The following is a 111,535-nucleotide window of genomic DNA, read 5'->3' as shown; positions in this document are numbered from 1 at the left end:
CCAGCACGCTGGCTATTACAAAAGGCCGGCGCAGCGGCCTGCTTACGCTGTTTTATGGCTGGTTTTTACACCTGGCGATAAGCCTGGCGACGCTGGTTTGCGGGCTGGTTTTTCAGCCGATCTCGCTTCTCTTTGGGCTGAGCTGGGCCACAGGCGTGATGCTGTTATGGCTTGCCTGGCGAATAATAAACAGCCGGGAGATGGTTAACCTGGTCCGCTGGTGTCTGAGGCTCAAAATGCAGCAAGAACATGCGCGTCAGCTTCAGCGCCGCTCCGTTAAAAAGGGGCGTTGAGACGCTTTGTTATGAGTGATCATCCCCGGATTCCCGTCCGGCTAAACGACCGACGTCTATGACAAATTACGCTTGCGGGGCTATGTTTACCCTGTCATAAAAAGAAAATTTTTCTTTCATCCCCTCGTCATAAAATAATTTAACTGATTGAATTTATTATCTATTACTTAACACAAATACCCGGATTCCGCGTTGTCATAAAACTGTCATAATTCGTACATTTAACTGTCACCCAATTGTCCTATTTTGCAGAGCGTAGCCACTTAACAATGAATTACGTTTACCTCATGCAGGAGACATTATGAAAGTTATGCGTACCACCGTCGCAACTGTTGTCGCCGCGACCTTATCGATGAGCGCTTTCGCCGTTAACGCGGCCGCAAGCCTGACTGGCGCCGGTGCAACCTTCCCGGCGCCGGTGTATGCCAAGTGGGCTGACACTTACCAGAAATCCACCGGTAACAAAGTGAACTACCAGGGGATCGGCTCTTCCGGCGGCGTGAAGCAAATCATTGCCAACACCGTGGATTTCGGCGCTTCCGATGCGCCGCTGTCTGATGAAAAACTGCAGCAGGAAGGCCTGTTTCAGTTCCCGACCGTTATCGGCGGCGTGGTGCTGGCGGTTAACCTGCCGGGCTTCAAAGCGGGCGAACTGGTGCTGGATGGCAAAACCCTTGGCGATATCTACCTTGGCAAAATCAAGAAGTGGGACGACGAAGCGATTGCTAAGCTGAACCCGGGCAAAAAACTGCCTTCACAGAATATCGCAGTAGTGCGTCGCGCTGACGGTTCCGGCACCTCCTTCGTTTTCACCAGCTACCTCGCTAAAGTGAACGACGAGTGGAAATCCAAAATCGGCGCCGGCTCTACCGTTAACTGGCCGACCGGTCTCGGCGGTAAAGGCAACGACGGCATCGCCGCGTTCGTACAGCGCCTGCCGGGCTCCATCGGCTATGTGGAATACGCTTACGCCAAGCAGAACAACCTGACTTACACCAAACTGGTTTCCGCCGACGGCAAGCCGGTTGACCCGACCGAAGAGAGCTTCTCCAACGCGGCGAAAGGCGTGGACTGGAGCAAATCCTTCGCGCAGGACCTGACTAACCAGAAAGGCGACAATGCGTGGCCGATTACCTCCACCACCTTCATTCTGGTCCACAAAGAGCAGAAGAAACCTGAGCAGGGCGCTGAAGTGCTGAAGTTCTTCGACTGGGCTTATAAAGAAGGCGCGAAGCAGGCTAACGACCTGGACTATGCTTCTCTGCCGGACAGCGTGGTTGAGCAAGTTCGCGCGGCATGGAAGACCAGCGTGAAAGACAGCAGCGGTAAAGCGTTGTACTAAATACCCGTCATACTTCGAGCCGCAGCTGTGTTGGCTGCGCTTGTTCACCCCAGTGACATAGTGAATCTATGCTGCTGGGGTGAACAAGCTTGCCGCCTTGCTGCAACCCGAATTATTTAGGGTATAGCATTACGTTAGCCAGGAAGAACGATAAAATGCGCGCTTCCTGGCCCAAACTGAAAGAGTGACTTATGGCTGCGACAAAGCCTGCATTTAACCCTCCGGGGAAAAAGGGTGACATGATCTTCAGCGCGCTGGTTCGTCTGGCTGCGCTGATTGTGCTTTTGCTGCTGGGCGGCATTATCGTCTCCCTCATTATTTCCTCCTGGCCCAGCATCCAGAAATTTGGTTTCTCCTTCCTCTGGACCAAAGAATGGGATGCCCCTAACGACATTTATGGCGCGCTGGTGCCGATTTACGGCACGCTGGTCACCTCGTTTATTGCGCTGCTGATTGCGGTTCCCGTGAGTTTCGGCATCGCCCTGTTTCTGACGGAGCTGGCCCCGGGTTGGTTAAAGCGTCCGCTCGGCATCGCGATTGAACTGCTGGCCGCTATCCCGAGTATCGTTTACGGCATGTGGGGGCTGTTTATTTTCGCGCCGCTGTTCGCCACGTATTTTCAGGAGCCGGTGGGCAACGTGCTCTCTACTATTCCGTTTGTCGGCGCGCTCTTCTCCGGCCCGGCGTTCGGCATCGGTATCCTCGCGGCAGGCGTGATCCTCGCCATCATGATTATTCCTTACATTGCGGCGGTGATGCGCGATGTCTTCGAGCAAACCCCGGTGATGATGAAAGAGTCAGCCTACGGCATCGGCTGCACCACCTGGGAAGTTATCTGGCGCATCGTGTTGCCGTTCACCAAAAACGGCGTGATTGGCGGCGTAATGCTTGGCCTTGGCCGCGCGCTGGGCGAAACCATGGCGGTTACCTTTATCATCGGCAACACCTACCAGCTCGACAGTGCGTCACTTTATATGCCGGGCAACAGCATCACCTCGGCGCTGGCGAACGAATTCGCCGAAGCGGAGTCTGGCCTGCACGTGGCGGCGCTGATGGAGCTGGGTCTGATCCTCTTTGTTATCACGTTTATCGTGTTGGCGATTTCTAAAGTCATGATTATGCGTCTGGCGAAAAACGAGGGGGCACGATAATGGCGACCACTCTGGAACTGCAAACTTCCCAGGAGCTGGCGCAGTCGCGCCGTAAGATGCAGGCGAAGCGCCGCACTAAAAACCGCATCGCCCTGACGCTTTCCATGGCGACCATGGCGTTCGGCCTGTTCTGGCTTATCTGGATCCTGTTCTCAACGGTGGCGCGCGGCTTCGACGGTATGTCGCTTGCCCTGTTCACCGAAATGACGCCGCCGCCCAACACGGCGGGCGGGGGGCTTGCGAACGCGCTGGCGGGCAGCGGCTTGCTTATCCTCTGGGCGACTGTGTTTGGTACGCCGCTTGGCATCATGGCGGGGATTTATCTCGCGGAGTACGGACGCAAGTCCTGGCTTGCCGAAGTTATCCGCTTTATTAACGACATTCTGCTCTCCGCGCCTTCCATCGTGGTGGGCCTGTTCGTCTACACCATCGTCGTGGCGCAGATGGAGCACTTCTCCGGCTGGGCGGGCGTGATTGCGCTGGCGCTGCTTCAGGTGCCGATTGTTATCCGCACCACCGAGAACATGCTCAAACTGGTGCCGGACAGCCTGCGCGAAGCGGCCTATGCGCTCGGGACGCCGAAGTGGAAGATGATTTCCGCCATTACGCTGAAGGCGTCGGTTTCCGGCATCCTGACCGGCGTGCTGCTGGCGGTGGCGCGTATCGCAGGCGAAACCGCTCCGCTGCTCTTTACCGCGCTCTCCAACCAGTTCTGGAGCACAGACATGATGCAGCCTATCGCCAACCTGCCGGTGACGATTTTCAAATTCGCCATGAGCCCGTTTGCCGAGTGGCAGCAGCTTGCCTGGGCCGGCGTGCTGATTATTACGCTGTGCGTGCTGTTGCTGAATATCCTGGCGCGCGTGCTGTTCGCTAAACGTAAACACGGTTAATTGATGCGGCGCGGCACAGCGCGGCGCCGGATAAGGAAAAGATTGCAATGAGTATGGTTGACACTGCCCCGGGCAAAATTCAGGTTCGCGATTTGAACTTTTATTACGGGAAATTCCATGCCCTGAAAAACATCAGCCTGGATATCGCTAAAAACCAGGTGACGGCGTTTATCGGTCCGTCTGGCTGCGGCAAATCAACGCTGCTGCGCACCTTCAACAAAATGTTTGAGCTCTACCCGGAGCAGCGCGCGGAAGGCGAAATCCTGCTGGATGGCGAAAACATTCTGACGCACGCGCAGGATATCGCCCTGCTGCGCGCCAAAGTCGGCATGGTGTTCCAGAAGCCGACGCCGTTCCCGATGTCGATTTATGACAACATCGCTTTCGGGGTGCGCCTGTTCGAAAAGCTCTCCCGTGCGGAAATGGACGAACGCGTGCAGTGGGCGTTGACCAAGGCCGCATTATGGAATGAAACCAAGGATAAACTGCACCAGAGCGGGTACTCTCTCTCCGGTGGTCAGCAGCAGCGTCTGTGCATCGCGCGCGGTATCGCTATTCGCCCGGAAGTGTTGTTACTCGACGAGCCTTGCTCCGCGCTGGACCCGATCTCCACCGGGCGCATCGAGGAGCTTATCACCGAGCTTAAGCAGGATTACACCGTGGTGATAGTCACGCACAATATGCAGCAGGCGGCGCGCTGCTCGGATCACACGGCGTTTATGTACCTCGGCGAGCTGATCGAGTTCAGCAACACGGACGATCTCTTTACCAAGCCGAAAAAGAAACAGACTGAAGATTACATCACGGGTCGTTACGGCTGATATGCCCTGATATTTCAGGTAAGCCGCTTTTGAATCTATCGGGCATGCGGAGTGCTAAATGGACAACCTTAATCTTAATAAACATATTTCTGGTCAGTTTAACGCGGAACTGGAGTACATCCGTACTCAGGTGATGACCATGGGTGGGCTGGTTGAACAGCAGCTCTCCGACGCGATTACCGCCATGCACAACCAGGACAGCGATCTGGCCAAACGGGTTATCGAAGGCGATCAGAAGGTCAACATGATGGAAGTGGCGATTGATGAAGCCTGCGTGCGCATCATCGCCAAGCGTCAGCCGACCGCGAGCGACCTGCGTCTGGTGATGGCTATCATCAAAACCATCGCCGAGCTGGAGCGCATCGGCGACGTGGCGGATAAAATCTGCCGCACGGCGCTGGAGAAATTCTCCCAGCAGCACCAGCCGCTGCTGGTCAGCCTGGAGTCGCTGGGCCGCCATACGGTGCAGATGCTGCACGACGTGCTGGACGCCTTCGCGCGCATGGATCTCGACGAAGCGGTGCGAATTTATCGCGAAGACAAAAAAGTGGATCAGGAATACGAAGGCATTGTGCGTCAGCTGATGACCTACATGATGGAAGATTCCCGCACGATTCCGAGCGTGCTCACCGCGCTGTTCTGCGCCCGCTCTATCGAACGTATCGGCGACCGCTGCCAGAACATCTGCGAATACATCTTCTACTTTGTCAAAGGCCAGGATTTCCGCCACGTGGGCGGCGATGAGCTGGACAAGCTGCTGGCGGGCAAAGACCCGAAAGAGTAATCAAGCGCGGCTGCAAAACAGCGGCCTGCGTTAACAACCTGAACGCCTCTTGCCTGTCGGGCCAGAGGCGTTTTTTTATCCGCCGCTCGCCCGGAAAGTTCGCCGTTACAGCAAGCATGCATTTTTCCTTTGACCGCTCGCCCGTTTTCACCATGCGAAGGCTATTTTTCATGCACTAATGTGGCTATTTTAGGAAACCCTGTTAGTGAACGGAGTGTCCAGATCCATGAATAAGGATTTGATCTTTCAATGGCTTGAAAAGGAGTGCGGCCAGCGACAATTAACAGCGGCGGATACCAGCGATTTCAGCGCCATGCAGATTGCCAGCCACTTTCGTCAAAAGCGCAATATCGTCAGCCATCATCTGAATAATCTGCACCGCGAACAGCGGGTCGTTAAAATAAACAGTCGTCCCGTGCTTTTTCTGCCGGTAAACCAGCTTCGGGAGCGGCACGGCCTGGCGGTGCGTCAGATGGAATACGCCTCGCTTGCCGGGCTGCTGGAGGACCGACAGGACAGCCTGGAGACGCTGATTGGCGCGCAGGGCAGCCTGCAGGAGGCCATTCGCCAGTGTAAAGCGGCTATCAGCTACCCTGGCAGCGGCTTGCCGGTTCTGCTGAAAGGGCCGACGGGCACCGGTAAAAGCTTTCTGGCCGGGCGCCTCTGGCGCTACGCTATTGAACAACACATCCTCGCGCCAGACGCTCCCTTCCAGGTTTTTAACTGCGCGGAATACGCCAACAACCCTGAGTTACTCACCTCCAAGCTTTTTGGTCACGTTAAAGGCGCGTTTACCGGCGCCGACAGGAACGTCGAGGGGTTAATTGAGGCCAGCGACGGCGGCGTGTTGTTTATCGATGAAGTGCACAGGCTTACGCCGGAAGGCCAGGAAAAGCTGTTCCACTTTATGGATAACGGCACCTGGCGACGGCTTGGCGAAAGCAGCCAGGAACGGCGGGCCTGCGTGCGGCTTATTTTCGCCACCACGGAAGCGCCGGATAAACATTTCCTCGCCACCTTTATCCGCCGTATTCCCATGATAGTGAAAATCCTGCCGGTGGCGGAGCGCGGCCAGTATGAACGCATGGCGTTTATCTGGCACTTCTTCCAGACCCAGGCGCGCCAACTTAAACACGATCTTGCGGTGGATGGCGAAATCATGCAATTGCTGCTGGAGGAGCCGGTAGAGGGTAACGTAGGCGGGCTGGAGAACCTGATTAAAAACGTCTGCGCTAACGCCTGGGCGTTCGGGCTGCGTCGGGAAGGGATACTTGAGGTAAAGGCCGGGCATATACCGGATAAACTGCTGCCGGGCCGTCCGCTGCTGCCGCTGCTCAACCAGGAAAAAGTCATTATCCTGCGCGACAGCCAGGACGTGCCAGCGCTTCCGGGCAGGCAGCAGGAGTATGAGCGGCTAACCCGCAATGTCTGCGGGCTGTGTCTTGAGTTAACGCGTGAGAACATCAGCTCGCGCGCCTTTGGCAAGCTGGTTTATCAGAACGTCACCCAGTACCTGGACGCGTTGATGAACAAAGAGAGCGAAATGGCGCAGCAGGAAAAACGGCTGCGTTTTATTGAGGACGCCGGCAAGCTTATCGCCGCCAATTATGATCTGTCGCTAAGCGGCGAATTCGCTTTTCTTACCGGGCGCTATCTCACCAGCCTGCCGCTGACGCTGCGTGAGCCGGATGAAGCTTCACAGCAGATAATGACGAACTGGCTTGCGCAGGAGGCGGGGCTCGCGCACCGGGTGGCGCAAAAGCTCATTGAAGTGATTGTGGCGAAATACGATCTGTTAATCACTGTGCTGGATCGCGTGGCCATTACCGCGATTGTCAGCAACGCCATCGACGCCACCGTGAACAGCAAAATCAAAGCGGTGATTGTGGCGCATGGCTACTCTACTGCCAGCAGTATCGCAAGCGTGGCGAACCGGCTTATCGGCGAGAAAATTTATCACGCGATAGATATGCCGGTTGATGTCGCCTTCAGCGACGTCAGCCGCGCCATTCTGGATTATTTACAGCACACCGACACCAGCGCCGGGGTGATGATCCTGATTGATATGGGCTACAGCCGCGAAATAGCGGACACGCTGCTTGACGCTATTTACGGGCCGCTGGTGGTGATTGATAACGTCACGACGCGCCTCGCTTTGAATATCGCCAGCGAAATCGCCCTGTCGAAAAGCATTGAGTCGATAGCCGAAGAGATTGTGCCGCTTAACCGCTCAAGCTGGGACATTCACTATCCGCGCCATAAAAAAGAGAAAGCGCTGCTGGTCACCTGCATTACTGGCATTGGTACGGCATTTAAGTTTAAGAGTTTGATGGAAAAAAGCCTGCTGGCCGATTTCAACATCAATATCATCGCCTGCAAATTTACCCGTCTGAAGCATCAGCCTAACGCGCTTTTCACGCAATATGATGTGATTGCCATTATCGGCACGCTCGACCCGCAGGTAGAAGGCGTGCCCTATATGGGCATTGAAGAGCTGCTCGGCGAGCAGGGGCACGCCAATTTAACGCAGTTGCTGAGCGGCTATTTAACCGAGAAACAGATTAACGCCATTAACCAGAATATGGTGCGCGAGTTTTCACTGCATAATGTGGTGAACTCGCTGACTATTCTCAACGCCAGCAAGACGCTGAGCTATATCGAAGAGATTATTGCGGAGTGGCAGCAGGCGCTGGGGTTTACCTTCTCCAATAACCTGATCATCGGCCTTTACGTGCATCTGAGCTGCATGATTGAGCGGCTGGTAATGCGTAATGAGATAACCCATTACCGCAATCTGGACAGGTTTACCGAACGGCACGGCGATTTTATCGCGATGGTGAACCGCTCCTTCCAGCGTTTTAAATCGCTCTATAACATCGCCTTACCGGTGGCGGAAATAGGGTATATCCACGATATCTTTGAGTTGCGGGTGGCGGAGTTCAGCCAGTAAAAGCGGGGCGGACGAACCGCCCCGTTAGCCTTAATACTCAACTTTCCACATATAGCGGCGGGTCGTCAGCGGATGATGGCGCGCTTGCGAGAGCGCAAGGTTATAAACGTCCAGCAACGCGGTGTGGAACAGGCCGCAGAAATAGTCGCGCACCGTTTCCGGCAGGACGTTAATGCCAAGCTCTCTGGCGTCAATCAGCTGCAGCTTGCCGCCATACTGACGAATGAAGCGGATGGCGCGGTCATCCAGCGCGCGGGTGCGGCCTTCGCTTTGCAGCAGCACAAACGGCGTACCCTCCTCGGTGATTTCAAACGGACCATGAAAATACTCGCCGCTGTGCACGCTGGCGGAGTTGATCCACTGCATTTCCAGCAGGATGCAGATAGACTGCTGATGCGCGGCGCCGAACGACGGGCCGCTGCCCATCATATAAATCACCTTGTCATCTTTGTAAGCCTGGGCGAAGCGCTGCGCGTCTTCCTGCACCTTGCGCTGCCCTTCGCGCACGACCTCTTCAAACTGCTCAAACGCGCTGACCATGGCTTCGTAATGGGCATAGCCTTCTGTCTGTTGCAGCAACTCAAGCGCCAGCCATAAGCCATAAGCCGCCTTTTGCTGCGCCGGGTTGACCGTTTCCGGGTAGCGCGCCCAGCGATATTCGATAACTTCATCGCTGTGCTCGCAAAGCGGCGAGGCCGGCGCGAAGGTCAGGCCTACCGTGGCGGCGCCTTTCGCCCGCGCCACCCGGGCCGCTTCCACCGTTTCCGGCGTATTGCCCTGCTGGGAAGCCAGGATAACCAGGCTATTTTCACCAAGCGCCTGCGGCGTGGCGTGAACAAATTCATTGCTGGTGATATACCCCACCGCCAGCTTTTTCGCTTCGCAATCGAGGAAATATTTCGCCGGATAAAAACCGGTTAACGAACCGCCGCAACCAACAAAATAGACGCGTTCAATAGCAGGCCTGCTTTGCAAAATAGCGCTGATAATTTGACGGGACTGCTGATGAGGATGTGACATTTTCTTCTCCTTCGGGCGTAGGGGGGCCTCCGCGCTGCGCGGATGGCGTTAACGTTCTGATTTAATTAAGCGGCTTGTTTGCTTTTCATTTTCTGATGAAATTGCGGATCTTTCGGAATGGCCGGGTTAATGCCTTTTTCCGGCGCCAGTTTCGCGCACAGCATTTGCAACGGAATAATGTATTCAAAGACGCTGAAGTCTTTATCGTTAATAAAGGGGAAACGCATATTTTTCCCGTTCTCTTCCACCTGGCTGCCAATGCGGTAAATATGGGTTGTCCACTGCGAGAGAATCGCCACCAGATTTTCGCTGCGCTCATCCGGACGATTATCCAACATGATAAGCGCCGAGCCGCTGTTGAAAGCGTTATAGATACCGTGGATAAATTCTTCGAATTCATAGCCGGAAACCGGGCAGCGCAGCGTTTCCAGCAGCTTCAGCGCGCCCTCCTGCACCGTGCCGTAGAGCTCAGGCTGCGCCACCAGCCGCAGATCCTGGCTTTCGGCAAGCGGGCGAGCCGGGCCCTGCGCCCAGGCGGCGGCGTCAATCACCGCAGGCAGATGGCGGAACGTGTTCGCCATGCGCGCTTTCACCGCCTCCTGTTGCGCCAGCGTAATCGCGCTGCGCTGTTCGGCGAGGGTGAGCGCCAGCTGCATCAGGTTCAGCATGGTGCAGAGATAGCCTTTGGTTTTCGCTCCCGCTTTTTCTTCGCCGCAGGGTACGGTCAGCACATGGTCCGCGACGCGGTCAATCGTCGCGTTCTCGACGCCCGCCATCGACGCCGTTATATGCCCCGCCTCCCTGGCGCGGGTCATCGCTTCAAGCGTAGAGAGGCTGCCGCCCCCCTGAGAGATGCCAATCAGCAACGCCTTTCCGCCCTGGGCCAGCGTGGCGCTGTCGAGCAAGAACGGATAGCTGACTTCTACCGGCACGTGACACCACTGCTGCATAAAGCGGCGCGCGGTCAACGCGCCGTGGTAAGAGGTGCCGGAACCGGTAAGAATGATTCGCGTCACATCCTGGTTTAATACGGCGCGTGCGGCCTGCGCCAGGTCGTCGCGGCGTTGTTCCAGCATCGCCAGCAGACGCTGCGGCGCTTCGTTCATGTAATCTTCCATCTGCATTATCAAAACCCTCAGTTAAAGAATGCCCAGGGCGCTGGCCAGCAGACCAAACGCCACGGTGCCTGACAGAACCCAGTTAATGCTGACGCCCTTGCGGATGAGCTTGTACATCCCAAGCGTGAAGAGCAGCGGCAGCAGCGAAGGCAGAATTTTGTCGAGAAAATCCTGCACTTTGATAGTGGTATTGCCGGTGGTGAAGCTCAGCGGCGTGTGAATATCAATCATGCTGGCGGTCATGGCGCCGACCACCATCAGGCCCACAATCGAGGCGATATAGGTCACCCTGTCCATGAGCCCGCTCTGGTAAATGCGCATAAGCCAGGTGGTGCCGGCGCGGTAGCCAAGCTTCAGCCCGTACCAGCGGCAGAAAAGGTGCGGCAGGTTATAGACCAGCAGCGCCACGACAGGCCCCAGGATGCTGCCTTGCTGGGCGAAGTAGATGCCCATCCCGGCGGCGATAACCTTAAGCGAGCCCCAGAAGATAGAGTCGCCGATACCCGCCAGCGGCCCCATCAGGCTGGTTTTCACCGCGTTAATCGACTCTTCGTTAAACTCCGGGTTACGGCGGTTCTCCTCCTCCATCGCAATCGCCAGCCCGAAGATAAAGGTGGAGAGGTGCGGCGTGGTATTGAACAGCACCAGATGGCGCTGGAGCGCCCGACTTAGCGCTTCTCGCGTGTTATAAATGCGGCGCAGCGCCGGGCTCATGATAAACGCGCAGCCCATATGCTGCTGACGCTCGTAGTTCCATGACCCCTGCAGGGTAAATGAACGCCAGAAGACGCTGCGCAACTCCCGCGCCGTGACTTTCCCTTCGGTGTCCGCCGGGGTTTGCGTCTCTGCTGTCGCCTTGTCGTCGAGATGTTCCGTTAACTGACTCATGGTTATGCCTCCGGCTGTTGGTTATTGAGGAACTGGCTGATGATGAAGGCCAGCACCACCGAGAACAGCGCAATCGCGATAATATCCAGCCCGGTATAGGCGGCGATAAGAAGGCCGAGACCGAGGTAGGGCAGTAGTTTGGTGCTGAGCATCATGTTGATAAGCAACGCAAAGCCAAGCGCGGGCAAAATCTTACTGGCGATGACCAGCCCATTGGTGATGACCGGCGGGATAGCGTCCAGAAACCAGGTGACGGCAGACGAACCCAGCAGGATGGCGAAGAAAACCGGCAGAAAGCCGCTCAGGAAATAGAGCGCCGTCGGTCCCCCAAGATGCATAAAGGCCACCATGCGGGTATTGCCTTGCTCTGCGTAGCGGTCTGCCAGATGGCCGAAGCGGGCATTGGCGACGCGCACCAGAATCCCCAGCGTCTGGGCCAGCATGGAAACCGGAATAGCGATAGCCAGCGCCGCTTCCGGCCCGCGGCCGGACATAATCGAAAATGCGGTCGCCAGGATCGCGCCGGTGACGATATCGGGCGGGTGGGCCGCGCCAATCGCCACGTTGCCGAGGAAAATCAGCTCAAGCGTGGCGCCGATGAGAATGCCTTCCGTCAGATTGCCGCAGACCAGGCCCGTCAGGGTGCACATTACCAGCGGGCGATCGATCATCGTCACCCCCAGCAGACGCCCTTCGAGAATGCCCAGCGCGGCGATAAGCCCCAGCAGGGTTGCTGTCAGCAACATGGTCTTCTCCTCACACTTTCTCGTTGAGCAGCTCCGCAGAGTGCGCCGGAACCTGGCGCATCTCCATGCGGATGCCTCTCTCTTTCATTTGCCGGCTGTCCGCTATCTCATCCGACGTCAGGTAAATGGCCTTGCCGAACTGCTGCGCCCCCTCTTTCTGGGCAATGCCGCCGAAATTCACAGCGTCGATGCCCGGCACCTTTTCCACCAGTTCCAGGGTTTCGCGGGTATTTCCCAGTACGATCATCACTTTCTTGTGGTCCAGCTTGCCGCTGTTGAGCTTTGCCGCCGCCTGGTCGACGGTGGCGATATCCAGCGTTACGCCCGCAGGTTTGGCGAGGTTAAGAGACATGGTGACAAAAGGATCGCTGGCGGCTTTTTTATCCGCGACGATGATGTAGTCGATATCCAGCGCGCGCGTCCAGGCGAACACAACCTGACCATGCAGCAGGCGGTAATCAATACGAACGAGTTTGATCATGGGTGGTCTCCGGCAATTTCAGTGGGGGATTGCAATACGGCATTGATAAAAACGATGGATTCCCTGGCGGTCGCCGTGGCGTAGTTAATCGCTTCCTTAACGCTCTGCGCTTCGCAGAGCAAAAACTCCAGCAGCAAAGTGAGGTTAACGCCCGCCACGACATAGACGTTGTCGTGGAGCAGTACCGTTCTGGCTGCGCTGTTATTGACACTGCCGCCCAGCAGATCGGTGAAAATCACCACGTCTTCACCTTTTGCCTGAACCACCAGCTCTTCGAACACCCGTTCGAGTTGCTCCGTGGTCGTTATCTCACCCTGATAGGCGCACACAGGCTTTACGCCATGCTCTTCGCCAATCAGCAGCGCCAGACTCTCCACCACGCCGGTGGCGAAATTACCGTGGCTGGCTACATAAACATGTTTCACCTGTTCATCCTCTTTTTGGGTTAGCGTGTTGGGCTAAGCTAAAAAGAGCAAAAGCTGTGCCATAAATATAAATGCTTATTTATCAAATAGTTAAATGGGTTTGTTGGCACTAAAAACCAGAAACCTGGCACAGTGAAGCGACAGGAAAGCGAAAAGCTGACACTACGAAGCGGGAAGGCGACTGTTATCATGAATACAGTCTGCTTATGCGGAAATGAGGCTGAACTTTTTCCCGAAGCGGCTGATTTTACGCAATACTTTTACTGCCACTCCGCTACCTGTGAAAAGGAACACGCTTGTGAAACGTCTGATTAGCCCGCTTGCTTTGCTTATCGCAGCCGCCTTTATGCCGCTGCACGCGTCGCCGTTGCCCGCCGCGCCTGACCAGGCGGTGCCGCTAAACCAGTTCATTACGCAGGTCAATGACGACAAATCGATCACGTTCCGCCTGTTCGCGCCTGCGGCGAAGCGCGTCGCCGTGGTGACTGGCTCAACGGCGGACAGCCAGGTGTCGCATGAGATGAAAAAAGAGGCGAACGGCGCCTGGACATGGAAAAGCGAGCCGATGAAGCCCAACCTTTATGAATACTTTTTCGACGTTGACGGCTTCCGCTCTATCGATACCGGCAACCCCTACGTTAAGCCCCAGCGCCAGCCCAATACGTCGCTTATCCTGGTGCCAGGCAGCATTATTGATGACCGGGCGGTGCCGCACGGCGATCTCATCACGCTAAGCTATCGCTCTGGCGCGCTGAAATCAGAGCGCAAAGTTTATGTCTGGACGCCGCCGGGCTACAGCCAGGAGAGCGACCCGCTGCCGGTGCTCTACTTCTATCACGGCTTCGGCGATACCGGGCTTTCGGCGATTACCCAGGGGCGTATTCCACAAATCATGGATAACCTGCTGGCTGAGGGCAAAATCAAACCAATGCTGGTCGTGGTGCCGGATACCGAAACGGACATCAGCGAAGCGGTGTCGGAAAACTTCCCGCCCGCCGACCGGCGCAAGGATTTCTACCCGATTAACGCCCAGGCCGCGGACAAAGAGTTAATGAACGATATCATTCCGCTGATCGGGCAGCGTTTTAACGTGCGCAAAGACGCCGAGGGCCGCGCGCTGGCCGGACTGTCCCAGGGCGGTTACCAGGCGCTGGTCTCCGGCATGAGCCATCTGCAAAGTTTCGGCTGGCTGGCCTCTTTCAGCGGCGTCACCACCGCAACGGTGCCCAATGATGAGGTAACGAAACAGCTTTCGCGCGCCGACGAGATCAACCAGCAGTTGCGTAACTTCACGCTGGTGGTGGGCGATAAAGACAGCGTGACCGGGAAAGATATCGCCGGGCTTAAAACCGAGCTTGAGCGCCAGAAAGTGAAGTTTGATTACGTCGAATACCCAGGGCTGGGTCATGAGATGGATGTCTGGCGTCCGGCCTACGCCGCGTGGGTGCAGAAGATCTTTTAAGGTGGCTGTTGCGCTAACTCCCGAGCGGCTCACGCAAGAGGGAGCCGCCTGGCACGTTGATAAGCGCGCCTTTCCCTCTCACCCTGAAAGGGAGAGGGGAAAACATTTAAAGCGTGACTTCCCAGCCGCGTTCCCGCCACAGCGCAGGCAACTCAGCCAGGTCAGTAAACACCGTGACGTTGGGATTATTGAGCGGCGGATTATGCGGGTCGGCGCAAAAATAGAACACCTGCATGCCCGCGGCGATGCCTGCCCTGGCGCCCGCGGCGGAATCATCCACCAGAATGCAGTTTTTCACCTCTACCTGCATCGCGTCAGCGGCAAAGTACATCAGCGCCGGGTCGGGCTTCCAGCGCTGAATGTCGTAGCCGCTGTAAAGCTTATCGGGAAAATGGCGCAACATGCCGGTTTTGCCAAGTGACTGTTGCATCTTGCTCACCGGCCCGTTGGATACGATGCACATCGGCACCGTGACCTTATCAAGCAGCGCCGCCGCCCCTGGGATCTCCACCAGTTCGGCCTCAAAGAGCCGCGCCACTTCGGCGCGATAAACCGGCTCCAGATCCGCCTTTTGCAGGTTTACGCCATATTCGCCGTTGATGGTATCGATGATTTCATAGAGCTTTACGCCCTTGAACCGTTTGAACACCTCGTCCAGCTCAAGCTGAATGCCCCACTGCGCAAACATATGAACATAGGCGCGTGAGCAGATGACTTCGCTGTCCACCAGCGTGCCATCGCAGTCGAAAAAGATCGCTTCAATACGGGACATGCCGTTTCCTGTTATCGCAAGTTGAACGTTTACTCTAAGCGGTTTACGCCACGCAATCGATGCCGTATAAGCAAAATCAATGAAAAAAAGTGTGTGACGAGCGTCAACATCGCCGCTTTTTGGTATAGGATAGCGGCGAATTTTCCCTCCTTTTGCACGGAATTGAGAATGAGCCAACAACACACTGCCCAGGGCTCCGGCCAGGGGCTGCTTGAGCGCGTGTTTAAATTGCGCGCGCACGGCACGACGGCGCGCACCGAGGTGATTGCCGGTTTTACCACCTTCCTGACGATGGTTTACATCGTCTTTGTTAACCCGCAAATCCTGGGCGCGGCGGGGATGGACACCCACGCGGTCTTCGTCACCACCTGTCTGATTGCCGCCTTCGGCAGCATCCTGATGGGCCTGTTCGCGAACCTGCCGGTCGCACTGGCGCCGGCGATGGGGCTGAACGCCTTTTTCGCTTTTGTAGTGGTAGGCGCAATGGGTCTCTCCTGGCAGGTGGGCATGGGCGCGATTTTCTGGGGCGCCGTTGGCCTGCTGCTGCTGACGATTTTCCGCGTGCGCTACTGGATGATCGCCAATATTCCGCTGAGCCTGCGCGTCGGCATCACCAGCGGCATTGGCCTGTTTATCGGCATGATGGGCCTGAAAAACGCAGGCGTGATTGTCGCGAATCCGGAAACGCTGGTCAGCATCGGCAACCTTACGTCCCATAGCACGCTGCTGGGAGCGCTCGGCTTCTTCATTATCGCCATTCTCGCGTCGCGTAACATTCATGCGGCGGTGCTGGTTTCCATCATCGTCACCACCCTGCTGGGCTGGATGCTGGGCGATGTGCATTACACTGGCATTGTTTCTGCGCCGCCGAGCGTGCTCTCTGTCGTAGGCCAGGTGGATCTCGCCGGCTCCCTGAATATTGGTCTCGCGGGCGTTATCTTCTCCTTTATGCTGGTAAACCTGTTCGACTCCTCCGGTACGCTGATTGGCGTGACGGATAAAGCGGGTCTCACCGACGAGCAGGGTAAGTTCCCGCGCATGAAGCAGGCGCTGTATGTGGACAGTATCTCTTCCGTAACCGGGTCGTTTATCGGCACCTCTTCGGTAACCGCCTATATCGAATCCTCTTCCGGTGTCTCCGTTGGCGGGCGCACCGGCCTGACGGCGATTGTGGTGGGCCTGCTGTTCCTGGTGGTGATTTTCCTCTCGCCGCTGGCGGGCATGGTGCCGCCGTACGCCGCCGCTGGCGCGCTGATTTACGTCGGGGTGCTGATGACCTCCAGCCTGTCGCGCGTGAAATGGGATGACCTGACGGAAGCGGTGCCGGCGTTTATCACCGCCGTGATGATGCCGTTTAGCTTCTCGATTACCGAAGGCATCGCGCTGGGCTTTATCTCTTATTGCATCATGAAGATCTTCACCGGTCGCTTTAAAGACCTCAGCCTCTGCGTCGTGGTTGTCGCGCTGCTGTTCGTGTTGAAGATTGTCTTTATCGACGCGCACTAAAGCCTGAGCGTTAAAAGAAAAGAGCCAGCATCGCTGGCCCTTTTTGTTAGTTGCGCACCCGCTGGATATAGTCGGCGAAGGCGGTCAACTGGCCGGTGAGATGGTCCAGCGTGCTTTGATCTATCACTTCGCCCGTCTGCGGGTCGACTTTGTTCTGAATCACCCCGCCCATAAATTCCGGCTTGTTCATTACCATGGCGTCCAAAAAGACCAGGATCTGGCGCAGATGATACTGGCAGCGCGCGCCGCCGATGGCGCCCATGGAACTGGTCTGGATAAGCACCGGTTTGCCCGCCAGCGGCTGTTCCGGCAGACGCGAAAGCCAGTCGATGGCGTTTTTCAGGCCGCCTGGCACCGAGTAGTTATACTCCGGCGTCACAATTACCAGCCCGTCCGCCTGGCGGATCTGCTCCGCTATCGCTTCCACGCTCTGCGGAAAGCCCTCTTCCTGCTGAATATCGGCGTCATAAAGCGGAATATCGCCGATTGAGGGCAGCGCGCTCACTTCCAGCCCCGCCGGGGCGATTTTTGGCAACGTGCGCGCCACCATGGCGTTAAAGGAACCTTTGCGCAGGCTGCCCAGCAGCGTGACAACTTTCAGCGTTTCGGACATGGTCTCTCCTTCGGTAAGCGGTAGCAATAAACGATCAGTTGAGTATAAGCGCTTTCTCGGCGGGCAGGCTGGTGAAGCGCATCAGGCGCGCCTCGGCCCCCTGGGTGCGCTTTTGCGTATCCGGCAGGCCGCGCCAGCCTTGTTGCATATCGAATTCCCAGACTTTGAGCTTATCCGTGGTCGGCGATACCGCTATCGCCCAGACCAGCACGTCTTCCGCATCGCAGACCGCTTCGACGTTGGGCGTATCGGCCACGCGCAGCCTGCCGGCGCCGGGCAGCAGTTGCAGTTCCTGCTTCGGCTGGCCGGTGAGTTTCAGCACGCTGCGGCGCAGCGTCATCAGTTGCGATTTTGCCTCGACGGGATCGTTCTGATTGGCTATCCAGATAGTTTCATTGCTGGTTAATCCGGGTTCGCAGCGCGAGGCGAGCGGGTGCGAAAGGTTACGGGCGATGCGCTGCAGTTCCATACCCAGACCGCAGCGCCCCTCGGTCGTCAGCGCCACGCCGACCAGATTTCCGGCATACGAGAGAGAAAAATCCGCAAGACCTGCATCGCTGAAGTGCGGGCGCCCCTGCTCGTCGCGACTTAAAGAGGGCAACGTTTTTAAGCCGTAAAGCATGAACATGAGCTCCGCCAGCAGCGAGCGAGAAGCCAGAAAGCGGTGACGGCGATGTTCAGGCAGCTCCCGCGCTTCGTTATGGCACTCCTCGGAGAGCCTGGGCGAGATTAGGTGATCGGCGTTAAACGTCCCTCGTGCGAAATGCGTTGCCATTCGTCGCTCCGTGATAATGGTCAGATAATGATAAGGCTTAGAACATAGAATCTGTGAATGGTAGATCAGAATCCAGTCAGCAAACTTATGTTTAGGTTTTAATGCGAAAAAGGGAAGCTGACCAGACCGGTTGAAGCATCTTTACAAATATATCTTTACCCTGAGGCGTGCGACACGCTTCAGATGCTGTTTTGCACCGCCTTTTTCACCACGTCGCTTAGTTGAGTGAGCGGCGGCGAAGCGCGGTTATCCGCCTTCAGCAGAGCAACGCCAAGCGAACCCGGAGAAGGAAGCGTTAGCGCAGGCAACGGCATAAGCGAAGCGGGCATGCCCAACCGCGTGCGCACCGTTACGCCAAGACCAGCGCTGACCGCCGCCCAGATGCCGCTCAGGCTGCGGCTGGTAAAGGCGATACGCCAGGCAATGTTCGCCCGATCGAGTGCCGCGATGGCGCGGCTGCGCATCAGGCAGGGGGCGTCAAAGACCACCAGCGGCAGCGGCGCGCTTCCGTTAAGGTAAGCGCTAAGATCCAGCATCGGGTGGCTTATCCATTGCAGCTCCAGCTGTTTTAACAGACAAGCCCCGGCTGGCAGCGTTTCCGGCTGCCAGGCCAGCGCCAGATCCAGCTCGCCGCGCGCTATGCCTTCCGCCAGCGCTTTGTTGCGCGCCACGTGTGCGGTAAGGCGCAGGCCGGGATGCTGGCGGCTGAACTGCCCTAAAATTTCCGGCATCAGCGTTTCGCCAAAATCTTCCTGCATTCCCAGGCTTATCTCGCCCTGCAACAGTTCGCCTTTCACCGCCAGCAGCGCTTCGTCATTCAGCGCCAGCAGCCTTCTGGCGTAGCTCAACAGCAGCTCGCCGCCTGGCGTAAGCGCAAGCCCGCGCCCCTGTTTTGTCACAAGCGTTGTGCCGCATTGCTGTTCCAGCTTGCGTAGCTGCGCGCTGACGGCGGAAGTAGAGCGGCACAGGCGCCTGGCCGCCAGCGCAAAGCTGCCGAGCTCAATGCCGGTGACGAAACTGCGCAGGGCGTCGGTATCCAGCGCGACGGGAAGCTTCTCCATAACGGTCCTGTTTTTCGGGATGATGGGTTCTGAATATTGCGATTTTTTAAATCGTATCAGCTGCGCACAATGGCGTCATCGTAAGCAGAGGAGAAAAGCTATGCCGCAACGTCTTGATCAACACACGCTGGCGGATCTCGCCCCGAAACTCGCTGAACTTAGCCAGCAGGTGCTGTTTGGCGATATCTGGCAACGTCCGGAACTGACGCCCCGCGAACGCAGCCTGATAACGCTCGCCGCGCTTGCTGCCCTTGGCCGTACGCAGCAGCTTCCCTGGCATCTGGCGTTCGCCGCCCGTAACGGGCTAACGCGTGAGCAAATCGTCGAAGCGTTTACCCATCTGGCCTTTTATGCCGGCTGGCCAGCGGCGGTTTCCGCGCTCGGCTGCCTTGAAGAGGAGCCGCGCTGATGCCGCTGACCCGTATCGTTTTACAGGAAGGGCGCAGCGAGCAGGCGCTGCGCACCCTTTCGACACTGCTGCACGACACGCTGGTGGCGGAGTTCGCCGTACCGCCTGATGACTGCTTTCAGGTCATTGAAACGCTGCCTGCCGGGCGGCTGATTTATGACCGTCATTACCTGACCGGCGCGCGCAGCGACAACTTTATCCTCTTTCTGATTACCGCCGGGAAACCGCGCAGCCGCGAACAGAAGCAAAACCTGTATCGCGCGCTGGCGGCGCGTCTGCACGAGGCGCTGGGCATTCATCCTGATGATGTGATGATCGTGATTCAGTTCAATACCGCAGAAGAGTGGAGCTTTGGCGGCGGCAAGATGTTTGTCCCGGAGGCATTATGATAGTCATGCAATACCGTTTCACGTTGCCCGCCGATTATGACATGGCGAGGATTGCGCAGCGCATCGCCGACAATGGCGCGAAGCTTGACGGCTTTCCCGGTCTTATCTTTAAAACGTACCTCTGGGCACGGCGGGATGACGCGGTGCTGGCGAGCCGTGAGAACCGTTACGCGCCGCTTTACTGCTGGCGCGACGCGGATTCTATGGCGCGCTTTCTGGAAAGCCCGGGCTTTGCCGCGCTGACCCGCCAGTTTGGCTGGCCACATATCGACAGCTGGCTGGCTCGTCGCCTGCCTGATGTCGCAGAGGTGAAGGCCGCAAAGGTCATTGCCTTGCGAAGCGAACCCGTTGCGCCTTTCAGCGAGTTCGCCTTACCACAAGCGATGCTCGCCGCGTGGGACGTCAGCCGCTGGTCATGGTTGCGCGCAGATTTTCTTGCCGCGCCGCCCGCCGTACCACAGCCGGGCTATGACTATTACCGTACAGGCTATGTCGCCTGCGGTTAATCCAGCGTGTCCACCTGCGTCCAGTTGTAGTTCGTCATGACCAGCTGACGCGGCGCGCTCACGGCGCCATAGCGCTGCTGCCGGCGCGTCAGGAAAAACTCACGCCACGGCTCCGGCAGCCGCTGCGCCCGGTAGCGCAGCAGGGTGCTGTGCCAGAAGGGCGGCGGCAGCGGCGTGTTGTGGTAGCGTGCGGTGATTTCATCTCGCCAGCCGGAACGCAACAGGCGCTGCGCCAGCGCTTTGCGCGCCGCCGCGCTGTCGCTGTCCGGAATGCCCGCCAGCAATAACTGCCCCGGCAGCGCCACCAGCTGAAGTTCGCTAATGCAGGTGGGCATGGCGCGGTACGCCTCCCAAATCTCAAGCAGCTCGGCAAGCTTTTCCGGCCGCTGCTGGCGCTGGTAAAGCGGAAGGGTAACGGCCAGAAAGGTAAAGTGCAGGCCATTAAGCGGCATCGCATCCGCCAGCGGGTCGCCTTCGGCAAGGGTGTTAACCTCTTCAAGCAATACCCGCAACGCAGCCGAAAGCAGGGGCTGGATGCCGGTAGCGGGCGCAAATCGAGTCTTGTCGTAATAGTCGCTCTGCATGGTTTCACCGATGCCCGGCGCGTTGCGCCAGAGCGCGAGCGTGCGCGCGCTGGTCTCTTCATAAAGCGTGGTTAAAGCGGCGTGCGGCATAATGCTTTCCCTGAAATTAACGATGGCGGAAAGGATAGCCCTTATCGCGCGCTATTAACGAAACGTATTTTATGTCGTTCGTCCAGGCTACCCCAAAATCAGGCGGGGCAGGGCGAAAGGGATTGATCATCACGGCGGCATTTGGCATTTTTCGCTTCTTTCAGGAGAGAAACATGTCCGTAACCGACGCCCTGCTTGCCTACTGCCTGGCCGCTACCCTTTTGACGCTAACGCCTGGTCTCGACACGGCGCTTATTCTGCGCACCGCCTCCGTCGAAGGGGGCAAAAAAGCGTTTCACGCCGCGCTGGGCATCGACGCCGGGTGTTTTGTCTGGGGGGCGCTGGTGGCGTTTGGCCTGGGCGCGCTGATTGCCGTTTCCGAAGTGGCCTATAACCTCCTGAAATGGTGCGGCGCGGCTTACCTGCTGTGGCTGGGCGTGCAGTTGCTTTTCCGCCCGCGTGAGTCTTTTACTGCTTCTGCGGCTAACGGTTCGAAGAGCACGAACTGGTTTCTGCGCGGCCTGCTCGGCAACGTGCTTAACCCGAAGATGGGCGTCTTTTATGTCTCGTTTCTGCCGCAGTTTATTCCGGCAGGCCACGCGCCGATGGAGTGGACCTTTCTGCTGGTGGCTATCCACGTGCTTATCGGTACACTCTGGTCGTTAACGCTTATCCTCGCCACGCGCTCGGTTTCCGGCGCGCTCAGCAAACCGACCGTGGTGAAGTGGATGGATCGCTCAACCGGACTGCTGTTTATGGCTTTCGCCGCGAAGCTGGCTTTCAGCAAGCGCTAAGCGTTCAATCAGCAGACATAAAAAAACCCGCCGAAGCGGGTTTTTTATTGAGGCCGTTATTTGCCAATACAGAAGCTGGAGAAAATACGGCCCAGCAGGTCGTCAGAGGTAAACTCGCCGGTTATCTCGCTTAAGCTTTGCTGCGCCAGCCTTAACTCTTCCGCCAGCAGCTCGCCCGCCCAGGCGCCCAGCAGCTGCGCTTTGCCCTGTTGCAGATGGGCGGCTGCCTCTTCCAGCGCCTGCAGATGGCGACGACGCGCCAGAAAGCCGCCTTCCATGTTGGTATCGAAGCCCATGCTGCTTTTCAGATGGTCGCGCAGCACCTCCACGCCATCGCCGGAACGGGCCGACAGACGAATAAGTGAGTGACCGTTTACTTCTGTCAGGCCTGGCGCTTCGCCGGTAACGTCCGCTTTATTGCGTACGACGGTAATCGGCAGAGTCTGCGGCAGACGCGCCATAAAATCCGGCCAGATTTGCGCCGGGTCCACGGCGTCGGTGGTAGTGCCGTCCACCATAAACAGCACGCGGTCCGCCTGTTCAATCTCTTTCCAGGCGCGCTCGATGCCGATGCGCTCTACTTCGTCGCTCGCTTCGCGCAGGCCTGCGGTATCGATGATGTGCAGCGGCATGCCGTCGATGTGGATGTGCTCGCGCAGCACGTCGCGGGTGGTGCCGGCGATATCGGTCACGATGGCCGCTTCACGGCCCGCCAGCGCGTTCAGCAGGCTTGATTTGCCGGCGTTAGGGCGCCCGGCGATAACCACTTTCATCCCTTCACGCAGCAGACTGCCCTGGCGCGCTTCGGCGCGCACCGCGTCGAGATCGCCAATCACCGTGTTGAGCTGCGCTTCGATTTTGCCGTCCGAGAGGAAATCTATCTCTTCATCCGGGAAGTCGATGGCCGCTTCCACAAAGATGCGCAGGTGAGTAAGCGCTTCCACCAGATGGTTAACGCGGGCGGAGAAGGCGCCCTGAAGCGAGTTAAGCGCCGAGCGCGCCGCCTGCTCAGAGCTGGCGTCAATCAGGTCGGCAATCGCCTCCGCCTGAGCGAGGTCGAGCTTATCGTTAAGAAACGCGCGCTCGGAGAACTCGCCGGGGCGGGCGATACGCACGCCGGGAAGCGTCAGGATGCGCTTAAGCAGCAAATCCAGAATCACCGGGCCGCCGTGGCCCTGCAGCTCCAGCACATCTTCGCCGGTAAAGGAGTTCGGCCCCGGGAACCACAGCGCGATGCCCTGGTCGAGCGGGGTGTTATCGCTATCTTTAAACGGCAGATAGTCGGCGTAACGCGGCTTAGGCAGCTTGCCCAGCACGGCCTGCGCGACGTCCCGGGCAAGCTTACCGGAAATGCGCAGAATGCCCACGCCGCCGCGTCCGGGTGGGGTGGCCTGGGCGACGATGGTATCGCTATGGCTCATGGTCGTTCTCTGTTGTTGGTTCTTACTGGCGGGCAGGCTTCGCTTACCCGTCCGGTGAAAATAAAAAAGGCGGTCAGATGACCGCCTTCCACATTAGCGCGTGCGCTGTCAGGACTTCTTCTTCTCGCGGCTGTGCAGACCGCGTTTTTCCAGGCCGCGGTAGATCAGCTGCTGCTGAAGGATGGTCACCAGGTTGCTGACGATATAGTACAGCACCAGACCGGACGGGAACCACAGGAAGAAGACCGTGAAGATGACCGGCATAAAGGTCATGATCTTCTGCTGCATCGGGTCGGTCACGGTGGTCGGCGACATCTTCTGAATGAAGAACATCGTCACGCCCATCAGGATCGGCAGGATGTAGTACGGGTCCTGCGCGGACAGGTCATGGATCCAGAGCGCGAACGGCGCGTGGCGCAGCTCTACGGAGCCCATCAGCATGTAGTACAGCGCAAGGAAGATAGGCATCTGAATCAGCAGCGGGAAGCAACCACCCAGCGGGTTTACTTTCTCTGCTTTATAGAGCGCCATCATCTCCTGGCTCATACGCTGTTTGTCGTCACCCAGACGCTCGCGCATCGCCTGAATCTTCGGCTGCAGCATGCGCATTTTCGCCATGGAGGTGTACTGCGCTTTGGTCAGCGGGTACATGATGCCACGAACGATAAAGGTGATAACGATGATGGAGAAGCCCCAGTTGCCGAGGAAGCTGTGGATCCACTTCAGCAGCTTGAACAGCGGCTGAGAGATAAACCACAGCCAGCCGTAATCCACCGTCAGGTCAAGGTGCGGCGCAACGGCGGCCATCTTGTCCTGAATCTCCGGGCCGACCCACAAGGTGCTGGTCAACTGGCCCGTCTGGCCCGGCTGCACCAGTACCGGCTGCGATTTGTAGCCGATAGCCGCAACGCCGTTGCCAAGGTTGGAGGTGTAGAAGTTGTTGTCTACATCGTTACGCGGAACCCACGCGGTAGCGAAGTACTGTTGCAGCATCGCCACCCAGCCGCCTTTGGAGCTGATGCTCAGGTTCTCGTTATCAGCGATGGTGTCGAACTTGTACTTCTCATACTTCTCGTCAGGCGTGGAGTAAGCCGCGCCGCGGAAAGTGTGCAACGCAAAGTTGTTGCTGCCGGTATCGCGGTGAGCGGGCAGGTTGATGGATTGCTTCAGCTGACCGAAAGCGGAGACTTCCAGCGGCTTCTGGCTGGCGTTCTGCACGCTGTAGCCTACATTCACCGCATAGTCGCCGCGCTTGAGGACGAACGTTTTGGTGAAGGTGTTGCCCGCCGCGTCGGTGTACGTCATCGGGATAGCCAGTTCGTTCTGACCGTCCGCCAGGGTGAAAGCATCCTGGGTAACGTTATACAGCGGACGCGCGCCGTTTGCCGGGTTATCCGGGCCGTCACGGCCAGTCAGGCCACTCTGCGCCTGGTAGATAAACTCCGGGGTGGTTTCCAGCAGCTGGAAAGGTTCGTTAGAGCCGAGCTCTTTCGGGTAGGTTAACAGCAGCGCCTGCTCTACATCGCCACCACGGGTGTTGATGGTAAGAGAAAGGACGTCTGTCTTAACGGTAATGAGTTTCCCCTGGCCACTGGCCGGTACGCCCTGGCTTGCGGCGCTACCCGCTGCGGTGGTCGTAGTCTGCGTGGTCTGCTGCGTCTGAGGCTGAGGATTTTTATCCTGCTCCCAGGCTTGCCAGATCATGAAAGACACGAACAACAAAGCGATGACAAGAAGATTGCGTTGCGAATCCATCGTTAGTGTTCTCTGGTATCAAAAGGTCCTGGCGGGACGGGGTCGTCTCCACCCGGGTTCAAAGGGTGGCATTTTAATACGCGTTTCACTGTCAACCAACTGCCTTTTATCACCCCAAACCTGCGTAAGGCCTCAATTCCATACTGCGAACAGGTGGGTTGAAAACGACAATGTGGCCCAAGCAAGGGGCTAATAAATCGTTGATAGACCCGAATGAGGGCTATCAGGAGCCGCGAGCTAGGCGACAATGGCGACGCCATAACTTTTCCAACGCTTCCGAAAGCGCCCGGTTATCGAGATCGGCGACACCCCTTTTCGCCACCACCACAAAATCCATGGGCGGCAGTTCATGCTGACGTAAACGGAAGCTTTCACGCGTCAGACGTTTAATCCGGTTGCGTTCATGGGCGCGCTTGACGTTCTTTTTGGCGACGGTAAGACCGATACGGGGATGCCCCAGCGAATTAAGGCGGCCGAGAATGGTGATTTGCGGCGTGCCAGCCCGTTGTGGTTGCTGGAAGACGAAAGTGAAATGAGTGGGAGTTAACAAACGTAACTCCCTGGGAAATGCGAGCTTAACCACTAGTGGGTTAGCTTTTATTACTTGGAAACGGTCAGACGAGCACGGCCTTTAGCACGACGACGTGCCAGAACCTGACGACCATTTTTAGTAGCCATACGAGCACGGAAGCCGTGAGAACGGTTGCGCTTCAGTACAGACGGTTGAAAAGTGCGTTTCATGGCGATTTCTACCTAAACTTGAATAAATTCACTGACTTTGCATAAGGGCGAACGGACAGCCGAACGTCTGGCGGCGAAGTCAAGGATGATTAAAGAGGCCGGATTGTAATAATTGTACACTCCGGAGTCAATTCACTTTCCTTATTTCCCGCGCCGTCGCGCCCGTTTTTTGAGCAGTAAACGCGCAGAAATTAAGCCCTCAAGCTGCGGGAACCGCAGCGGGTGGCAAATTATACGGCCTCAGGGGCAAAGCGCAAGGATCCGGCGGGATCTTAATGCGATCAGACGAGGCTTTTTCTGGCGATCGTCATTTAATTTTCCGATATGCCGTCTAAATCGCGCCGCAGGGGCAACAGGATCGTTTACACTTAATCGGCCCGTTGCGTCCCTGTGGATAAATCATGAAGAATCTGTGAGAAACAGAAGATCTCTGGCTCGCTTTAGGCTATGATCCGCGGTCCCGATCGCGATCCCCGGATCGACTGCCTCGGGTTAAAAACCGCAAATAGCGGTTCGCATGCCTCCCGTTTCGGGGTTTGACCCGCATGTGTCAACAATCATGAATGTTTCAGTCTTCGTCTTTTATCGACTTTGTTCGAGTGGAGTCCGCCGTGTCACTTTCGCTTTGGCAGCAGTGTCTTGCCCGATTGCAGGATGAGTTACCAGCCACAGAATTCAGTATGTGGATACGCCCACTACAGGCGGAACTGAGCGATAACACGCTGGCTTTGTATGCGCCAAATCGGTTTGTGCTCGATTGGGTAAGGGACAAATACCTCAATAATATCAACGGACTGTTAAATGATTTTTGCGGCACTGACGCGCCGCTCCTGCGTTTTGAAGTCGGCAGCAAGCCCGTCACGGCCCAGGCGGCCGCGCCGGTAAACCATGCGGTGAAGCCTGCGCCTGTCGCGGCGCCAGTCGCCCCGCCCGTACGCCCAAGCTGGGACAATGTGCCCGCGCCGGCGGAGCCCTCCTACCGCTCGAACGTCAACGTAAAACACACGTTTGATAACTTTGTGGAAGGTAAGTCGAACCAGCTGGCGCGCGCGGCGGCCCGCCAGGTGGCGGACAATCCTGGCGGCGCTTATAACCCGCTTTTCCTTTATGGCGGCACGGGCCTCGGTAAAACCCACCTGCTGCACGCGGTAGGTAACGGCATTATGGCGCGCAAGCCCAATGCCAAAGTGGTGTACATGCACTCCGAACGCTTTGTGCAGGATATGGTAAAGGCGCTGCAGAACAACGCCATTGAAGAGTTCAAGCGCTACTACCGCTCGGTAGACGCGCTGCTTATCGATGACATCCAGTTCTTCGCCAATAAAGAGCGTTCGCAGGAAGAGTTCTTTCATACCTTTAACGCCTTGCTGGAAGGCAATCAGCAGATAATCCTGACGTCGGATCGCTACCCGAAAGAGATTAACGGCGTGGAAGACCGCCTGAAGTCTCGCTTTGGCTGGGGCCTGACGGTGGCTATCGAGCCGCCGGAGCTGGAAACCCGCGTGGCGATCCTGATGAAGAAAGCCGATGAGAACGACATTCGCCTGCCGGGCGAAGTGGCGTTTTTTATCGCCAAGCGCCTGCGCTCCAATGTACGAGAGCTTGAAGGGGCGCTGAATCGCGTTATCGCCAACGCCAACTTTACGGGGCGCGCGATCACTATCGATTTTGTGCGCGAAGCCCTGCGCGATCTGCTGGCGTTACAGGAAAAACTGGTCACCATCGACAATATTCAGAAGACGGTGGCGGAGTACTATAAGATCAAGGTCGCAGACCTGCTTTCCAAGCGGCGTTCCCGCTCGGTTGCGCGTCCGCGCCAGATGGCGATGGCGCTCGCCAAAGAGCTAACCAACCACAGCCTGCCTGAGATTGGCGACGCATTCGGTGGCCGCGACCATACCACCGTGCTGCACGCCTGCCGTAAAATCGAGCAGCTGCGTGAGGAAAGCCACGATATCAAAGAAGATTTTTCCAATTTAATCAGAACACTCTCTTCGTGACGCTATGAAATTTACCGTTGAACGTGAACATTTATTAAAGCCGCTCCAGCAGGTCAGCGGCCCGCTCGGCGGCCGACCGACGTTGCCTATTCTCGGCAACCTGCTGTTGCAGGTAGCGGATGGCGCCCTGTCGTTAACCGGCACCGATCTGGAAATGGAAATGGTGGCGCGCGTAGCGTTGGCGCAACCCCACGAGCCCGGCGCCACCACGGTGCCGGCGCGTAAATTCTTTGATATCTGCCGCGGCTTGCCGGAAGGGGCGGAAATTGCTGTGCAGCTGGAGGGCGACCGTATGCTGGTGCGCTCCGGACGCAGCCGCTTCTCGCTTTCCACGCTGCCGGCGGCGGATTTCCCGAACCTGGACGACTGGCAGAGCGAAGTCGAATTTACGCTTCCCCAGGCGACCATGAAACGGCTGATTGAAGCCACGCAGTTCTCCATGGCTCATCAGGACGTGCGCTACTACTTAAACGGCATGCTGTTTGAAACCGAAGGCGAAGAGCTGCGCACGGTAGCGACCGACGGCCACCGTCTGGCGGTCTGCTCTATGCCGATTGGCCAGCCGCTGCCGAACCATTCGGTGATCGTGCCGCGTAAAGGGGTGCTGGAGCTGATGCGCATGCTGGACGGCGGCGACAGCCCGCTGCGTATCCAGATTGGCAGCAACAACATCCGCGCCCACGTGAACGATTTCATCTTCACCTCCAAGCTGGTGGATGGCCGTTTCCCGGATTATCGCCGCGTGCTGCCGAAAAACCCGGACAAAACGCTGGAGGCGGGCTGCGATCTGCTCAAGCAGGCTTTCGCCCGCGCGGCCATTCTCTCCAACGAGAAATTCCGCGGCGTGCGTCTTTACGTGAGTGAAAACCAGATTCGCATTACCGCCAATAACCCTGAACAGGAAGAGGCGGAAGAGATTCTGGACGTCACCTACGGCGGAGCGGAGATGGAAATCGGCTTCAACGTCAGCTACGTGCTCGATGTGCTGAACGCGCTCAAATGCGAGAACGTGCGCATTCTGCTGACCGACTCCGTTTCCAGCGTGCAGATTGAAGACAGCGCCAGCTCGTCGGCGGCCTATGTCGTTATGCCAATGAGACTCTGATGTCGCTTTCTCGCCTGCTGATCCGCGACTTTCGCAACATCGAAAGTGCGGATCTCGCTCTCTCTCCCGGTTTTAACTTTCTGGTTGGCGCCAACGGCAGCGGCAAAACCAGCGTGCTGGAAGCTATCTATACGCTGGGCCACGGCCGGGCGTTTCGCAGCCTGCAAATTGGCCGGGTTATCCGCCATGAGCAGGAGGCGTTTGTGCTGCACGGCCGCCTGCAGGGAGAAGAGCGGGAAATCTCCGTTGGTTTGACCAAAGACAGGCAGGGCGAAAGCAAGGTGCGCATTGACGGTTCCGACGGCCACAAAGTGGCGGAGCTGGCGCTTCTGATGCCGATGCAATTAATTACCCCTGAGGGGTTTACTTTGCTCGGCGGCGGCCCCAAATACAGAAGAGCGTTCCTTGACTGGGGATGCTTTCACAACGAGCCGGGATTTTTTGTCGCCTGGAGCAACTTAAAACGCCTGCTTAAACAGCGCAACGCCGCGCTGCGCCAGGTCACCCGCTACGAGCAGCTTCGTCCGTGGGATCGTGAACTGGTGCCGCTGGCGCAGCAGATAAGCCAGTGGCGGGCCGACTACAGCGAGGCGCTCGCCAATGACATGGCCGATACCTGCGCGCAATTTTTACCTGAATTCACCTTAAGCTTCTCCTTCCAGCGCGGCTGGGAGAAAGAGAGCGATTACGCCGACGTGCTGGAGCGCAGCTTTGAGCGCGATCGGCTGCTGACCTATACCGCGCACGGCCCGCATAAAGCCGACTTTCGCATCCGCGCCGACGGCGCGCCGGTGGAAGATACGCTGTCGCGTGGACAGTTAAAGCTGCTGATGTGCGCGCTGCGTCTGGCGCAAGGGGAGTTTCTTACCCGTGAAAGCGGGCGACGCTGCCTTTATCTGATAGATGATTTTGCCTCTGAACTCGATGATGTCCGTCGCGGTCTATTAGCGAGCCGTTTAAAGGCTACGCAATCCCAGGTGTTTGTCAGCGCGATAAGCGCTGAACACGTAATGGACATGGCGGACAAAAATTCGAAGATGTTCGCTGTCGATCAGGGTAAAATAACGGATTAACCGAAGTTTAAATGAGCGAGAAACGTTGATGTCGAATTCTTATGACTCCTCCAGTATCAAAGTCCTGAAAGGGCTGGATGCGGTGCGTAAGCGCCCGGGCATGTATATCGGCGACACGGATGACGGCACCGGTCTGCACCACATGGTATTCGAGGTTGTGGATAACGCTATCGACGAAGCGCTCGCGGGTCACTGTAAAGATATTGTCGTGACTATCCATGCCGACAACTCCGTGTCGGTATCGGACGATGGTCGCGGCATCCCGACCGGTATTCACCCGGAAGAGGGCGTTTCGGCGGCGGAAGTTATCATGACCGTGCTGCACGCGGGCGGTAAGTTTGACGATAACTCCTATAAAGTCTCCGGCGGTCTGCACGGCGTGGGGGTTTCGGTTGTTAACGCCCTGTCGCAGAAGCTGGAGCTGGTTATCCGCCGCGAAGGCAAAGTGCATCAGCAGACTTACGTGCATGGCGTGCCGCAGGCGCCGCTGGCGGTCACTGGCGAAACCGAACAGACCGGTACGCAGGTGCGTTTCTGGCCGAGCCTTGAAACCTTTACCAACGTGACCGAGTTTGAGTATGAAATTCTGGCCAAGCGTCTGCGCGAGCTGTCGTTCCTGAACTCTGGCGTCTCTATTCGCCTTATCGACAAGCGCGACGGCAAGCAGGATCACTTCCATTACGAAGGCGGCATCAAGGCGTTTGTTGAATATCTCAACAAGAACAAAACGCCTATCCACCCGAATATCTTCTATTTCTCCACCGAGAAAGACGGCATCGGCGTGGAAGTGGCGCTGCAGTGGAACGATGGTTTCCAGGAAAACATTTACTGCTTCACCAACAACATTCCGCAGCGCGACGGCGGTACGCACCTTGCGGGCTTCCGCGCAGCGATGACGCGTACGCTGAACGCCTACATGGATAAAGAGGGCTACAGCAAGAAAGCGAAAGTCAGCGCCACCGGCGATGACGCCCGTGAAGGTCTGATTGCCGTCGTTTCCGTGAAAGTGCCGGACCCGAAATTCTCTTCACAGACCAAAGACAAGCTGGTCTCTTCCGAAGTGAAATCCGCGGTTGAGCAGCAGATGAACGAGTTGCTGGCGGAGTACCTGCTGGAAAACCCGAACGACGCCAAAATCGTCGTCGGTAAAATTATCGATGCGGCGCGCGCGCGTGAAGCGGCCCGTAAAGCGCGTGAAATGACGCGCCGTAAAGGGGCGCTGGATCTCGCAGGCCTGCCGGGCAAACTGGCGGACTGTCAGGAGCGCGACCCGGCCCTTTCCGAACTCTACCTGGTGGAGGGTGACTCCGCAGGCGGTTCCGCCAAACAGGGCCGTAACCGTAAAAACCAGGCCATTCTGCCACTCAAAGGCAAAATCCTGAACGTTGAGAAAGCGCGCTTTGACAAGATGCTCTCTTCTCAGGAAGTGGCGACGCTGATTACCGCGCTTGGTTGCGGCATTGGTCGCGATGAGTACAACCCGGATAAGCTGCGCTATCACAGCATCATCATCATGACCGATGCGGACGTCGACGGCTCGCACATTCGTACGCTGCTGTTGACCTTCTTCTATCGTCAGATGCCGGAAATCATCGAACGCGGTCACGTCTACATCGCCCAGCCGCCGCTTTACAAAGTGAAGAAAGGCAAGCAGGAGCAGTACATTAAGGACGATGAGGCGATGGATCAGTATCAGATTTCCATCGCGCTTGACGGCGCCACGCTGCACACTAACGCCAGCGCCCCGGCGCTTGCCGGCGAGCCGCTGGAAAAACTGGTGGCGGAATATAACAGCGCTCAGAAGATGATTAACCGCATGGAGCGCCGTTACCCGCGCGCGCTGCTTAAAGAGCTGGTTTATCAGCCGACGCTGACCGAAGGCGACCTTGCTGACGAAGCGAAAGTCACCCGCTGGGTTTCCGAGCTTATCACCGAGCTGAATGAAAAAGAGCAGCACGGCAGCGTGTGGAAATATGATGTCCGTGAAAACGGCGAGCAGGCGATTTTCGAGCCGGTGGTGCGCGTGCGTACTCACGGCGTGGATACCGATTACGTTCTCGACCATGAGTTTGTCATCGGCGCGGAATACCGTCGTCTCTGCACGCTTGGCGAGAAGCTGCGCGGTCTGATTGAAGACGACGCGTTTATCGAGCGCGGCGAACGCCGTCAGCCGGTGGCGAGCTTCGAGCAGGCGCTGGACTGGCTGGTGAAAGAGTCCCGTCGCGGCCTGGCGATTCAGCGCTATAAAGGGCTGGGCGAGATGAACCCGGATCAACTGTGGGAAACCACCATGGACCCGGAAAGCCGCCGCATGCTGCGCGTAACGGTGAAAGACGCTATCGCCGCCGACCAGCTTTTCACCACGCTGATGGGCGACGCCGTAGAACCGCGCCGCGCCTTTATCGAAGAGAACGCCCTGAAAGCGGCGAACATCGATATCTAAAGGCAAAAAACCGTAAGCCGCGCACGCCAGCGCGGCTTTTTTTTATCTGGCCGCTGGCCTTAAGGGAAATTGTTAACCACAAAAGGAGAATTTCATGGGACTTTTTGATCAGGTCGCCGGCATGCTGTTAAACGGCGATGCGGGTAAATATCAGGCTATTTTAAGCTGGGTAAATCAGCAGGGCGGCGTCCAGGCGCTGCTGGATAAGTTCCGCCAGGGCGGCTTTGGCGATATCGTCGCCTCATGGCTAAGCACGTCAGAAGCCAACAGGCTGCTGAGCGCCGACCAGGTTATCGCCGCGCTTGGCAGCCCCGCGCTGACGGAACTTGGCGCTAAGTTAGGTATTGATATGCATGCGGCTTCCGCCATGGTTGCTCAGCATTTGCCAAAACTTATCGATGCGCTCTCTCCACAGGGGGAGCTGCACCCTGAGGCCAATAACGACTTGCTGAAAACGGGTATGACGCTACTGAAAGGAAAGCTGTTCGGCTAGCCTCCGCTCTGTACACGGCTCCGTTTCAGCCAGCGCGCTGCGCTGAAACGGGAGCGGTCCGCCTTTCGCTATTCCTCTGCCGCCCTGTGACTGCTGTTTTTTGCGCGAAATCGTGCCAGGATGGAAACGAAACCCATTACTTTAAAGAATGCTATGTCCATAAAACTTATTGCTATCGATATGGACGGCACGCTGCTGCTGCCGGATCACACCATTTCCCCTGCGGTTAAGGAGGCGATTGCCGCCGCCCGCGAGCGCGGCGTTAATGTGGTTCTCACCACCGGGCGTCCTTATGCCGGGGTGGAAAATTACCTGCGCGAACTGCACATGAACCAGCCCGGCGACTACTGCATCACTTATAACGGCGCGCTGGTGCAGAAGGCGGCGGATGGCAGCGCCGTGGCGCAAACGCCGTTGAGTTATGACGATTATCGCTATCTGGAGCAACTCTCCCGCGAAGTCGGTTCGCACTTCCATGCGCTCGATCGCACCACGCTCTATACCGCTAACCGCGACATCAGCCGTTATACGGTGCATGAGTCATTTGTGGCGACCATTCCGCTGGTCTTCTGCGAAGCGGAGAAAATGGACCCCAACATGACTTTCCTGAAAGTGATGATGATAGACGAGCCGGAAATCCTTGATAAAGCCATCACCCGCATCCCGCAGGAAGTGAAAGAGAAATACACGGTGCTGAAAAGCGCGCCGTACTTCCTGGAAATCCTGGATAAACGGGTAACTAAAGGTACGGGCGTGAAATCACTCGCCGAGGCGCTGAATATCAAGCCGGAAGAGGTCATGGCGATTGGCGACCAGGAGAACGACATCGCGATGCTGGAATACGCAGGTGTGGGTGTGGCGATGGAAAACGCTATCGGGTCGGTGAAAGAGGTGGCGAATTTTGTCACGAAAACCAATCTGGAAGATGGCGTGGCGTACGCTATCGAGAAATTCGTCCTGCGTTAAACGCGCCTGAAATAAAAAGGGCCGTCAGCGTAAGCTGACAGCCCTTTTAAGAAGCGCTCGCGGTATGCCTGACCCATCTTTTGAAAAGGCGGGTTGCCCCGCCTTGAAAGTCTACTTACCGGATCCGCAAGCCATGCTCGCCGCAACCTCCCTGAACCCGTCTTTATAGCGAATTTCGCAAAGCGATTTTCGTATTAACGAAGTGAATATTAATAGCGTTAAACAGACGATTAATACGCACCAGATCAAAGCATTTCGCGGCATTTTCATGGCCTTCTTCTCCTTGCCTTGCGGCGGGTAAGAGGCTATCCTGATGTTGTCTGACATAGGAGTGAGCCTCGTTGGTTAATAAAATGACCTTCGGGGCTTTCTTTTTTCTGCCTCACAACACTTACCGACTTTATGAGGCAAAAAGCCTCAAGCGCCAGCGCCATTCTACCGCTACCCTTTCTGTCGCCACTACCGTAAAACCACGGGCGTTTTGCTGAATTTCTCTTAACGAATCCTGTAGTTACCTCGCGATCCTGCTTCCTGAACCACAAATAAATAAGCCCCATCTATCGAATGGGGCTTATTTATCTTTTCAGATACTGGATTGTCTTTTTTGTGATCTGGATTGTAGTACAACCATTAATGATTGTACTACATTCACCATATCAACAATGAAAGCCGCTTCACGTTTGTACTGCAAAAAAGAGGCGAAAAGCGGCAACCACGGTAAAGTAAGGGGCATTACCCTTTGTTTAAGGAATCATCATGACCCTCACTAAAACCGACCGCATTATCGTTACGCTGGGTCGCCAGATTGTCAGCGGGAAGTATGTTCCCGGGTCGGCGTTACCGGCGGAAACGGATCTGTGCGAAGAGTTTGAGACTTCGCGCAACATTATCCGTGAAGTATTCCGTTCGCTGATGGCGAAACGACTGATTGAGATGAAGCGCTATCGCGGCGCGTTTGTCGCGCCCCGCAACCAGTGGAATTTCCTCGATACCGAGGTGCTGCAATGGGCGCTGGAGCATGACGACGACCCGCGGCTTATCGCGGCGATGAGCGAGGTGCGAAATCTGGTGGAGCCCGCTATCGCCCGCTGGGCGGCGGAGCGCGCCACGTCAAGCGACCTGGCGCAAATCGAGCTCGCGCTTAACGACATGATCGCCAATAACCAGAATCGCGACGCTTTTAACGAAGCGGATATTCGCTATCACGAAGCGGTGCTGGCCTCGGTGCATAACCCGCTTTTGCAGCAGCTGAGCGTGGCCATTAGCTCCCTGCAACGCGCGGTGTTTGAACGAACGTGGATGGGGGATGAAGCGAACATGCCGAAAACCCTGCAGGAACATAAGGCGCTATACGATGCGATTCGGCATCAGGACGGCGATGCGGCGGAGCAGGCGGCGCTCACCATGATCGCCAGCTCCACCCGACGACTCAAGGAAATCACATGACATCTCGCTACATCGCTATCGACTGGGGATCAACCAACCTTCGCGCCTGGCTTTATCAGGGCGGGGCGTGTCTGGAGAGCAGAAAATCGGAAGCGGGCGTTACCCGTCTTAATGGCAGAACGCCCGAAGCGGTGCTGGCGGAAATCACCGAAGGGTGGCGTGACGAAAGCACCCCCGTACTGATGGCGGGCATGGTGGGCAGCAACGCGGGCTGGAAAATCGCCCCTTATCTGCCTTGCCCGGCCCGCTTCTCGGAGTTTGGCGCGCAGCTCACCACGGCTGCGGAACACGTTTTTATCATTCCCGGCCTGTGCGTGCAGCGCGAAGATAACCGCAACGTTATGCGCGGTGAAGAGACGCAACTGCTCGGCGCCCGCGCGCTTCAGCCTGCGCCGCTCTACATCATGCCCGGCACCCACTGCAAATGGGTGCAGGCGGATAACGAGCAGGTTCATGATTTTCGCACCGTGATGACCGGTGAGCTGCATCACCTGTTGCTGAAGCAATCGCTTATCGGCGTCGGCCTGCCGGAGCAGCAGCTTAATGCGGACGCTTTTCAGGCGGGGCTGGTGCAGGGGCTGGAAACCGACGCGCCGCTGGCCCGTCTGTTCGAAGTGCGCGCAGGCCATGTGCTGGGCAGCCTTGCGCGCGAGCACGTCAGTGAATTTCTTTCCGGGCTGCTGATTGGCAATGAAGCGGCGAGCATGACTCGTCTCTGGCAGCCAGACCGTCAGCAGCCATTAACTATCGTCGCCAGTCCGGCGCTCGCCGGGCGCTACCAGCAGGCGTTGAACGCCCTGGGCTTCCAGGCGCAGACGCTTGAGGGCGACGCCGCATTTCAGGCAGGCATAAGGAGTATCGCTCATGCAGTGGCAGAATAGGCTTCCGCTCATCGCTATCTTACGCGGCATCAAGCCCGAAGAGGCGCATGAGCACGTCGCGGCGGTTATCGACGCCGGGTTCGAGGCGGTGGAAATCCCGCTTAACTCGCCGGACTGGCGCACCAGCATTCCCGCCATGGTCAACGCCTTTGGCGATAAGGCGTTGATTGGCGCCGGCACCGTACTCAAGCCTGAGCAGGTGGACGAACTGGCGGAAATGGGCTGCCAGCTTCTCGTCACGCCAAACATTCAGCCGGAAGTTATCCGCCGCGCGGTAGGCTACGGCATGACGGTTTGCCCCGGCTGCGCCACGGCGACAGAGGCGTTTAACGCCATCGACGCTGGCGCCCAGTCGCTGAAAATTTTCCCCTCCTCGGCATTCGGCCCGGATTACATCAAGGCGTTAAAAGCGGTGCTGCCGCCGGACATCCCGGTCTTCGCCGTGGGCGGCGTCACGCCGGAAAACCTGGCGGTGTGGCTGAAAGCGGGCTGCGTCGGCGCGGGGCTTGGCAGCGATTTATACCGCGCGGGGCAATCCGTTGAGCGCACCGCGGAGCAGGCAAAAGCATTTGTTAAGGCGTATCGAGAGGCAGTGCAATGAAAATCACCAAACTAACGACATACCGTTTACCGCCCCGCTGGATGTTTCTGAAGATTGAAACTGACGAAGGCGTTGTGGGCTGGGGCGAGCCGGTCATTGAAGGCCGCGCCCGCACCGTGGAAGCGGCGGTGCATGAGCTGGGCGAATACCTGATTGGCCAGGACCCGGCGCGGATTAACGATCTGTGGCAGGTTATGTACCGCGGCGGTTTTTATCGCGGCGGCCCTATTCTGATGAGCGCCATCGCCGGTATCGATCAGGCGCTGTGGGATATTAAAGGCAAAGTGCTTAACGCCCCGGTATGGCAATTAATGGGCGGCCTGGTGCGCGATAAAATTAAAGCCTACAGCTGGGTTGGCGGCGACCGCCCCGCGGAAGCGATCGCGGGTATCGAAACGCTGCGTAAAATCGGTTTCGACACCTTTAAATTAAACGGCTGCGAAGAGTTAGGCGTCATTGATAATGCGCGCAAAGTGGATGCCGCCGTAAATACCGTGGCGCAAATTCGCGAAGCGTTCGGCATGGATATTGAATTTGGCCTTGATTTCCACGGTCGCGTCAGCGCGCCGATGGCGAAAATATTAATTAAAGAGCTGGAACCTTACCGCCCGTTATTTATTGAAGAGCCGGTGCTGGCGGAACAGGCGGAATATTATCCGAAGCTTGCTGAGCAAACGTCCATTCCAATTGCCGCGGGCGAACGTATGTTCTCGCGCTTTGAATTTAAACGCGTGCTGGACGCGGGCGGACTTGCCATTCTGCAACCGGATCTCTCTCACGCGGGCGGTATTACCGAGTGCTTTAAAATCGCTGCGATGGCGGAAGCTTATGACGTGGGCCTTGCGCCGCACTGCCCGCTGGGACCGATTGCGCTCGCTGCCTGTCTGCACGTGGACTTTGTCTCGCGCAACGCCGTATTCCAGGAGCAGAGCATGGGCATCCACTATAACCAGGGTGCCGAGTTGCTCGACTTTGTGAAAAATAAAGACGATTTCAAAATGGACGGTGGTTATTTCTATCCATTAATGAAGCCAGGCCTCGGCGTGGAAATCGACGAAGAACAGGTTATTGAGCGCAGCCGAAACACGGTGGACTGGCGCAACCCGTTATGGCGGCATGATGATGGTTCGGTCGCTGAATGGTAATGCGCGTCATACTTCGCGCTGCAACGGCGTTGGCTGCGTTAATTCGCCCTGGTCACTTACTTTTGTAAGTTCCTGAGGATTTATAAACGTGCCGCTTTCCCCCGGCACAAATGATTTAGCGTTTATTAAATAAAAAATTTATTACATCACCCTCTGTAATCTACAGGGCATGGTGAGGGGTCTCGCCATGCCAAAATCCGGAGACCGAGTATTATGGATATTCCTGTAACCGCCGTAAAAACCGGACGTCGGCGCTACCTTACGCTGGTCATGATCTTTATTACGGTCGTGATTTGTTATGTCGACCGCGCCAACCTGGCGGTGGCTTCAGCACATATTCAGGAAGAGTTCGGCATTACGAAAGCGGAAATGGGTTACGTCTTTTCCGCCTTTGCCTGGCTTTATACGCTCTGCCAGATCCCGGGCGGCTGGTTCCTTGACCGCGTAGGTTCGCGCCTGACCTATTTCATCGCCATTTTCGGCTGGTCGGTCGCCACGCTGTTCCAGGGCTTCGCCACTGGCCTCATGTCACTAATTGGCCTGCGCGCCATTACCGGCGTGTTTGAAGCGCCCGCGTTTCCGACGAACAACCGTATGGTAACAAGCTGGTTCCCGGAGCAGGAGCGCGCGTCGGCGGTGGGCTTTTACACCTCCGGGCAGTTCGTCGGCCTGGCCTTCCTTACGCCAATGCTTATCTGGATCCAGGAAGCGCTGAGCTGGCACTGGGTCTTCATCATTACCGGCGGCGTCGGCATTATCTGGTCGCTCATCTGGTTTAAGGTCTACCAGCCGCCGCGCCTGACTAAAAGCCTCAGCAAGGCGGAGCTGGATTACATTCGCGAAGGCGGCGGTCTGGTGGATGGCGACGCGCCAGCCACCAAAACCGAGCGCCAGCCGCTGAGCCGCGCCGACTGGAAACAGGTCTTTCACCGCAAGCTGATTGGCGTTTACCTCGGCCAGTTCGCGGTGACCTCCACGCTCTGGTTCTTCCTGACCTGGTTCCCGAACTATCTCACCCAGGAGAAAGGCATCACGGCGCTGAAGGCTGGTTTTATGACCACCGTGCCGTTCCTCGCCGCCTTCTTCGGCGTGCTGCTCTCCGGCTGGCTCGCGGACAAGCTGGTGAAAAAAGGCTTCTCGCTGGGCGCGGCGCGTAAAACGCCCATCATCTGCGGCCTTCTCATCTCCACTTGCATCATGGGCGCCAACTACACCAATGACCCGGTGTGGATCATGACGCTGATGGCGGTGGCGTTCTTCGGCAACGGCTTCGCCTCTATCACCTGGTCGCTGGTCTCCTCGCTTGCGCCGATGCGCCTGATTGGCCTGACCGGCGGGGTGTTCAACTTTGTCGGCGGCCTTGGCGGCATCACCGTGCCGCTGGTGATTGGCTATCTGGCGCAGGATTACGGTTTCGGTCCGGCGCTGGTTTACATCTCCGTGGTGGCGCTCATTGGCGCGCTCTCTTACATCCTGCTGGTGGGGGAGGTGAAGCGCGTAGGCTAAGGCCCGTTAAGAGAGAAGGTGAAAACAGGCGAGGGAGTGCATTACAAGCGTTACCGTCCGGTTGTCAGCATCGCGCCGGGCGGTAACCGTTCAACATTATAACTAACCGGCCGCCACGAGCGGCCAACTGAGAGGGTTCTGCTATGAATACCGATCTGTACACTACGACCTTACGGCAGCTTAACGCGAAGATAATTCCTTTCATTATCATCTGCTACTTCGTTGCCAACCTTGATAAAACCAATATCTCCATCGCGGCGCTGCAAATGAACGCCGACCTCGGGCTGAGCGCCAGCATGTATGGCCTCGGCGTGGGAATGTTCTATATCTCCTACATTATTTTCGAAATTCCCAGCAACGTCATCATGACCAAAGTCGGCGCGCGGGTCTGGATTGCGCGCATCATGATAACCTGGGGCATCGTCAGCGCCGGGATGTCGCTGGTGCAAACCCCGACCCAGCTTTACGTGATGCGCTTTTTGCTCGGCATGGCGGAAGCGGGCTTTACGCCGGGCATCATCTATTACATCTCCTGCTGGTTCCCGAAAAGCAACCGCGCGCGGGCCATGTCCTTCTTCTATATGGGCTCGGTGATGGCGTCGATTATCGGCCTGCCGATTTCCGGCACCATACTGAACATGCACGGCATCGCCGATATCGCCGGCTGGCGCTGGCTGTTCGCTATTGAGGGCGTGCCGGCCATCGTGCTCGGCGTTCTGGTGCTGTGGCGCCTGCCGCAAACGCCGGACCATGCGCCATGGCTCTCTACTGAGCAGAAAGGCTGGCTGAAGGCGCAGCTCGCGCGGGATAACGCGAGTGTGGAGGTTGGCAGTAACCATAGCTGGCTTAGCGCGCTAAAAAACAAAACCGTGCTGCTGTTGAGCCTGGTCTGGTTCCTGCAGGCGTTCGGCTCCATCGGCATTACGCTTTTCCTGCCGCTAATCATCAAGAGCATGGCAAGCGAGCAGAGCAACATCGTAATAAGCCTGCTCTCTGCGGTGCCGTTTATCGCCGCCTGCCTGTTTATGTATCTCAACGGCCGCCATTCGGACACCACCAACGAACGCTCCTGGCACCTTGGTTTGCCGTTGATTATCTCCGGCCTTTCGCTCGCCATTGCCATTTACTCCAGCAACCTGCTGGTGGCGTATGGGCTGCTGGTGCTGACGGTGGGCTTCAACTTCGCGCTTACGCCTATTTTCTGGGCGGTCACCACCGAGAAGCTGGCGGGCGTGGCGGCGGCGGCGTCCATCGCTTTTATCAATACTGTGGCGAACTTTGTCGGCCTGGGGCTGCCGCCCCTTCTTGGCAAAATCAAAGACATGACCAACAGCTATCACTACGGGCTGCTGATTGTGGCGGTGGCGCTCATTATCGGCGGCGTTATCGGCATTCTGGTGTCGCGCCCGACGCATTCTCGCGCTGCGGAACAGCCCGCCTCCCGTCTCTCTTAAGGAAGGAACATGAAACAGAAAGTACTTAAGCAAGCTTACCTGCCCGATGCGCTGACTGCGGAACTGAGCGAGCACTACGATCTGCGCGAACTGGCGCAGATGACCGCCGCCGATCTCGCCGCCATTGCGGATGAAATCACGGTGGTTATCACCAATGGCGAAGCGGTGGTGACACGCGAATTCATCGCCTCGCTGCCCGCGCTGAAGCTTATCACGGTGTTTGGCGTCGGCTACGATGGCGTGGACGTGGCGGCGGCGCGGGATCATGGCGTGCAGGTTACCCACACGCCGGGCGTACTGACTGACGATGTGGCGGACCTGGCGATGGGGCTGATGCTGGCGACGTCGCGCAAAATCGTCGCGGCGCAAAAGTTCATCGAGCAGGGTGGCTGGCGGCAGGGCGGTTTTCAATGGACGCGCAAAGTCTCCGGTGCGCGGCTGGGTATTTTCGGCATGGGCCGCATCGGCCAGGCCATCGCGCGCCGCGCCCAGGCGTTTGATATGGAAATCAGCTATACCGACCGCAATCATCACCGCTCACTGCCGTACCGTTATGTCGCCGACCTGCATGAGCTGGCGACGCAGAGTGATTTTCTGATGGTGTGCGCCCCGGGCGGCGCGCAAACGCGTGGGCTTATCAACCAGTCCGTGCTGGCGGCGCTGGGGCCACAGGGCATGCTGGTTAACATCTCTCGCGGTAGCGTGGTGGATGAGGCGGCGCTGGTCCACGCGCTGGAAAACAACCTTATCGCCGGCGCGGGGCTGGATGTTTTCGCGAGCGAGCCCAACGTTCCCGCCGCGCTGCAACAGCGCGACAACGTGGTGATTACCCCGCACATGGCGAGCGCCACCTGGGAAACGCGTCGCGAGATGTCCCGGCTGGTGCTGGAGAACGTGCACGCCTGGTTTGCGGGCGCGCCGCTGGTGACGCCCGTTCCCTGATAGGTTTTTCTGCGTAAATCTTTTACCCTGAGGCGATTCTCGCTTCAGGGTTTTTTATTTATGAAACAGCTTACTTTCGCCTCGCGTCATCATCAGCTTACCAATATCAATACCTGGACGCCGGACAGCCGCTGGCTCGCCTTTGATGTGCGTCCTTCCGGCGCCTCGTTTACCGGTGAAACCATTGAACAGGTGAATGTGGAAACAGGTGAGGTCGCGGTCATTTACCGCGCTACGCAGGGCGCGCATGTGGGCGTGGTGACGGTTAACCCACAAAAAGCGCAGTATGTTTTTATTCACGGCCCGGAAAACCCTGACGATGCCTGGCGCTACGATTTCCATCATCGCCGCGGCGTGGTGGTGGAAAACGGTCAGGCGACGAACCTGGACGCCATGGACATCACGCCGCCTTTTACGCCGGGCGCGCTGCGCGGCGGCAGCCATGTGCATGTGTTTAGCCCGGACGGCGCGTGGCTGAGCTTTACCTATAACGATCACGTGCTGCATGAACGCGACCCGAAGCTTGATTTACGCAACGTCGGCGTGGCGCTGCCGTTTGGGCCTGTCACGCCGGGTTTCCAGCATCCGCGTGAGTACGCCGGCAGCCGCTGGTGCGCGCTGGTAAGCCGCACCACGCCCGCGCCTCGCCCCGGCAGCGACGAGATTAACCGCGCCTATGAAGAGGGCTGGGTGGGACATCACGGCTATCTGAAAGCGGATGGCAGCCTGCAGCGCCGGGCGCTGGCGTTTATTGGCGACACGCTCTCGGCAAGCGGCGAAAAAGTGCCGGAGCTGTTTATCGTTGATCTCCCTGAAGACGAGGCGGTGTGGAAGCAGGCATTCCCGGGCGACGACAGCGCCATGCCCGCCCCGCCTGCGGGCGTCATGCAGCGCCGCCTGACGTTTACCCATGCGCGCCGCCACCCGGGGCTTGCCACCACGCCGCGCCACTGGGTGCGCAGCAATCCGCAGGGCAGCGAGCTCGCTTTTTTAATGAAAGATGATAATGGCGTGGTGCAGCTGTGGCTTCTCTCGCCCAACGGCGGCGAGCCGCGACAGCTTACCCATGGCGAACAGGGCGTGCAGTCGGCTTTTAACTGGCATCCTTCCGGCGAGGCACTGGGTTTTGTGCAGCAGAATCGCATCGTATTGTGCGACGCGCAGACAGGGAACATCACCCCGTTAACGCCTGTTCAGGAGAGCGAAATTTCCGCCGACGCGGTGGTGTTCTCGCCGGATGGCGAAAAGATTGCCTGGATGCAGGAGACGGCAGGTTTCCGCCAGCTCTGGATGACCGCAACCGGGTGTTAACTCAGATAGCGGGCGGAATGGCGGCGTTAATGGCGTAGTTTTTTTTCTCGCTCTCTTCCACCCGCGCTTTGACCGATTTGTCAGTGCGAAAGGCGTCCCACGGCACCAGCAGCGTATCCGCCACCACCGTAAAGGGCATATCAAGCGCCACCAGCGGTTTTAGTCCCCAACTGGTGTTGCCGTCCACCAGCATTTTGTAGCTGTTGCGAGTACCGGGGTAATAGCCCTGCTCGCCGCCGCCAGTATGTGACATCATGCTTGAACAGCCGCTGAGCGCCATCGCTCCGACGGTGAACAGCCCTACCCTGAGTCTCTTTTTCATGTTCATTCTTATTGGTGAATAGACAGCTCTGCCGTATGGCTCCGAGGTATAACGTCCCCGGTTCAGAATGAATAGCGCTCTTTCTCTGCTGTGTGGAGGCTGTCGCAGTTTGATAAAAAGTTCCTCTACCCAGTCTAAGCAAAGAAATGTAAACCGCAAAAAAACCGGCTCGATTCCTCTTGAAAAGTGGATGGGCGAACCCATTTTACAGGTGTGACCGAAGAGCAACATGCCGCATGGGTGTTGGCGTCACGCCAGTCTGTCCTTCGGGAAGACGTTACTTTTTATCTCGCTGATTTCAGGAGCTCGTTGTTATGCGTAATTTTGACTTATCCCCGCTTTATCGTTCCGCCATCGGTTTTGACCGTCTGTTCAACCTGCTTGAGAACAACCAGAGCCAGAGCAACGGCGGCTACCCTCCGTACAACGTGGAGCTGGTGGATGAAAACCACTACCGTATCGCCATCGCTGTGGCCGGTTTCGCCGAGAGCGAACTGGAGATCACCGCGCAGGATAACCTGTTGGTAGTGAAAGGCTCCCATGCGCCGGAGCAGAAAGAACGGACCTACCTGTATCAGGGTATCGCCGAGCGCAATTTCGAGCGTAAATTCCAGCTCGCCGAAAACATCTTCGTACGTGGCGCGAACCTGGTGAACGGTCTGCTCTATATCGACCTTGAGCGCGTTATTCCGGAAGCGAAAAAACCGCGCCGTATCGAAATCGGTAACTAATTTCCCTGGGCACGCTTTCGCGGCCCACGTTAACTGTAGTCGTGCTCGCCGAACGGGAGCACAGCCAGCCCGCATACGCTGGCCGTAAAAACTCGCTTCAAAGAAGGAGAAACGTTATGCGTAACTATGATTTATCCCCCTTTTTCCGTCAGTGGATTGGCTTTGACAAGCTGGCCAACGCGATGCTGAACGCCGGTGAAAGCCAGACCTTCCCGCCCTATAACATCGAAAAAAGCGACGACAACCACTACCGCATTACCCTTGCGTTAGCAGGTTTCCGTCAGGAAGATCTGGACGTGGAACTGGAAGGCACTCGCCTGAGCGTCAAAGGCAACCCGGTGAAGCCGGAAACCGAGCCGAAATGGCTGCATCAGGGTCTGGTGCTGCAACCCTTCAGCCTGAGTTTTACCCTGGCTGAACATATGGAAGTGTCCGGTGCAAGCTTCGTCAACGGCCTGTTGCACATCGATCTGGTGCGTAACCTGCCAGAAGCCCTGGCGCCGCAGCGCATCGCCATCGGCCAGCCGCGCGCGCTGAGTGACGACCGCGTCATCGAAGGCGAGCGCCCGGCGCTGAGCCACAGCGAAAGCCAGAACAGCTAATCACTGCCGTAATGGCATCATCAAAAGGCCCCGTAGCGGGGCCTTTTTAATACGCTTTTCCCCCTTTCCTCACGGCGCGTCCTGCGCGAGCAGCTTTTCCCCGCTTATGCTTAAATAGCTTACTTTTGGGATAAAGCCCGGCACAGGAGACGCAATGAAACTTTCCCGCACCGGCGAAGCGCCGGACTACCGCTTTTCGCTGGCCAACGAACGCACTTTTCTTGCCTGGATTCGCACCGCGCTGGGGTTTCTCGCCGCAGGCGTGGGGCTTGATCAGTTCGCGCCGGATCTCGCTTCGCCGCTGGTGCGCGAGGGCGTCGCCTTGCTGCTCTGTCTGTTTGCGGGTGGGCTTGCCCTTTATGGCTATCTGCGCTGGCTGAACGTTGAAAAAGCGATGCGCCTGAAAGCCGATCTGCCCTACACCCGCGCGCTTGCGGGGATAAGCCTGCTGATGCTGCTGGTCGCCCTCGCGGTAATAGTCATGGTGATATATGGCCGATAGCCGCCGCGCGCGGCGTATCGCCGACCCGGGCCTGCAGCCGGAACGCACGTCGCTTGCCTGGTTTCGCACCTTTCTTGGCTACGGCGCGCTGCTGATGCTGGCGCTGCGCCACAGCTGGCAGCAGGCGGGCATGCTGTTCTGGGCGGCTATCGCCGCGGGTTTCATTGTGGCAGGCGTGCTTTACGGTTACGCCCGTCAGCGCAACGTGATGGATACCGCCCGCAGCGATTTTTTAACCCCCGCCGCCGCGCACGCTAAGCTGTTGATAGCGCTGGCGGTGTGTATGCTGGCCCTGCTCTTCGCGGTGGTGCATCTCGGCCAGCTTGTTATGCTGATAAGCGGGGCGTGAACTTTTGTTGCAATCGCGCTAAGCCGCCGTACAGAAATCATGTTAAAAATGCTTTTTCCGCCTGTTCGCAAGGAAGATACGTTGAAGCCGCTCCTTACTCTTGCCGCCTTCTGCTTTTGTCTGCCGGTCTGGGCGAGCGATGCGCCCGCCGCCACGCCGCTTACGGCGCAGCGCTATGCCGCCCAGCTTGGCGTCGGCATGGATGTCGACTGGGCGCGCACCGAACGCGGCATCCGCGAGTTTGACCCGCTGGCGGTGCGCGATTTTCATGATAAAGGGCTTGGCCATATACGCATTCGCGTGGCAGGGGAGATCAACGAGCAAAAGCTCATTCATCTGCGCAAAATTGTCGAAGCCTGCGAGCAGTATGGCGTGGTACCGGTTATCGCTTATCAGGCGGAGACGTTCAAGTCCGACCCGGATCGTGAAAACGAGGCGAAAGTGGTCGCCTGGTGGAGCGAAACGGCGCGCTATTTTGGCCGCGAGCATCCGCTGCTGGGGTTTGATCTCATCTACGAACCGGCAGAGCGGTTGAACCATAACCCGCAGGCACTGAACCGGCTTTACGATAAAACCATTAAGGCTATCCACGCGGTTGATCCGCAGCGTATGGTCTTTGTCGCCCCGCGGCTGCACGCCGCGCCGGAAGATCTGGCGAACCTGAAGCTGCCTGTCGAGAATCGCGGCTACGTGCTGGGCGAATGGCATATCTTTGCCTGGGGGCCGCAGAAGGTGAACGGCAAATATCCCTGGACCTCCGGCACCGCGGCGGAAAAAGCGGCGATTCGCGAGCGTATCAACGCCGCGCTGCGCTGGCAGCAAAAAACGGGGCGCGCCAGCTGGGTCGGCGGCTGGTCCGCCGGACAGTCGACCAAAGCCGCGCCGTCCGCTTCCACGCTGGCGTTCGCGAACTTCATGGCCTGCGAGCTGCAAAAGGCGAAAATTCCGTACGCCCTTAACGCCGATAACCTTTTTTACGATGGGGAAGAGGGTGCATGGCGGCCCGCCATGGAGCCGCTGTTGCAGGTGATGTTAACGCCGGAATGCGCGGCGGGGAAAAGCGTCGTTAAACCGGCTGGCCATGCAGCCGTTCGCGGTGCGCCAGCGGCAGCCAGCACAGCAGGATAAGCAAGCCCATCGCCGTCATCAGCATGCCGAGGCTCGACTGGCCGCCCTGCGGCAACAGCGCGGATGACCAGGCGAGTAGCCCGGAGCCGCAGTTTTGCAGGCCGCCCACCAGCGCCCCAGCGGTGCCTGCAAGAAACGGAAACGGCTCCATCGCGCCGCTGGTGGCGAGCGGGAAAAGCATGCCCGCGCCGAAAAAGAAAAGCGCGGCGGGGATAAGCAGCGTCCAGACCGTCATCACGCCGAACCAGCCCGGCAGCCACATGGCTATACCCGCCAGCAGGCAGCTTATGACCGCCTGCCACATCAACGTGGAAAAACGTTTGTGCTGCCGACCAGCAAACCAGGCGCCGAAAAAAGCCGCCGGGATCGGCAGAATAAACAGCACGCTTACCGTCAGGCTGTTAAATCCAAGCCCTGCGCCCATTAACACGCCCGCGCAGGCTTCAAACACCGCCACGCCCGCCAGTCCGCCAATCAACATCAGCAGATAGCAGTTAAACGCGCCGCTGCCGAACAGCGTTTTATAGCTGGCGATCAGCCGGGCGCGCGGCGCCTGCGCCGGGCGCGTTTCCGGTAGCCAGCGGAACATGCTGAAGGAGACGACAACACACAGCGCGAGCAGAAAAGCGAAGCAGGCGCGCCAGCCCCAGAGGGTGTCCAGCACGCCGCCGAGCAGCGGCGCCAGCAGCGGGCTAACCAGAATACCCATATTTAACAGGCTATTGGCGTGGCGCAGCGCCGGTCCGGCGTAAAGATCGCGCGGCAGCGTGCGGGCCATGACGCCCGCCACCCCCGTCCCCATGCCCTGCAAGCTGCCGGCGATAATCAATACCGTCAGGTTGCGGCTCAGCAGGGCGATAACCGTCGCCAGCATAAAAATCAGCATACCGGCGAAGATAACCGGACGGCGGCCGATGCGGTCCGAAATCGGCCCATAAACCAGTTGCGAAGCGCCATAGGTCAGCAGATAAGCCGCCATCACGCTTTGTACCGCGCCTTCGCGTACGTGCATATCGCGAGCGATATCCGCAATAGCGGGAATATAAATGGTTTGCGCCATCTGACCGACGGCCGTCAGCAGGATCAACATTAGAAGCAGGTGACTATTCGCTATTTTTCTCATGGTTATTATTCAAATCGCATTGGGTTTTTTTAGAGGATGCGTCTGGTTAATAATAAAATGCGAGAGGAATATACCGTAAAAAAGGCGATTAGCCAGTCAGTAAGGCGGTCATGCTGCCCGGGCGCAGGCAGCTTTTATAAACGGCTTTTGGAAAGATTTATTGCCAGTCTTACAGACAACCGGCCGCCAGCAGATGTGTGGCGTGGCCCCAGCTTAAGACGCTCAGTTCGCCATTGTGAACCTCGATCAGCGAAAAGCTGCCGTTCGCCGGGCTGTAACGGGAAAAGGGGTCGGCAAGTTTTGCGCCATGCAGCCGCCAGAGCAGCGCGGCAAGGGTATTGCCATGGGTAACGGCGCAGGCGGTTTCGCCAGGCAGCGCCTGCGCGTAGTCCAGCAGGGCGTGATAAAGCCGCTCGCCCGCCTGGCGGGCGCTCTCACCGTGCGCCGGAACGGCGTCGATATCACCTGCCAGCAGCGCGCCGCCGCTTTGCGGATGCAGCCGCAGGACATCCTGAATCATCATGCCCTGAAACTCGCCAAGATGTTGTTCATGCAGACGGGAGTCAATACGCAACGGCGCCGCGTGATGCTGGGCAACGGCGTGCGCGGTAGAAAGGGCGCGCGTGGCGGGCGAGGACAGCACCGCGTCTATACGGTAACCCTCGAGCGCGTCGAGGAGGGCTTCATTCTGCGCCAGACCGCGGGCGCTGACGCCGCTCTCCCGCTGGCCCTGCAGGAGGCCGCGCTCGTTCCACTCCGACTGCGCATGACGCACCACAATAAAACGCACCGGCAGCTCCTTATGAAAAAAGGCTACCTTATCATGCGGCGGACAGCGTGGAGAACACCAGGCGGTGCGTGATTTGCGGGTGCGCTTCAACCGGCGTAAAACCGGCGCGCTGGTAAAACCGGAATGCCGTTTGCGGCGCGCGAATGTTGAGGTAGTCAAAAAACTCGCGCGCATGTTGCGTTACCGACGAGAGCAGCACATGACCGACGCCCACGCCGCGCACCGGATGGCTGACATAAAGATGGCGCACGCGTCCGGCGCGAGGCGTTTCATCGTAAGGGTCGCGGTTTAGCCCACAGACGCCGACCAGCGCGTCGCCGAGGAAAGCACCGAGCAGCGTTTCGCCCGGCGCGGAAAAGAGATTGCTGCCGTCCAGCCAGTGGGTGGAAAGACGATTAAGCATATTGAAACCCAGCGCCTGGCTCTCCTCGCGCAGGCGCTCGAAATCAGCGCTGTAAGGGGTGACTGGCCTGATGGCGATAATGGATGACATCCTTCCCTCCTGTTTCCGCTTTGTGAGTAGCGAAGCCGTGTTAAAGGGGGGCGGTTGCCCGCCCCCCTTAGGTGCGGCTTGAACCTGAGTTACCGAAGGCGTTTACCGAAGGTACTTCAGGACAGCATCAAGCAGTTGCAGCAGCGCAACCATGAGTTTGAGGATGAGGATAACCCAATCCACAGCGCTCATACGCGTCTCCTCTGGTCAAGGAGCACGCAACTGACGTACCTCTCCGCTGCCTGTTGCCAGTTGCTTTGTTGGCGTAACACAGTGTGCTCTCACGGGGTTAAGGCACTGACGGCACCACCCGTTTCAGCCAGGACTTGTTTCGCGCCCGTAAGTTGCGGCCCCGTCTCGCACGCTGTGACAGCAAAATCAGTATAGATAGGTACTGTATAAATTAACAGTATTTTCTGGACAAGAAAAAGAAACATGGATCATACTGTTGAAAAGCCACTGTCACGCCGCGCGCAGAATTGCGATAGCGGTCAATTCGTCGTATAGTTAAAAAGTTGACGTAACACAGTGTGCTTTACGGCTACCACCCGTAAACAGCTGAAAAAACCCTGCCCCAGCGGCGGGGTTTTTTGTTTCTGCTCGCCTCTTCTTTGAGCTTAGCGAAAAGAGACTTTTTTTCTGCCTTTTCGGGTTTTTTCTTTCATTCGAAAAAATTAATGCAACCACTTAATGTAGCCCGCTTTACGCTTTGTTTTACCTGGGCTACATATTGTGTGGGCGTCAGGTGCAAACGCTTTCTCTACAGAGGGAAATACCGGGGCTTTAAAGCTTTGCGTTTTTACTTAATCTCGTTTTCTTTATTTGGTTTTATGTTCCAAAAAAAGAGATTAGATTCGCCTTAATCGGCACATAGCCGTTCAATACGCGGCGGCGAATTACTGTTTTAAAGTAATTAGTGCTTTTTAATGAATGGTTTATGTCGTTTTTTAGATAAGCGAAGCGGTACGGGCTGAATGCAACAATGAGAGCCCGGGAGTATTGAATTCCTTAAGCGCTCACTTAAAAATAGCAGCCTCTTGTGCGGCTTATTTGATAAAGTCTGGGCGGGAGTTAACGATTGCGTGCGCGGCACCCCGCAGCGGCGCGTTAAGCCGTTTTTATCAGGGCGCGTTAATTAACAAAAAACGAAGCCCTGCCGCGCATATTACTTGTGCACGATATTCTGTTTGCAATGGAAGAAGCTGATGATGATGCGAAGCGTAGTAGTCCTGGTCATTGCGTTGGGCCTCTCCGGCTGTATGGCGCCTGCGCGTCCTCCCATGACGGATGACACGATTGTGACCAGCCAGGTGAATGGCGTTACCCTGACTCACCGGTATGCGGTAACCCCGCCTCAGGAATTTACACCCGTTAATCAGGATTACCGGGCGCTTTACCCGGCCTCGTTAATGAGCCGACCCGATTTCGGCGGCAACGTCATCCGCCAGCTGGATAACGGCAAAACCTATAAGGTGCTGGGCCAGGTGGAGCATTCCTGGATGGCGCTGGCCGATGAAGGCAAAGAAGAGCTGATTGGCTATGTGCCTGCGCGCGCGGTGGTAAAAAGCGAGCAGTATGACGCGACGGTTCGCCGCGACAGACCGCGTCCGCGTCGCGCCAGCAGCAAAACCTGTGTCGCGGTGGATGGCGCCAGCAAAGCCTGTAAGAACGCCGCGAGCGGCACCTGGATTATTGACTAATTCCGCCGTTGCAGGGGAAGAACAATAAGACAACGCAACGCCAGGCTATGCTGGCGTTTTTCGTTGCCATTCTGAAGGCAGGCGCCTGACGTCTGCCGCAATTGGACCTTTTTGCAGGATTCAGTACCCGCAGGGGTTGCTGCTCAGCACATTACCAGGCAGGAAAATGTTATGCGATTCACTCTCGTTTCCGTGAAACCGGGCCACAAGCCGCCGCAGGGCAGCTGCGAGTTTAACGCCCCGGGCGGCACGATTGGCCGCGGGCCTGATAACCATCTGGCGCTGCCGGATAACGACCGCCTGATTTCCCGCCTGCAGGCGCTGGTTCATGTCGCGCCGGACGGCGAGTGCCGCATCACTAACCTTGGCGCGGCGGCGATGGCTATCAACAACAAGCCGCTGGAAAAAGGCGAACAGGCAGAGCTCCAGGATGGCGACAGGCTGACGATTGCGGAATACAGCATTGAGATTGCCGATTTTATTTTGCACACCCAGCCGGTAAGCCGACTGGCAAGCCTGGGCGCGGGCGGTGAGCCGCCGATAAAGCCCGCCGCGCCTGTAGCCGTTGAGAATGCGCCTACCTCCGTACCTGCGGAGATATTGCAAAGCCTTATCAAAAACTACGCGGTTGCGGACAATATCTCCCGGCAGTTGCCGCAGGTGGCGGCCGCGGCGCCTGAGGCAAGCGAGTCCGCGCGCGCGTCGCAGGAAAATAGCGAGTCGCCCGCTATCAAAGCCCGCCTGCGCATTCAGCCGCAGCCGCGTGAAACCGCTAAAACGACGGAGAACGCGCAGGGCGAGGTGCTGGAAGGCGAACTGTTGACGGCGCTGCTGGAAGGATTAGGGCTTCACGACATTCATACGGTCCCCCGTTTCGATAGCGAAAAAATGCGCCAGCTGGGGGAAATGCTCAGCATGTTCGCGCAGGGAACGGTGGCGCTGCTCGCCTCGCGATCTATGCTTAAGCGCGACGTGAAAGCCGACATGACAATGATGCTGGATGACGCCAATAACCCTTTCAAGTTGCTGCCATCCGGCAAATCGGTATTAATGCAGGCGTTTGCCACCGCCATGCCGGGATTTATGCCGCCCACCAAAGCCGTACATGACGCGCTGGTGGATCTTCAGGCGCACCAGATTGGCATGATTTCCGGGCTGCACGCCACCAGCGAAGCGATGCTCGCTTCTTTCGACCCGCAGGCGCTGGAGGAAGAGGCGATGCGCGAAGGCTCGCTCTTTCGCCTGGCGTTGCCGGTAAGCCGCAAGGCGGCGCTGTGGGATGCCTTTGTCGCCCAGCACAGCAGCGCGGCGGGCGGCAGCAATGAAGTGAATGCCCTGGTCCGCGAGGCTTTTTTGCAGGCCTACGAGCGGGAAGTTAACCAGTACAAAGATTCGCAGAGCGAAGCGGAAACGCTCTGAGCGCCGCGTGGCGGCTCAGCATTCGTAATGGCTACAGACTTACAAGGATTTTTATGAAATTTTGGTTGCCCGGTCTGGCCTTGCTGGCGTTGTCAGCAGCAGCGCAGGCGGAAAATTACCGCATAGTGCAATCTCCTTCGCAGAAGCTGGATGTCTGGATAGACGATCTGGCGGACAACACGCCGCAAAGCTGGTGCGCGAAGGAGCTGCCGCTGCGCATTGTGGCGAATGGCGATAAGCGCCCCGTGCTGCTGAAAACCTTCATGCCGCGCCTTGGGGCGCTGCTGGAAAACCAGTGCGCGGAGCTCGCGGTGGTGCGCTGGCAGTTTACCTCGCCGGAAGGGGACCTGCTGGCGCAGGGTACGGCCAGTAAAACGGCGGACTGGACGCCGGTGGTGCTGCCCGCCGCCGCAGCCGATACGGCTGGCGAAGCGGCGCCGACGGGCCGTCCTGAAGATCTTTCGCCGCTGGCGGACAGAACGCCATGGCTGGAGTTCACGCTGCAGGATGGCTGCCACCTGCGCACCTTCTGGCAGGATAACGCCAGCGTGCCGGCTATCTTTATTCCGGCCAAGGCGGACGGCAAATGCGAAAAAGGCGGCTGGCTGAACGGCAGCAGCGAAGTGGTGCAGGTGAGCCACAACACCCAGAAGAAAATGACCATGACCTTCGTGCATGGCTTCCCCGTCAGCGGGCTGAATACCCAGGCTGACGCCGACAGCCTGCTGATTACCACCGTGAATAATGAAAGGATGGTGGTCAGCGACGGGCGCGCCAACCAAAGCTGGATGATTTTGCCTTACTCTGCGGAGCTCAACGGCTGGCTGGCGGACGGCACGGTGGCGGTAGAGATGTCGCGCGCGCAGGCGAGCGACGATGCGCGATTGCGCGCCCGGCTGGAGGCTATCCGCAAAGTCTGGTCCGGCTATCTGGAGCCCGGCGCGAGCCTGAAGATCCTGCTGGTGGATTCGCTCTCGCCGCTGCTGCGCGACCCGGCGGCAGGCGCTTACCGGGTCGTTAAATAATGCCGATTATCACGCTTCGCGCTGCCGTTTTGTCACGGAGCGTGACCCGGGCCTGGCGGATGCCAGGCTTGCTTAAAGAGAACCTTGCAACATGACGGACAACGCGAACAAAAAAGTATCTGAAGCCTTACCGATCGGTTACCGGTTTAATGAGTTTGAGATTCAGGAGGTGCTGGGCAGCGGCGGATTCGGCATCGTTTATCGCGCCTGGGATCACCAGCTTGAGCGCGCCGTCGCCATAAAAGAGTTTATGCCCGCCTCGTTCGCCATGCGCAAAGCGGACCTCAGCATCGGGCTTCGCGGCGAGCGTTTTGGCAAAGCCTTCAGCGCCGGGTTAACCAGCTTTATCGACGAGGCGCGCCTGCTGGCGCGTTTTAATCATCCGGGGCTGGCGCAGGTGCTGCGTTTCTGGGTGCAGAACGACACCGCTTATATCGTCTCTTTGTTCTATGAAGGCGTTACGCTGGGTCGCCTGCGCGAGCAGCACCCGCAGAAACTGGATGAAGCGGCTATCCGCCGCCTGCTGCCGATGCTGTTTGGCGCGTTGCGGGCACTGCACAAAGCGGGTTATCAACATCTGGATATTTCGCCGGACAATATTCTGTTGCAGGAAAACGGTCTGCCGGTGCTGCTGGACCCAGGCGCCGCCCGCCGCAGCATCGGCAACGTCACCGATGAAACCGAAACGCTGCTGCGTCCGGGCTACGCGCCGGTCGAGCAGTATAACGATGATGAAAACGCGCTTGGCCCGTGGACGGATATCTACGCGCTGGGGGCGGTGCTGCATACGCTGATTGTCGGCTCGCCGCCGCCGGTGAGCGTGGTGCGCTCCCTTCAGGACAACTACCAGCCGCTGGCGGAGCGCAAGCCGGAAGGCTATTCGCTTTCGCTGTTGCAGGCGATAGACCGGGCGCTGGCGCTGAAAAAAGAGGGGCGTCCGCAGTCGGTGGATGAGTTTGCCGCGCTGGTGGATCTCCCCGTCGGCGGGCACGACGACCTGCTGAATGCCGATAAGCCGGGCACTATGCTCATTCCGCTGGAAGAGCATAAGGTGGCCGTGACGGGCTGGAGACGTTACCAGACGGCGGGAATGGTGGTCGCAGGCGTGGTCGCCGGGATTATCATCGGCGGGCTGCTGTTTAGCAGTAGCGCGCCGCAGAACGCTCAGCCGGAAACGGCTGACGCAGACCGTCCGCAAGAACAGCCCGCGACGGCGCAGCCGCCCGCCGCTACCGGCGAACAGCAGGCGCTGGTGTATGTGCGCATTCGCGAAGGCGAACAGCTGTTGCTGAATGGCAAACCGCAGGCGGTGGTGCCGGCGGCGAACGGCTTCGCGGCGCTCCAGCTTCCGCCTGGCCAGTACGCCTTTACGTTGAAAAATCATGACCAGATCCGCAGCCAGAGGCTCACCATCGGGCAGTCCGGCACCTGGCTTATCAATCCGCAAAGCTAAACCCGAGGGCGCCCGGCGTGGCGCCCTGCGTCTTTCCGCACTTTTTCCGCTAAGCTGTTAACGTCACTCACCCAGCCGCCACGTTATGATTAAAAGCCTTTATATCGAAAACTACCGTTCGCTTCGCCGTGTTGCGCTGGAGCTCGAGCAGCTCAATATTGTTTTTGGCCCCAACGGCAGCGGCAAATCCAATATCTATAAAGCGATACAGCTGATGCACAGCGCAGCGCAGGGCGCTTTTTCCTAGGCGTTATCACGGGAAGGCGGCATCCTTAACGCGCTGTGGGCAGGCAGAAGCCGGCAGCAGGACGTACGGCGGATGATTCTTGCCGTAGAGACGGATGATTACGACTATGAGTTGCAGGTGGGGTTTGTGGAAAAGCTGCCCTACCCGACGCTGTTTCAGCTCGACCCGGTCATCAAAGAAGAGAAAATCTGGCTCAGCAATCAGCGCCGCCGTCCTTCAGCACTGCTCATGAAGCGCCAGAACCAGGCGGTCTTTCTGAGCAATATCCATCATGAGAAAGTAACGCACAGCGGCGCGATTTATGAGAACGAATCGGTGTTCGGGCAGCTTGGCGAGCCGCATCTCTACCCGGAGGTGTCCCAGGTGCGGGAGATGCTGCGCAACTGGCGCTTTTATCATGAGTTCGCGGTATCCGGAAACTCGCCGCTGCGCGAGCCGCAGGTCGGCTTTCGCGCGCCTGTGCTGGCAAGCGACGGCGCGAACCTTGCGGCCGCCTTTCAAACCATCGTTGAGATTGGCGATGAGGATTTACTGAACGCTATTCTGAACGCCGCTTTTCCGGGCAGCCGTTTTTATTGCGATAACCCCGGCGGGCGCTTCCAACTGCTGATGCAGCGCGAAGGGCTAACGCGCCCGCTCGAACCTGCCGAGTTTTCCGACGGTACGCTGCGTTTTCTCTGCCTGGCGGTGGCCTTGTTAAGCCCGCGCCCACCCGCCTTTATCGCCCTGAACGAACCGGAAAACAGCCTGCATCCGCAAATGCTGCCTGCGCTCGCGAAGCTGATAGCCGAGGCGAGCCGCTGGACGCAAATCTGGCTCACCAGCCACTCGCCGGAACTGGCGCGGCTGGTGCAGCAGCATACCGCCTGCGCACGCTATCAGCTTGCCATGAGTGAAGGAGAAACACGCGTGGAGCGGCTCGCTTAATACACGGTTTAGCGCAGCGTGTCCTGCACGTCGCCCAGCCGGCCTGTCTCTTTTTCGCTATACCCCCGCGCCCGCAGCGGTTCGATAATATCGCGCGCCAAATCCGGCACGTAGCCCACCAGCATTTCGCCTGCGCCGCAAAAGGTCACTCTGCGAAGCGCGGCGGGAAGCAGGCAGCTTTCGGCCCGGCCCAGCGTCAGCGACTCGCCTGCCGCCTTAAGCGTGAGCGGGTCGCCAAGGTTAGAGATGATTTGCGCGCCCCGGAAGGTGTAGTCGTTGTCGCTGGAAAAGCGCCAGCGCTCAAGGGCGAAGTAAGGCCCGGCGCAGCAGACGCGCCGTGAAAAATGCGGGCTCTCTTCAATCACCAGTCCCGGTTGCGGCGCAGTCGTCAGCTCAGGGCGCAGCTCATCCAGCAGCGCATCGATATTCTTTTCCTGTTCCGCACGAGAAATCTCGCTGCCGTCCTCCATGCGCCACGGCATCGCGTGCTGCTGAATATCCGAGGTCTGCTCTATCTCGTAAATCAGCGTATCCGGGCCGAAAGCGTGCAACATGCCGCCTGGAATATAAAAGGTGTCGCCCGTTCTCACCGGCAGGCGGTGCATAACCGCATCGTACTCTTCCGCCAGCAGGGCGCTTCGCAACTGCGCGCGGCTGACGCCGGGCTTGACGCCGGCAAGGCAAGTCGCGCCTTCCGCCGCCCATAAAATATGCCAGGCTTCGGTTTTGCCGTTGGGCTGCTGCTCCAGACGCTGCGCGGTTTCATCATTAGCATGCAGGTGAACCGGCAACATGCCGCTGCCGTCGATAAATTTGGTGAGCAGCGGGAAATGGGGGCCGCGCCAGCCGGGGCCGACCAGCTCCTCCGGGTAGCGCTGCGCCAGCTCGCGCAGGCTCATGCCGGCAAGCTCGCCGTTTTTCACCGTCGCTATCTTGCCGTCTACATCGCTCACTTCCCAGGTTTCGGCAACGCGCCCGTCAGGCAGGCCGGCTTTGCCGAGGCGCGTTTTGATAAGCTGACCGCCGAACACGTGCGTGGCTATCGGCAGGGTCAGCTGTAAAGGGTAAGCTTTCATCATTCAGCTCCTTACAGCAGGGCCTGCTCTTGTGCTGAGCATAAAACGGAAGGGGTAAGAGCAGGGGGAAGCGCCATAGGGCTACAGCCCCATGGCGCAAAACATCAGATAACTGCGGTACCGCCGGTCACCGCGATAGTGGCGCCGGAGATGTAGCTCGCTTCGTCGCTTGCTAGCATCACGTACGGCGCCGCCAGTTCGGCAGGCTGACCGGCGCGCGCCAGCGGCACCTGGCTGCCGAAGCTTTTCACCTGCTCGGCGGGCATGGTGGACGGAATAAGCGGCGTCCAGATAGGGCCCGGCGCAACGGCGTTAGAGCGGATGCCTTTTTCCGCCAGCAGCGCCGCAAGGCTGCCGGAGAGGTTGACGATAGCCGCTTTGGTGGCGGAATAAGCCACCAGCATCGGCTTCGGCGAATCGGCATTTACCGATGCGGTATGAATAAGCGACCCGCCTTTCGGCATATGCGGTACGGCGGCTTTGCAGATGCGGAAGGTGCCGTAGAGGTTGGTCTTAATGGTGCGGTCAAACTCGTCGTCGCTTATCTCATCCAGAGAATTGCGCGTCTGCTGGAAGGCGGCGTTATTGACCACAATGTCGATTTTACCGAAGGCTTCCACGGCTTTATCCACCACCGCCTGGCACTGCGCCAGCTCGGTGATATCGCCGCTCACCAGCACCGCTTTGCGCCCGGCCTCTTCAACCAGACGCGCCGTCTCTTTGGCATCTTCATGTTCATCAAGGTAAGAGATAAGCACATCTGCGCCTTCACGGGCGTAGGCGATAGCGACCGCGCGGCCGATGCCAGAGTCGCCGCCGGTAATAATCGCCGCTTTACCGGTCAGTTTGCCCGAGCCTTTATAACTGGTTTCACCGTGGTCGGGCTGGGGTTGCATATCTTTGGTGGAGCCAGGCCAGTTCTGCTGTTGTTCAGGAAACGGGGGAGTAGGATAGTTCGACATCGTTCGATCTCCTTTTCTGACAGCGTAGCCGCTGGTGGAAACAACGCAGCGCAAAGGCGCCGCGACAGGAATAAACGAGCCAGGCGCGCCTGAACTCGTCAAAATGAATGTTAAGCGTAGTTCATAAATCGGCGGCGCTGCATCGGTTTGCCAAAACCACAGGTTATTGAAAAGCCTTAAACCGTTTCGCTTAGGTTATGAAAAGCGAGGCGGGAAAGGGTGTTTAACCATCTGATTTTTTGAACTATTTAAGGCGCGCTGGCGAGGGGGCGCGTGCGGCGTCTGGCCCGCCGCTTCAGATTAGTTTTAAAACGCCCGAACGGCAGCAAAAAGGGCGGGACGCACCCCTCCGGCAACGTGGTGTAGGCCTTTTCCCGGCTATTACCTGCAGTATCCCCGCAGAAAACAGCCCTCTGCCGCCTTTTCGCTGGTGGGAAAAGCGCTGGGAATTAACGCGCCGGGAAAAGAGCAATGCTAACGGCGCTATCCATTCAGCCGCTTCACCCCTTCCTGCGCAGGCGGGTAGGCGCGGGCGCGGCGGTTCAGGTCGCTGTCGGCAATTTTCTCGGCGAGAAAATCGATCAGCACCCGGCACTTCGGCGGCAGAAAACGGTTCGGGTGATAAAGGATCCAGGACATGCCGTAGTAAGAGGTTGTGTAGTCCCACTGCGGCAGCACCTCGACAATCTGCTTCGCCTCAAGCGCTTCGCGGGCGACAAACCACGGCAGGCAGCCAATGCCGAGACTGCTGAGCACCCCTTCGAGCCGCGCCCGGCTGTGGTTGGTGACATAGCGCCCGCGCACCGTCACATTAACCCGCTCCTGAGTATGCAGATGGCGGAATTTCCAGCAGTTATCGCCGGGGATCTCTCCAAGATAGAGGCAACTGTGCAGCGCCAGGTCGTTCGGGTGTTGCGGATAACCGCGCTTTTCAAGGTAGGCGGCGGTGGCGCAGATAATATGGCTGACCCGGATAAGCGGGCGCGCCGCCAGCCCTTCAGGCGGGGTATCGGTAATGCGCACCATCAAATCGAGGTCATCGCCTATCAGGTCTACAGGACGATCGGTGAGCCTGAGTTGCACATCCACTTCGGGGTAGCGGTTTAAGAACTCCTCGATATGAGGCGCTATCAGCCGCATGCCGAACGCGCGCGGCGCGCTGATTTTTACCATTCCCTGCGGCGCTTCGTTGATGCGCTCCGCCAGCTCCAGCACCAGTTTCGCCGACTGCACCATCTCGCAGCAGCGGGCGTAAGCGTCGGTGCCGGCCGCAGAAAGCTTAAGCCGCCGCGTGGTTCGCTCCAGCAGCTTCACCGACAGCGCCTGTTCGAGGCAGGCGACCTGGCGGCTAATGGACGATGCCGTGGTGCCGAGCTGTTCCGCCGCGGCGGAAAAACTGCCCGTCTCCACCACTTTCACAAACACCGCCATATACGGCAGCAGCCCCATGTATTGATTTGTTCTCATAGCGCAAGAGTCTTGTTTGTTTACCCCGATTATTCACCGAAGCGGGATAGCCCATAATCGCCCCGTGGCACGTCACAGAAAACCGACATTCACCCTGTAAGGAAAGCGATAATGAAGCGTTATCAGCAAGTACGTAGCCTTGAAGATCTCTCTTATGTAGCCCGCCAGTCAAAGCATATTCTGACGTTGTTTAGCGGTGGCGTTGACAGCAGCTACCTGCTTTACAAACTATCGCAGACTGGTTGCAAAGTCACCGCGCTTACCGTCGATCTCGGCGATGGCGTGGACGCCGACGACCTGCGGCACATCACCGGCTTTTTTAACGTCGACTTAAAAATTATCGATGCGCGTGAGCAGTTTGCGCGGGAGTTCATTATCCCGGCTATCCGTGCGAACGCGCAGTACATGGGCATCTATCCCATCAGCTCATCACTTTCCCGACCGCTCATCGCCCGGCTGGCGGTGGAGATGGCGCAAACGCTCGGCTGCGACGCCATTTTGCATACTGCTAACCAGTCGCAAAACAGCCTGCGTCGTCTTAACGGCGCGCTGAGCCAGCTCAACTTCAACGGCTTTATCGGCAGCCCCTACGAATACTCGGCTTTCAGCCGCGAAGAGAAAATTCAGGCGCTGGCGCAGGCGGGGCTGCCGCGCTTTCAGGCGCGCGGCATCAGCGGCGACGCCAATATCTGGGTTCGCGAGTACGAATCCGGCGCGCTGGATAACCCGGAAGATTTCATGATGCCGGAAGCGCTGTTTAAGTGGACTTCCTGCCGCAGCGCTCAGCCGGACGAACTGCTCTCCGTCTGCTTTGAGCGCGGCGCGCCGGTGGCGGTAAACGGGCAAACGTTGCCGCTGCTGACGCTTATCGAGCACCTTAACGCGGTTGTTGGCCGCCACGGCATTGGCCGCTTCAGCGGGCTGGAGCACCTGGAAGGCGGCGAGAAGGTGCTGGAAGTGCGCGAAGCTCCGGCGGCGATGCTGCTGATGGCGGCGTTCCGCCACCTTGAAACCGCCACGCTGGATGCCGCGCTGCTGCGCCAGAAGCTGGCGCTGGAGCAAACCTGGGTGAACGAGGCGATAGAGGGCCGCTGGTACGGCATGCTGGCCGCCTCTCTCGCCGCGTTTATCCGCACCAGCGCCGAGGCGGTGAGCGGCACCGTGTTCTTCAACCTGCGCAGCGGCGTGGCGGATCTTGCCGCCATTAAAGCGCGCGACCCGCTCTACCTGACCGATCGCGACGGCTGGGAAAAACAGATTGCCCGCGTGCGCGGCAGCCGTTCTCTCGCCGATCTCTCTCCCTCTTTGACGCCTGCTTACTCATTAACTGCCTGAGGTGAACCATGGAAACAATCAGTCAATATTACGCTCTGCCGACCTGCTCGATTAACCATGCGGCGCAGGCCATCAAAAACGACGGCTGGATTTTCATCGCAGGCGAAGAGCTGAAAGACGACCTGGAGCTGGGCGAAGAGTATATCTCCTCGTTTTCCCGCTACTGGGACTCGCTGGCGCGTGATGAGTTTATGGCGGATAACGGCACCTATCGTTACCGCCGTTACAGCCAGTTTGAACTGCGCGACCCGGAGGGCGAACTCAAGCTGCTGGCGCACGAGCCTTACTCGCAGCCTAAAAACATCAACACTTTAAACGGCGGCGTCGATCGCGTTTATCCGCCGCTGGAAGAGGGGTTTATCAACCATCCGCTGTTTATCTCTATCCTGCGCGGGCTGGGGCGCGTCTTTAATCAGGCGGAGGGGGAAACCTGCCGGTGGCGCATTCGTCTGCACCCTTATCGCATCCTGACGGACGCCGAAGAGACCGGCAAGCCGACGCCGGAAGGGCTGCATCGCGACGGCGTGGATTACATCGCCATGATGCTTATCCGCCGGGTGAACGTGTCGGGCGGCGTTACCACCGTGACGGACAACGCCCGCAACGTGCTGTGCACCAAAACGCTCAGCCAGCCGCTGGATGTGATTGTGGCCGACGATCATCGCGTCATGCATGAGGTCACCCCTATTCTGTGCAGCAAAGGCTCGCAGGGATATCGCGATGTGCTGGTGATTGCCTGGGAGCGGGAATAAGCGATGAGCGTTCAATGTCAGGTGCAAAATACAACCTTACGCTACGCCGACTGGATGCTGCTGGCGGTGGCCGTGGTCTGGGGAACCAGCTACGGCATCGCCAAACAGGCGGTGTTGTTCTACCCGGTGGTCGGCTTCTTGTGCATTCGCTTTATGCTGACCTTTTTTATCCTGCTGCCCACGCTGAAAAACTGCTGGCGGCAGGCGACCGGGCCGGGGCTTGTACTGGGCGCGGTGCTGCTGGCTATTTTTTTGTGTGAAACGTACGGTGTGGCGCATACCACCGCCAGCAACGCCGCGTTTCTGATAAGCCTTTGCGTGGTGTTGACGCCTTTCGTCGAATGGCTTGTCTTTCGCAAACGGCCGGAAAATACCGCGTTCATCGCGGCGGGGGTATCGCTGTGCGGAGCGCTGCTGCTGACCGGGAACCTCGCTATCGAGATGAACACGGGCGATGTGCTTATCCTGGGCGCGGCGCTACTGCGGGCGGTAATGGTGTGCCTGACGAAGAAATTGATGCAGCATCGCAACGTGCCATCCCTGGCGCTGACGGCGGTGCAGACGGGCGTGGTGGGAGCCGGTTCGCTGATCCTGCTGCTGGCGACGCAACACGGCATTCCGCCGCTGCCGCAAAATATCAGCTTCTGGGGCGCGACACTCTATCTGGTGGTGTTCTGCACGCTGTTCGCTTTCTTCGCGCAGAATTACGCGGTGAAGCGCACCACGCCGACCAATGCCTCATTGCTGATGGGCACCGAGCCGCTGTTCGGCGCGCTGTTCGCCGCGCTCTGGTTAGGGGAGAAATTAACCCCGGCGTGCTGGATTGGCGGGTTGCTGATTGTCGGCGCCTCGCTCTGGGCCACGCGTCCGCGTCAGAGCAGGGCGGTTCCGGTGGGTAATTGACGAATGAACAGGGCGCCGCAAACGGGCGCCCTTCAGCTTCTTTTTTTCTCTTTTCATCATTAAACCGTTGCGGTTTAAACGCCTGTTTCTACGCATTTATACCTTTTCCTCATAGCACTAATTACCTTCCCGCCGCCAGCGCCGACTATTATTAACTGTTCGTTATAAAAAAAACCGCGCGATACAGCAGCGGCGAGCGTGCCTTTTATCCCTTTCACTTTAAAAGATACTGGAGGCCTGGCATGAGCAACCAAGGCGATGAAGATAACAAAGGACATCCGCAGGATGCGGGCGTTTACAGCAACGCGCAGGCGATCGGCGAGGGCGATTTTAGCCTGACGCGGCGGGAGCTTATCAAAGCAGGCGCCGCGACGGCGGCGACGGCAGTTTCTGCGAAAGCGACAGCCGCGTTCGCAGGCGAAACGCCGGTAACGCCCGCCCCGGAAATACTGCCCTTGCGGCTGAAAGTGAACGGTGAAGTGCGGCAATTGGCGGTGGACACGCGCACTACGCTGCTGGATGCGCTACGCGAAAACCTGCAACTCACCGGCACCAAAAAAGGGTGCGACCACGGCCAGTGCGGCGCCTGCACCGTTATCGTGGACGGGCGGCGCATTAACGCCTGCCTGACGCTTGCCGTGATGCACCAGGATGCGGAAGTCACCACCATCGAAGGACTCGGCACCCCGGACAACCTGCACCCGATGCAGGCGGCGTTTGTGAAACATGACGGCTACCAGTGCGGCTACTGCACGCCGGGGCAGATTTGCTCTTCCGTCGCGGTGCTAAAAGAGATAGAAGCGGGCATCCCAAGCCATGTCACGCTCGACCTGGTTTCCCCTCCTCAAATGACGGCGGACGAAATACGCGAACGTATGAGCGGCAATATCTGCCGCTGCGGCGCCTATTCCAACATTCTTGCCGCGATTGAAGAGGTTGCCGGAGGGGAGAAATCATGAAGGCTTTTACATACGAACGCGCTGCCACGCCTGCCGACGCGGCGGCCAGCGCTAAGCAACATCCGGGCGCAAAGTTTATTGCGGGCGGCACCAACCTGCTGGACCTGATGAAGCTTGAGATTGAAACCCCCGTCCACCTGATAGACGTGAACGGCCTGGCGCTGGATAAGATTGAGCCGACCGCCGAAGGCGGCCTGCGGATAGGCGCGCTGGTGCGCAACACCGATCTGGCGGCGGATGAACGCGTTCGCCGCGACTACGCCGTGCTTTCACGGGCGCTGCTGGCGGGCGCTTCGGGCCAGCTGCGAAACCGCGCGACCACTGCCGGCAACCTGTTGCAGCGCACCCGCTGCCCCTATTTTTATGATACCAATCAGCCCTGCAACAAGCGGCTGCCCGGCAGCGGCTGCGCCGCACTGGGAGGCTACAGCCGCCAGCTTGCGGTGGTGGGCGCAAGCGACGCCTGCATCGCCACCCATCCGAGCGATATGGCTGTCGCCATGCGGTTGCTCGACGCCGTAGTGGAAACCGTGAACCCGGACGGCAGCGAGCGCCATATCCCGGTAGCGGACTTTTATCGCGCGCCGGGCAACACGCCGCATCTGGAAACGGTGCTGGCGCCGGGGGAATTTATTACCGCCGTCACGCTGCCGCCGCCGCTCGGCGGCACGCATATCTATCGTAAAGTGCGCGATCGCGCCTCTTACGCCTTCGCCCTGGTCTCGGTGGCCGCCGTAGTGCAGCCCGACGGCACAGGCCGCGTGGCGCTGGGCGGCGTGGCCCATAAGCCCTGGCGAATAGAGGAGGCGGACGCTCAGCTCGTTCACGGCGCGCAGGCGGTATATGACCGGCTGTTCGCCGACGCGCAGCCGACGCCGGAAAACGAGTTCAAGCTGACACTGGCGAAGCGCACGCTCGCCTCGGTGCTGACGGAAGCGAGGGCCTAAGCGGATGAAATTTGATAAACCGGCACAAGAGAACCCGATTGACCAGATGAAAGTGGTGGGCCGCCCGCATGACCGTATCGACGGCCCGCTGAAAACCACCGGCACGGCGACTTACGCCTATGAATGGCACAAAGAAGCGCCGAACGTCGCCTACGGGCATGTGGTGGGGTCCGCCATCGCCAAAGGCCGTATCACCTCAATGGATATTAGCGCGGCGAAAAACGCGCCCGGCGTGCTGGCGGTGGTCACCGCTGACAACGCGGGGCCACTCGGCAAAGGGGAGATGAACGCTGCAACGCTTTTGGGCGGTCCTGAAATCGAGCATTACCATCAGGCCATCGCCGTGGTGGTGGCGGAGACGTTCGAGCAGGCGCGCGCGGCGTCAGCGCTGATTGACGTGCGCTACCGCCGCGAGCCGGGCGCGTACGATCTCGCCCGGCAAAAACCTGGCGTGACGGAACCGCCGGACGATACGCCGGATAAAGTCGTCGGGGATTTCGACGGCGCGTTTAACACGGCGGCGGTGAAGCTCGACGCCACCTACACCACGCCGGACCAGAGCCATATGGCGATGGAGCCGCACGCCTCAATGGCCGCCTGGGAAGGGGACAAACTCACCCTCTGGACCTCCAGCCAGATGATCAACTGGTGGAAGGGCGACCTTGCGAAAACGCTTAACATCCCGGAAGAGAACATTCGCGTGCGCTCGCCCTATATCGGCGGCGGTTTCGGCAGCAAGCTGTTCTTGCGCAGCGACGCCCTGCTGGCCGCGCTCGGTGCGCGTGCGGCGAAACGGCCCGTTAAGGTAATGCTGCCAAGGCCGTTTATCCCTAACAACACGACCCATCGCCCGGCGACGATTCAGCGCGTGCGCATCGGCGCTGAAGAGAGCGGGCGCATTACCGCCATTGCCCATGAAAGCTGGTCCGGCAACCTGCCGGGCGGCCCGACGGAGACGGCGACCAACCAGACCGAGCTGCTTTACGCCGGGGCGAACCGTCACACCGGGCTGCGTCTGGCTGAGCTTAGCCTGCCGGAAGGCAACTCCATGCGCGCCCCCGGCGAAGCGCCAGGGATGATGGTGCTGGAGATAGCCATCGACGAGATGGCCGAACGGCTGGGCATGGACCCGGTGGAGTTTCGTATTCGCAACGACACCCAGGTGGACCCCGCGAAACCGGAGCGCTTCTTTTCTCGTCGTCAGCTGGTGGAGTGTTTACGTACGGGTGCGGAGCGTTTCGGCTGGAACCGTCGCAACCCTAAACCCGCGCAGGTGCGCGACGGCCGCTGGCTGGTGGGGTATGGCATGGCGGCGGGCTTTCGCAACAACCTGCTGACTCCGTCCGGCGCGCGCGCGCTTCTCGATTCACAGGGCGTGGTGACCGTTGAGACGGACATGACCGACATCGGCACCGGCAGCTACACCATCATTGCCCAGACCGCCGCCGAGATGATGGGCGTGCCGCTGGAGAAGGTCGTGGTGCGCCTTGGCGACTCTGATTTCCCGGTCTCTTCCGGTTCCGGCGGGCAGTGGGGCGCCAACAGCTCAACGGCGGGCGTTTACGCCGCCTGCGTAAAACTGCGCGAAGCGGTGGCGAACACGCTTGGCATGGACGCCGGTACCGTGGAGTTTACCGACGGACAGGTTCGCGCAGCCGACCGCAGCGTGCCGCTGGCGGAGGCGGCGGCGGGCGGGACGATCTCCGCGGAAGACACCATGGAGTATGGCGACCTTGATCAGCAGTTCCAGCAGTCCACCTTCGCCGGGCACTTCGTTGAAGTGGCGGTGGATGCGGCGACAGGCGAGGTACGCGTTCGCCGCATGCTGGCGGTGTGCGCCGCAGGCCGCATTCTCAACCCGAAAACTGCGCGCAGCCAGGTGATTGGCGCCATGACCATGGGGCTTGGCGGGGCGCTGATGGAAGAGCTGGCGGTGGATACGCGGCTCGGGTTCTTCGTTAACCACGATATGGCGGCTTATGAAGTGCCGGTGCATGCCGATATCCCCGAGCAGGAGGTTATCTTCATTGAAGACACCGACCCGATCTCCTCTCCGATGAAAGCCAAAGGGGTGGGCGAGCTGGGCCTGTGCGGCGTCAGCGCCGCCATCGCCAACGCCATTTACAACGCCACGGGCGTGCGGGTGCGGGATTACCCCATCACCGTCGATAAGCTGTTGAACGGGTTGCCGACTCTGGTTTAAGGAAAACGGTGGCTGGCGGCCGTGCGCCGCCAGCCTTCAGGGTAAACCGTAGCGCGCGTAAGGCGCGCTTCACTGAAGGATGGAGAAGAGGTGCTGCAACAATCCCCCCTTATCGAACAAACAAGCCCGGCGCCGCGTAATCCGCAACCCGCTTTTTTGACCGACGACAGCGCAGAGATTTTGCGCTTTGCGGCGGAGGCGCTGAACGCGGGCATGGCGGCGGCGCTGGTGACGCTGGTTGAGATCCGCGGCGGTTCGTCGCGCCCGCTGGGGGCGCACATGGCCGTGCGCGAAGATGGCCTCTGCTGCGGTTTTGTTTCCGGCGGCTGCGTGGAGGCCGCCGCCGCTTTCGAAGCGATGGAGGTGATCCAGTCCGGCGAAGACCGCATGGTGAAGTATGGCGAAGGCTCGCCCTATTTCGATATCGTGCTCCCCTGCGGCGGCGGCATTACGCTCAGCATGCATAAACTGCGCGCCGTGCAACCGCTGCTGGCGGTGCTGAACGCCATGGCGCAGCGCCAGTCTGCCGGGCTTCGCTATAACCCTCAGTCGCAGACGCTGGAGAGCGTGCTTTCGCAACGGGAGACGGGCTGGAGGGGCGCAGATTTTGCGGTGAGCTACCGCCCCTGCACACGGGTTATCGTCTATGGCCGCTCGGTGGAAGCGGCGGTGGCGGCTAATGTCGCCCGGGCGGCGGGTTATGACGTGCATACCAGCGACGGCTTCGATCCGCGCACCACTTTCGCGCTGATGGATGCCGACACGGCGGTTATCCTGCTCTACCACGATCTCAACCGCGAGCTGCCAGTATTGCAGGCAGCCCTGGCCGCCAGGCCGTTTTACATCGGCGCGCTGGGCAGCCGCCGGACCCACGACGTGCGCATGCAGCGGCTCGCCGGGCTTGGCTGGAGCGAGCAGGAAATAGCGCGAATAAAAGCGCCGATAGGCATCTTCCCGAAGGCGCGCGACGCGCACTCGCTGGCGCTCTCTGTGCTGGCGGATGTGGCGGCGGCTCGCCTTACTCACGCAAGCAATGAGGACGCAGGATAATGGTTGCGGCAGGCGAACCGGTCATCATTATTCTGGCCGCCGGAAAGGGGGAACGGTTTCTCGCTTCCGGCGGCACAACCCACAAACTGGATGCGCTGCTGCACGGCAAAGCGGTGTTGCAACATGTGCTCGACGCGGTGAAAGCGTCGGGCCTGCCGTGGCATCTTGTCAGGCCGGAAGGCGGCACGCGCGGCATGGGCGAATCCATCGCTATGGGCGTGCGCGCCACGCCTGATTCGCCGGGGTGGTTAATCCTGCCAGGCGATCTTCCTTTTATTCAGCCCGCCTCGCTGTTGCGCGTGGCGCAGGCGCTGAAAGCGCACCCGGTGGTTGTGCCGCACTACCAGCAAAAGCAGGGCCACCCGGTAGGGTTTCAGCGGCACTATTTCGCGGAGCTTGCCGGGCTTTGCGAAGACAGAGGCGCGAAAGCCGTTGTGTGTGAGGCCAGAGAGAAAAGCGACGTGCTGGATTTGGCGTTAAAGGATGCGGGTGTGGTACAGGATGTGGATGTGGTGGGGGATTTGGGGGAGATGGAAGGAGCATCGTCAGAAGATAAAAAGGGCCGCGAGTGCTAACGGTTCGTCAGCCTCAAATTGGATAAAAGGTGATGATTACATTGGAATAGCAAAGCGCTAAATAGATTCACATTCGGAAAACGGTGACTAAAATCATGTGAAATTGAAACCACTGTTCCCCTTGCACCGGAGCTGATGAACCTAAACGGCAGGCCCGCGCTGATAAAAAATCGTGCCCTCGAATATTACGCAGCGTATCTTCGTGATGCGCTGGCCGCCTGGCTGGAAAAGAGTTCATAAATTAATTATGCCGCCCCGTAAACGCCCACCCGCGCCAGCGCGGCCTGAGCCTGTAAATGCACCTGCATTAAAACCGGCCCCTTTAGCGGGCAGGCGAGGCGGGGAAAGCATTGCGCGCTGGCCTTACATCTAATAACTTTGGGTTAAATTAAGTCATAGGGGCAATGAAAGCTTTGTGAGACACAGTTATGCTATGATTACTGCAATTGTGAGTTCATCATTCGGGATTAGTACCATTTTCTTGTGTAATATAAAAATATCGGTAAATTCACTCTGAAAATATGTGAAGAAAATAATTATAACTCTATTCTTAGGGGGGGGTGTGTTGATTCCTGATGATTTGGACGAGGATGTTTATCCAGATTGCTGCTGGACTTATATAGGGCAAAAGGATTATTTGAAACCTAACAGTTACTTACAAGATGCAATTGATGATTTGAATTCAGGAAATGAACGACGAAATCTGAATAATGCAGTGCGAAATGCAAAATCGGCATTACATATGAGAGTAGATATTCTTTGTCGAGCTTTTTGTGGTGACGAATACTTCCAGAAAAATCTAAGAAACTTTCCAAAAAAGATGGATTTCTTAGAAGGAATCGGAATGGTTAGACCTAGAATAATAGATAAAATAAATAAGATAAGAAATGAAATTGAGCACGAGTATAGAGATGCAACTCTTGAGGAAGCAGAAGATTTCATAGATATAGTTTTATTATTTATAGAAGCAACTAGATATCTAAATTCAAGGTTTCCATGTGAGGCTGACTTCCATGGGTTGGCAGTTTCAGATGAGGTTTATTTAAGGAAGATAGTATGCAATTGGGATGGTGGAGAATTACTTTTTTACTATTCAAAGCAAGAGCCACGCTGGCTTGATAACGTGGAAACTTACTCAATAAAAGTAGGTGATTATAGATACGCTCTGTGGGTAAAATTCATTCTAGATCATTGCGATTGATATGTTATTTATCCTAACTCACTAAAGTAAGCATTTTAGACCGAGCTGAACGTAGCCTCGGTCTAAGTATTATCAATTGGCCAACGTAGCAACTGATTGGGCTAACCCATTAAAATTATTGTTGAACTCTTTCCTGTTTTCTTTCATTGTATCCAGTATTACTCCATTTTGCTCTATTTGTGCATCCGAGAGAGCAAATACCGGAGTGCTATGTTTTTGAGATTGAGCAATTAGCGAGTTAAAATCTGAAATATTCGCCAAATTAAAAGGTTCTTTTGACGGGCAGGCATTTTCAAAATCAGCAGCCGAAATTGACATATTTATAGGATTTAATGCTGGTATTAATGTGTTAGTGACTTCATCTTTGATTATATCAATCCATCTTTGAAAAGATTTTACTGGTAAATTGTTTCTTGGACGATACTTCTGAGATATAAATCCGATGAATTTCGGCGGTTTGATAGGGAATGGATATAATATTTTACTATCTCTAAAACTATCTATTTCGCTGTTCCATCTAGGAAGGACTTTCGCGAGTGACTTTATTGCCTGAGCACAGAAGAAATCTGGTGATGTAGGAACTATAAAATAGTCACTGCACATTAAGAGACATTCATTTAATGCACCAACGCTGGGACTCATGTCAACAAGGACATAATCAAATTTATGTTTCCGTGCTGTCTCGCGCAAAAAAGCACCGATGCTGCCGGGGATATTTCTAATTGCGGGGATGGCAGCGCTGGTTGTCAGCGCAACTCCAACCTGTGTTTCAATTTCTGATAAGTAGATGCTACCACACAATAAACTTAAATTTGGATTTGTTGTGGCTAATGGGTCGGATGGAATAACTTTTCCTAAAGAACCATCTACAACAGGTTTGATGCAACTATAAATATCACAGTTTGGATTATTTTTATAGATTTCATCAAAGTCATCAGTGGTCGAATAGCCCAAAGCTAAGGCTGTCAAATTACATTGTGGGTCAGCATCAACTATTAAAACTTTATAGCCAAGATTAGCTAGCATCCATCCCATGTTAAAAGTCGTAGTTGTCTTACTAACACCACCTTTATGATTAAACAAAGATATTATTTTCATTCGAAATCCTTAATAGAAATTATTACTTCAAAAGATAGTTGCTATACCACTGAAGCATTGCCCTTCTTCTTTCAAGGTATTGAGCATGGTTATATGTTCCTCGGATACTATTTTTATCCACATGTGCAAGTTGCATTTCAATCCATGAATTATCAAATCCCTGTTCATGTAGGATAGTCGACATTGTGTGTCTAAATCCGTGACCTGTTGCACGACCTTTGTAACCAAGCAGTTCAATGACTTGTGTCATACTTTCTTTCGAAATTGGTTTGCTGCGATTGTTCTTTCCAATAAAAATGTAAGGATAATGGCCAGTGATGGGTTTGAGCTGATTAAGGAGTTCAATCACTTGGATAGATAAAGGTACGACATGCGGCCTGCGTATTCTCATCCATTCTGCTGGAATTTCCTAAATTGCATTTTCTAAATCAATTTCATCTCACGTAGAAAAGCGCATTTCCTGCATTCTTACACCAGTTAACATGACTATCTTAGTAGCATTTTTAGTAATGATGCTGCCGGTATAGGCTTCAAGATCTCGGATGAAATGAGGCAATTCTTCGGCGGATAAAAAAGGATGATGTTTTTGCTTCGGTACGGCCAATGCGATAGCAAAATCAGGGGCAGGGTTGTATTCAGCTCGGCCAGTTATGATCGCGTAGCGGTAAACCTCTCCACACCTTTGACGCACTTTCCGTGTTTTTTCCAGTGCTCCACGCTTTTCTATTCGTCGTAGTACTTCAAGCAATTCCAGAGGTTTGATTTCACCAATAGGCCGTTTACCAATGAACGGGAACACATCTGCTCGAATGCCTTAATGATTTCTTCGCGATAGGCCACTGTCCCGCGGTCAGCTTTGTTGGTGTGCCATTCTCGACATATGGCTTCAAATGAGTTCTCTGTTGAGAGTTGTTGTGCCAGCTTTTGGGCTTTTCGTTCTTCAACGGGGTCAATACCATTAGCAACTTGCTTACGGGCGGTGTCACGCTTCTCACGTGCTTTTGCAAGGCTTACCAAATCGTAGCTACCAAATGACATTAACCGCGCTTTCCCGGCAAAGCGGAAACGGAAACGCCAGCCCTTCGAGCTATCGGGATTGATAAGCAACGACAGTACTTTCCCGTCGTTCAATGTGTAGGGCTTGTTTTGAGGCTTCGCTCGTTTGATTAGTAGGTCTGTCAGCGGGATGTGTATAAGTCAAAACAGGTATAAAAAATCTATACACATCGCTATACCTATTTTTCATAAATTCAGGGAGAACGAGTCGGACTGTTACGGATACGTAATTTGATATCTCTATTGAAAATAAAGATTTTTTTAGATGGTCTGGGATGAGGGCGGAGGAACGTTGGCGGAAGATCACAGGAGTCGAACCTGCCCGGGACCGCTGGCGGCCCCAACTGGATTTGAAGTCCAGCCGCCTCACCGGAGACGACGATCTTCCGCGCCTCGATTGCTACATGGAGGCGGGCGCATTATAGGCGCGTTTCAGACTTCTACCAATACCCCGCCTCGCTCTTTTTTCTCACCCGCGTTGCAGCCGCTCATCGCCCGTTACACCTGGCTTTACGTGTTACCCGTCGCAACAAATTTATCGCTCGTTTCATCAACGAGTTACCACAGTCGCAGAAAATAAACGTAAGTGAATAACCAGAAAAGACACTTCCCGCGTCGCTTATGCGCATTAAAACCACTTAAGCGAAATTCCGTTCTAAGGTGATGAGGATGGCCTGAATGAACGAGCCAGCCTTATCAGTAAAAGAAAAAATTAGCTACGGCATGGGAGACGCCGCAAGCCATATCGTTTTTGACTATGAATCGCTATCGCGCGCCCGCCAGGCCAGGTCGCGCAGGAGATCGCGGGCGCTCTGGCTTACGCCGCCCAGCTGGAAAAATCCGTGAATAACACCCTGCCAGCGCTGCGAGGTGCAGGTAACGCCCTGCTGCGTCAGCCGGTCGAACAGCGCTTCGCCTTCATCGCACAAAGGGTCGAACTCGGCGGTAACGATATGCACGGGCGGCAGCCCGGCGAAATCGTCCCGCCAGAGGGGGCTGGCTTCCGGGTGCTGCCGCGGCGTGTTTTCCAGGTAGGCCTCATAGCCGGTAAGCAGCGTTTCGCGGGTAATGATGTAATCAAGCCCGTTGCGGGTGTAGCTTTCAAACCAGGCCGTGGCGTCCAGCATCGGGTAGATGAGCAAAAGCCGGGCCGGCTGCCAGATGCCGTGCGCTTTCAGGCGCAGCGCGGTCACCAGCGCGATATGTCCGCCCGCGCTGTCGCCTGCAAGCGTAATGGCTGAAACGTCCACGCCCAGCGCAGCGGCATGCTGCCGGATAAGAATGGCGGCGCGTTCCGCGTCGTCGTGCGCCGCCGGGTACCGGTACTCCGGGGCCAGCCGGTACTGCACGGCAATCACCCGGCAACCGCTGTAGAAGGCGAGCTGGCGCAGCGGGTTGTCATGGGTTTCAAACCCGCCGCTGACGAAACAGCCGCCGTGATAGTAAATTACCGTCGGCAGCGCGCCCGCGGCATGCAAAGGAGAGAAGATCCGCAGCCGCAGACCTTCCAGCTCCGCCTCTTTCACCTCAACCCGCTGCTCCGTCTCGCCGGCAAGCGAGGCGCTGGCGATATAACCCGCCCGCCGCTCGGCGAAGGTCTGGTTGCGCACCGACGGCCTTCCTGCGGCAATAAAGCCCTCCACCATCGCCGCAATGCCTTTTTCAAGCGCCATTTCGCTCTCCCTGAAACTGTATATCTATACAGAGTTATAGCCTGGCTGGGCGCAGGAGGGAACTGCCTGTTTCTGGCAGGTGTGGATTCTGGAAAACATCTCGCAAAAGGGAAATTGTGGTCTGGCGATGGGTTAACTTTTGCGTCATTGCTTCTTATTCTTTTGCCCGTTGGCGCTTTAAAAATAATCAAAAATGATATAGTGAGGTGATATATGAGCATGCTGATTGAGGATTTTATGGGACGTATTCTTCTCGATTTGCCTGACGATGCGCTTCGTCGCCTTGAACATCTGAAAGAACGTCGCAAGCTGCCGTGGGCAGCGTTGCTGAGGGAAGCAGTAGAGCAATATCTCGACAGGCAGAATCAGGACGTTGTGCAAAATGCGCTGGGTTTGTGGGGCGATAATGCGGAAGACGGGCTGGAATATGAACGCAAGCTGCGTGAGGAGTGGTAAGCCATGGAAGGACTGGCGGTATTCGACACCAATATCTTAATCGACCTTTTCAGCGGGCATACGCAGGCAAAGGAAGCGCTGTCTCGTTTTCCCGTTAACCGCGCCATTAGTCTAATGACATGGATTGAAATCATGGTGGGGGCGAAAAAACATAATCAGGAAGCGCGGACTCGCGAGGTGTTGGATACGTTTGAGATCCTGGCTATCTGCTCTGCAGTAGCGGAGCGCAGCGTGTTGCTCCGTCAGCAGCATGGGATGACGTTGCCGGACGCTATCATTCTGGCGACAGCGCAGGTGCATTCGCGTCGGTTAGTGACCCGCAATGTGAAGGATTTCGATGGGCTTAACGGCGTAACCATACCCTATTCGCTGCAATAACCCGCCCCCGGTAAGGGGACGGGAAAACGCAGGGAAATTTACTCCCCTTCGCCCGGGAACAGGAACGGGTTGATGGAGCTGCGGGCGAAGCCCTCCTGCTCCATGCGCGCGTCCAGCACCAGCGAGGCGAGGTCGTCCGCTACCGGCTCCACTTTCGGGTCCTTTTCCTGATAAAGAATTTTCAGGTAGGTGCCGCAGTCGCCGCAGCTTTCCGCTTTTACCGCCGCCTGTTCGCTCTCAAGCGACCAGTAGTTGAGATCGCGGGTTTGCTCGCAGTTGCTGCACTTCACGCGCACCACGTGCCACTCGGTTTCGCACAGGTTGCAGTGCAGGTAGCGCAGCCCCTGGCTTGAGCCGATGTGCACCATGCTGGAGACCGGCATGCTGCCGCAGACCGGGCAGAACTGGCGCTGTTCGCCATACTCGGCGCGCGCTTTGCCCGGAATGAGGCTCGCCATCTGCGACCAGTAAAGCGAAAGCGCCGCCCAGATAAACGGGGCTTTGTCGCTGCCGACGGTAGCGAAGTCTTCGTTGAACAGCGCGGTCGCCATCTCTTCCAGCTCCTGCGAGGAGGCTTTTTCGAGATTCTCGATAACGGCCAGCGCCGGGCCGCTCATCTCCGGCTTCAGCTCGGCAATCAACGAATGCAGCAGCTTCTGCCAGTGCGCGTCGCGCGGCAGCACGTGGATATCCAGCGGCGGCTTGCCCTTCTCAGCGGCCTCTTTAATTCGCGCCGTTAAGTCCATCTGCAGCGGGTGGTCATACAGCACCACCTCCTGCGCGTGGGCGATAAGGGCGGCGAAGCGCAGATAGTCGCCCAGCGGGTTTTTCTCTGCCAGCTCGCGCAGACGTTCAGCGCGGCGGTTATAGAGATTTTTCAGTCTGGGGAACAATAACGGCGGAATCACTTCCGCCGTGCGTTTATCGCTCTTCTCCAGCTGGTCTTGCGGGATGATGCGAATACTCATTCAGTCGATTTTTCCTGTTTACCGCGCACTTCACGGTACCAACGCGGGTGATGTCTCTTCGCCCATGTGGTGGTGACCCAGCCTTCAACCATCGCGGTGATAGTGCCTTTCACCCACAGAGCGGCGTAAATATGCACCATAATAACCACAATTAACGCCACGGCGGCAAATGAATGCAGCAACAGCGCGATGCGGATAACCGGGATCGGGAACGCGGGCGCGAAGTAAGGCCGCCAGATCACGACGCCGCTTGCCAGCAACAGCACGAGCAGAATAATCGCCGCCCAGAAAACGCATTTCTGGCCGAAGTTATAGCGCCCGGTGTCTCCCACTTCCTCGTTGACGACGATCTTACGAATATTCTTCGCCCAAAAGATATCATCCCGATTGATTAGGTTGTGGTGCCAGTAGCGGAAGAACATGATGATGAATGAAGCAAACATCACCACACCCACGAACGGATGCAGAATGCGCGCCAGCTGCGGCGTACCGAGGATGTTCATCAACCAGTTGAAGGAGGGGAAAAAGAACCCCAGCCCGCTCACCGCCGCCAGCACGAAGCAGAAGGCGGTGACCCAGTGGTTGATGCGCTCGGGTGCCGAGTAGCGCACGATGGTGTCACGTTTTCTCATTTGCGCACCTCGTCATCTTTCTTGTCGTGGAGGTTGTCTTCATCATCGTCAGCGCGGTTCGGACCTACGCCTACGTAGTGGAAGACGCTCGCGGCGAAGGTCGCCGCAAAGCCGATGGCGGCAAGCGGTTTCCAGATGCCTTTCCAGAACTTCACCGCTTCGCTTATCTGCGGGTTCTCCGGCAGACCGTGATAGAGATTCGGCTTGTCGGCGTGATGCAGAACATACATCACATGCGTGCCGCCAACGCCTGCCGGATCGTACAGACCGGCGTTGTCGTAACCACGGGTCTTCAGTTCCGCCACGCGCTCGCCTGCGAGGTTCTTCATGTCCTCTTTGGAGCCAAAGTGGATGGCGCCGGTCGGACAGGTTTTCACGCACGCCGGCTCCTGGCCCACGGTGACGCGGTCTACGCACAGGGTGCACTTGTAGACGCGGTTGTCTTCCGGGTTCAGGCGCGGAACGTCGAACGGGCAGCCTGCGATGCAATAGCCGCAGCCGATGCACTGCTCGGACTGGAAGTCGACGATGCCGTTGGCATACTGAATGATAGCGCCTTCCGACGGGCACGCCTTAAGGCAGCCCGGGTCGGCGCAGTGCATGCAGCCATCCTTGCGGATGAGCCATTCGAGTTTGTCGTTCTGCTCTACTTCCGAGAAGCGCATCACGGTCCAGGACTTGGCGGTCAGGTCCGCCGGGTTGTCATACACCCCGACGTTGTGCCCCACCTCGTCACGCAGATCGTTCCACTCCGAACAGGCCACCTGACAGGCTTTACAGCCGATGCAGGTGGTTACGTCGATAAGCTTCGCCACTTCCTGCTGGTGATCCCGCGCCTGAGGCGCGGGGGTGAAACCGTTAGTCGCGGAACGACGGATAATGTCTTGTGATTGATAAGCCATGAGTCGTCTCCGTTACACCTTTTCCACGTTCACCAGGAACGCCTTAAATTCCGGCGTCTGAGTGTTCGCATCGCCCACAAACGGCGTCAGCGTGTTGGCGATAAAGCCTTTCTTCGCCACGCCCTCGTAACCCCAGTGGATAGGAATACCGATGGTATCGACTTCCTTACCGTGGACGTTCAGCGTGCGAATGCGCTTGGTCACCACCGCCTTGGCTTTGATGTAGCCGCGGTTGGAAGAGACTTTCACCGTATCGCCCTGCGCGATGCCGAGCTTGCCGGCCAGCTTCTCGCCGATTTCCACAAACTGCTCCGGCTGTGCGATGGCGTTCAGCAGCGCATGCTTGGTCCAGTAGTGGAAGTGCTCCGTCAGGCGGTAAGTCGTACCTACGTACGGGAACTTATCCGACTTGCCCAGCGCTGCCGCATCGTCTTTGAAAATGCGCGCCGCCGGGTTGGAGATAACGTTCGGGTGCAGCGGGTTGGTGCCGATAGGCGTTTCAAACGGCTCGTAGTGCTCCGGGAACGGCCCTTCCGCCATTTTGTCGATGGCGAACAGGCGGCCCACGCCCTCCTGCAGCATGATAAACGGCCCGACGTTGCTGCCCGGAGGCGCCGTGTTGTAATCCGGAATATCCGCTCCGACCCACTTACCGTTCGCGTAGCTGAGCAGCTGGCGTTTCGGATCCCACGGTTTGCCCTGCGGGTCCGCCGAGGCGCGGTTATAGAGGATGCGGCGGTTCAACGGCCACGCCCATGCCCAGCCCAGCGTATTGCCAAGGCCTGACGGGTCGGCGTTGTCGCGGCGCGCCATCTGGTTGCCGTCTGGCGTCCAGCTGCCGGCGAAGATCCAGCAGCCGCTCGACGTCGTGCCGTCATCGCGCAGATGCGCAAAGGAGGCGAGCTGATTGCCTTTTTTCGCCAGCACGTTGCCGGTGACCGGGTCGATGATGTCTTCGAGCGCCTTGCCGTTGCTCTCCATTGCCACTTCTTCCGGCGACGGGTTCTCCGGCGTGGAGTAGTTCCAGCTCATGTTCAGCACCGGCTCCGGCGTCGCGCCGCCCTGTTCGGCGTACATCTTGCGCAGGCGCAGGAAGATGCCGGCCAGGATTTCGCCGTCGTTCAGCGCTTCGCCCGGGGCGTCCTGACCTTTCCAGTGCCACTGCAGCCAGCGGCCGGAGTTAACGATAGAACCGTTCTCTTCGGCGAAGCAGGTGGAGGGCAGGCGGAACACTTCGGTCTGAATGCTCGCGGTATCCACGTCGTTCTGCTCGCCGTGGTTTTGCCAGAAGGTCGCCGTTTCGGTGTTGAGCGGGTCGATGGTCACCAGGAACTTCAGCTTCGAGAGCGCAGCGACCACTTTATTTTTGTTCGGGAACGACGCCACCGGGTTAAAGCCCTGGCAGATATAGCCGTTCACCTTGCCCTGGCTCATCATTTCGAAATACTGCAGGACGTCGTAGCCCTTGTCCCACTTCGGCAGCCAGTCAAAGCCCCAGTTGTTCTCGGCTGTCGCTTTGTCGCCAAAGAAGGCTTTCATCATCGACACGAAGAATTTCGGGTAGTTGCTCCAGTAGTTAACCTGCCCTTCCTGCAGCGGCTTCGGCGTATTGCCGGCGAGATAGGTCTGAAGATCGGCCTGTTTCTCGCTTGGCAGCGTCATGTAACCCGGCAGGCTCTGCGTCAGCAGGCCGAGGTCGGTCAGACCCTGGATGTTGGAGTGGCCGCGCAACGCGTTCACGCCGCCGCCCGCCATGCCCATGTTGCCGAGCAGCAGCTGGACCATCGCCATGGTGCGAATGTTCTGGGCGCCAATGGAGTGCTGCGTCCAGCCGAGCGCGTAGAGGAACGACGCGGTTTTATCGTGCGCGCTGGTTTCGGCGATAAGCTCGCAGACTTTCAGGAAATCTTCTTTCGGCGTACCGCAGATATCCGACACGGTTTCCGGCGTGTAGCGGGAAACGTGGGCTTTCAGCATGTTCCACACGCAACGCGGATGGGTAAGGGTGGCGTCGCGTTTCGCGTAGCCGTTCTCATCCAGTTCGTAGTTCCAGGTGGTTTTGTCGTACTTACGGTTTTCCGCGTCATAGCCGGTGAACAGGCCATCTTCGAAGCCGAAATCTTCACGCACGATCAGGCTGGCGTTGGTGTAGGCCTCGACATATTCGCGGTTAACTTTGTTGTTGGTCATCAGATACAGCAGGACGCCCGACAGGAAAGCGATGTCGGTGCCGGAACGGATCGGCGTATAGAAATCCGCAACCGATGCCGTACGCGTAAAACGCGGATCGATAACAATCAGCTTCGCGCCGTTGTGGATTTTGGCTTCCATCGCCCAGCGGAACCCGACCGGATGCGCTTCTGCCGCATTCCCGCCCATCACGACGACAAGGTTGGCGTTTTTGATGTCGACCCAGTGGTTGGTCATCGCACCGCGACCAAATGTTGGAGCAAGACTTGCTACCGTTGGTCCGTGTCAGACACGCGCCTGGTTGTCGACGGCTAACATGCCGAGTGCGCGGGTAAATTTCTGCGATAAATAGCCGGTTTCGTTACTGGAGGCGGAGGCGCACAGCATACCGGTGGAGAGCCAGCGGTTGACGGTGGTGCCTTCGGCGTTCTTCGCGATGAAGTTGGCGTCGCGGTCTTCTTTCATCAGTTTAGCGATGCGATCGAACGCCTCTTCCCAACTGATGCGTTGGAATTTATCCGAGCCAGGGGCGCGGTATTCCGGGTACTTCAGGCGGCTTTCGGAGTGGATGAAATCCACAAGGCCTGCGCCTTTCGGGCAAAGCGCCCCGCGGTTTACCGGATGGTCCGGGTCGCCTTCGATGTGAAAAATGGAAGATTTCGCGTTTTTCGCGCCGTCGCCTAAGCTGTACATCAACAGCCCACAGCCGACGGAACAGTACGTACAGGTATTACGGGTTTCGCGGGTGCGCAGCAGCTTATACTGCCGCGTCTCCGCCAGCGCGACGCCTGGGGCAAAGCCCAGCGCAGCTGCCGTGGTGCCTGCCATACCGCCAGCGCAGATCTTAAAGAACTGCCTTCTGCTGACCTGCATGGGTCGCTCCTTGTTTCGACATTGTCACTATTGTATTTGTGGATTTTTTATTTTGCGGATGCCCCCGCAAAGGTTCACAATCGTGCTCGTCCCTCCGGTCAGGGAGGGAAGGGAGGCGACAGGATACCATAATGTTGCTAAGGCTGTTCCAGGCGGTTAAATAAAAGTGAATAAGAATCACCCGAAACTGTTACGAAACGTGACGGCGATCACCGCAGCGGCAGAGCGTTCGCTGTGGAAGCGCGACGATCTGACGCAGGCGCAGCCCGACTGGCTCGCTGAAGAAGTGCCGGTGGCGCTGGTTTATAACGGCATTTCGCACGTGGTCATGATGGCCTCGCCAAAAGACCTTGAGCTTTTCGCCTTAGGTTTCTCTTTATCGGAAGGGATTATCGAATCTTCACAGGAAATCTACGGCATGGATGTGGAGAAAGGCTGTAACGGTATCGAAGTGCAGATAGAGCTCTCCAGCCGCCGCTTTATGGGGCTGAAGGAACGCCGCCGGGCGATGGCGGGCCGCACGGGCTGCGGCGTCTGCGGCGTGGAGCAACTTAACGAGATAGGCCGTCCGGTCGCGCCGCTGCCTTTCACGCAAACTTTCCCGCTTTCCCTTCTCGACAACGCGCTGCGCCAGCTAAGCGATTTTCAGCCCGTAGGTCAGCTTACCGGCTGTACGCACGCGGCGGCCTGGATAAACGCTGACGGCGCGGTGCCGGGCGGGCATGAAGATATCGGCCGCCACGTGGCGCTGGACAAGCTGCTGGGCCGTCGGGCGCAGGAAGGGTGGCGCGAAGGCGCGGCGATGGTTTCCAGCCGGGCCAGCTATGAGATGGTGCAGAAATCCGCCATGTGCGGCGTTGAGATCTTATTTGCCGTTTCCGCCGCCACTACGCTTGCCGTTGAGGTAGCCGAGCGCTGCAATCTGACGCTGGTGGGCTTCGCCAAACCGGGAAGGGCGACCATCTATACCCATCCGCAGCGGCTTATATAGTATTCAAAAATTTTGACTTATTTCGGCAAATCCTTCCGCTTTTTGTTCAGCGAGTACAGGTCTACTATTACACACATCGAAGGCGAACAGCCTTCTCCCTGAACAAACTCACTGAAGGATTTACACCATGAACACTATCAAAACTTTTGTTGCTGTTGTTGCGCTCTCTTCTGCTTTCGGCGCTTTCGCTTCACAGACCGTGACCGCCACTGACACCACGCTTTCTGGCGCTGAAGCGCAAATCGCCGCCAAAGCCAAAGATGCCGGCGCGTCTTACCGCATCACCGAAGCGTTCAGCGGCAACCAGGTTCACATGACCGCTGAACTGAGCAAATAAGCAAAAACTGTCGAAAGAGCGCCTGCGGGCGCTTTTTTAGTTTACGCCCGCCAGACGCAGCAGCGCAGTGACCACTGCTGCCGCGATAATCACCACAATCAACGGCGCTTTACGCCAGGCCAGAAACAGCGCAAACGCCACCCCCAGCACCCGCGCCATGCCCGCGAACGTTTCCCCTTCGTAAAAGGTGGCCGCCAGCGCCACGGCGAATAACAACGTCGTGGCGGCATCGGAGAGCAGCGCCTGAGCGCGTTCAGAGAGCGCGAGCTTGTTGCCAAGCCTGGCGCCGCCAAAGCGCATCAGATAAGTGCCGACAGAGAGCACGGCTATCCCGGTAAGAATGAACCCTGTGCTGGCCATTATTTCTTCCTCGTCAGTAGACCGGCTAAAGAGAGCAGCACCGGCAGCCCCACTGGCGCAAACGGCACGGCGGCAAGCGAGATTGCCGCGCCGCTGCCGGCGCGGATAAGCGTGGTTTTTTTCTTCAGCGCAGGCAACACCAGCGCCAGCAGAATCGCCGGGAAGACCGCATCCAGGCCGATAGTTTCCGGCGCGGGCAGCAGCTTGCCTACAGCAACGCCGATAATGACCCCAAGCGGCCAGAAGAGCGCGACGCCAAGTCCGCACAGCCAGTAGGCGGCTTTGCGGGTTTCCGGGGTGGGTTGCGATAAACCGAACACCACGCTTTCGTCATTCATAATATGCGAGCCCAGCAGCCGGGCTGCGCCCTGACCCACCAGGTCGCGTACCGTTATGCCGAACGGCAAATGGCGCGCATTCACCAGCAAACCCGCCGCCGCGGCCGCCAGCGGACTGCCGCCGCTCGCCACGATGCCGATAAAAATGAATTCCGACGCGCCCGCCAGCACCGAGAGGGATAACAGCAGCGGCACCCATAGCGCAAAGCCGTACGCCATCGCCAGCGTACCGTAGGAAACGCCCACAACGCCGACCGCCAGACAGACCAGCAAAATAGCCCTTATAATGTCGCCTTTCAGGCACGAGAAGCGATGTATCAACATACTTTTTTCAGCCATAATGAACGAATGACCATTATAATGAACATCTCAGGTTCGTTTTTCAAGACGAACGATTGTTCTTTTTAACGAACGCTGGAGCATGACATGACGCAGCCGATAAGCGTAATCGCCAAAAGCCTGGTGCGCGAGCGAACCCGCGCCGGGCTTTCGCTGGCGGAAGTAGCCCGCCGCGCGGGCATCGCCAAATCGACCCTTTCCCAGCTTGAAAGCGGCAACGGTAACCCCAGCCTTGAAACGCTCTGGGCGCTGTGCGTGGCGCTGGATATTCCCTTTGCGCGATTGATGGAGCCGCAGAGTGCGAAAACGCAGGTGATCCGCCGTGGCGAAGGGCCTGCGGTTGCCGCGGAGCTGGCGGAATATAAAGCGATTCTGCTCGCCACCTGCCCGCCGGGAGCGCGGCGCGATATCTATCTGCTGCTGACCCAGCCGGGCAGCGAACGGCTTTCGCATCCGCATCCCGCTGGCTCCGTTGAGCATATTATCGTGACGCGCGGTCGGGCGTTGGTGGGGCTGACGGATGCGCCGGAAGAACTGAGCGCCGGGGATTACATCTGTTATCCGGCCGATCAGGCGCATATTTTCCGCGCGCTGGAGCCGGATACCGAGGCGATTTTAGTGGCGGAGCAGAACTGATTTTCTTAATTCAAAAATTTTGATTTATTACGGCAAATCCTTCCGCTTTTTGTTCAGTGGGTGCAGGTCTACTATTACACACATCGAAGGCAAGCAGCCTTCTCCCTGAACAAACTGACTGAAGGATTTACACCATGAACACTATCAAAACTTTTGTTGCTGTTGTTGCGCTCTCTTCTGCTTTCGGCGCTTTCGCTTCTCAGACCGTGACCGCCACCGACACCACGCTCTCTGGCGCTGAAGCGCAAATCGCCGCCAAAGCCAAAGATGCCGGCGCGTCTTACCGCATCACCGAAGCGTTCAGCGGCAACCAGGTTCACATGACCGCTGAACTGAGCAAATAAGCGAAAACCTGTCGAAAGAGCGCCTGCGGGCGCTTTTTTTGTTTTATGGACTCCATAAAGGCGATAGGCGAAACTAACCGGGTTTTCATCACGGACGCGCAATCGTATGTCGCTTAAAGCCATCGCCAAAGAACTCGGACTCTCTGTAACCACCGTCAGCCGCGCGCTGAACGGCTATGACGATGTTTCAAAAGAGACCCGGGGTCGCGTGGAGGCAGAGGCGCAGCGGCGCGGCTACCGGCCCAACACCTTCGCAAGGCGCCTGAAAATGGGCAAAATCGACGCCGTGGGGCTGGTTTTTCCGGTGCAACCGGCGCCGCTTAATAACAGCGTCTTCATGGAGATGGTGGGAGAGATAAGCCGCGAGCTGGCGCAGCACGAAGTCGATTTGCTGCTTATCGCCGATGACGACCTCGCTGACAGCCACAGCTATATGCGGCTGGTGCAAAGCCGCCGCGTGGACGCGCTTATCGTGGCGCACACGCTGGATGACGACCCGCGTTTGCAGGAGCTCCAGTCAGCCCGCTTCCCCTTTTTAGCGCTGGGCCGCAGTCGGCTTTCCCGTCCTTACGCCTGGTTTGATTTCGACAACTATGCCGGCACTTATCAGGCCACGCAGCGGTTGATTTCTCTCGGCCACCGGCGCATCGCCATGCTTGGCGAAAATAACACCCAGGCTTTTATTACCCAGCGCCGTGAAGGCTGGCGCGACGCCCTGCGAAGCCGTCAGCTCGATGAAAGCGGGCTGCGAATGCTGCCACCCACCCGTCGCGCGGGCTATAAAGCCACGCTCGATCTGCTGGCGCTGCCTGCGCCGCCCACGGCTATTATCACCGACTGCAACTCGCTCGGCGACGGCGCGGCGATGGCGCTGCAAACGCGCAACCGCCTGCATGGCGAGAACGCGGTTTCGCTGGTGGTTTACGACGGTCTGCCGCCGGACAGCATTGTGGAAACCGACGTGGCGGCGGTTATCCAGTCTACCCGCGAAGGCGTTGGCCGCCAGATAGCCGATATGGTCCAGCGTCTTATCGCCGGCGAACCGCCAGAGCGGCTTCAGGTGCTCTGGCAGCCCGATTTTCTTCCTGGCTCCACCCTGCATGCTCCGGCATGACCCCATACTGCGTTAACCCGTAAAATCCCGGCGCGATCACATAACCGAAACGTTTTGGTTGGCATCCGAAACGTTTCGGATCAACAGTAAAAGCATACCTGAAACCGGAGATGCTTTATGGAAACGAGCTTCCACCGCCTGACCAGCACCGTTACCGATATTGTTGTTAAAACGCAGCCGTTTGCAGAAATTGTCTATTGGGGGCCGCATCTTGCCCACTTTTCGCCGCAGGATTGCGGCAGTTTGCTGCGTCCGGTGGCTAACGGGCGGCTTGACGTTGATTCGCCCGTCACGCTGATGGCGGAGCTGGGCCACGGGCTTTTCGGCTCGCCGGGCATTGAAGGGCACCGCAACGGGCTGGATGGCTCGCCGGTGTTCACCACTGTGGAGGTCCGCCAGCAGGGCGAGACGCTGATAATTTTCAGTGAAGACGCCAGCGCAGGCCTGCGGCTGCAAAGCGAACTGGTGTTGACGACAAGCGGCGTGCTGAAAGTGCGTCACGGCCTGACTAACCTGCGCGCCGGCGCCTGGCAGGTTAACCGGTTCGCCGTCACGCTGCCGGTAGCGGAGCGCGCCTTTGAGGTGATGGCCTTTCATGGCCGCTGGATCCGCGAGTTCCAGCCGCACCGCGTAACGCTAAGCCACGACGGCTTCGTGCTGGAAAACCGCCGTGGGCGCACCTCTCACGAGCATTTCCCGGCGTTAATCGCCGGGACGCAGAGCTTCGGCGAGCAGCACGGCGAGGTGTGGGGCGTGCATCTCGGCTGGAGCGGCAACCACCGGCTGAAGTGCGAAGTGAAAACCGACGGCCGCCGCTACCTGCAGGCCGAAGCGCTTTATCTGCCGGGCGAAATCGCGCTGGAAGAGGGCGAAACCCTGCACACGCCGTGGCTTTACGCCAGCCACTCGACGCACGGGCTGAACGGCATGAGCCAGCAGTTCCACCGTTTTCTGCGCGACGAGGTTATCCGCTTTCCTGATAACAAGCCGCGCCCGGTGCATCTCAACACCTGGGAGGGGATTTACTTCGATCATCAGCCTGAATACATCATGCAGATGGCGACCCAGGCCGCGTTGCTTGGCGTAGAGCGCTTTATCATCGACGACGGCTGGTTTAAAGGCCGCAACGACGACCACGCGGCGCTCGGCGACTGGTATCTCGACGAGCAGAAATACCCGAACGGGCTGATGCCGGTGATCAACCACGTTAAAGCGCTGGGTATGGAGTTCGGCATCTGGGTGGAGCCGGAGATGATAAACCCCGATTCCGACCTTTACCGGGCGCACCCGGACTGGGTGCTGGCGCTGCCGGGCTACCCGAAAACCACCGGACGCCACCAGTGGGTACTCAACCTGAACATCCCCGACGCGTTTGACTACCTGCTGGCGCGCATGAGCTGGCTGCTCGGCGAGCACCCGGTGGATTATGTGAAATGGGATATGAACCGCGAGCTGGTGCAGCCGGGGCACGAGGGCCGGGCGGCGGCGGATGCGCAAACGCGCCAGTTCTACCGCCTGCTCGATACGCTGCGCAACCGCTTCCCGAATATTGAGTTTGAGTCCTGCGCTTCCGGCGGCGGACGCATCGATTACGAAGTGCTGACCCGCAGCCACCGCTTCTGGGCTTCGGATAACAACGATGCGCTGGAGCGCAGCGCCATTCAGCGCGGCATGAGCTATTTCTTCCCGCCGGAGGTGATGGGCGCGCACATCGGCAACCGCCGCTGCCATGCGACCTTCCGCCAGCACAGCATTGAATTTCGTGGCCTTACCGCGCTGTTCGGCCATATGGGGCTGGAGCTGGACCCGGTCACAGCGGATGCCGAAGAGCAGGCGAGCTATCAACGCTACGCTGCGCTTTATAAACAGTGGCGCGAGCTTATCCATACCGGCGACCTGTGGCGCGTGGAGATGCCGGAGGCGTCCACCCAGGCGCAGGGCGTGGTCAGTCAGGACAAGCGACAGGGGCTGTTTTTGGTCAGCCAGTTGACGATGCCGGATTACACCCTGCCGGGCGCGCTTCGCGTGCCGGGGCTTGCGCCGGACGCGCGTTATCAGGTGCGGCTGGTGGATCACCCGAATATCGCCATTACCGGCGAAGGAGGACATACCATGCGCAAGCTGCCAGGCTGGATGAACGAGCCGCTGAGCGCGACGGGGGAATGGCTGGCGCAGGCAGGGTTGCAGCTGCCGGTGCTCGACCCGGAAAGCGCCATTCTGATTGCTTTTGAACGCGTGTGATGGTGGAGGCGCCGCCCGCGCGGCGCCGTAATGGTGTGCCTTTCGAGGATAACGATAATGACGACAACCGCCTGTACCTACAAAAACAACCCTAATTTCTGGATTTTCGGCCTCTTTTTCTTTTTCTATTTCTTCATCATGGCCACCTGCTTTCCGTTCCTGCCCATCTGGCTTTCGGACGTTATTGGCCTGAATAAAACCGATACCGGCATTGTGTTCTCCTGCATGTCGCTGTTCGCTATCGCCTTTCAGCCGGTGCTGGGCGTGATTTCCGACAAGCTGGGGCTGAAAAAACATCTGTTGTGGATTATCACCACCTTGCTGGTGCTGTTCGCGCCTTTCTTTTTGTGGGTGTTCGGGCCGCTTCTTAAGGTAAATATCTGGCTCGGCGCGCTGGCGGGCGGGCTGTACATCGGCTTTTGCTTCTCCTCCGGTTCCGGGGCGATTGAGGCGTATATCGAGCGCGTAAGTCGCAGCAGCGCGTTTGAGTACGGCAAAGCGCGCATGTTCGGCTGCCTTGGCTGGGGGCTGTGCGCCTCGACGGCGGGCATGCTGTTTAACGTCAACCCGGCAATGGTCTTCTGGATGGGCTCCGGCGCGGCGCTCATCCTGATGGCGCTGCTGCTTATCGCCCGTCCGCGCGCCAACCCGAACGCCCAGGTGATGAACGCGCTTGGCGCCAACCAGCCGCAGGTGACGGCGAAGATGGCGCTGGGCCTGTTTCGCCTGCCGAAGCTGTGGATGTTTATTCTTTATGTGATAGGCGTGGCCTGCGTATACGATGTTTTCGACCAGCAGTTCGCCACCTTCTTTAAATCGTTCTTCCCGACGCCGCAGGCAGGCACCCAGGCGTTCGGCTTCGCCACGACGGCGGGCGAGATGTGCAACGCCATCATCATGTTCTGCTCGCCGTGGATAATTAACCGCATCGGCGCGAAAAACACGCTGCTGATCGCAGGCGCTATTATGGCGACGCGCATCATCGGCTCGGCGTTCGCCACCACCGTTTATGAAGTTATCGCGCTGAAGATGCTGCACGCGCTTGAGGTGCCGTTCTTGCTGGTAGGCGCGTTTAAGTACATTACCGGCGTGTTCGATACCCGCCTGTCGGCCACCATTTACCTGATTGGCTTCCAGTTCGCCAAGCAGATGGCGGCGATTTTCCTCTCCGCCTTCGCCGGCAATATGTATGACCGGATAGGTTTCCAGGACACCTATCTGATTCTCGGCAGCATTGTGCTTGGGATCACGGTCGTTTCCGCGTTTACCCTCTCAAACCACCGGCCAGGGGTGGCGTTAAAAGAGACGGTGAAGGCGTGAGGCGTTAGTAAAGCGCAACCAGCCCGCATCAGCGGGCTTATTGCTCATCGCGACGTTGCACGGAAATTCAGCAAGCGATACTATTTGTAAGAATACTTCTTACAAAGGGTGGCATATATGGCGCGCACCATGACGGTAGATTTAGGCGATGAGTTGCGTGATTTTGTCGAATCGCTGATTGCCGCGGGAGATTATCGTACCCAAAGTGAGGTGATTCGGGATTCATTGCGTTTATTGCGTGAAAAGCAGGCTGGTTCTCGTCTTGCTCAACTTCGCGAGCAGCTTGCTGAAGGCGTAAACAGCGGCGAACCACAGGAATGGAAGCAGGATGCTTTCCTGGATTATCTTAAAGCCAGGGTTCGGCGTAATAATGAAGAAGCGGATTAAATTAACGCCAAAAGCGCATGAAGACATGGCAGCCATATGGTTATACGGTTTTGAGCGCTTTGGCGTGGCGCAAGCCGACAGCTATATAAAGCGTCTGTCGACCATGTTTGAGAATCTGGCCCGATATCAAATGGGTGTTAGACGAAAGGAATTGGGTTCTGGAATCTATTCTCAGGTTTGCGCCAGCCATGTTCTGTTTTTTACCCCGCAACCGGAAGCTATCGTTATTATTCGCGTCTTGCATCATTCCCAGGATGTGCTCAGTCACTTAGAGGCATAAAGCCGCATCCGCAATAAAAAGCCCGCATCAGCGGGCTTTTTGCGTCTCACTCCAGGTAAAACACCTCTTTGAGCTCCCGGCTGACCGGGCTGTTGTCCGGGTTGGCTGGCATAATCTCCCGCATGTGCCGCCACCAGCGCTGGCAGACGTCGGTATCCGCCACGGCGTTCCAGCGCGCTTCGCTCTCAATTTCCACGGTGGCGAACAGCAGGTTGCGCTCAGCGTCGAGGTAAATCGCATAATGATGCGCGCCGTGCTGTTTAAGCACCGCCTCCAGCTCCGGCCAGATGGGCGAGTGGCGGCGCTGGTACTCTTCATGAGCGCCGGGGTTGACCTGCATGACAAACGCTTTGCGGATCATAACGCCTCCAGATAAAGCTCGCGCACCTCTTCGCGGGTCGCGCGGCGTGGGTTACAGGGCGCGCACGGGTCCGCCAGCGCCTTATCAAGCCAGCCTTCGATATCCGCTTTGGTCACGCCAAGCTTACTGAAGCCGGAAGGGATGCCGACGCGGGCGGAGAGGGCGCGAATAGCGGCAATCGCCTGCTGGCTCGCCTGCTCGTCGCTCATGCCCTGGATATTGACGCCCATCGCCTGCGCCACGCGGGCGAAGCGCGCCACCGCGCTCGGGCGGTTAAAGTTTTCGATGACAGGCAGCAGGATGGCGTTGCAGACACCGTGCGGCAGGTTATGCGTCGCGCCAGGCTGGTGGGCCAGCGCGTGCACCAGCCCTAAGCCCGCGCTGTTAAAGGCCATACCCGCCAGATACTGGCCGTAAGCCATCATTTCACGCGCTTCGAGGTTATGCCCCTCCTCCACCGCTTTCGGCAGCCACTGGCTAATCAGGCGAATCGCTTCCAGCGCGTTGGCGTCGGTCAACGGGTGCGCGCCCACGGAAACATACGCCTCCACCGCGTGGGTCAGCGCATCCATGCCGGTGGCGGCGGTTACCGCGGCGGGAATATCCAGCATGACGCTTGCGTCATCCACGGCGATATCGGGAATAATGTTCGGGTCGATAATCACCTCTTTTACCTGGCGTTCGGCGTTGATGATCACCGCGTTGCTGGTCATTTCGGCGGCGGTGCCCGCCGTGGTGTTGATGGCGACCAGCGGCACGCCGGCATGGGTTACTTTGCCGATGCCGGAATAATTCGTTGAAGGGCCGGGGTTGGCGGTCAGAATTTTAATCGCCTTGGCGGTGTCTATCGGGCTGCCGCCGCCAAAGGCTATCAGGTAATCGCATTCGGCGTTCCGGTAAGCGTCGTAACCCTGCTGCACCAGCGCCTCAGTGGGGTTCGGGAAAACCGCGTCGAACAGTTCATAAGAGAGTTGATGCGCATCCAGCGCGGCGAAAAGGCTCTCCAGCAGGCCCAGTTTCACCAGGTGCCCGTCGGTGACAATCAGCGCCTTGCCCCACGACTTGCCCGCCACCAGTTTCACCATGTCGCCAATAGCGCCTGCGCCATGCAGGCTGATTTTCGGTAACGCCAGCATAAAGCTCATGATACTTCTCCTTAACGTTGATTTTGGGAAATCGTTTCCCCTCACCCTGTTCCTTTGGGTTAAAGGCGGGTGGCGCTTCGCTGACCCGCCTTACGCCTGCCGCACTGGCCGGGTGAGGAGTTAAATGCGTCTTCGCGCCATCAGGCGGCGGGTGATGATCGGCAGCGTTATCACCGTAATCAGCATCAGGCCGACGATAATCGACATCACAATGCCCGGCACGTTGAGCAGGCTCAGGCCAAAGGTCAAGAGCCCCATCAGGAAGGCGGCGATAATCACGCCCCCCATGCTGCCCGAGCCGCCAAGAATATTGACGCCGCCCAGCACCGCCATGGTCACCACGCTAAGCTCCCAGCCGAGCGCGATGGTTGGGCGCGTGCTGCCGAGCCGTGATGTCAACAGCACCGCCGCAAGCCCGGCCATCAACCCCACCAGCGCGAAGAGGATCAGGTTATGGCGCTTGACGTTAATGCCGGAAAACCAGGCGCCGGTCGGGTTGTTGCCGATGGCGTAGGTGCGGCGGCCAAAGTTGGTTTTATGCAGCAGAAACCAGAAAATGGCGGCCAGCACCAGGAAGAGCGCAAATTCAAACGACAGCGCGCCCCAGACATACCCCTGGCCGAACCAGGCGAAGCTCTCCGGGTAGTGGTTTAGCGCCTGGTCGCCCAGCAGAATGTAGGTAATGCCGCGATACAGGCTCATGGTGCCGATGGTGATGACAATCGACGAGAGGTTAAAGCGCGTCACCAGCACGCCGTTGAACAGCCCGCACAGCAACCCCACGGCAAGCCCCACGCCGACCAGCAGCGGCGTGCCGATGCCAGCCTGGGCGCAAAAGCCCATCACCGTGGAGCTGAGCGCCATGGTGGAGGCGACGGAAAGGTCGATTTCGCGCGCGATAATCAGCATCGCCATCGGCAGCACGATGATCGCCTTTTCGGTGAAGTTGAAGGTGGCGTCGGAGAGGTTCCAGATATTAAGAAAGTAGGGCGACGCCAGCGCGTTACCGATAAAAACCAGCAGCGTTACCGCCAGCAGAAAACCCTCCCACCCCAGCAGGCGGCGAAAGAATGACGGCGCGGCGGCAGGGGACGCTGTCGGCGCAGAGATAAGGATCTTACTCATGGTTTCACCGCCTCTTTTTGACGAGAAAGCGCGACGTCGCGCAGGATGAGCCGTCCTTTGCGTTTATTGCTGCGCTCGTTGAGCAAGACAGCGATAACAATCACCAGGCCTGAGATGGCCATCTGCCAGAAAGGCGAGACGCCGATTACCGGCAGCGCGTTGTTAATTACGCCAAGGAACAACGCGCCGAACAGGCAGCCCATCACCCGGCCGATGCCGCCCATGGTGCTGATGCCGCCGATGACGCAGGCGGCGACCACCTGCAACTCAAAGCCGTTCGCCACATCCACATAGGCGACGGCGAAGCGTGAGATCCACAGATAGCCGCAGAACCCCGCCAGCGCGCCGGAAAGGCAAAAGCTGACGAACTGCATTTTCCCGGCGTTAATGCCGGTGTAGTAGGCCGCCGTGGCGTTGCCGCCTGCGGTGTAAAGCGCCCGTCCGGTGCGGCTGTAGCGCAGGAAATAGCTCACCAGAATGAGCGCGGCGATAGCGCACCAGCCCAGCAGCGGCAGCCCCAGCACCGGGGTGCGCGGCAGGCCGAGAAAATCCGGACTCATCTGGTGGGCGTTGATCCAGCCGCCGTCGGAGAGCAGAAAGATAATCCCGCGATAAATGCTCATGGTGCCGAGCGTCACCACAATCGCCGGAATGCCGAGCTTCCAGACCAGCAGGCCGTTGATTAGCCCCATCATTAAGCCAAGCCCGGTGGCGAGCAGCAGCAAAGCCCAGACCGGGATAGCCGGATAGTGGAAATTCAGCAGGGCGACGATCATGCCGGTGAGCGCCAGGTTGGCGGCCATCGAGAGATCGATGCCTTTGGTGAGCAGCACCATCATCTGCCCGAGGGCGAGGATTATCAGAATGGCGGTGTCGTTAAACATCTCCAGCAGGTTCGCCGGGCGCAAAAACGACGGCACGCGGCTGCCGATGACCAGCAGCATCAGTACAATCACCAGCCCGAGCAACGCCTCGCGGTGCCTGAGTAATTTCTGCATCATCATGCCGCCTCCTGACCCGCGCCGCTGGCGGCGCTGACAATGTTCTCGGCGGTGGCTTTGCCCGCGCCGTATTCCGCCGCCATCAGCCCTTCGTGCATTACGATGATGCGGTCCGCCATGCCCATCACTTCCGGCAGCTCGGACGAGACCATAATCACCGCCAGCCCCTGGCTTACCAGCTCCGACATAAACTGATGCACCGCGGCTTTCGAGCCGATGTCGATGCCTTTGGTGGGCTCATCCAGAATGATGACGGTGGGCTGGGTGGCAAGCCATTTGCCAATGACCACCTTTTGCTGGTTGCCGCCGGAGAGCGTCTCCACCGGCTGGCGCCAGCTGAAGGCTTTAACCTGCAAGCGGCGGGCGTACTCTTCGGCAAGCTGCCACTCGCGGTCGTCATGCAGAATGCCGTTGGGGTTCAGCCGCTTAAGCTGCGGCAGGCTAATGTTCTGGCTGATGGGCAGCTCGATAATCGCCCCCTGTTTCTGGCGCTCTTCCGGCACGCAGACAATGCCCGCTTCGATGGCGTCCGCCGGCTGGCGGAACTGCGCCGTTTTGCCGTTAAGGATGATTTCGCCGCTGGCAGGGCGCGTCACCCCGCACAGCGCCTGCATAAGCTCGGTGCGCCCGGCGCCCACCAGCCCGTAGAAGCCGAGGATTTCGCCTTTGCGCAGCGAAAAGCTGATATGGGCAAACTCTGTCGGATGGCAAAGGTCTTTGACCTCCAGCACCGTTTCGCCCGGTTCGCAGGCCACTTTCGGGTAGGTTTGCGTGATGGCGCGCCCCACCATCATCGCCACCATTTTCTCTTCGGTGATGCCGGCAATGTCGCCTGCGCTGACAAACGCGCCGTCGCGCAGGATGGTGTAGTGGTCCGCCAGTTCGAAAATTTCATCGAACTTGTGCGAGATAAACAGGATGGCTTTGCCTTCCTGCTTCAGGCGCTCGACAATCTGATAAAACTCCAGGATCTCATGCTGGGAGAGGGCGGCGGTGGGCTCATCCAGAATCACCACCTGCGCGTCGAAAGAGAGCGCCCGGGCAATCGCCACCATATGCCGCTGGGCGATGCTTAAGGTTTTCAGCACCGCGCGCGGGTCGATATTCACCTCAAGGCGCCGCAGGATATCGCGCGCCTGCTGGTGCATGGCGGCCCAGTCGAGCTTTTTAAATAGCCCGCGATACAGATAGTGGCCGACGAAAATGTTCTCTGTCACGGTGAGCTCGTCAAACAGCACCGTTTCCTGATGGATGGCGGTGATGCCGACCTTGTGCGCCGCTTCCGGGTTGGGCAGGCTGATGGGAATCGCTTTGTAGAGCAGTTCGCCCGCGTCCGGCTGGTAAATGCCGGTCATTACCTTGACCAGCGTGGATTTGCCCGCGCCGTTTTCGCCAATCAGCGCCGTCACGCGACCGGGCCAGAGATCGAGCTGTACGTTCTCAAGCGCACGCACCCCAGGGAAAACCTTGGTGATGCCCTTAAGCGACAGCAGAGGGGTGGATGCCGTCATGCTGATGCTCCTTTTTCTGAGCGACCATAGCCGCGGCGTTTTTCGCCAACGCGTCTACGGTCAGGAGGTTGCAGGGTGGGTAAGCGACGCGCCACCCACCGTTCAGTGGCCTTGTTCGGCCGTACCGCCTCAGAAAATCTTCGAGAACTTATCAATATTGCTGGCATCGTAGACGAACGGCTCCGCCATCGCCCCGTTGCCTTCGGCATCGAGCTTCACTTTGCCGAGCTTGCCCATGCTCGCTTCGGTTTTGGTCGCCGACCCTTTCACCAGGTCATCCGCCAGATAGGTCGCCGCATAGCCAAGATCGATAGGGTTCCAGATGGCGAAGCTTTTCGACGCGCCCGATTTCACCGCCCCGGCCATTTCAGACGGCAGCCCCAGGCCCGTCACGTAGACCTGGCCGATTTTGCCCTGGTCTTTCACCGCCTGCGCCGCCGCCACAATCCCCACCGAGGAGGGTGAGACGATCACTTTCAGGTTGGGGTAAGACTTCAGCAACCCCACCGCTTCGCGGTAGCTTTTATCAGAAAGGTCGTCGCCATAGGCCACCGTCACCAGGTTGACCGACGGGTAGTTCGGCAGCACCTTTTTCATCTCGGCAATCCAGGTGTTCTGGTTCGTCGAGGTGGGGGTGGCGCTTAAAATCGCCACGTCGCCTTTTTCGACGTTCAGCGCTTTCAGCGCGTCGGCGGCGAGCCTGACGTTGGTTTCGCCAATCAGCGCGTTGTTGGAGGGGTTGAGGTGGATCTGGCGGCCCTCTTTCGCCACGCCGGAATCCCAGGAGACGACCTTAATGCCGCGCTGCATCGCTTTTTTCAGCACCGGCACCACAGCGTCGGGATCGTTGGCGGAGATGGCGATCGCGTCCACACCCTGGGCGATCAGTCCGTTAAGCACTTCGATCTGCGCTTCGGTGGTGGTGGTGGTGGGGCCGGTGTAAATGACTTTCACATCCCCCAGTTCTTTAGCGGCTTCCTGAGCCCCTACGTTCGCTGCTTCGAAAAACCCGTTGCCGAGTGATTTCGCCACCAGGGCGATTTTCACTTCGGCCAGGGCGGAACCGGACAACGCCAGGGTGGCAACGGTGAGTGTACAACCTAAAATCGCTTTTATTTTCATTTGCTTGTACTCCACGTAGTGACGCAGTTTGCAGGTAGAGAGGTTCACGATCGTCTAAGGCCGCCCTGTGGCGACCTGAGCGTCGGGCGATGTTGTTATTTAAAGGGCAATGGCGCCGGCGTGCGGGGTAACGCCGAAACGCTCCCCCAGCGCAATTAATTCTTCACGGGTAATGGTCTGTTTCATACCCCCCATAGCGATGACTTTGACCAGGATTTCCGCCGACTTTTCCGCGGTGTCGATAAGGCCGAAGGCGTCATCCAGCGTCGGGCCGGTGCCGAAAATGCCGTGGTGCGGCCACAGCACCAGGGTGTGGGTTTTCATCTGTTCCGAGGTGGCGGTGCCGATGCCGTCGGTGCCCGGCACCATCCACGGCACGATGCCGACGCCGTCGGGGAAGACCACCAGGCACTCGGTGCTGCCTTCCCACAGCATGCGGGTGAAGCGTGCTTCATTAAGCTCCAGCACGAAGCTCAGGGCGATAAGATTGGTGGCGTGGCAGTGCATGATCACCCGGTCTTTGCCGCCGGAAACCGCCTTGCGCACCGCGTGCGACTGGAAGTGCGAAGCAAGCTCTGAGGTCGGCAGGCCGCCGTTGGTCAGCCCCCAGTGGAGGTGATAGGCCATGCCGTCGTCGGTGATTTGCAGCAGCACCAGCGTGTCCGCCGGGTCGAGCTGCACGTTGCGGAAAAATTTTCCCGAGCCGGTGACCAGGAACCAGCAGCCCGCCAGCTCCGGGCGGGGTTCGCTCAGCTCCACGCAGCGCGGCTGCGGGTAAAACTCGTTGCGATAAGGCTCCACGTCGGCGGCCTCCAGGCGCAGGCTCACGTTGCCGCCGTTACGCTCGTCCCAGCCCTTCAGCCACATATCGCTGGTGGCTTTCACCATACCCTGTACGAACCAGGAAGAAAGAATGCGTTGCATGAGTGCTCCTTAGCGCTTGCTTAAGACGTGTTGTTCATAGTGACGGACGGCGGTAAGCCAGGCGGCGTCGGCCGGGGCGTCGTGCTGCTGGCAGTACATCTCCCAGACCGCCTGCCACGGCAGCGATTTTTGCTCTTCCAGCAGCGCCAGGCGGCCGGTGTAATCGCCTTCCCGCTCCAGCTGGCGCAGCAGGGCGGTAGGCTCCAGCAGCGCGCGCAGCAGCGCTTTTTTCATGTTGCGGGTGCCAATCACCCAGGCGGCGATGCGGTTGATGGAGGCGTCGAAGAAATCCAGGCCGATGTGCACGCGGTCGAAGAGGTCGTGGCGGATAATTTCGCTGGCGATGGCCTGGGTTTCGTCATCCAGCAGCACGACGTGATCGCTGTCCCAGCGCACCGGGCGGCTGACGTGCAAAAGCAGGCGCGGCACGTAGAGCATCGCGCTGGAGATTTTGTCGGAGATAACTTCAGTCGGGTGAAAATGACCGGCGTCCAGGCAAAGTGCGGTCTGGCGACTGGCGGCGTAACCCAGACAGAACTCGTTGGAGCCGACGGTGTAGCTTTCCGCGCCGATGCCGAACAGCTTGCTCTCCACGGCGTCAATATGGTGCGCCGGGTTAAGCTTTTCGCTAATCACCTCATCCAGCGCCGACAGCAAGCGTTGACGCGGCGCCAGACGGTCCACCGGCATATCCTTCATGCCGTCCGGGATCCAGATATTCATCACCGACGGGGTGCCGAGCTGCTCGCCGAAGTACGCGGAAACGCGGCGGCTCGCCTGGCAGTGCTCAATCCAGAACTGACGAATTTCCGGGTTGGCGTGCGAAAGGGTAAAGCCGTCGGCGCTCAGCGGGTGCGAAAAGCAGGAGGGGTTGAAGTCGAGCCCCAGCTGTTGTTTTCTCGCCCACGCGACCCAGTTTTCAAAGTGCTGCGGCTTGATCTCGTTGCGCGCCACCGGGGCGTCGGCTTCCCGATAAATAGCGTGCAGATTAAGGCGCTTCGGTCCTGGGATCAGGCGCATCGCCTGTTCGAGGTCGGCGCGCAGTTCATCGGCGTTGCGCGCTTTGCCCGGGTAGTTGCCGGTGGCCTGAATGCCGCCGGTCAGCCCGCCCTGCGGGTTCTCAAACCCGGCGACGTCATCGCCTTGCCAGCAGTGCATGGAGACCGGCAGGCGGTCGAGCTGGCGCAGCGCCTCGTCGGCGTCAACCCCGACGGCGACGAAGCGCTGTTTCGCCAGTTCCCAGGCCTGATGAATGTGAGTGGTCATGCGCAAAGCTCCTTACGTGTTTTTGGGTTGTGCTGAAACTGCGCAACGAAGCGGGCAATTTCGCTGTCTGTACGGGGAAGAAACGCCTCCTGCGGCTGGCTGGCGGCGATGAGCCGGCGGAAATCATCCACATCCGCTATTTCATCAAGCGCCATCAGCTGGCAGCCGATATTGCCAAGGGTGGAGGCTTCCACCGGCCCGGCGGTAACCGGGATGCCGCAGGCGTCGGCGCAAAGCTGGTTTAAGAAGCGGTTCTGGCTGCCGCCGCCCACGATATGCAGACGGGTAAAGGGCTTGCCGCGAAGCTGCGCCAGCTCCTGCAGGACCTGCGCATACAGCAGCGCCAGGCTGTCGAAGATGCAGCGCGCCAGCTCCGCCGCGCTTTGCGGGACGGGCTGGCCGCTTTCCCGGCAGGCGGCCTGAATTTCGTCGCTCATGCTCTGCGGATTGATAAAGCGGTCGTCGTTGGGGTTAATCACAAACCGACAGGCCGGAAGCTGCTGCGCCTGCTGGATAAGCCCCGGCAGGTCGCTCACGTTCTGTTCTTTGGTTACGCGTTGCAGCAGCCACAGCCCCATAATGTTTTTCAGCACGCGGTAGCGCCCTTGCGCGCCGCCTTCGTTGGTGATGTTGGCGGCCAGCGCCTGCTCGCTGGCGTACGGGGTGCTGCTCTCAAAACCCATCAGCGACCAGGTGCCGGAGGAGATCCAGGCGGCGTCGCTATCCTGCAAAGGCGCGGCGATAACCGCGCTGGCGGTATCGTGAGTGGCGACGCACACCACCGGCACAGACCGGCCTTCACGGCAAACCCAGTGGCCGATAACCTTGCCCGGACGGGTGGGCGCGCCAAACCAGCGCGTCGGCACGCCCGCCCACGCCAGCAGCGTTTCATCCCAGGCGCCGGTGTGAATGTTGATCAGTTGCGTGGTGGTGGCGTTGGTGTATTCCCAGTTCAGCTCGCCGGTAAGGCGGTAGCAGAGGTAGTCGGGCATCAGCAGCGCGTGCTCGGCCTGCGCCAGCAGTTCCGGTTGCTGTTCGGCGAGCGCGCGTAGCTGATAGAGCGTGTTAAACGGTAGAAACTGAATGCCGGTGCGACGATAGATAGCTTCGCGGCCCAGTTCTGCGCATGCCCGCAGCATCACCCCTTCCGTGCGGCTGTCGCGATAGGAAACCGGCAGCCCGACGCGGTTGCCCGCTTTATCCAGCAAGACGAAATCCACGCCCCAGGTGTCGATGCCGATACTGTCGATAGCGTTTGCTTCATCGCAGGCTTTCTGCAACCCAATACGTATCTCGCCCTCCAGCACGTCCACGTCCCAGGTAGCAAAGCCTTCAAGAGGCTTAAGGCTGTTGGCGAAGCGGTGGATTTCGCGCAGTTGCAGGCCGCAGGTCGCGCTGTCGTAACGCGCCAGCATCACGCGACCGCTGGAGGCGCCCAGGTCAACGGCAACGCTATGGCGAAGAGTCATGGCGGGTATCCTTGTCTGAATCGTTACCCGCAGTTTAAAAAGGCGCGCAGCCCGTTACCTTCACGTTACTGACAGCGCGAAACCGCGGCTGGCAACAGAACAAAGGTAAACGTGAGGGATTTCACAGTTCAGCGTTTAGAGGGCGAAGCATGGCCCTGTGAGCTTCGCCGCATTTCTGGATCTTTCCTGTCGTTTCTTAAAAAACGTGCGCAGTTTGCGCGTTTTCCTGTCGGAAATTTAAGGTGAGGCGCCGGGCGGTTAACTACTATCACGCTACTTTCTGGTGCGAAGGAGGCGAACATGACGGTCTTATACGGCGCTGATTTTTTCCCGTCGGGCAATGCCACGGTAGCGATTGAACCGCGGCTGCCGCAGGCGGCGTTTCCAGAACATCATCACGACTTCTGGGAAATCGTGATTGTTGAGCACGGCACCGGTACTCATATTTTCAACGGCCAGCCCTATACGCTAAGCGGCGGTTCCGTTTGCTTTGTGCGCGACCACGACCGGCACCTTTTTGAGCACACCGAAAACCTCTGTCTGACGAACGTGCTTTACCGCGCGCCGGATGCGTTTTCGTTTATCGCCGGGCTGGAGCGGCTGCTGCCGCAGGAGCAGGACGGCAACTACGCCTCTCACTGGCGGGTGGGCCAGCAGGTGTTGCAGCAGGTGCGCGGGCTTATCGAACAGATAGAAGCGCTGGGCGAAGCCGCCGATACCCCCGCCATCGCTAACCGCGAGATCCTCTTTATGCAGTTGCTGATTTTGCTGCGTAAGAGCAGCCTGGCGGAAAACAGCGGCAAAGCTGACGAGCGGCTTAATCAGATGATCGCCTGGCTTGAAGACCATTTCGCCGAGGAGGTGTGCTGGGAGCAGCTCGCCGATAAATTCAGCCTCTCCCTCAGAACGCTGCACCGGCAACTGAGAGCGTGACCGATATTGCTTACCAGTGCGGCTTTGGCGACAGCAACCATTTCTCCACGCTGTTTAAGCGCGAGTTCTGCTGGTCGCCGCGCGAAATTCGTCTTGGGCGCGACTGCCCGTTTCAGTAACGCGAGACAAATCACCCTCTTACGCGCCAAAAACGTCGATACTTTCTGACTATTTAGCTTCCAGGGGCGTGTTGTGGCCGACCAGGTAATCCTCAAAAAAGATGACTTTTTCGCCACCGCCGTCCAGGCCGTCGCGGTGGCGGATCGCTATCCGCAAAATGTCTTCGCCGAGCATTCCCACGACTTCTGCGAACTGGTGCTGGTGTGGCGCGGCAATGGCCTGCACGTGCTTAACGACCGGCCCTGGCGCATCACCTGCGGCGATCTCTTTTACATTCGCGCCGAAGACCGCCACAGCTATCAGGCGGTGAACGACCTGGTGCTGCATAACATCATCTATTGCCCCGAGCGGCTGCGCCTCAACGTGGACTGGGCGGAGCTTTTGCAACCGCCGCGCGGCAGCGAAGCGCGCTGGCGGCTGGGAAGTCAGGGGATGGCGCAGGCGCGCCAGCTCATCAACCAGCTGGAGCATGAGAGCGTGAAGCCCGATGCGCTGTCGCAGTGTCTGGCGGAGAGCCTCTTTTTGCAGCTTTGCATCACGCTGCGCCGCCACCGTTATCAGCCCGCCGACGACGCGGCGACGGAGCAGGGCGAAACGCTCGATCTGCTTATCGCCGCGCTCGGTAAAAGCCTGGAAACGGATTTTGACCTGGCGCGTTTTTGCGAGCGTCACCAGGCGCCGGAGCGGCCGCTGCGCCAGCTTTTCCGCCAGCAGACCGGCATGACCATCAGCCAGTACCTGCGTCAGCTGCGCATCTGCCAGGCGCAATATCTGCTTCGCCATACCGAGATGCTGATTAGCGATATCGCCTCGCGCTGCGGCTTCGAAGACAGCAATTACTTCTCGGTGGTGTTTACGCGTGAGACGGGCGTAACGCCGCGCGTATGGCGCCAGCAGTTCGGCGTTTCTCTTAATAAAGCGTCGTAAGGCCCTGTTTCATAATTTGTTTCACGTAAATGAGTGTGAAGCATGGCCGGAGTTAAAAGTTTTCCGAAAAATTAAGAAGCAAGCGCCATATCACCAGAAGAGCTGCAAGCCCCGCTTCAGGCGGGTAAACGGCGCTTCGCACAGGCAAGTGGGTTACGCTGCGCTGCGCCAATTCCAGGCATTAGAAAGAAAATTTATAACCTTATTAAAACTGCGGCATTGATAAACATTTTCAATATCACTTAATTAACTATAATGAACCCACTGCTTACGCGGCGTTAACACCCCTCTGCCGCCCGACAATAAATGGAGATGATTATGAGCTATACACTGCCTTCCCTGCCGTATGCTTACGACGCCCTGGAACCGCATTTCGACAAGCAGACGATGGAAATCCATCACACCAAACATCACCAGACTTACGTTAACAACGCCAACGCGGCGCTGGAAAGCCTGCCGGAATTCGCTAACCTGCCGGTGGAAGAGCTGATCACCAAACTGGATCAGGTGCCGGCTGACAAGAAAACCGTTCTGCGTAACAACGCAGGCGGCCACGCTAACCACAGCCTGTTCTGGAAAGGCCTGAAAAAAGGCACCACCCTGCAGGGCGACCTGAAAGCGGCTATCGAGCGCGACTTCGGCTCCGTTGAGAAATTCAAAGAAGAGTTCGAAAAAGCGGCGGCTACCCGTTTCGGCTCCGGCTGGGCGTGGCTGGTTAAGCAGGGCGATAAGCTGGCCGTGGTTTCCACCGCTAACCAGGATTCTCCGCTGATGGGCGAAGCTATCTCCGGCGCTTCCGGCTACCCGATCCTGGGCCTGGACGTGTGGGAGCACGCTTACTACCTGAAATTCCAGAACCGTCGTCCGGACTACATCAAAGAGTTCTGGAACGTGGTGAACTGGGACGAAGCGGCTGAGCGTTTCGCTTCTCAGAAATAAGATTGCAAAATGACCGCTAAGAAGCGAGCCTGATGGCTCGCTTTTTTTATATCCGCATAAGGAGGCGCGAATGGAGTATCCCGTAACCGTTTTTATCGGCAAGGTGCGTGAGTATGAAGGCTCGCGGCCCAGCGCCATCGGCAAAGTGCAGGTGGAGGGCGAATTATCCCTGACCGACCGCGGGCTGGTGGGCGACCAGCAGGCAGAGAAAAAGATCCACGGCGGACCGGACCGGGCGCTATGCCACTATCCGCGCGAGCATTATGAGCAGTGGGCGCGGGAGTTTCCCGAGCAGGCGGCGTGGTTTGTCGCTCCCGCTTTTGGCGAAAACCTCTCCACCGTCGGGCTTACGGAAGCGAATGTCTTTATCGGCGATATCTTTCAGTGGGGCGACGCGCTGATTCAGGTCACCCAGCCGCGATCGCCCTGCTTCAAAGTGAATTTTCACTCTGGTATCGGCGACCTTTCCGGTCTGATGCAGGAGAAAACGCGCTGCGGCTGGCTTTACCGGGTCATTGCAGAAGGCAAGGTTGCCGCCGACGCGCCGCTGGCGTTAGTGTCGCGCGTAAGCGGCGTTTCGGTAAAAGAGGCCGCCGCCATCGCCTGGCACAACCCATTCGACGATGAGCAGTACCATCGCTTGCTGAGCGCCGCCGGGCTTTCTGCCAGCTGGGCGAAAACCATGCAGAAGCGGCGTCTTAGCGGCAAGATAGAAAGCTTTTCGCGCAGGTTGTGGGGCAGAGGGTAAGTTGCTGCCAGGGCGGCTGGTTTTACAGCATGAGGCTTGCCGTTTTATCAGAGGCTAACCATCATCACCTCAATTTCAGCCGATTTGAGGTGAAGGTGAGAGTCACTGAGGATGCTTCACCCTTGCAGGCCTGTTTCCGCAGGGCGGGTAAGCACAGCGCCACCCGCCGTTAAAGGCGCTTACGCCGCGTTATGCCGTTTCGTCTGCGCGCTGGCCGCAGGCAACTCCGCCAGCACGGAGGTGAACTCCGGCGCCGGCACCAGCGACTCGCGCGTGATCTCTTTAACAGATTTCGCGCCGGTCAGCGTCATCGCCACCCGCATCTCTTTTTCAATCAGATTCAGCAAATTAGCGACCCCTTTCTCACCGTGCGTGGCGAGGGCGTAAAGGTAGGCGCGGCCCAGCAGCACGCTGTCGGCGCCGAGTGCAATCATGCGCACCACGTCCAGCCCGTTGCGAATGCCGCTGTCGGCGAGAATAGCAATGTCACCTTTCACCGCGTCGGCGATGGCGGGCAGGGCGCGGGCGGAAGAGAGCACGCCGTCGAGCTGGCGGCCGCCGTGGTTGGAGACCACAATGCCGTCGGCGCCGAAGCGTACCGCGTCGCGGGCATCTTCCGGGTCGAGGATGCCTTTAATCACCATCGGGCCGTCCCAGAATTCGCGGATCCACTCCAGGTCTTTCCAGGAGATAGACGGGTCGAAGTTGTTCGAAAGCCAGCCGATGTAATCCTCAAGCCCGGTCGGTTTGCCAAGATAGGTGGAGATATTGCCGAGATCGTGCGGGCGGCCGTGCAGCCCCACATCCCAGGCCCATTGCGGGTGCGTCACCGCCTGCCAGTAACGGCGCAGGGCGGCGTTGGCGCCGCTCATGCCGGAGTGGGCGTCGCGATAGCGTGCGCCAGGGGTCGGCATATCCACGGTAAAGACCAGCGTTGAGCAGCCCGCCGCTTTGGCGCGCTCCAGGGCGTTGCGCATAAAACCCCGGTCGCGCAGCACATAGAGCTGGAACCACATCGGGCGATTAATGGCGGGCGCGACCTCTTCAATCGGGCAGACGGAAACGGTGGAAAGGGTAAAGGGAATGCCCTTCGCCGCCGCCGCGCGCGCCGCCTGCACTTCGCCGCGACGGGCGTACATGCCGCACAGCCCGACGGGGGCGAGTGCCACCGGCATAGAGAGCGTCTCGTTAAAGAGCGTTGTCTCAAGGCTTAAATCAGACATGTTCTTCAGCACGCGCTGGCGCAGCGCCACCTGCGAAAGGTCTTCCACATTACGACGCAGGGTATATTCAGCGTAAGCGCCGCCGTCGATATAGTGGAACAGAAAAGGCGGCAGCTTGCGCTGCGCCGCGGCCCGGTAGTCACTTGCCGCTGAAATAATCATGATTTTTTCTCCCTGGGAAGTGTGAGCAGGTCGTCGGGCAGGCGGGTCACGCGCGCCTGGCGGGCGACATCTTCATCAAGTTGTTTAATGGTGGAATGAACAAAACCGAGGTGTTGCATCACCGCTTTGCGCGCCCGCTCGGCGTCGCCTGCCAGAATCGCGTCCAGCATTTCGCGGTGCTGTTCAGTGAGCTGCGAGAAAATCGGCGGTTGCAGGTACATCCGCTGACGGCTCTCCATGACGGAGGATTGCAGCAGGTCGAAGAAACCGCGCATGGTCTGTAGCAGCACGATATTGTGCGACGCTTCGGCAATCGCCAGATGAAAACGCACATCCGCCTGGGCGGCGAGGTCCGGGTCATCCTGCTCGGTAAACTTCAGCGTCGCGTCAAAGCAAATTTGCAGCTTCTCTTTATCCGCGGGGGTGGCGCGAAGGGCCGCGTGCCAGGCGGTGCTGGCCTCAATGGCGTGACGCGCCTCTAATATGTCGTAGCGGTAGCCAGGGTCGTCCGCCAGCAGGCTGCGGATAGGCTGCACGATGCGCTGTTCCGACCAGGGTTCCAGCTGGTAGCGCAAAAAGGTGCCGCCGCCGCGACGGCTGATGAGCAGTCCTTCACGGATAAGGATTTGTATCGCCTCGCGCAGGGAATTGCGCGATACGCCAAGCTCGGCGGCGAACTTGCGCTCGGCGGGCAAACGCATGCCCGCCTCCAGTCCCCGGTCGCGGATAAAAATACGGATGCGCTCCACCAGGTGGTCGGCGAGGCGCTTTGTCATGGTCGTCATGGGATCATCCAGGTGAAGACATAGGCCTGAAGCGTGGTGATAAGGCCCACCATGCAGGTGAAGATCAGGCTGTGCTTCACGGTAAAACGGAACAGGTCAGATTCTTTGCCCACCAGCCCCACCGCCGCGCAGGCGATGGCGATGGACTGCGGCGAAATCATCTTGCCAGTCACGCCGCCGGTGGTGTTGGCCGCCACCATCAGAATATCCGACACGCCGATTTGCTGGGCGGCGGTGGCCTGAAGGGCGGCGAACAGCGCGTTCGACGAGGTGTCCGAGCCGGTCAGGAAAACGCCGAGCCAGCCGAGGAACGGCGAGAAGAACGGGAACGCGCTGCCGGTGTGGGAGAGCGCCAGCGCAAGCGTTGACGACAGCCCGGAGTAGTTAGAGATAAAGGCGAAGGCGAGCACCATGCCGATGGAGTAGATGGGCAGCGCCAGCTCTCTTAGCGTCTGGGCGAAGGTCTCCACCGCCGCTTTCGGCTTCATCCGCAACCAGATGATAGAGATTATCGCGGCAACGAGAATGGCGGTGCCGGTGGCGGAGAACCAGTCGAACTTGTAGACCGCCGGGTACGGCGTGGCTTGCGCCACCACCGGCGGCATGCGTGCCACCAGCTTGTCGAGATGCGGCACGGCGACGTTAAAGACCCAGTCCGCCAGCGGGCCGTTCTTCGCGAACAGCGCCTTAAATGGCGGCACGCTCCAGAGCGTGACCGTGGCGGTGAGGAACAGGAACGGCGTCCAGGCGCGCACCACCTGACCTGGCGTGTAATTTTTACGCGCCAGCGTCTGGTCGACCATTGACGCGCCCACATCGCCAAAGCGGAAGATGCGCACCGGCTGCCAGCGTTTCAAAAACAGCGTCAGACAGACCAGCGACACCAGCGAGGAGATGATGTCCGGCAGCTCCGGGCCAATAAAGTTCGAGCTTAAATACTGGGCGATGGCGAACGAACCGCCCGCCACCAGCACCGCCGGCCACGTCTCTTTCACGCCGCGCCAGCCGTCCATGATCGCCATGATCCAGAAGAGCACGATAATGGTCAGGAACGGCAGCTGACGGCCCACCATCTGGCCGATGGCGAAGCTGTCGATGCCCGTCACCTGGCCTGCCACCAGAATCGGAATGCCCATTGCGCCAAAGGCGACGGGCGCGGTGTTAACGATAAGGCACAGGCCTGCCGCGTAGAGCGGGTTAAAGCCAAGCCCGACCAGCAAGGCGGCGGTAATCGCCACCGGCGCACCAAATCCCGCCGCCCCTTCCAGAAACGCCCCGAAGGAGAAGCCGACAATCAGCATTTGTAAGCGCTGGTCCGGCGTGATTGAGAGTATTGATGACCGGATGATGTCGAACTGCCCGGTCTTCACGGAAATTTTATAGACGAAGACCGCCGCGATGATTATCCAGGCTATCGGCCACAGACCATAGAAGAAGCCATAAATCACCGAGGCGAAAGCCCGGTCGACCGGCATGCGGTAGAAGAACAGCGCCACCAGCAGCGCGATGGCGACGGTAATGGTCGCCGCCAGGTAGCCTTTCAGCTTGAGCTTAATCAGCGCGAAAAAGAAAAAGAGGATGGGCAGCGCGGCAATCAGGCTGGAGAGCCAGAGGTTGCCTGCCGGGTCGTAATTCTGTTGCCAGAGTTCCATTGCCTGTCTCCTGGGGACCGCTCAGCGCCGCGGTGAGTCTGCGCTCATCTGTCATGGCGTTTTGTAAAAGTGGTCCAACCAAAGTGGGTTTGTAGGGTAAGTGACAATGAATGGTTAATCAGATGTTAGTTTTAAGCAACGCGATGGTTACTGATTTTTGGGGTTCTGTGAGAGTCAGAGAAATTTTGGTTGAGATTGGTTGGACCAATTACGCGCTTGCCGCTCCGGCTTAGCCTGTATAACGCGATTCTCTGGAAGCTTGCTCGTAAAAGCGGAGCGTTAATTCCTCAAGGTTATCCGTCCCTTTTATTCTGTGTTCTGCTGAAGCAATGATCAGAAATGATGAATGTTCTGCCATTGCGGGTTAATGGACCTAATCTGGGAAAGGAATGTTTGAACTCATTTTTCACCCTGCTGCGGAATATGAAATTTATGAGCTTGACCCTGTTATGCAGGCAAAAGCGCTTAAAGGACTCGAAAAGCTGGAAGCGCAGGGACCCTGTTTACGTTATCCTCATACTGTTGCGGTAACTGAAAAGTTATTTGAGTTACGCGTAGGCGCGAAAGATATTTCCAGAACGCTTTTCGCTTTTGCCACTGGTCGCAAGATTTATATTTTGCGCACCTGGGTGAAGAAAACGCCGAAAACGCCGAAGCCGGAGATTGTTCTCGCACTGGCAAGACTAAAGGAGCTTACTGATGAAAGTTAAAGGGGTGACATTTTCTGAAGTAAAAGCGAAGGCGCTCGCGGACCCGGCTGTACGCGCGGCCTGGGAAGAAGAGCACCGCGAGGAAGAAATGCAGGCAATGCTTAACGCAATGCGATTAAAAGCGGGTTTAACGCAGAGTGAGGTGGCGAAACGCATGGGCATCTCGTCACCTGCAGTATCTCAGCTCGAACATAATGTTATGAATGCCTCGCTTGAGATGCTTGAACGATATGCCGCAGCGTGTGGCGCTCAGATTAAACTTTCATTTCGATAACGCGTTGGCCCCGGTGGCAGGGGCCAGGCAGCGATTAAAACTCGCTTTTCGCAAAGCCTGTCATCTCTTTTAAACCCATCTCGCGGCCCAGCGCGGTCATTGGATGCACCACCACCAGCCCACGCACGCTTTTCTTCAGCTTGCCCATATCGGCCTGCTCTTTTTTGGTAATGGCGCGCTTAAACGGCATCGCCATCAGCTTCTGCGCCTCTTTGCTGAGCTTCTGATTGCGTACGTCGTGCAGACGAGCGATTTCCGCCTCAAGCGTCTCTTTCTCTTTTTCCAGCTCCATGTATTTGTCTGCTGCTTCCGTCAGCGGCGTGGCGGCCTGCTGGTGGCGGATGGCGTCGAGCCGGTCGCTCAGACGCTTAATTTCTGCTTTTTCGATCTCTTTCATTCACTGCTGACCATCAAAAAGGGGAGTTCTGATGCAAAGGATACACTATCTGGCGGCAGGATCGGTAAAACGGGGGAAACTCTCCCGCCCGCAGGCGGGAGAAAGGGGAGGGATTACTCTTCGCGCTCTTCCCACGCCATGGCGCGTTTGACCGCTTTTTTCCAGCCGTCGTAGCGGTAGTTGCGCTCTACGGTTTCGATGCCCGGACGGAATTCGCGCTCGATGACCGCTTTTTCCTGAAGCTCATCCAGGTTCTGCCAGTAACCCACTGCGAGGCCCGCCAGGTAGGCAGCGCCAAGCGCGGTGACTTCGCGCACTTCCGGACGTTCCACGCGCGTGCCGAGAATATCGGCCTGGAACTGCATCAGGAAGTTATTGGCTACCGCGCCGCCATCCACACGCAGCGCATGCAGGCGCATGCCGGAATCCGCCTGCATCGCTTCCAGCACGTCGCGGGTCTGGAAAGCGATAGACTCAAGCGTAGCGCGGATGATGTGGTTGGAGTTCACGCCGCGTGTCAGGCCGAAAATGGCGCCGCGGGCATACGGGTCCCAGTACGGCGCGCCCAGGCCGGTAAAGGCCGGAACGACGTAAACGCCGTTGGTATCCTTCACTTTGGTGGCGAAATATTCGGAATCGAAAGCGTCGCTGATAAGCTTCATCTCGTCGCGCAGCCATTGAATGGACGCGCCCGCCATAAACACGGCGCCTTCCAGCGCGTAATTCACTTCGCCGCGCGGGCCGCAGGCGATGGTGGTAAGCAGACCATGGGTCGACTTCACCGCTTTATCGCCAGTGTTCATCAGCATGAAGCAGCCGGTGCCGTAGGTGTTTTTCGCCATCCCTTCCTTCACGCAGAGCTGGCCGAACAGCGCCGCCTGCTGGTCGCCCGCGATGCCGGCGATAGGAATACGGGTGCCGCCTTTACCGCCGATGTTGGTCTGGCCGTAGACCTCAGACGATTTACGCACCTGGGGCAGCATCGCACGCGGGATATCCAGCGCGTCCAGCATTTTGTCATCCCAGTCGAGATCGTGAATGTTGAACAGCATGGTGCGGGAAGCGTTGGTGTAGTCGGTTACGTGCACGCGTCCCTGGGTCATTTTCCAGATAAGCCAGGTGTCAACCGTGCCGAACAGCAGTTCGCCGCGATGGGCGCGTTCGCGCGCGCCTTCCACATGGTCCAGAATCCATTTCACTTTGGTGCCGGAGAAATAAGGGTCGATAACCAGGCCGGTAGCCTCACGCACGTACTCTTCCATGCCGTCGCGCTTAAGCTGCTCGCAAATCTCCGACGTTCGGCGGCACTGCCAGACGATAGCGTTATGAATCGGCTTGCCGGTTTCACGTTCCCACACCACCGCCGTTTCGCGCTGGTTGGTAATGCCGATGGCGGCAATCTGATCGGAGCTGATGTCCGCTTTCGCCAGCGCTTCCACCAGCGTGGAGCTTTGCGAAGCCCAGATTTCCATGGGGTCATGCTCTACCCAGCCCGCTTTCGGATAGATTTGCGTAAACTCGCGCTGCGAGACGCTGACGATATTCGCGTTATGATCCAGTACCACGGCGCGTGAGCTGGTCGTACCCTGGTCGAGCGCGACGATATACTTTTTTTCTGTAGTCATAGTGGTGTCCCGTCAATCTGTTACAGCGAAGCTTTTTGTTGTGCGGCGGTGGACTGCTCTTCAGCGTCATCCACGCAAGCATCACACGGTAAATGGCGGCCAATCAATTTGCGATAGCCGAATGCGCCAAGCGCCGCCCCGACCACCGGACCCAGCGCGGGCACCAGGAAGTAGGGGATCTCACGCCCGCCAGTAAAGGCGACATTACCCCAGCCCGCAAGCCAGGCGAAGGCTTTCGGTCCTAAGTCGCGCGCCGGGTTCATGGCGAAGCCGGTGAGCGGCCCCATGGAGGCGCCGATGACCGCAATCAGCAGACCAATCAACAAGGGCGCCAGCGGACCACGCGGAATGCCGTTGCCGTCGTCGGTTAACGCCAGGATCACGCCCATCAGGATAGCTGTGATAATCATTTCTACTGCGAAGGCCTGCATAAAATTAATATGCGGATTCGGGTAAGTAGAAAAAATACCGGCCAGGTCGAGGCTTTCCACACTGCCGCGGACCATATGGTGTGTCTGTTCGTAGTCGTAAAAAAGATTGTAATAAAGCCCGTAAACTAACGCCGCTGCGCAAAAAGCGCCGGCAAACTGAGAAAAGATAAAAGGTACAACTTTGCGCCCGTCAAAGCAGGCGAACAGCCACAACGCTATGGTTACCGCCGGATTCAGATGCGCACCAGACACGCCTGCGGTCAGATAGATGGCCATCGCCACCCCCAAACCCCAGATGATACTGATTTCCCACTGGCCGAAACTGGCGCCTGCCACTTTCAGCGCAGCCACACATCCTACACCGAAGAAAATCAACAACCCGGTACCGAGGAACTCTGCGATGCACTGTCCTTTTAAGGTTGATGTTTGACTCATAATCGGGGTCCTGAAGGCAAAGTGAATGTTATTGTTAGCCGGGCGGTAAAACTGTCCGGTATGTCGTGTAGACACAGTGTTAATTTATCGTTAACGAGCAAAAACGAGAAATAACGAAATCGAAATGTGTGTGATGCGTCAAGAAAATGAGCGTTTTCGCGCTATTTCAGAAAAGGATAAATTGCGCTGGCACCATAAATGCGCGAAATGGGTGAGGGAAATGTTAATAACTACCTGCAATGCTTGCAAAGGGCATTCAGCATAGGCTGAAAAGTGTGGCAATCCGCAAACAGCGCGGGATGCCGCTGGACACTGGCTGTCACGCTTCATACAATCGGGACTAGCGTTTTCGCACGTAACATAAGGCGTCGCCGGCAACCGGGACGAGGATAGCCATCCATCAACGCCTTGCAATTCAGGAGAGGTATGACGATGTCATTTGAAGTGTTTGAGAAACTGGAAGCAAAAGTACAGCAGGCGGTTGATACCATCACGCTTTTGCAGATGGAAATCGAAGAGCTGAAAGAAAAGAACAACAGCCTGGCGCAGGAAGTACAAAACGCGCAGGGCAGCCGCGAAGAGCTGGAGCGTGAGAACCATCAGCTGCGCGAACAGCAACACGTATGGCAGGAGCGTCTGCAGGCGCTGCTGGGCAAAATGGAAGAAGTGTGATTTTACGCTTTGACCAAACAAAAACGGGCGCCTGAAGCGCCCGTTTTTGTTATTCGATATCCAGCGGATCTTCGGAGAGGATAATGCCCGTATTGTCGGCATAGAGATGGTCGCCGGAGAAGAAGGTGACGCCGCCGAAATTAACGCGCACGTCGCTTTCGCCGATGCCTTCCCCAGCCGCGCCCACCGGAATGGCGGCGATGGCCTGAATGCCGAGGTCGAGCTCTTCAAGGTCGTCCACCTGACGCACCGCGCCATAGACCACCAGGCCTTCCCACTCGTTCTGCACTGCGAGGCGCGCAAGGTCGGCATCGACCAGCGCACGGCGTACCGAGCCGCCGCCGTCGACCAGCAGCACGCGGCCGCGGCCGTTCTCCTCGAGCAGCTCATACAGCAACCCGTTGTCCTCGAAACATTTTACCGTGATGATTTGTCCGCCAAACGAAGAGCGGCCGCCAAAGTTAGTAAAAAGCGGCTCAACGACGTTGACCTCTTCCTGGTAGATATCACAAAGCTCAGAAGTATCGTATTTCATTGGCTTAACGCTTAGTTGCTGCAAGAGTTTTCAGTATATCGCTTAACGCGCATTGTTGGCAAAATCATCAATTGTTAATTGATATTTGTCAGCTAAAAAGGCACGCGGCTGAGCACAACGCCCAGCGCAAACAACAGGTTAACCAGCAGCGCGCCTTTTACCGTGCGCTCAAGCATCGGGCGCATCGCGACGGGTTCTTGCTCGCTTAAGACATAGCGCGCCTGTTTAACCAGCAAAGGGGCGGCGAGAACAAACAGCCAGCCCCAGGCGCTTTGCAGCCACAGCAGGTTAAAAACCGCAAGGCAGAGCAGCGAGCCCATCAGCAGCGCAACGTGGTAGCGGCGCGCCATCACCGGCCCCAGACGCACCGCCAGCGTGTTTTTACCGTTCATGCGGTCGCTGTCGATATCGCGCAGGTTATTAATGTTCAACACGGCGGCAGCCAGCAGGCCGCTGGCGGTGGCAGGCAGGACAATCGCCCCGATCAGCGTGTGCGCCTGTAAATACCAGCTGCCGATAACGCTCAGCCAGCCAAAGAAAATAAGCACCGAGAGATCGCCAAGCCCCATATAGCCGTAAGGGCGGTTGCCGACGGTATAGGTAATGGCGGCGACGATAGAGAGCGCGCCAAGCGCCAGAAAGCCGACAAAGTCCGTCATGGTATGACAGGCGACGCGCACCAGCGCAAGGCCGGAAAGGCAAATCAGGATAACGGTGACAACCAGCGCCCGCT

At 58.0% G+C, this 111,535-nt stretch carries 112 protein-coding genes, 1 tRNA gene and 7 pseudogenes (2 of these 120 only partly in view); 67 read left to right on the top strand and 53 right to left on the bottom strand.

The window, feature by feature from the left end; translation table 11 throughout:
* The 7 genes from IEX01_RS19535 to IEX01_RS19505 all read left to right on the top strand — a co-directional run.
* A protein-coding gene (locus IEX01_RS19535) for a hypothetical protein (protein WP_188724397.1) crosses the window boundary here: on the top strand, positions 1-293 show its 3' portion. Its footprint begins 292 nt before the window's first position; only the last 293 of its 585 coding nucleotides appear in the window; its start codon lies beyond the left edge, outside the window; its stop codon occupies positions 291-293.
* Between the two features lie 301 nt (positions 294-594).
* Positions 595-1,635 carry a phosphate ABC transporter substrate-binding protein PstS gene (gene pstS, locus IEX01_RS19530; RefSeq protein ID WP_024556850.1) on the top strand — a complete coding sequence of 347 codons (1,041 nt, stop codon included), beginning with the start codon at positions 595-597 and terminating at the stop codon, positions 1,633-1,635.
* 191 nt (positions 1,636-1,826) lie between these two features.
* Positions 1,827-2,786, top strand: coding sequence for a phosphate ABC transporter permease PstC (gene pstC, locus IEX01_RS19525; protein ID WP_024556849.1), 960 nt, complete (start codon positions 1,827-1,829; stop codon positions 2,784-2,786).
* Entirely contained in the window at positions 2,786-3,679 is an 894-nt protein-coding gene (gene pstA, locus IEX01_RS19520) for a phosphate ABC transporter permease PstA (RefSeq protein ID WP_029696825.1), read from the top strand. Before pstC ends, pstA begins: the two co-directional genes overlap by 1 nt.
* A 47-nt stretch (positions 3,680-3,726) precedes the next feature.
* Positions 3,727-4,500: a phosphate ABC transporter ATP-binding protein PstB gene (gene pstB, locus IEX01_RS19515; protein WP_024556847.1), complete on the top strand. Its 774-nt coding sequence runs from the start codon at positions 3,727-3,729 to the stop codon at positions 4,498-4,500.
* Between the two features lie 58 nt (positions 4,501-4,558).
* Positions 4,559-5,284, top strand: a complete 726-nt coding sequence (gene phoU, locus IEX01_RS19510; RefSeq protein ID WP_024556846.1) for a phosphate signaling complex protein PhoU — start codon at positions 4,559-4,561, stop codon at positions 5,282-5,284.
* Between the two features lie 226 nt (positions 5,285-5,510).
* On the top strand, positions 5,511-8,234 hold the full coding sequence (locus IEX01_RS19505) for a sigma 54-interacting transcriptional regulator (RefSeq protein WP_188724396.1): 2,724 nt from the start codon (positions 5,511-5,513) through the stop codon (positions 8,232-8,234).
* A 30-nt stretch (positions 8,235-8,264) separates the two neighbouring features.
* Here IEX01_RS19505 and IEX01_RS19500 read toward each other — a convergent pair whose 3' ends face one another.
* The 6 genes from IEX01_RS19500 to IEX01_RS19475 form a co-directional block, all read right to left on the bottom strand.
* Positions 8,265-9,254, bottom strand: coding sequence for an SIS domain-containing protein (locus tag IEX01_RS19500; protein ID WP_188724395.1), 990 nt, complete (start codon positions 9,252-9,254; stop codon positions 8,265-8,267).
* Between the two features lie 65 nt (positions 9,255-9,319).
* Positions 9,320-10,378, bottom strand: coding sequence for an SIS domain-containing protein (locus tag IEX01_RS19495; protein WP_188724394.1), 1,059 nt, complete (start codon positions 10,376-10,378; stop codon positions 9,320-9,322).
* Positions 10,379-10,393: 15 nt separating this feature from the next.
* Positions 10,394-11,260, bottom strand: coding sequence for a PTS system mannose/fructose/sorbose family transporter subunit IID (locus IEX01_RS19490; protein ID WP_024556842.1), 867 nt, complete (start codon positions 11,258-11,260; stop codon positions 10,394-10,396).
* A 2-nt stretch (positions 11,261-11,262) separates the two neighbouring features.
* Complete coding sequence (locus IEX01_RS19485; protein ID WP_188724393.1) at positions 11,263-12,006, bottom strand: PTS mannose/fructose/sorbose/N-acetylgalactosamine transporter subunit IIC; 744 nt, start codon at positions 12,004-12,006, stop codon at positions 11,263-11,265.
* Between the two features lie 10 nt (positions 12,007-12,016).
* Positions 12,017-12,487, bottom strand: coding sequence for a PTS sugar transporter subunit IIB (locus IEX01_RS19480; RefSeq protein ID WP_024556840.1), 471 nt, complete (start codon positions 12,485-12,487; stop codon positions 12,017-12,019).
* Positions 12,484-12,912, bottom strand: a complete 429-nt coding sequence (locus IEX01_RS19475) for a PTS sugar transporter subunit IIA (RefSeq protein ID WP_024556839.1) — start codon at positions 12,910-12,912, stop codon at positions 12,484-12,486. The genes IEX01_RS19480 and IEX01_RS19475 overlap by 4 nt, the downstream gene beginning before the upstream one ends.
* 346 nt (positions 12,913-13,258) lie before the next feature.
* Here IEX01_RS19475 and IEX01_RS19470 point away from each other — a divergent pair, with 346 nt between their 5' ends.
* Positions 13,259-14,374, top strand: a complete 1,116-nt coding sequence (locus tag IEX01_RS19470; RefSeq protein WP_188724407.1) for an esterase — start codon at positions 13,259-13,261, stop codon at positions 14,372-14,374.
* Positions 14,375-14,480: 106 nt separating this feature from the next.
* On the opposite strand, the gene yieH is transcribed toward IEX01_RS19470, so the two are convergent.
* A complete protein-coding gene (yieH, locus tag IEX01_RS19465) occupies positions 14,481-15,146 on the bottom strand; it encodes a 6-phosphogluconate phosphatase (protein ID WP_188724392.1) in 666 nt (221 codons plus the stop codon).
* Positions 15,147-15,314: 168 nt separating this feature from the next.
* On the opposite strand from yieH, the gene IEX01_RS19460 reads away from it, so the two are divergent.
* A complete protein-coding gene (locus IEX01_RS19460) occupies positions 15,315-16,652 on the top strand; it encodes an NCS2 family permease (RefSeq protein ID WP_024559902.1) in 1,338 nt (445 codons plus the stop codon).
* A 46-nt stretch (positions 16,653-16,698) separates the two neighbouring features.
* Here IEX01_RS19460 and IEX01_RS19455 read toward each other — a convergent pair whose 3' ends face one another.
* The 3 genes from IEX01_RS19455 to IEX01_RS19445 all read right to left on the bottom strand — a co-directional run bounded on the left by IEX01_RS19455 (position 16,699) and on the right by IEX01_RS19445 (position 19,101).
* Positions 16,699-17,265: an NADPH-dependent FMN reductase gene (locus tag IEX01_RS19455; protein ID WP_024556835.1), complete on the bottom strand. Its 567-nt coding sequence runs from the start codon at positions 17,263-17,265 to the stop codon at positions 16,699-16,701.
* A gap of 34 nt (positions 17,266-17,299) precedes the next feature.
* A complete protein-coding gene (locus IEX01_RS19450) occupies positions 17,300-18,040 on the bottom strand; it encodes a 4'-phosphopantetheinyl transferase family protein (RefSeq protein ID WP_024559903.1) in 741 nt (246 codons plus the stop codon).
* A gap of 179 nt (positions 18,041-18,219) precedes the next feature.
* A complete protein-coding gene (locus tag IEX01_RS19445) occupies positions 18,220-19,101 on the bottom strand; it encodes a LysR substrate-binding domain-containing protein (protein WP_188724391.1) in 882 nt (293 codons plus the stop codon).
* Positions 19,102-19,201: 100 nt separating this feature from the next.
* Between IEX01_RS19445 and IEX01_RS19440 the strand changes: the two genes are divergently transcribed.
* Genes IEX01_RS19440 through IEX01_RS19430 form a run of 3 tightly spaced genes read left to right on the top strand, consistent with a single transcriptional unit; the run spans position 19,202 to position 20,405 of the window.
* Positions 19,202-19,510, top strand: coding sequence for a carboxymuconolactone decarboxylase family protein (locus IEX01_RS19440; protein ID WP_024556832.1), 309 nt, complete (start codon positions 19,202-19,204; stop codon positions 19,508-19,510).
* Positions 19,510-19,899: a tautomerase family protein gene (locus IEX01_RS19435; protein ID WP_188724390.1), complete on the top strand. Its 390-nt coding sequence runs from the start codon at positions 19,510-19,512 to the stop codon at positions 19,897-19,899. The genes IEX01_RS19440 and IEX01_RS19435 overlap by 1 nt, the downstream gene beginning before the upstream one ends.
* Positions 19,896-20,405: a DUF4865 family protein gene (locus IEX01_RS19430; RefSeq protein ID WP_188724389.1), complete on the top strand. Its 510-nt coding sequence runs from the start codon at positions 19,896-19,898 to the stop codon at positions 20,403-20,405. Before IEX01_RS19435 ends, IEX01_RS19430 begins: the two co-directional genes overlap by 4 nt.
* On the opposite strand, the gene IEX01_RS19425 is transcribed toward IEX01_RS19430, so the two are convergent.
* Positions 20,402-21,079 carry a hypothetical protein gene (locus IEX01_RS19425; RefSeq protein ID WP_188724388.1) on the bottom strand — a complete coding sequence of 226 codons (678 nt, stop codon included), beginning with the start codon at positions 21,077-21,079 and terminating at the stop codon, positions 20,402-20,404. The genes IEX01_RS19430 and IEX01_RS19425 overlap by 4 nt on opposite strands.
* A gap of 173 nt (positions 21,080-21,252) precedes the next feature.
* On the opposite strand from IEX01_RS19425, the gene IEX01_RS19420 reads away from it, so the two are divergent.
* Complete coding sequence (locus tag IEX01_RS19420; protein WP_188724387.1) at positions 21,253-21,873, top strand: LysE family translocator; 621 nt, start codon at positions 21,253-21,255, stop codon at positions 21,871-21,873.
* 56 nt (positions 21,874-21,929) lie between these two features.
* On the opposite strand, the gene mnmE is transcribed toward IEX01_RS19420, so the two are convergent.
* The 5 genes from mnmE to rpmH form a co-directional block, all read right to left on the bottom strand.
* On the bottom strand, positions 21,930-23,294 hold the full coding sequence (gene mnmE / locus IEX01_RS19415; protein WP_024556828.1) for a tRNA uridine-5-carboxymethylaminomethyl(34) synthesis GTPase MnmE: 1,365 nt from the start codon (positions 23,292-23,294) through the stop codon (positions 21,930-21,932).
* A gap of 108 nt (positions 23,295-23,402) precedes the next feature.
* Positions 23,403-25,049: a membrane protein insertase YidC gene (gene yidC, locus IEX01_RS19410; protein ID WP_024560836.1), complete on the bottom strand. Its 1,647-nt coding sequence runs from the start codon at positions 25,047-25,049 to the stop codon at positions 23,403-23,405.
* A 2-nt stretch (positions 25,050-25,051) separates the two neighbouring features.
* The gene (yidD, locus tag IEX01_RS19405) at positions 25,052-25,309 is read right to left on the bottom strand and encodes a membrane protein insertion efficiency factor YidD (protein WP_188724386.1); all 258 of its coding nucleotides are present in this window, start codon (positions 25,307-25,309) and stop codon (positions 25,052-25,054) included.
* A complete protein-coding gene (rnpA, locus tag IEX01_RS19400; protein WP_034881900.1) occupies positions 25,273-25,632 on the bottom strand; it encodes a ribonuclease P protein component in 360 nt (119 codons plus the stop codon). The genes yidD and rnpA overlap by 37 nt, the downstream gene beginning before the upstream one ends.
* A 17-nt stretch (positions 25,633-25,649) precedes the next feature.
* Entirely contained in the window at positions 25,650-25,790 is a 141-nt protein-coding gene (gene rpmH, locus IEX01_RS19395; protein ID WP_000831330.1) for a 50S ribosomal protein L34, read from the bottom strand.
* A 611-nt stretch (positions 25,791-26,401) separates the two neighbouring features.
* On the opposite strand from rpmH, the gene dnaA reads away from it, so the two are divergent.
* The 6 genes from dnaA (at position 26,402) to yidA (ending at position 33,870) form a co-directional block, all read left to right on the top strand.
* Entirely contained in the window at positions 26,402-27,790 is a 1,389-nt protein-coding gene (gene dnaA / locus IEX01_RS19390; RefSeq protein ID WP_024556825.1) for a chromosomal replication initiator protein DnaA, read from the top strand.
* A gap of 4 nt (positions 27,791-27,794) precedes the next feature.
* Complete coding sequence (dnaN, locus tag IEX01_RS19385) at positions 27,795-28,895, top strand: DNA polymerase III subunit beta (RefSeq protein WP_024556824.1); 1,101 nt, start codon at positions 27,795-27,797, stop codon at positions 28,893-28,895.
* A complete protein-coding gene (gene recF, locus IEX01_RS19380; protein ID WP_024556823.1) occupies positions 28,895-29,968 on the top strand; it encodes a DNA replication/repair protein RecF in 1,074 nt (357 codons plus the stop codon). Before dnaN ends, recF begins: the two co-directional genes overlap by 1 nt.
* 28 nt (positions 29,969-29,996) lie before the next feature.
* Positions 29,997-32,411, top strand: a complete 2,415-nt coding sequence (gyrB, locus tag IEX01_RS19375; RefSeq protein ID WP_188724385.1) for a DNA topoisomerase (ATP-hydrolyzing) subunit B — start codon at positions 29,997-29,999, stop codon at positions 32,409-32,411.
* 94 nt (positions 32,412-32,505) lie between these two features.
* Positions 32,506-32,904, top strand: a complete 399-nt coding sequence (locus IEX01_RS19370; RefSeq protein ID WP_024556821.1) for a YidB family protein — start codon at positions 32,506-32,508, stop codon at positions 32,902-32,904.
* 153 nt (positions 32,905-33,057) lie between these two features.
* Positions 33,058-33,870 (top strand): sugar-phosphatase, encoded by an 813-nt coding sequence (gene yidA / locus IEX01_RS19365; protein WP_029590054.1) that lies wholly within the window; start codon positions 33,058-33,060, stop codon positions 33,868-33,870.
* Positions 33,871-33,981: 111 nt separating this feature from the next.
* Here the strand turns inward: yidA and IEX01_RS19360 are convergent, their stop codons facing one another.
* Positions 33,982-34,140: a type I toxin-antitoxin system Hok/Gef family toxin gene (locus IEX01_RS19360; RefSeq protein WP_024556819.1), complete on the bottom strand. Its 159-nt coding sequence runs from the start codon at positions 34,138-34,140 to the stop codon at positions 33,982-33,984.
* Positions 34,100-34,225, bottom strand: a pseudogene (locus IEX01_RS21640) (DUF5431 family protein); the annotation flags it as partial. The gene IEX01_RS19360 and the pseudogene IEX01_RS21640, both read right to left, overlap by 41 nt.
* A gap of 401 nt (positions 34,226-34,626) precedes the next feature.
* Here IEX01_RS21640 and dgoR point away from each other — a divergent pair.
* The 8 genes and pseudogenes from dgoR to IEX01_RS19320 all read left to right on the top strand — a co-directional run bounded on the left by dgoR (position 34,627) and on the right by IEX01_RS19320 (position 43,156).
* The gene (dgoR, locus tag IEX01_RS19355; RefSeq protein WP_188724384.1) at positions 34,627-35,316 is read left to right on the top strand and encodes a D-galactonate utilization transcriptional regulator DgoR; all 690 of its coding nucleotides are present in this window, start codon (positions 34,627-34,629) and stop codon (positions 35,314-35,316) included.
* The gene (locus IEX01_RS19350) at positions 35,313-36,197 is read left to right on the top strand and encodes a 2-dehydro-3-deoxygalactonokinase (protein WP_188724383.1); all 885 of its coding nucleotides are present in this window, start codon (positions 35,313-35,315) and stop codon (positions 36,195-36,197) included. The genes dgoR and IEX01_RS19350 overlap by 4 nt, the downstream gene beginning before the upstream one ends.
* On the top strand, positions 36,181-36,798 hold the full coding sequence (locus IEX01_RS19345; protein WP_024560864.1) for a 2-dehydro-3-deoxy-6-phosphogalactonate aldolase: 618 nt from the start codon (positions 36,181-36,183) through the stop codon (positions 36,796-36,798). Before IEX01_RS19350 ends, IEX01_RS19345 begins: the two co-directional genes overlap by 17 nt.
* Positions 36,795-37,943, top strand: a complete 1,149-nt coding sequence (gene dgoD / locus IEX01_RS19340) for a galactonate dehydratase (RefSeq protein WP_024556815.1) — start codon at positions 36,795-36,797, stop codon at positions 37,941-37,943. The genes IEX01_RS19345 and dgoD overlap by 4 nt, the downstream gene beginning before the upstream one ends.
* A gap of 169 nt (positions 37,944-38,112) precedes the next feature.
* A pseudogene (locus tag IEX01_RS19335) lies at positions 38,113-39,449 on the top strand (MFS transporter).
* 143 nt (positions 39,450-39,592) lie between these two features.
* Entirely contained in the window at positions 39,593-40,903 is a 1,311-nt protein-coding gene (locus tag IEX01_RS19330) for an MFS transporter (RefSeq protein ID WP_188724382.1), read from the top strand.
* A 9-nt stretch (positions 40,904-40,912) separates the two neighbouring features.
* A complete protein-coding gene (locus IEX01_RS19325; RefSeq protein ID WP_188724381.1) occupies positions 40,913-41,845 on the top strand; it encodes a 2-hydroxyacid dehydrogenase in 933 nt (310 codons plus the stop codon).
* Between the two features lie 60 nt (positions 41,846-41,905).
* The gene (locus IEX01_RS19320; RefSeq protein ID WP_188724380.1) at positions 41,906-43,156 is read left to right on the top strand and encodes a YidR family protein; all 1,251 of its coding nucleotides are present in this window, start codon (positions 41,906-41,908) and stop codon (positions 43,154-43,156) included.
* A gap of 1 nt (position 43,157) precedes the next feature.
* Here the strand turns inward: IEX01_RS19320 and IEX01_RS19315 are convergent, their stop codons facing one another.
* Positions 43,158-43,484 (bottom strand): YceK/YidQ family lipoprotein, encoded by a 327-nt coding sequence (locus IEX01_RS19315; protein WP_024560866.1) that lies wholly within the window; start codon positions 43,482-43,484, stop codon positions 43,158-43,160.
* A 308-nt stretch (positions 43,485-43,792) separates the two neighbouring features.
* Between IEX01_RS19315 and ibpA the strand changes: the two genes are divergently transcribed.
* From ibpA to IEX01_RS19290, 5 genes are all read left to right on the top strand, one after another.
* A complete protein-coding gene (gene ibpA / locus IEX01_RS19310) occupies positions 43,793-44,209 on the top strand; it encodes a small heat shock chaperone IbpA (protein ID WP_024556809.1) in 417 nt (138 codons plus the stop codon).
* 116 nt (positions 44,210-44,325) lie between these two features.
* On the top strand, positions 44,326-44,811 hold the full coding sequence (gene ibpB, locus IEX01_RS19305; protein WP_024556808.1) for a small heat shock chaperone IbpB: 486 nt from the start codon (positions 44,326-44,328) through the stop codon (positions 44,809-44,811).
* 154 nt (positions 44,812-44,965) lie between these two features.
* Complete coding sequence (locus tag IEX01_RS19300) at positions 44,966-45,313, top strand: YidH family protein (RefSeq protein ID WP_024556807.1); 348 nt, start codon at positions 44,966-44,968, stop codon at positions 45,311-45,313.
* Positions 45,303-45,662, top strand: a complete 360-nt coding sequence (locus IEX01_RS19295) for a DUF202 domain-containing protein (protein ID WP_024556806.1) — start codon at positions 45,303-45,305, stop codon at positions 45,660-45,662. Before IEX01_RS19300 ends, IEX01_RS19295 begins: the two co-directional genes overlap by 11 nt.
* 48 nt (positions 45,663-45,710) lie before the next feature.
* Positions 45,711-46,790, top strand: a complete 1,080-nt coding sequence (locus IEX01_RS19290; RefSeq protein WP_029696972.1) for a cellulase family glycosylhydrolase — start codon at positions 45,711-45,713, stop codon at positions 46,788-46,790.
* Here the strand turns inward: IEX01_RS19290 and emrD are convergent.
* From emrD to tisB, 4 genes are all read right to left on the bottom strand, one after another.
* Positions 46,729-47,913 carry a multidrug efflux MFS transporter EmrD gene (gene emrD, locus IEX01_RS19285; RefSeq protein ID WP_188724379.1) on the bottom strand — a complete coding sequence of 395 codons (1,185 nt, stop codon included), beginning with the start codon at positions 47,911-47,913 and terminating at the stop codon, positions 46,729-46,731. The genes IEX01_RS19290 and emrD overlap by 62 nt on opposite strands.
* 169 nt (positions 47,914-48,082) lie before the next feature.
* Positions 48,083-48,703: a histidine phosphatase family protein gene (locus IEX01_RS19280; RefSeq protein WP_024556803.1), complete on the bottom strand. Its 621-nt coding sequence runs from the start codon at positions 48,701-48,703 to the stop codon at positions 48,083-48,085.
* Between the two features lie 31 nt (positions 48,704-48,734).
* Positions 48,735-49,196, bottom strand: a complete 462-nt coding sequence (locus IEX01_RS19275; protein ID WP_024556802.1) for a GNAT family N-acetyltransferase — start codon at positions 49,194-49,196, stop codon at positions 48,735-48,737.
* Positions 49,197-49,298: 102 nt separating this feature from the next.
* Positions 49,299-49,388, bottom strand: a complete 90-nt coding sequence (tisB, locus tag IEX01_RS19270) for a type I toxin-antitoxin system toxin TisB (RefSeq protein ID WP_034881899.1) — start codon at positions 49,386-49,388, stop codon at positions 49,299-49,301.
* 1,013 nt (positions 49,389-50,401) lie between these two features.
* Here tisB and IEX01_RS19265 point away from each other — a divergent pair.
* From IEX01_RS19265 to IEX01_RS19245, 5 genes and pseudogenes are all read left to right on the top strand, one after another.
* A complete protein-coding gene (locus IEX01_RS19265) occupies positions 50,402-50,896 on the top strand; it encodes a hypothetical protein (protein ID WP_024556801.1) in 495 nt (164 codons plus the stop codon).
* Positions 50,897-51,067: 171 nt separating this feature from the next.
* Entirely contained in the window at positions 51,068-52,315 is a 1,248-nt protein-coding gene (tagH, locus tag IEX01_RS19260; protein WP_024556800.1) for a type VI secretion system-associated FHA domain protein TagH, read from the top strand.
* 53 nt (positions 52,316-52,368) lie between these two features.
* Entirely contained in the window at positions 52,369-53,340 is a 972-nt protein-coding gene (locus tag IEX01_RS19255) for a hypothetical protein (protein WP_024556799.1), read from the top strand.
* A 91-nt stretch (positions 53,341-53,431) separates the two neighbouring features.
* A complete protein-coding gene (locus IEX01_RS19250) occupies positions 53,432-54,793 on the top strand; it encodes a serine/threonine protein kinase (protein ID WP_188724378.1) in 1,362 nt (453 codons plus the stop codon).
* An 85-nt stretch (positions 54,794-54,878) separates the two neighbouring features.
* Positions 54,879-55,967: pseudogene (locus IEX01_RS19245) on the top strand (AAA family ATPase).
* A gap of 8 nt (positions 55,968-55,975) precedes the next feature.
* Here IEX01_RS19245 and IEX01_RS19240 read toward each other — a convergent pair.
* The gene (locus IEX01_RS19240; RefSeq protein ID WP_229701880.1) at positions 55,976-57,046 is read right to left on the bottom strand and encodes a class I mannose-6-phosphate isomerase; all 1,071 of its coding nucleotides are present in this window, start codon (positions 57,044-57,046) and stop codon (positions 55,976-55,978) included.
* Positions 57,047-57,147: 101 nt separating this feature from the next.
* Positions 57,148-58,005: a glucose 1-dehydrogenase gene (locus tag IEX01_RS19235; RefSeq protein ID WP_024556795.1), complete on the bottom strand. Its 858-nt coding sequence runs from the start codon at positions 58,003-58,005 to the stop codon at positions 57,148-57,150.
* Positions 58,006-58,363: 358 nt separating this feature from the next.
* Between IEX01_RS19235 and IEX01_RS21635 the strand changes: the two are divergent.
* A pseudogene (locus tag IEX01_RS21635) lies at positions 58,364-58,483 on the top strand (LysR family transcriptional regulator); the annotation flags it as partial.
* Between the two features lie 5 nt (positions 58,484-58,488).
* On the opposite strand, the gene IEX01_RS19230 reads toward IEX01_RS21635, so the two are convergent.
* Complete coding sequence (locus IEX01_RS19230; protein WP_024556794.1) at positions 58,489-59,472, bottom strand: LysR family transcriptional regulator; 984 nt, start codon at positions 59,470-59,472, stop codon at positions 58,489-58,491.
* Positions 59,473-59,583: 111 nt separating this feature from the next.
* On the opposite strand from IEX01_RS19230, the gene IEX01_RS19225 reads away from it, so the two are divergent.
* The 10 genes from IEX01_RS19225 (at position 59,584) to IEX01_RS19180 (ending at position 69,397) form a co-directional block, all read left to right on the top strand.
* Complete coding sequence (locus IEX01_RS19225) at positions 59,584-60,807, top strand: argininosuccinate synthase-related protein (RefSeq protein WP_024556793.1); 1,224 nt, start codon at positions 59,584-59,586, stop codon at positions 60,805-60,807.
* Positions 60,808-60,815: 8 nt separating this feature from the next.
* Positions 60,816-61,559 (top strand): 2OG-Fe dioxygenase family protein, encoded by a 744-nt coding sequence (locus tag IEX01_RS19220; protein ID WP_024556792.1) that lies wholly within the window; start codon positions 60,816-60,818, stop codon positions 61,557-61,559.
* A gap of 3 nt (positions 61,560-61,562) precedes the next feature.
* Positions 61,563-62,462 (top strand): DMT family transporter, encoded by a 900-nt coding sequence (locus IEX01_RS19215; protein ID WP_048887597.1) that lies wholly within the window; start codon positions 61,563-61,565, stop codon positions 62,460-62,462.
* 242 nt (positions 62,463-62,704) lie between these two features.
* On the top strand, positions 62,705-63,421 hold the full coding sequence (paoA, locus tag IEX01_RS19210; protein WP_308423987.1) for an aldehyde dehydrogenase iron-sulfur subunit PaoA: 717 nt from the start codon (positions 62,705-62,707) through the stop codon (positions 63,419-63,421).
* On the top strand, positions 63,418-64,368 hold the full coding sequence (locus tag IEX01_RS19205; protein ID WP_188724377.1) for an FAD binding domain-containing protein: 951 nt from the start codon (positions 63,418-63,420) through the stop codon (positions 64,366-64,368). The genes paoA and IEX01_RS19205 overlap by 4 nt, the downstream gene beginning before the upstream one ends.
* A gap of 4 nt (positions 64,369-64,372) precedes the next feature.
* Positions 64,373-66,571: an aldehyde oxidoreductase molybdenum-binding subunit PaoC gene (gene paoC / locus IEX01_RS19200; RefSeq protein WP_188724376.1), complete on the top strand. Its 2,199-nt coding sequence runs from the start codon at positions 64,373-64,375 to the stop codon at positions 66,569-66,571.
* A 90-nt stretch (positions 66,572-66,661) separates the two neighbouring features.
* Positions 66,662-67,621 carry an XdhC family protein gene (locus IEX01_RS19195; protein ID WP_308423986.1) on the top strand — a complete coding sequence of 320 codons (960 nt, stop codon included), beginning with the start codon at positions 66,662-66,664 and terminating at the stop codon, positions 67,619-67,621.
* Positions 67,621-68,196 carry a nucleotidyltransferase family protein gene (locus IEX01_RS19190; RefSeq protein ID WP_188724375.1) on the top strand — a complete coding sequence of 192 codons (576 nt, stop codon included), beginning with the start codon at positions 67,621-67,623 and terminating at the stop codon, positions 68,194-68,196. The genes IEX01_RS19195 and IEX01_RS19190 overlap by 1 nt, the downstream gene beginning before the upstream one ends.
* A gap of 102 nt (positions 68,197-68,298) precedes the next feature.
* The gene (locus tag IEX01_RS21870) at positions 68,299-68,436 is read left to right on the top strand and encodes a phage polarity suppression protein (RefSeq protein ID WP_373289699.1); all 138 of its coding nucleotides are present in this window, start codon (positions 68,299-68,301) and stop codon (positions 68,434-68,436) included.
* 283 nt (positions 68,437-68,719) lie between these two features.
* Entirely contained in the window at positions 68,720-69,397 is a 678-nt protein-coding gene (locus tag IEX01_RS19180; protein WP_188724373.1) for a hypothetical protein, read from the top strand.
* A 72-nt stretch (positions 69,398-69,469) separates the two neighbouring features.
* Here the strand turns inward: IEX01_RS19180 and IEX01_RS19175 are convergent, their stop codons facing one another.
* The 3 genes and pseudogenes from IEX01_RS19175 to IEX01_RS19165 all read right to left on the bottom strand — a co-directional run bounded on the left by IEX01_RS19175 (position 69,470) and on the right by IEX01_RS19165 (position 71,939).
* The gene (locus tag IEX01_RS19175) at positions 69,470-70,495 is read right to left on the bottom strand and encodes a ParA family protein (RefSeq protein ID WP_188724372.1); all 1,026 of its coding nucleotides are present in this window, start codon (positions 70,493-70,495) and stop codon (positions 69,470-69,472) included.
* Between the two features lie 22 nt (positions 70,496-70,517).
* Positions 70,518-71,683: pseudogene (locus tag IEX01_RS19170) on the bottom strand (tyrosine-type recombinase/integrase).
* A gap of 161 nt (positions 71,684-71,844) precedes the next feature.
* A tRNA-Sec gene (locus IEX01_RS19165) sits at positions 71,845-71,939 on the bottom strand.
* A gap of 290 nt (positions 71,940-72,229) precedes the next feature.
* Between IEX01_RS19165 and IEX01_RS19160 the strand changes: the two are divergent.
* A pseudogene (locus IEX01_RS19160) lies at positions 72,230-72,307 on the top strand (MFS transporter); the annotation flags it as partial.
* On the opposite strand, the gene IEX01_RS19155 reads toward IEX01_RS19160, so the two are convergent.
* The gene (locus tag IEX01_RS19155; protein ID WP_188724371.1) at positions 72,307-73,224 is read right to left on the bottom strand and encodes an alpha/beta hydrolase; all 918 of its coding nucleotides are present in this window, start codon (positions 73,222-73,224) and stop codon (positions 72,307-72,309) included. The pseudogene IEX01_RS19160 and the gene IEX01_RS19155 sit on opposite strands and share 1 nt — an antisense overlap.
* A 213-nt stretch (positions 73,225-73,437) precedes the next feature.
* Between IEX01_RS19155 and IEX01_RS19150 the strand changes: the two genes are divergently transcribed.
* Both IEX01_RS19150 and IEX01_RS19145 read left to right on the top strand, forming a co-directional pair.
* Entirely contained in the window at positions 73,438-73,680 is a 243-nt protein-coding gene (locus IEX01_RS19150) for a ribbon-helix-helix domain-containing protein (protein WP_188724370.1), read from the top strand.
* Between the two features lie 3 nt (positions 73,681-73,683).
* A complete protein-coding gene (locus IEX01_RS19145; RefSeq protein ID WP_048887608.1) occupies positions 73,684-74,058 on the top strand; it encodes a type II toxin-antitoxin system VapC family toxin in 375 nt (124 codons plus the stop codon).
* Between the two features lie 38 nt (positions 74,059-74,096).
* On the opposite strand, the gene fdhE is transcribed toward IEX01_RS19145, so the two are convergent.
* From fdhE to fdnG, 4 genes are read right to left on the bottom strand one after another with little or no spacing between them, the layout of a single operon-like run.
* On the bottom strand, positions 74,097-75,026 hold the full coding sequence (gene fdhE / locus IEX01_RS19140; RefSeq protein WP_024556777.1) for a formate dehydrogenase accessory protein FdhE: 930 nt from the start codon (positions 75,024-75,026) through the stop codon (positions 74,097-74,099).
* Positions 75,023-75,658 carry a formate dehydrogenase cytochrome b556 subunit gene (gene fdoI / locus IEX01_RS19135; RefSeq protein ID WP_024560315.1) on the bottom strand — a complete coding sequence of 212 codons (636 nt, stop codon included), beginning with the start codon at positions 75,656-75,658 and terminating at the stop codon, positions 75,023-75,025. Before fdoI ends, fdhE begins: the two co-directional genes overlap by 4 nt.
* Entirely contained in the window at positions 75,655-76,560 is a 906-nt protein-coding gene (fdxH, locus tag IEX01_RS19130) for a formate dehydrogenase subunit beta (protein WP_024556776.1), read from the bottom strand. Before fdxH ends, fdoI begins: the two co-directional genes overlap by 4 nt.
* Positions 76,561-76,572: 12 nt before the next feature.
* Positions 76,573-79,623, bottom strand: coding sequence for a formate dehydrogenase-N subunit alpha (fdnG, locus tag IEX01_RS19125; RefSeq protein ID WP_125454204.1), 3,051 nt, complete (start codon positions 79,621-79,623; stop codon positions 76,573-76,575).
* A gap of 166 nt (positions 79,624-79,789) precedes the next feature.
* Here fdnG and fdhD point away from each other — a divergent pair, with 166 nt between their 5' ends.
* The gene (fdhD, locus tag IEX01_RS19120; protein ID WP_188724369.1) at positions 79,790-80,614 is read left to right on the top strand and encodes a formate dehydrogenase accessory sulfurtransferase FdhD; all 825 of its coding nucleotides are present in this window, start codon (positions 79,790-79,792) and stop codon (positions 80,612-80,614) included.
* A gap of 127 nt (positions 80,615-80,741) precedes the next feature.
* Positions 80,742-80,951 carry a YdgH/BhsA/McbA-like domain containing protein gene (locus IEX01_RS19115; RefSeq protein ID WP_024556772.1) on the top strand — a complete coding sequence of 70 codons (210 nt, stop codon included), beginning with the start codon at positions 80,742-80,744 and terminating at the stop codon, positions 80,949-80,951.
* A gap of 36 nt (positions 80,952-80,987) precedes the next feature.
* On the opposite strand, the gene IEX01_RS19110 is transcribed toward IEX01_RS19115, so the two are convergent.
* Positions 80,988-81,311 (bottom strand): AzlD domain-containing protein, encoded by a 324-nt coding sequence (locus tag IEX01_RS19110; RefSeq protein ID WP_188724368.1) that lies wholly within the window; start codon positions 81,309-81,311, stop codon positions 80,988-80,990.
* Entirely contained in the window at positions 81,311-81,970 is a 660-nt protein-coding gene (locus tag IEX01_RS19105) for an AzlC family ABC transporter permease (RefSeq protein WP_152526310.1), read from the bottom strand. Before IEX01_RS19105 ends, IEX01_RS19110 begins: the two co-directional genes overlap by 1 nt.
* A 105-nt stretch (positions 81,971-82,075) precedes the next feature.
* Between IEX01_RS19105 and IEX01_RS19100 the strand changes: the two genes are divergently transcribed.
* The 7 genes from IEX01_RS19100 to IEX01_RS19070 all read left to right on the top strand — a co-directional run bounded on the left by IEX01_RS19100 (position 82,076) and on the right by IEX01_RS19070 (position 88,310).
* Positions 82,076-82,624 carry a helix-turn-helix domain-containing protein gene (locus IEX01_RS19100; protein WP_024556769.1) on the top strand — a complete coding sequence of 183 codons (549 nt, stop codon included), beginning with the start codon at positions 82,076-82,078 and terminating at the stop codon, positions 82,622-82,624.
* Positions 82,625-82,758: 134 nt separating this feature from the next.
* Positions 82,759-82,968: a YdgH/BhsA/McbA-like domain containing protein gene (locus IEX01_RS19095; RefSeq protein ID WP_024556772.1), complete on the top strand. Its 210-nt coding sequence runs from the start codon at positions 82,759-82,761 to the stop codon at positions 82,966-82,968.
* A 106-nt stretch (positions 82,969-83,074) separates the two neighbouring features.
* The gene (locus IEX01_RS19090; protein ID WP_188724367.1) at positions 83,075-84,082 is read left to right on the top strand and encodes a substrate-binding domain-containing protein; all 1,008 of its coding nucleotides are present in this window, start codon (positions 83,075-83,077) and stop codon (positions 84,080-84,082) included.
* A gap of 117 nt (positions 84,083-84,199) precedes the next feature.
* Positions 84,200-86,323, top strand: coding sequence for an alpha-galactosidase (locus tag IEX01_RS19085; protein WP_188724366.1), 2,124 nt, complete (start codon positions 84,200-84,202; stop codon positions 86,321-86,323).
* A 57-nt stretch (positions 86,324-86,380) separates the two neighbouring features.
* Positions 86,381-87,643 (top strand): MFS transporter, encoded by a 1,263-nt coding sequence (locus IEX01_RS19080; RefSeq protein ID WP_024556765.1) that lies wholly within the window; start codon positions 86,381-86,383, stop codon positions 87,641-87,643.
* Between the two features lie 117 nt (positions 87,644-87,760).
* On the top strand, positions 87,761-88,030 hold the full coding sequence (locus tag IEX01_RS19075) for a type II toxin-antitoxin system ParD family antitoxin (RefSeq protein ID WP_024556764.1): 270 nt from the start codon (positions 87,761-87,763) through the stop codon (positions 88,028-88,030).
* Positions 88,014-88,310, top strand: a complete 297-nt coding sequence (locus IEX01_RS19070) for a type II toxin-antitoxin system RelE/ParE family toxin (RefSeq protein ID WP_024556763.1) — start codon at positions 88,014-88,016, stop codon at positions 88,308-88,310. Before IEX01_RS19075 ends, IEX01_RS19070 begins: the two co-directional genes overlap by 17 nt.
* Before the next feature lie 46 nt (positions 88,311-88,356).
* Here IEX01_RS19070 and rhaM read toward each other — a convergent pair whose 3' ends face one another.
* From rhaM to rhaB, 9 genes are all read right to left on the bottom strand, one after another.
* A complete protein-coding gene (rhaM, locus tag IEX01_RS19065; RefSeq protein WP_024556762.1) occupies positions 88,357-88,671 on the bottom strand; it encodes an L-rhamnose mutarotase in 315 nt (104 codons plus the stop codon).
* Entirely contained in the window at positions 88,668-89,816 is a 1,149-nt protein-coding gene (gene fucO / locus IEX01_RS19060) for a lactaldehyde reductase (protein ID WP_188724365.1), read from the bottom strand. The genes rhaM and fucO overlap by 4 nt, the downstream gene beginning before the upstream one ends.
* 120 nt (positions 89,817-89,936) lie before the next feature.
* A complete protein-coding gene (locus IEX01_RS19055) occupies positions 89,937-90,941 on the bottom strand; it encodes an ABC transporter permease (protein ID WP_024556760.1) in 1,005 nt (334 codons plus the stop codon).
* Positions 90,938-91,942, bottom strand: coding sequence for an ABC transporter permease (locus tag IEX01_RS19050; protein WP_024556759.1), 1,005 nt, complete (start codon positions 91,940-91,942; stop codon positions 90,938-90,940). The genes IEX01_RS19055 and IEX01_RS19050 overlap by 4 nt, the downstream gene beginning before the upstream one ends.
* Positions 91,942-93,453 (bottom strand): sugar ABC transporter ATP-binding protein, encoded by a 1,512-nt coding sequence (locus tag IEX01_RS19045; protein WP_188724364.1) that lies wholly within the window; start codon positions 93,451-93,453, stop codon positions 91,942-91,944. The genes IEX01_RS19050 and IEX01_RS19045 overlap by 1 nt, the downstream gene beginning before the upstream one ends.
* Positions 93,454-93,582: 129 nt before the next feature.
* On the bottom strand, positions 93,583-94,575 hold the full coding sequence (gene rhaS / locus IEX01_RS19040; RefSeq protein WP_188724363.1) for a rhamnose ABC transporter substrate-binding protein: 993 nt from the start codon (positions 94,573-94,575) through the stop codon (positions 93,583-93,585).
* Positions 94,576-94,674: 99 nt separating this feature from the next.
* Positions 94,675-95,499 carry a rhamnulose-1-phosphate aldolase gene (rhaD, locus tag IEX01_RS19035; protein ID WP_048887619.1) on the bottom strand — a complete coding sequence of 275 codons (825 nt, stop codon included), beginning with the start codon at positions 95,497-95,499 and terminating at the stop codon, positions 94,675-94,677.
* A gap of 9 nt (positions 95,500-95,508) precedes the next feature.
* Positions 95,509-96,765 carry an L-rhamnose isomerase gene (locus tag IEX01_RS19030; protein WP_188724362.1) on the bottom strand — a complete coding sequence of 419 codons (1,257 nt, stop codon included), beginning with the start codon at positions 96,763-96,765 and terminating at the stop codon, positions 95,509-95,511.
* Positions 96,762-98,234: a rhamnulokinase gene (gene rhaB / locus IEX01_RS19025; RefSeq protein ID WP_188724361.1), complete on the bottom strand. Its 1,473-nt coding sequence runs from the start codon at positions 98,232-98,234 to the stop codon at positions 96,762-96,764. Before rhaB ends, IEX01_RS19030 begins: the two co-directional genes overlap by 4 nt.
* A gap of 300 nt (positions 98,235-98,534) precedes the next feature.
* Between rhaB and rhaS (IEX01_RS19020) the strand changes: the two are divergent.
* The 4 genes and pseudogenes from rhaS (IEX01_RS19020) (at position 98,535) to yiiM (ending at position 101,901) form a co-directional block, all read left to right on the top strand.
* A pseudogene (gene rhaS / locus IEX01_RS19020) lies at positions 98,535-99,286 on the top strand (HTH-type transcriptional activator RhaS).
* Between the two features lie 73 nt (positions 99,287-99,359).
* Positions 99,360-100,214, top strand: a complete 855-nt coding sequence (rhaR, locus tag IEX01_RS19015; RefSeq protein WP_024556752.1) for an HTH-type transcriptional activator RhaR — start codon at positions 99,360-99,362, stop codon at positions 100,212-100,214.
* Between the two features lie 318 nt (positions 100,215-100,532).
* Positions 100,533-101,153, top strand: a complete 621-nt coding sequence (sodA, locus tag IEX01_RS19010) for a superoxide dismutase [Mn] (protein ID WP_024556751.1) — start codon at positions 100,533-100,535, stop codon at positions 101,151-101,153.
* A 70-nt stretch (positions 101,154-101,223) separates the two neighbouring features.
* Complete coding sequence (gene yiiM / locus IEX01_RS19005; RefSeq protein WP_188724360.1) at positions 101,224-101,901, top strand: 6-hydroxyaminopurine reductase; 678 nt, start codon at positions 101,224-101,226, stop codon at positions 101,899-101,901.
* Between the two features lie 179 nt (positions 101,902-102,080).
* Here the strand turns inward: yiiM and lldD are convergent, their stop codons facing one another.
* Genes lldD through lldP form a run of 3 tightly spaced genes read right to left on the bottom strand, consistent with a single transcriptional unit; the run spans position 102,081 to position 105,723 of the window.
* A complete protein-coding gene (gene lldD, locus IEX01_RS19000) occupies positions 102,081-103,286 on the bottom strand; it encodes an FMN-dependent L-lactate dehydrogenase LldD (protein WP_024556749.1) in 1,206 nt (401 codons plus the stop codon).
* Positions 103,283-104,071: a transcriptional regulator LldR gene (gene lldR / locus IEX01_RS18995; RefSeq protein ID WP_024556748.1), complete on the bottom strand. Its 789-nt coding sequence runs from the start codon at positions 104,069-104,071 to the stop codon at positions 103,283-103,285. The genes lldD and lldR overlap by 4 nt, the downstream gene beginning before the upstream one ends.
* The gene (lldP, locus tag IEX01_RS18990) at positions 104,068-105,723 is read right to left on the bottom strand and encodes an L-lactate permease (RefSeq protein ID WP_024556747.1); all 1,656 of its coding nucleotides are present in this window, start codon (positions 105,721-105,723) and stop codon (positions 104,068-104,070) included. Before lldP ends, lldR begins: the two co-directional genes overlap by 4 nt.
* A 389-nt stretch (positions 105,724-106,112) precedes the next feature.
* Here lldP and IEX01_RS18985 point away from each other — a divergent pair, with 389 nt between their 5' ends.
* Both IEX01_RS18985 and IEX01_RS18980 read left to right on the top strand, forming a co-directional pair.
* Positions 106,113-106,433: a type II toxin-antitoxin system RelE/ParE family toxin gene (locus tag IEX01_RS18985; protein ID WP_024560428.1), complete on the top strand. Its 321-nt coding sequence runs from the start codon at positions 106,113-106,115 to the stop codon at positions 106,431-106,433.
* Positions 106,423-106,707, top strand: coding sequence for a helix-turn-helix domain-containing protein (locus IEX01_RS18980; protein WP_024556745.1), 285 nt, complete (start codon positions 106,423-106,425; stop codon positions 106,705-106,707). The genes IEX01_RS18985 and IEX01_RS18980 overlap by 11 nt, the downstream gene beginning before the upstream one ends.
* A 34-nt stretch (positions 106,708-106,741) precedes the next feature.
* Here the strand turns inward: IEX01_RS18980 and IEX01_RS18975 are convergent, their stop codons facing one another.
* The 3 genes from IEX01_RS18975 to IEX01_RS18965 form a co-directional block, all read right to left on the bottom strand.
* On the bottom strand, positions 106,742-107,104 hold the full coding sequence (locus IEX01_RS18975) for a YibL family ribosome-associated protein (protein WP_024556744.1): 363 nt from the start codon (positions 107,102-107,104) through the stop codon (positions 106,742-106,744).
* Positions 107,105-107,217: 113 nt separating this feature from the next.
* On the bottom strand, positions 107,218-108,729 hold the full coding sequence (glpK, locus tag IEX01_RS18970) for a glycerol kinase GlpK (RefSeq protein WP_024556743.1): 1,512 nt from the start codon (positions 108,727-108,729) through the stop codon (positions 107,218-107,220).
* 20 nt (positions 108,730-108,749) lie between these two features.
* Positions 108,750-109,595 (bottom strand): MIP/aquaporin family protein, encoded by an 846-nt coding sequence (locus IEX01_RS18965; protein ID WP_024556742.1) that lies wholly within the window; start codon positions 109,593-109,595, stop codon positions 108,750-108,752.
* 426 nt (positions 109,596-110,021) lie between these two features.
* On the opposite strand from IEX01_RS18965, the gene zapB reads away from it, so the two are divergent.
* Positions 110,022-110,267 (top strand): septal ring assembly protein ZapB, encoded by a 246-nt coding sequence (zapB, locus tag IEX01_RS18960; protein ID WP_110877497.1) that lies wholly within the window; start codon positions 110,022-110,024, stop codon positions 110,265-110,267.
* Between the two features lie 49 nt (positions 110,268-110,316).
* Here zapB and rraA read toward each other — a convergent pair whose 3' ends face one another.
* Both rraA and menA read right to left on the bottom strand, forming a co-directional pair.
* Complete coding sequence (gene rraA, locus IEX01_RS18955; RefSeq protein ID WP_024556741.1) at positions 110,317-110,802, bottom strand: ribonuclease E activity regulator RraA; 486 nt, start codon at positions 110,800-110,802, stop codon at positions 110,317-110,319.
* Between the two features lie 92 nt (positions 110,803-110,894).
* On the bottom strand, positions 110,895-111,535 hold the 3' portion of the coding sequence (gene menA / locus IEX01_RS18950) for a 1,4-dihydroxy-2-naphthoate polyprenyltransferase (protein WP_188724359.1). It continues 289 nt past the right edge of the window; the window shows 641 of its 930 coding nt (coding positions 290-930); the start codon falls outside the window, past its right edge; the stop codon is at positions 110,895-110,897.

This window comes from Franconibacter daqui (assembly GCF_014644275.1).
GTDB lineage: Bacteria > Pseudomonadota > Gammaproteobacteria > Enterobacterales > Enterobacteriaceae > Franconibacter > Franconibacter pulveris.
The sequence above is the reverse complement of the archived record's forward strand: the minus strand, read 5'-3'. Positions and strand labels throughout refer to the sequence as shown.

Coding starts and splice junctions, on each gene's coding strand:
- IEX01_RS19290 (WP_029696972.1), top strand. CDS start 45,711: ATGCTTTTTCCGCCTGTTCGCAAGGAAGATACGTTGAAGCCGCTCCTT.
- IEX01_RS19370 (WP_024556821.1), top strand. CDS start 32,506: ATGGGACTTTTTGATCAGGTCGCCGGCATGCTGTTAAACGGCGATGCG.
- IEX01_RS18975 (WP_024556744.1), bottom strand. CDS start 107,104: ATGAAAGAGATCGAAAAAGCAGAAATTAAGCGTCTGAGCGACCGGCTC.
- IEX01_RS19250 (WP_188724378.1), top strand. CDS start 53,432: ATGACGGACAACGCGAACAAAAAAGTATCTGAAGCCTTACCGATCGGT.
- yidC (WP_024560836.1), bottom strand. CDS start 25,049: ATGGATTCGCAACGCAATCTTCTTGTCATCGCTTTGTTGTTCGTGTCT.
- IEX01_RS19460 (WP_024559902.1), top strand. CDS start 15,315: ATGAGCCAACAACACACTGCCCAGGGCTCCGGCCAGGGGCTGCTTGAG.
- IEX01_RS18980 (WP_024556745.1), top strand. CDS start 106,423: ATGAAAGTTAAAGGGGTGACATTTTCTGAAGTAAAAGCGAAGGCGCTC.
- IEX01_RS19330 (WP_188724382.1), top strand. CDS start 39,593: ATGAATACCGATCTGTACACTACGACCTTACGGCAGCTTAACGCGAAG.
- IEX01_RS19315 (WP_024560866.1), bottom strand. CDS start 43,484: ATGAACATGAAAAAGAGACTCAGGGTAGGGCTGTTCACCGTCGGAGCG.
- IEX01_RS19350 (WP_188724383.1), top strand. CDS start 35,313: ATGACATCTCGCTACATCGCTATCGACTGGGGATCAACCAACCTTCGC.
- IEX01_RS19490 (WP_024556842.1), bottom strand. CDS start 11,260: ATGAGTCAGTTAACGGAACATCTCGACGACAAGGCGACAGCAGAGACG.
- IEX01_RS19175 (WP_188724372.1), bottom strand. CDS start 70,495: ATGAAAATAATATCTTTGTTTAATCATAAAGGTGGTGTTAGTAAGACA.
- ibpA (WP_024556809.1), top strand. CDS start 43,793: ATGCGTAATTTTGACTTATCCCCGCTTTATCGTTCCGCCATCGGTTTT.
- pstS (WP_024556850.1), top strand. CDS start 595: ATGAAAGTTATGCGTACCACCGTCGCAACTGTTGTCGCCGCGACCTTA.
- phoU (WP_024556846.1), top strand. CDS start 4,559: ATGGACAACCTTAATCTTAATAAACATATTTCTGGTCAGTTTAACGCG.
- fucO (WP_188724365.1), bottom strand. CDS start 89,816: ATGAGCTTTATGCTGGCGTTACCGAAAATCAGCCTGCATGGCGCAGGC.
- gyrB (WP_188724385.1), top strand. CDS start 29,997: ATGTCGAATTCTTATGACTCCTCCAGTATCAAAGTCCTGAAAGGGCTG.
- IEX01_RS19080 (WP_024556765.1), top strand. CDS start 86,381: ATGACGACAACCGCCTGTACCTACAAAAACAACCCTAATTTCTGGATT.
- sodA (WP_024556751.1), top strand. CDS start 100,533: ATGAGCTATACACTGCCTTCCCTGCCGTATGCTTACGACGCCCTGGAA.
- lldP (WP_024556747.1), bottom strand. CDS start 105,723: ATGGAACTCTGGCAACAGAATTACGACCCGGCAGGCAACCTCTGGCTC.
- yidA (WP_029590054.1), top strand. CDS start 33,058: ATGTCCATAAAACTTATTGCTATCGATATGGACGGCACGCTGCTGCTG.
- IEX01_RS19345 (WP_024560864.1), top strand. CDS start 36,181: ATGCAGTGGCAGAATAGGCTTCCGCTCATCGCTATCTTACGCGGCATC.
- glpK (WP_024556743.1), bottom strand. CDS start 108,729: ATGACTACAGAAAAAAAGTATATCGTCGCGCTCGACCAGGGTACGACC.
- IEX01_RS19030 (WP_188724362.1), bottom strand. CDS start 96,765: ATGACCACTCACATTCATCAGGCCTGGGAACTGGCGAAACAGCGCTTC.
- IEX01_RS19070 (WP_024556763.1), top strand. CDS start 88,014: ATGAAGAAGCGGATTAAATTAACGCCAAAAGCGCATGAAGACATGGCA.
- IEX01_RS19275 (WP_024556802.1), bottom strand. CDS start 49,196: ATGTCATCCATTATCGCCATCAGGCCAGTCACCCCTTACAGCGCTGAT.
- IEX01_RS19225 (WP_024556793.1), top strand. CDS start 59,584: ATGAAGCGTTATCAGCAAGTACGTAGCCTTGAAGATCTCTCTTATGTA.
- fdxH (WP_024556776.1), bottom strand. CDS start 76,560: ATGGCTTATCAATCACAAGACATTATCCGTCGTTCCGCGACTAACGGT.
- IEX01_RS19145 (WP_048887608.1), top strand. CDS start 73,684: ATGGAAGGACTGGCGGTATTCGACACCAATATCTTAATCGACCTTTTC.
- IEX01_RS19255 (WP_024556799.1), top strand. CDS start 52,369: ATGAAATTTTGGTTGCCCGGTCTGGCCTTGCTGGCGTTGTCAGCAGCA.
- IEX01_RS19420 (WP_188724387.1), top strand. CDS start 21,253: ATGTCCGTAACCGACGCCCTGCTTGCCTACTGCCTGGCCGCTACCCTT.
- pstB (WP_024556847.1), top strand. CDS start 3,727: ATGAGTATGGTTGACACTGCCCCGGGCAAAATTCAGGTTCGCGATTTG.
- IEX01_RS19470 (WP_188724407.1), top strand. CDS start 13,259: ATGCCGCTGCACGCGTCGCCGTTGCCCGCCGCGCCTGACCAGGCGGTG.
- IEX01_RS19155 (WP_188724371.1), bottom strand. CDS start 73,224: ATGGCGCTTGAAAAAGGCATTGCGGCGATGGTGGAGGGCTTTATTGCC.
- IEX01_RS19115 (WP_024556772.1), top strand. CDS start 80,742: ATGAACACTATCAAAACTTTTGTTGCTGTTGTTGCGCTCTCTTCTGCT.
- IEX01_RS19240 (WP_229701880.1), bottom strand. CDS start 57,046: ATGATGAAAGCTTACCCTTTACAGCTGACCCTGCCGATAGCCACGCAC.
- paoA (WP_308423987.1), top strand. CDS start 62,705: ATGAGCAACCAAGGCGATGAAGATAACAAAGGACATCCGCAGGATGCG.
- dnaN (WP_024556824.1), top strand. CDS start 27,795: ATGAAATTTACCGTTGAACGTGAACATTTATTAAAGCCGCTCCAGCAG.
- pstC (WP_024556849.1), top strand. CDS start 1,827: ATGGCTGCGACAAAGCCTGCATTTAACCCTCCGGGGAAAAAGGGTGAC.
- IEX01_RS19190 (WP_188724375.1), top strand. CDS start 67,621: ATGGTTGCGGCAGGCGAACCGGTCATCATTATTCTGGCCGCCGGAAAG.
- IEX01_RS19095 (WP_024556772.1), top strand. CDS start 82,759: ATGAACACTATCAAAACTTTTGTTGCTGTTGTTGCGCTCTCTTCTGCT.
- paoC (WP_188724376.1), top strand. CDS start 64,373: ATGAAATTTGATAAACCGGCACAAGAGAACCCGATTGACCAGATGAAA.
- rhaS (WP_188724363.1), bottom strand. CDS start 94,575: ATGAAAATAAAAGCGATTTTAGGTTGTACACTCACCGTTGCCACCCTG.
- IEX01_RS19450 (WP_024559903.1), bottom strand. CDS start 18,040: ATGGCAACGCATTTCGCACGAGGGACGTTTAACGCCGATCACCTAATC.
- rhaB (WP_188724361.1), bottom strand. CDS start 98,234: ATGACTCTTCGCCATAGCGTTGCCGTTGACCTGGGCGCCTCCAGCGGT.
- rhaM (WP_024556762.1), bottom strand. CDS start 88,671: ATGATCCGCAAAGCGTTTGTCATGCAGGTCAACCCCGGCGCTCATGAA.
- IEX01_RS19435 (WP_188724390.1), top strand. CDS start 19,510: ATGCCGCTGACCCGTATCGTTTTACAGGAAGGGCGCAGCGAGCAGGCG.
- IEX01_RS19110 (WP_188724368.1), bottom strand. CDS start 81,311: ATGGCCAGCACAGGGTTCATTCTTACCGGGATAGCCGTGCTCTCTGTC.
- dgoD (WP_024556815.1), top strand. CDS start 36,795: ATGAAAATCACCAAACTAACGACATACCGTTTACCGCCCCGCTGGATG.
- recF (WP_024556823.1), top strand. CDS start 28,895: ATGTCGCTTTCTCGCCTGCTGATCCGCGACTTTCGCAACATCGAAAGT.
- IEX01_RS19220 (WP_024556792.1), top strand. CDS start 60,816: ATGGAAACAATCAGTCAATATTACGCTCTGCCGACCTGCTCGATTAAC.
- IEX01_RS19045 (WP_188724364.1), bottom strand. CDS start 93,453: ATGACGGCATCCACCCCTCTGCTGTCGCTTAAGGGCATCACCAAGGTT.
- IEX01_RS19425 (WP_188724388.1), bottom strand. CDS start 21,079: ATGCCGCACGCCGCTTTAACCACGCTTTATGAAGAGACCAGCGCGCGC.
- IEX01_RS19445 (WP_188724391.1), bottom strand. CDS start 19,101: ATGGAGAAGCTTCCCGTCGCGCTGGATACCGACGCCCTGCGCAGTTTC.
- IEX01_RS19055 (WP_024556760.1), bottom strand. CDS start 90,941: ATGAGTAAGATCCTTATCTCTGCGCCGACAGCGTCCCCTGCCGCCGCG.
- rpmH (WP_000831330.1), bottom strand. CDS start 25,790: ATGAAACGCACTTTTCAACCGTCTGTACTGAAGCGCAACCGTTCTCAC.
- IEX01_RS19235 (WP_024556795.1), bottom strand. CDS start 58,005: ATGTCGAACTATCCTACTCCCCCGTTTCCTGAACAACAGCAGAACTGG.
- mnmE (WP_024556828.1), bottom strand. CDS start 23,294: ATGAGCCATAGCGATACCATCGTCGCCCAGGCCACCCCACCCGGACGC.
- IEX01_RS19100 (WP_024556769.1), top strand. CDS start 82,076: ATGACGCAGCCGATAAGCGTAATCGCCAAAAGCCTGGTGCGCGAGCGA.
- dgoR (WP_188724384.1), top strand. CDS start 34,627: ATGACCCTCACTAAAACCGACCGCATTATCGTTACGCTGGGTCGCCAG.
- IEX01_RS19485 (WP_188724393.1), bottom strand. CDS start 12,006: ATGTTGCTGACAGCAACCCTGCTGGGGCTTATCGCCGCGCTGGGCATT.
- IEX01_RS18965 (WP_024556742.1), bottom strand. CDS start 109,595: ATGAGTCAAACATCAACCTTAAAAGGACAGTGCATCGCAGAGTTCCTC.
- yiiM (WP_188724360.1), top strand. CDS start 101,224: ATGGAGTATCCCGTAACCGTTTTTATCGGCAAGGTGCGTGAGTATGAA.
- IEX01_RS19320 (WP_188724380.1), top strand. CDS start 41,906: ATGAAACAGCTTACTTTCGCCTCGCGTCATCATCAGCTTACCAATATC.
- pstA (WP_029696825.1), top strand. CDS start 2,786: ATGGCGACCACTCTGGAACTGCAAACTTCCCAGGAGCTGGCGCAGTCG.
- tagH (WP_024556800.1), top strand. CDS start 51,068: ATGCGATTCACTCTCGTTTCCGTGAAACCGGGCCACAAGCCGCCGCAG.
- rhaD (WP_048887619.1), bottom strand. CDS start 95,499: ATGCAACGCATTCTTTCTTCCTGGTTCGTACAGGGTATGGTGAAAGCC.
- emrD (WP_188724379.1), bottom strand. CDS start 47,913: ATGAGAAAAATAGCGAATAGTCACCTGCTTCTAATGTTGATCCTGCTG.
- IEX01_RS19325 (WP_188724381.1), top strand. CDS start 40,913: ATGAAACAGAAAGTACTTAAGCAAGCTTACCTGCCCGATGCGCTGACT.
- IEX01_RS19430 (WP_188724389.1), top strand. CDS start 19,896: ATGATAGTCATGCAATACCGTTTCACGTTGCCCGCCGATTATGACATG.
- IEX01_RS19300 (WP_024556807.1), top strand. CDS start 44,966: ATGAAACTTTCCCGCACCGGCGAAGCGCCGGACTACCGCTTTTCGCTG.
- lldD (WP_024556749.1), bottom strand. CDS start 103,286: ATGATTATTTCAGCGGCAAGTGACTACCGGGCCGCGGCGCAGCGCAAG.
- IEX01_RS19205 (WP_188724377.1), top strand. CDS start 63,418: ATGAAGGCTTTTACATACGAACGCGCTGCCACGCCTGCCGACGCGGCG.
- IEX01_RS19480 (WP_024556840.1), bottom strand. CDS start 12,487: ATGATCAAACTCGTTCGTATTGATTACCGCCTGCTGCATGGTCAGGTT.
- fdoI (WP_024560315.1), bottom strand. CDS start 75,658: ATGAGAAAACGTGACACCATCGTGCGCTACTCGGCACCCGAGCGCATC.
- IEX01_RS19085 (WP_188724366.1), top strand. CDS start 84,200: ATGGAAACGAGCTTCCACCGCCTGACCAGCACCGTTACCGATATTGTT.
- ibpB (WP_024556808.1), top strand. CDS start 44,326: ATGCGTAACTATGATTTATCCCCCTTTTTCCGTCAGTGGATTGGCTTT.
- IEX01_RS19075 (WP_024556764.1), top strand. CDS start 87,761: ATGGCGCGCACCATGACGGTAGATTTAGGCGATGAGTTGCGTGATTTT.
- rraA (WP_024556741.1), bottom strand. CDS start 110,802: ATGAAATACGATACTTCTGAGCTTTGTGATATCTACCAGGAAGAGGTC.
- IEX01_RS19440 (WP_024556832.1), top strand. CDS start 19,202: ATGCCGCAACGTCTTGATCAACACACGCTGGCGGATCTCGCCCCGAAA.
- IEX01_RS19360 (WP_024556819.1), bottom strand. CDS start 34,140: ATGAAAATGCCGCGAAATGCTTTGATCTGGTGCGTATTAATCGTCTGT.
- IEX01_RS19050 (WP_024556759.1), bottom strand. CDS start 91,942: ATGATGCAGAAATTACTCAGGCACCGCGAGGCGTTGCTCGGGCTGGTG.
- IEX01_RS19230 (WP_024556794.1), bottom strand. CDS start 59,472: ATGAGAACAAATCAATACATGGGGCTGCTGCCGTATATGGCGGTGTTT.
- IEX01_RS19215 (WP_048887597.1), top strand. CDS start 61,563: ATGAGCGTTCAATGTCAGGTGCAAAATACAACCTTACGCTACGCCGAC.
- yieH (WP_188724392.1), bottom strand. CDS start 15,146: ATGTCCCGTATTGAAGCGATCTTTTTCGACTGCGATGGCACGCTGGTG.
- IEX01_RS19265 (WP_024556801.1), top strand. CDS start 50,402: ATGATGATGCGAAGCGTAGTAGTCCTGGTCATTGCGTTGGGCCTCTCC.
- zapB (WP_110877497.1), top strand. CDS start 110,022: ATGACGATGTCATTTGAAGTGTTTGAGAAACTGGAAGCAAAAGTACAG.
- IEX01_RS19495 (WP_188724394.1), bottom strand. CDS start 10,378: ATGCAGATGGAAGATTACATGAACGAAGCGCCGCAGCGTCTGCTGGCG.
- yidD (WP_188724386.1), bottom strand. CDS start 25,309: ATGGCGTCGCCATTGTCGCCTAGCTCGCGGCTCCTGATAGCCCTCATT.
- IEX01_RS19090 (WP_188724367.1), top strand. CDS start 83,075: ATGTCGCTTAAAGCCATCGCCAAAGAACTCGGACTCTCTGTAACCACC.
- tisB (WP_034881899.1), bottom strand. CDS start 49,388: ATGAGCGCTGTGGATTGGGTTATCCTCATCCTCAAACTCATGGTTGCG.
- IEX01_RS19295 (WP_024556806.1), top strand. CDS start 45,303: ATGGCCGATAGCCGCCGCGCGCGGCGTATCGCCGACCCGGGCCTGCAG.
- lldR (WP_024556748.1), bottom strand. CDS start 104,071: ATGACGACCATGACAAAGCGCCTCGCCGACCACCTGGTGGAGCGCATC.
- IEX01_RS18985 (WP_024560428.1), top strand. CDS start 106,113: ATGTTTGAACTCATTTTTCACCCTGCTGCGGAATATGAAATTTATGAG.
- IEX01_RS19505 (WP_188724396.1), top strand. CDS start 5,511: ATGAATAAGGATTTGATCTTTCAATGGCTTGAAAAGGAGTGCGGCCAG.
- fdhE (WP_024556777.1), bottom strand. CDS start 75,026: ATGAGTATTCGCATCATCCCGCAAGACCAGCTGGAGAAGAGCGATAAA.
- IEX01_RS19455 (WP_024556835.1), bottom strand. CDS start 17,265: ATGTCCGAAACGCTGAAAGTTGTCACGCTGCTGGGCAGCCTGCGCAAA.
- IEX01_RS19500 (WP_188724395.1), bottom strand. CDS start 9,254: ATGTCACATCCTCATCAGCAGTCCCGTCAAATTATCAGCGCTATTTTG.
- IEX01_RS19150 (WP_188724370.1), top strand. CDS start 73,438: ATGAGCATGCTGATTGAGGATTTTATGGGACGTATTCTTCTCGATTTG.